This window comes from Colwellia sp. BRX8-7 (assembly GCF_014077275.1).
In the GTDB taxonomy this organism is placed as follows: Bacteria; Pseudomonadota; Gammaproteobacteria; order Enterobacterales; family Alteromonadaceae; genus Colwellia_A.
The window spans coordinates 115,344-230,686 of record NZ_JACGVP010000006.1; the positions used below are offsets into that span (position 1 = coordinate 115,344).

Consider the following 115,343-nt stretch of genomic DNA (forward strand, 5'->3'; position numbering starts at 1 on the left):
CTAATAACGCCACTTTGTAAATCGTTTGAAGCGATAACGTAGACACATTCATCACCATCAAGCACATAGCCAGTATGATCAACCATCATCAAGCGATCGCCATCACCATCGAGTGCAATACCTAAATCAGCCTGATGTTCAACAACAGCCTTACTGATAGCGTCCATTGATGTTGCACCACATTGGTCGTTAATATTGGTACCATTAGGCGACGTACCAATTTCAATCACTTGTGCACCTAATTCACGAAACACGTTAGGTGCAATGTGGTAAGTTGCACCGTGTGCGCAATCAACAACAATTTTAAAATCTTTTAAGGAATATTGGCTAGGAAAATTACTTTTACAAAACTCAATATAGCGCCCAGCAGCGTCTTCAATTCTTGTTGCTTTACCTAATTTAGCCGATTCAACACAGCCCATTTCTTTATCTAATTGAGCTTCAATAGCCAGTTCGACATCATCGGGTAACTTCTCACCATTTTGTGAGAAAAACTTAATACCGTTGTCATAAAATGGGTTATGTGATGCACTAATAACGATACCCGCTTCAGCGCGAAAAGTTTTAGTAAGGTAAGCAATTCCTGGTGTCGGCATTGGCCCCAATAAGCCAATATCAATACCCGCAGCAGAAAAACCAGCTTCTAGGGCTGACTCAAGCATGTAGCCTGAAATTCGGGTATCTTTACCGATAAGTACTTTTTTTGTGCCTTGGGCAGCTAGTACGCGGCCAGCGGCATAACCTAATTTCATCACAAACTCAGCGGTGATTGGGTATTGTCCTACTAGGCCTCTTATGCCATCGGTTCCAAAATATCTTCTTTCTGACATTTTATTTGTCCTTTATATTTACTTTTTTAGTATATTTAATGATAAGTTATTTATTTATGGTGCTAGCTTGTAAAACTTTTAAAGCATCGACTGTTTCTTTTACATCGTGAACACGAATAATTCTTGCCCCTTGCTGAGCGGCTATAATGGCTGTTGCTAAGCTACCCGCTAAGCGTTCATTAATCTCTCGATTAAGAAGATTACCGATCATCGATTTTCTCGACAGTCCCGCCAATATAGGCAAATCTAGGCATTGAAATTTAGCCATATTCGCCAATAAACTATAATTTTGTTCTAACGATTTACCAAAGCCAAAGCCAGGGTCTAAAATAAGACGCGAAGTATTAATACCCGCTTGTGCACAGGCTAAAATTCTTTCCTGAAAGAAAGTGGTAATGTCGTCTATTAAATTAACGTAGTGAGGATTATGCTGCATGGTTCGAGGTAAACCTTGCATATGCATTAAACAAATACCAACATGTTGATCTTGTGCTAATACCGGTAAGCAACCTTCATTTTGCAGGGCTCGAACATCATTGATGATACCTGCCCCATGAGTGATGCCCTCAGACATTACCGCGGCTTTACTGGTATCAATAGAGACAATGATATTAAAACGCGCATTAATGGCTTTTAATACGGGAATAACACGCGCTAACTCATCTTTAACAGAAACGTCTTTAGCGCCTGGACGCGTTGATTCGCCCCCGATATCAATAATGGTGGCGCCATCGGCTATCATCTGTTCAGCTTGTCTTAACGCAGAGTCAATACGAGAGAATTGTCCGCCGTCAGAAAATGAGTCTGGGGTTACATTTAAAATCCCCATGACCTGCGGGGTTTCAATATTAAGAAAATGTGTACCGCAAGGTAGATTTTTCAACAAAACTTATGCTCTTTGTGATTATTCTGTATAGAAATTTATCTTATAAAAAACAACTTACTGTCAGCAAAGTAAATTAGCTTTTATAAAATAAAGCCTCGTTAATCGAGGCTATATTTAAAGGCTGTTAATCAGCAGAGGCGTCACTAGGTTTATCTAGATCTGGCGCTACTTCTTTTTTCTCAGCTTTATCTTCTTTAGTATCAGAAGAGGCATTGTCATCAGCTTTAGGTGGCTTCTTTGAATCAGAGTGATTATCCCACTCAGCCATTGGCGGACGAACTTCTCTGCGTTCCATTAAGTCATCGATTTGTCTAGCATCGATAGTTTCGTAATGCATTAACGCATCTTTCATTGTCTCTAAAATATCACGGTTCTCGTTCAATATCTTTTCTGCACGTTGATAATTACGGTCAACAAATGCTTTGATTTCAATATCAATCGCTTGTGCAGTTTCGTCAGACATGTTCAACGATTTAGATGATGAACGACCTAAAAACACTTCACCTTCTTCTTCAGCAAATAACATTGGACCCAATTTTTGTGAGAAGCCCCACTGAGTAACCATTTTACGAGCAAGTTGAGTCGCACGTTCAATATCGTTAGATGCACCGGTAGAAACTTTCTCAAAACCGTAAATCATTTCTTCAGCGATACGACCACCGTAAAGTGACGAAATATTACTTTCTAAATGCTGTTTACTATGACTAAACCTGTCTTGTTCTGGTAAATACATAGTGACACCTAAAGCGCGGCCACGAGGAATAATACTTACCTTGTAAACGGGGTCATGATCTGGCACTAAACGACCAACAATCGCGTGCCCTGCTTCATGATAAGCTGTCATGGCTTTTTCTTCTTCGCTCATAACCATCGAACGACGTTCAGCACCCATTAATATTTTGTCTTTCGCTTTTTCAAATTCATCCATCGATACAGTGCGGCGAGCCGAACGTGCAGCGAATAATGCGGCTTCATTAACTAAGTTAGCTAAATCTGCACCTGACATGCCCGGTGTACCACGTGCAATAACTGATGCTTTAACATCGTCACCCAAAGGTACTTTGCGCATATGCACTTTAAGAATTTGTTCGCGACCACGAATATCTGGTAGACCAACCGTAACTTGACGGTCAAAACGACCAGGACGAAGTAGTGCTGGATCTAAAACGTCTGGACGGTTAGTTGCGGCAATAACGATAACGCCTTCATTACCTTCAAAACCATCCATTTCAACCAACATTTGGTTAAGTGTTTGTTCACGTTCGTCGTGTCCACCACCCATACCTGCGCCACGTTGGCGACCTACCGCATCGATTTCATCGATGAAGATGATACAAGGGGCTGATTTTTTAGCTTGCTCAAACATGTCACGCACACGAGATGCACCAACACCAACAAACATTTCAACAAAGTCAGAACCTGATATAGTGAAAAATGGTACTTTAGCTTCACCAGCAATAGCTTTTGCCAGCAAGGTTTTACCTGTACCCGGTTGTCCTACAAGTAAGACACCTGAAGGAATACGGCCACCAAGTTTTTGGAATTTAGTTGGCTCTTTTAAGTAATCAACAAGCTCAGAAACTTCTTCTTTCGCTTCGTCGCAACCAGCAACATCAGCAAAAGTTGTTTTTATCTGATCTTCACTTAAAAGTTTCGCTTTAGACTTACCAAAAGACATCGCTCCTTTTCCACCACCGCCTTGCATCTGACGCATGAAGAATATCCATACACCTATCAACAAAATCATTGGGAACCAAGAGATAAAAATAGTGGTTAGAAAGCTAGTTTCTTCTGGCAATTCACCAGAAGCATTAACGCCTTGTTTAACTAAATCGTTAATTAAATCACGATCGAAACCACCGGGAATAACAGTAACAAAGGCTTCACCACTACGTTTTGTGCCTTTGATAACACCATTACGATCAACATTTGCGTCACGAATCTGTCCTTGACGGACATCTTTAATGAAACGCGTGTAATCAACTTGTTGTTCAGTAGTGGTGCTCGGAGTGAACCCTTGGAATACCGACATTAAAACAACCGCTATTACCAACCATAAAATAAGATTTTTTGCCATATCGCTCAACTTAATGACCTCTTGTACTTTGAATGAACTTTTACTTAACCGTCAACTAGCACAGATAAACGGCTAGTTCTGAAATCAACCTAAACTTTTAAGTTGATGAGTCGTAATTTACTATAATTTAACGCTCGGAGCTATTTAAATCCGGTAGCAACCAAATATACTTCGCGTGAACGTGCACGTGACGAATCTGGTTTACGGGTTTTTACTGTTTTAAATGCTCCTCTTAAGTCTTGCATAAATTGCTCAAACCCTGCTCCTTGGAAGACTTTAACAACAAATGCGCCATTTTTCTTTAATACCTGATTACACATGTCTAATGCTAATTCAACAAGATACATACTTCTTGCGGCATCAGCACCGTCATTACCGGTAAAATTAGCGGCCATGTCAGACATAACAACATCGATATCTTTGCCGCCAATACGGTTTAGTAATGCATTAAGTACCGGTTCTTCTCTGAAGTCGCCTTGTAAAAAGTCAACACCAGCAATAGGGTCCATTGCCAGGATATCACAAGCAATAATTTGCCCGCCACTTCCAACGGCTTTGACCGCATATTCTGACCAACCTCCTGGTGCAGCACCTAGGTCGACCACTTTCATGCCTTTTTTAATCAGCTTATCTTTAACGTTTATTTCTTCAATTTTAAAGTATGCTCTAGAACGCACACCGAGTTTCTGAGCTTTTTTTACATACTCATCATCAAAGTGTTCTTGCATCCAACGGGTACTACTATTACTTAATTTCTTTTTACTCATTAATTTAACTTAATTAATTTGTTAATAATGCAAAACGATTTAACGTTTTATTAGTATTACAGAGTAGATGGAGGTAAAATAGTATTAATTCAAGCTAACTTGTAACGAAAATTGTTAATGAGCCTAAATAAAAAACAAATACAGTATTTAAAAGGTCTTGCGCACCCATTGAAACCAGTGGTTTTATTGGGTAACAACGGCTTAACAGAGGCAGTAGTTGCCGAAATTGATTATTCATTAAATCATCATGAATTAATTAAAATTAAAATCCCAACCGATGATCGTGACAGTAAAGCATTAATTGTTGAAGCTATTTGCCGTGAAACAGCGTCAATTAAAGTTCAAGTAATTGGTAAAACATTAATTATTTATCGTCAGTCACCAGAAAAGAAAATAAGAATTCCAAAAATTTAATTTTTACATTCTTATCTAAAAGAGCTTCGGCTCTTTTTTTATGTCTAAAATTTATGACTACACGCAGACTGACATTTAAAGATTACATTATTGACAACTATATTAGGATATCCTAATGTAGCTATAATAGAAAAATAATATTGACTCTTTTTAATCATTAAATATTAAGGTATTTATAAATGTTGAAAACTATCCCGACACTGATAGCTGAAATTAGAAAAAACATTCAAACTACATCGGCTCATGATGCTTACCTAAGTGCGAAAAAAGAGAAAAGCCTCTTTATTGACGTGCGTGAAGCGCAAGAAGTTGCCACTAGCCCTGTGATAAATTCAGTTAATATTCCACGTGGTGTTTTAGAGATGAATATTGGTAGCTGCACGACTGATGAAGACCAGCGTATATATCTTCATTGTGCAACCGGCGGCCGGGCGAGTCTTGCTGCTGAACAATTAAACCGTTTAGGCTATAAAAATGTTTGGGCTATTATATGTCAGCATAATGATGTTTGTTCTGCACAAGAAAAAAGTTAGCATCGCGACAATACTCCTATATTTTATTTAAGAGTAAAATTGAAAAGGCTAAACAATTGAGTTGTTTAGCCTTTTTTATCTCTTCAAGGAATACTAGATCGTTAGTTTTGATTTATTTAACGCTAATATTTGCCCGCCAATACCTTTAACATTCAACAAGTCTTCGACCGAGATAAACTTACCGTTTTCATTTCGGTATTTGACAATGGCTGCCGCTTTTTTCATGCCTATGCCTTTTAATAAGGATAAGGTCTTAATATCAGCATGGTTTATATCAATACGCTCGTCAATTTGATTAACATTGGCATTGGCATTGGCATTGGGCTCATTACCACCGACACTTTCAGCAAAGCTTAATGACGAAAAAGTAAAGGTCAGGCAAATAAGTAAGATTTTTGAAAAATTAATCATGATTATATCCTTTTATTGTAAATTCCATTACGCCTCACAAACAATAAACTGTTAATTTATTATTAATAAGACGTTAATAGGTTTAGGATAAAATTTTACTTTTGTCAATTTATAGCCATTAATAAAATTATGCTGATTGACCTTAATTAAGCGATAAATTAATCGACTGCAAAACTTGCTGTGGGTTTTCAGCTTGAGTAATAGGTCTGCCAATAACTAAATAATCAACACCAACGGCCATTGCCTGCTCTGGCGTCATAATACGTTTTTGATCATCACTGGCAGCACCTGCAGGTCTAATACCTGGCGTGATAAGCTTAAAGTCTTTACCTAAAGCACTTTTCAGGCTTTGAGCTTCCTGTGCTGAACAAACAACACCATCAAGGCCAGCTTCTTTTGTCAACTTTGCTAGCAGCATCACTTGCTCGGCTGGCGTTCGCGTAATACCTAAGCCCAGTAAATCTTCTTCACTCATACTGGTTAAAACAGTGACGGCAATAAGTAATGGGGCGTTATCACCGTATTTTTCTAATGCCTGTTTAGCTTTAACCATCATTTCATGTCCGCCACTGGCATGAACATTAACCATCCACACCCCCATCTCTGCTGCAGCAGTTACCGATTTTGCTACGGTGTTGGGAATATCGTGGAACTTTAAATCTAAAAAGACATCGAAGCCGCGCCCCGTCAATTCTTTAACAAACGCAGGTCCAAAATGAGTAAACATTTCTTTACCCACTTTTAAGCGACAATCCTTTGGTTGAATCTTATCAACGAATGCAAGCGCATCCGCTTTTTTATCAAAATCTAGGGCAACAACTACTTTTGCATCATTCATACTCAATCCTCAATTCTTAATTCTTAATTCTTAATTCTTAATTCTTAATTCTTTAATAATTTTTGAGTTCAAAGTCCTAAGGTTCAAGAGCAAAGAAAAAGCACGGAGCTGACGAAAGTCAGTGAGTACTTTTGAAGACGCTATTGAGTCTTAGGGCGAAGAAATCGGTAATTATTCTCCTTCAAGGCCCCGCACTGGTTTCAATTGTTCCCAGTCATGGCATGAAGGACACGCCCAATAATGTTTACTGCTATTAAAACCACAGGTTCGACAACTATAACGCGGTTTTAGATTCAAATAAGCGCCAATCAATTCTTTGATCATATCTAAATTTTCGGTGTTGTCATGCTCGGTAGAGTTAACCATTTGCATCTTAATAAAATGCTTAAAGCCTTTAATGGTTGGACGCTTTTTCAAAGCAAGTAAAATAAATTCTTTCGCTTTTTCGTTGCCATATTTAGCTTCAAGGTGACTTAAGTATTTTATCAGTGCGCTCGAACCACCGGTTTCATCATAAACTTTTCTAATAAATTTAAAATATTCATCGTCGGCATCTAACTGATGATAACAATTTTGCATTTCATCAATAACATCAGGAAAGAATTCTTTATCCTGAAGATAGATGTCTTGATAGCATCGGCAGGCTTCATTGAACTGTTGATGCTTTTCATAAATTTGTGCTAATAACCAATTAGCACGACAAGAATTAGCATCATAAATCAACGCCAACTCTAATAACTCTATGACTTCAATAAAGTTATCTTCTGCTAAGGCTGTTGTCGCTAATTCACAATAAAAATTAGCTAAGTTATGAAGAAGTTTTTTATCTTTAGTTTTAACAATGGCTTTTTTATGACTGATGCCTTTTGACCAATCTTTAGTAGACTGGTAAATACGCATTAAATAATCAAGGGATTTCAAGCCATAGTGTTTTGATTTAAGTAGCTTTTCAAACATGGTTTCAGCGCGGTCGTATAAGCCGGCACTAAAAAAATCTTTACCTAGCTCAAAAGCAGCTTGTTGCTTATCTTTAGCGGGTAAATGTTTCTGTCTAACTAAGTGCTCATGCACTTTTAATGCGCGGTCGAGCTCGCCACGGCGACGAAATAAATTAGCCATGGCAAAATGTGCTTCAACAGTATCATCTTCAACTTTAAGGGCTTCTAGTAAGTAGTCGATCGCTTTATCTTGTTGATTTGATAGGAGGTAATTTAAGCCTGTTGAATATTTTATCGACAAGGCTTGTTTAGCTGAGTGATCATTTTGTTTAACACTATTACGACCCATGAACCAGCCATAGCCCATTGCAACAGGGAGTAATAAGAACAATAGTTCTAACATATAATTTACACTGATTCTTTAGAGGATGATTTTTTAGGTTTTATCATTCGAACAAACTTCCACAATAATGCAAAGAGTAAGCCCAGTACAAAGCCCAAAGTGGTAAATAAACTGACAGCCGCAGCAACTGATAATTCAGTTCGGGCGATGAGATAATTCAATGTTAAGGTCTGCTCATTTTGACTACCAAAAATAAAAGCGATGACTAGTAAGCTGAACAGTAAAAACGCTGTAATATAAATACGCAAAATAAGTTACCTATGATGAAAATTAAGTTAAAAAAAACGGCATACCATTATAGCATGCCGTTTTATTGATAATTTATCAATTACGCTATTGAAAGATTTACTCTTTCACGTAACTCTTTTCCAGGTTTAAAATGAGGAACGTATTTACCTGCCAACTCAACGGATTCGCCAGTTTTAGGGTTACGTCCAACACGAGGAGCACGAAAATGTAATGAAAAACTACCAAAACCACGAATTTCAATACGCTCACCTTTTGACAAGGTTTGTGCCATCATTTCTAAGATTTCTTTAATAGACTGTTCAACATCTCTCGCTGATAAATGACTTAATTTATCGGCTAATCTTTCAATAAGTTCAGATTTGGTCATTTGACCTCCTGTGTTCATTAGTTTGAAGTTAATAGTGCCTTCTCGCCAATGGATTTTAAACGAAGAGAAGCGTTATATTTCAAACACTTCTCACCTTCAAGTGTCTAAATTAGTTTTTAGCGTTTTTAAACGCTGCAGCCATTGCACTTAAACCAGTTTCTTCAACTTGGTTTAGGTTATCCATAGCTTCACGTTCTTCTGCTTGGTCTTTAGCTTTGATTGATAAGCTGATAGCACGGTTCTTACGATCCACACCCATAAACTTAGTCTCAACACTATCACCAACAGATAATTCAGTTGACGCATCTTCGATACGCTCACTAGAAATATCAGATACGCGTAGGTATCCTTCAACGCCTTCGGCTAATTCAATTTTAGCGCCTTTAGCATCTACTTCGATAACCTTACCTGTAACAATAGCACCTTTCTTAGTATCTGCAAGGTACTGATTAAACGGATCATCTTCAGTTTGCTTAACACCTAAAGAAATACGTTCGCGCTCAGGGTCAACTTGTAGAACTACAGCTGAGATTTCATCACCTTTCTTGTATTCACGAACAGCTTCTTCACCGCCAGCCCATGAAATATCAGATAAGTGAACAAGACCATCAATGCCGCCGTCAAGACCAATAAAGATACCAAAGTCAGTAATTGACTTGATCTTACCTGATACTTTGTCGCCTTTGTTGAAGTTCTTAGCGAACTCTTCCCAAGGGTTAGCGATACACTGTTTAAGGCCTAAAGAAATACGACGACGTTCTTCGTCAATTTCTAATACCATAACTTCAACCGTGTCACCTAAGTTAACAACTTTAGATGGGTGGATGTTTTTGTTAGTCCAATCCATTTCAGAAACGTGAACTAAACCTTCAACGCCTTCTTGGATTTCAACAAAACAACCGTAGTCAGTTAAGTTAGTTACACGACCAGTAAGTTTAGCGCCTTCAGGGTAACGCTTAGCAATTGCTACCCATGGATCTTCACCTAACTGCTTCATACCTAGAGATACACGAGTACGCTCACGGTCAAACTTCAATACTTTAACTTGTATTTCGTCACCAACATTTACGATTTCACTTGGGTGCTTAACGCGCTTCCAAGCCATATCTGTAATGTGTAGTAAGCCGTCAATGCCGCCTAAGTCTACGAATGCGCCGTAGTCAGTAAGGTTCTTAACGATACCTTTAACTTCTAGGCCTTCTGCTAATGACTCTAACAATGCATCACGTTCTACGCTGCTTTCAGATTCGATAACGGCACGACGAGAAACAACAACGTTATTACGCTTTTGATCAAGCTTAATAACTTTAAATTCTAATTCTTTGCCTTCAAGGTGAGTTGTATCGCGAATTGGGCGAACATCTACTAATGAACCCGGTAAGAAAGCACGAATATCGCTAACTTCAACCGTGAAACCACCTTTAACTTTACCGTTGATAACACCGATAACAGTTTCTTTTTCTTCATATGCTTTCTCAAGCACTTGCCACGCTTCATGACGTTTAGCGTCATCACGTGAAAGAATAGTTTCACCAAAACCGTCATCTGTAGCTTTAAGAGATACGTCGACTTCATCGCCAACGCTTACATCAACTTCACCAGCGTTGTTTTTAAACTGGTTGATGTCAATAACACTTTCAGATTTAAGGCCAGCATCAACGATAACATTGTCTTTAGTAATAGCGACAATCGTACCTTTGATAATTGAACCAGGGCGTGTTTCGATTTCTTTTAAACTTTCTTCAAATAGTTGTGCGAAATTTTCAGTCATAACTTGCATATAAACTCAGTTATTAATCCAGTCAACATCAATGTTTCATGGGGTTATTTAATAGTGCCCAGTGCATCCGTACAGTAGGCTATAGGTTGATTTTTGAAGCTATATAGCTTCGTTTACGTTAACTTGCCATTGGCAAATGTTAAAATCTTAGCGACCACTTCATCAATAGAAAGATCAGTAGAATCAACAATTAACGCACCTTCTGCTGGGATAAGGGGAGCGACCGTACGGGTCTGATCTCGCTCATCTCGCTGACGTATGTCATCCAAAAGGCGCCCGATTTTAACATCAAAACCTTTCTCTTTCAACTGATTAAATCGACGTTGTGCTCGTTCTTCTGCAGAAGCGGTTAAAAATACTTTAACCGGTGCGTTACTAAAAACGATTGTTCCCATGTCTCTTCCATCAGCGACAAGCCCAGGAGCGACTTTAAAAGCACGTTGGCGACGTAAAAGCGCTTCACGCACTCGAGGGAAGGCTGCTATTTTAGAAGCGATAGCACCAACTTCTTCTGTGCGTATGCTATTACTAACATCTTCGCCTTCTAAAATAACTTTTCCTTCACCTTGACTGGTTATTTCAAATTGCACGTCTAAATGAGCAGCAATGGGGATCAAGGATTCTTCATCTTCGATAGTTAAATGGTGATGCAATGTCGCCACTGCAAGCACACGATAAATAGCTCCGCTGTCAAGCAAGTGCCAGCCAAGTTGCTCTGCAACTAAACGTGCGGCTGTGCCCTTACCTGCTCCACTAGGTCCATCTATAGTTATTACCGGTATTTGTTCTATCATATTTTTATCTACACTAAAGCTAGTTAAACTAAGTTAGTCACTTAATTTAAGCTTGATTGAGTGTTAGTCCCACTTGGTTTGCTAAGGTGACAAAATTAGGGAACGAAGTCGCTACATTGTCACACTCTAAAATTTGAATTTCGCCAGTAGCTCGTAATGAGCTAATCGCAAAAGACATGGCAATACGGTGGTCATCATGACTATGAATAGTCCCTGATGTTAATTGCCCACCAACAATATCTATACCGTCATCATAAACAGTACAGTCAATATCTAATTCTTTTAAGCCATCAGCCATTGCTTGGATGCGATCGCTTTCTTTCACTCTTAATTCTTCTGCGCCACGTAACCGTGTTGTACCTTCAGCACAAGCAGCCGCAATAAATATCGCCGGGAACTCATCAATGGCAAGCGGTACATCACGTTCGTTAATATCAATACCTTTTAATGGTGATGATTTAACCACAACATCAGCAACAGGCTCTCCGCCCGCCATACGCTCGTTGATGATGCTCAAATCGCCATTCATCTGCTGTAAAATATTAATAGCGCCAATACGCGTAGGGTTCATACCCACATTACGAATAGTCAACTGACCTTCTTTAGCAATTAAACCCGCAACCATAAAAAATGTTGCTGATGAAATATCGCCAGGTACTTGAATGTCGCAAGCCGTTAATTGATGGCCGCCTTCAATGGAAACCTTTTTACCCATCGGGGTATCTTCAACCTTTACCGGATAACCAAAAGCGGTCAACATGCGTTCAGTGTGATCGCGAGTAATACCGGGTTCGGTTACCGAGGTAATGCCGTCGGCATAAATACCCGCAAGTAATACACAAGATTTTACTTGCGCACTGGCCATTGGCAAGTCGTAATGAATCGCGGTTAAGGTTTGACCTTCATCAATACCTTGTGAAATAACCGGTGGCGTACCGTTTTCGGCAGCAGAGATATTTGCACCCATTAATTTTAATGGGTCAACAACGCGTGCCATAGGACGTTTATTTAAAGAACTGTCACCAGCCATTTGCCAAGCAAAATTTTGTCCGGCGAGTAATCCCGACATTAATCGGATAGTTGTTCCTGAATTGCCAATATTTAAAGCTTCTTGAGGTGCGGTCAAACCACGCAAACCTTTGCCATGAATAACAACATTTTGTTGCTTGTCAGGGCCTTCTATTTTTATGCCCATCGCCTTAAATGCATTCATTGTTGCTAAACAATCGTCTCCAGGTAAGAAACCCGAAACATGCGTGGTACCTTCAGCTAAAGAGCCAAACATAATAGAGCGATGCGAACATGACTTGTCACCTGGTACAATGATATCTCCGGATACTTTTCCGGCAAGGCCTGTGGTGATAGTTAATGTTTTATTTACTTGAGACATTTTTTTTCCATTAAATTAATGTTGTTTTATGACAATTTTTCAATCACTTTTACTAAATATAATTACTTATGTTGCTCGCCAGAACTATAAACGAGCGATGAAACAAAGATAAAACGATTACTTTGCCTGTTATTAGTTGCTGTTTTTAGCGGAAAATTCTTTCATAAAAGCAACCAACGCAGTTATACCTGCTAATGGCATAGCATTATAGATACTGGCACGCATACCACCCACCATACGATGACCCTTTAAAGCCATTAATCCCTGCGCTTCTGCTTGTTTTAAAAACTCATCATTCAAGCTTTCATCTGTTAACCAAAAAGGCACATTCATTAGACTACGATACTTTGCTTCAATATGATTTTGATAAAACGCGCTTTCATCAATATAACCATATAAAACCTCGGCTTTTTGTTTGTTTATCTTTGAAATTTCTTTAACACCGCCACGCTCTTTTAACCATTCAAACACTAAACCGGCTAAATACCATGCATAGGTTGGCGGCGTATTGTACATTGAATCGTTCTTTGCTAACACCTGATAATTCATGATTGACGGGGTTGTTAATTGAGCATTGCCTAATAAGTCATTACGTACAATAACAATAGTTAGACCAGAGGGACCAATATTTTTTTGCGCACCGGCATAGATAAGACCGAATTTTTTAACATCAATTTCATGAGACAAAATGGTTGACGACATATCAGCAACCAGTGGCACCCCATGAGTTTCTGGAATATCAAACATCTCGATACCGTCAACGGTCTCATTCGGGCAGTAATGTACAAAGGCAGCGTTAGGGTTTAAGCCCCACTCGTTACTTGATAATACGTGAGTTTCGCCTTCAACCTTACTGACAACATTGATCGCGTTTATTTCACCATAATGCTCAGCTTCTGCAGCGGCAGCTTTTGACCAAGAGCCAGAAATAATATAATCGGCTGATGTGCCTTTTGGTAGTAAATTTAAAGGGACCGCAGAAAATTGACCTCGACCACCACCATGACAAAACAAGACACTGTAATTTTCTGGTATTGCCATCAAATCACGTAAATCCGCTTCCGCTTTTGCTGCTACTACCAAAAACTCTTTACTGCGGTGACTCAGCTCCATCACTGAACTACCGGTATCTTGCCAATTGACAAATTCCACTTGTGCTTTTTTCATTACCTCTACAGGTAACATCGCAGGACCGGCACAAAAGTTAAATACTTGAGACATATAACACAACACCTTCTATAAAGTTTTAAATACGTTTGTCGATGCACTTGGTCAAACTGTTTTAATTATTTTTATTATAAACATCAATTTGGTCAACATTCTCTTGGGTAAAATAAGACTGCTCATCAAATGGAGATATGCTCCTGCATTTGCTTAATACCGTTCGTCCTGAACATCGTCACTCATTCACATCCATGTGATCGTGACATACCGTTCGTCCTGAACATCGTCACTCATTCACATCCATGTAATCGTGACATACCGTTCGTCCTGAACATAAAAAGGGCGGTGATTAGCCGCCCTTTAAACTGAATTTCTAGCGGTAACTATTCGTTATCACTTTCGATGAGTTGTTCTTCATCACTGTCAGCTTCTGGCAATACCTCTGTTGAAGTACTGTCAGTTGTCGAATCTATTAACTGCTCAGAAGTTTCTTCCGCTCCTTCGAGAACGTCTTCTTCTTCTATTTCGTCAATACGTTGCAATGCAACAACATGTTCGCCTTCAACCGTTCTAATAATACGAACACCTTGAGTATTACGACCAATAACACTGACTTCATTAACACGAGTACGCACTAAAGTACCGTTATCAGTGATAAGCATTATTTCATCTAAATCTTCAACCTGAACAGCGCCAACTACTGGGCCATTTCGGTCGCTGACTTTAATAGAAACAACACCTTTAGTCGCACGACTTTTCGCTGGGTATTCCGTTAACGCGGTACGTTTACCAAAGCCATTTTCGGTTATTGTTAATATTGGGCCATCATTAACTGGCACAATAAGTGACACAACCTTTTGATCACCTTCTAACTTAATACCACGAACACCAGTACCGGTTCGTCCGATAGGTTTTAATGCCCAGCGTTCTTCACCTGTTTCTGCGTCTAATTTAATTTCACCCGTTTCACTGTCACGAAGTTTCTCATTAAAACGAACAACTTTACCCGCATCCGAGAACAACATAATATCGTTGTAACCGTCGGTAATAGCAACGCCAATTAAGGTGTCATCATCACGTAAGTTAAGGGCTATAATACCGTTAGCACGTTGGTTTTTGTAAGCGGTAAGTGCTGTTTTCTTAACAGTACCTGAAGCCGTTGCCATGATAATAAACTTGTCTTCTGCATATTCACGAACCGGTAATATTGCGGTAATACGTTCACCTGCATCAAGCGGTAAAATATTAACAATAGGTCGGCCACGAGCAGTACGACTCGCTAAAGGTAATTGGAATACTTTCAACCAGTAGAGTTTTCCGCGATCTGAGAAACACAAAATAGTATCGTGGGTATTGGCAATGAGTAAACGTTCAATGAAATCTTCTTCTTTCATCTTAGTCGCTGCTTTACCTTTACCGCCACGGCGTTGTGCTTGATAGTCACTTAACACTTGGTATTTAACATAACCTTCATGCGATAACGTAACCACAACATCTTCTTCTGTGATCAAGTCTTCCATCGATAAGTCATGCGAAGCATTAGTAATTTCAGTACGACGTTCATCACCAAAATCATTACGGATAGTTTCTAGCTCTTCACGAATAATTTCCATTAAACGTTCAGGCGAACCTAATATATGTAATAACTCAGCGATAATATCGAGTAATGCTTTGTATTCAGATAAGATTTTTTCGTGTTCTAAACCAGTCAACTTATGTAAGCGAAGATCTAATATCGCTTGTGCTTGTTGCATAGTTAAGAAGTATTGACCGTCTTGAATACCGAAACCTTCTTCAACCCATTCAGGACGTGCTGCGTCATCACCAGCGGCGCTGAGCATATCGGCAACATTACCTAAATCCCAACCACGAGCCAGCAGTTTTTCTTTTGCTTCACTTGGCGTTGGTGAATTTTTAATTAATTCAATAATCGGGTCAATGTTCGCTAATGCAATCGACAAACCTTCTAGTAAATGCGCGCGTTCACGTGCTTTACGTAATTCAAAGATAGTACGACGAGTAACAACTTCACGGCGATGAAGGATAAACTCTTCAAGCATTTCTTTGATATTAAATAATTTAGGTTGGCCGTTAGTTAACGCCACCATATTTAAACCAAAAGAAACTTGCATTTGGGTAAGTTTGTACAAGTTATTTAAAACAACTTCACCGACTTCTCCACGTTTAATTTCAATAACCATGCGCATGCCGTCTTTATCAGACTCATCGCGTAGCGCTGAAATACCTTCAAGGCGTTTTTCTTTTACTAGCTCCGCCATCTTTTCGATAAGGCGCGCTTTGTTTACTTGATAAGGTAACTCATGAACAACAATCGTTTCTTTACCGGTTGTTTCATGAACTTCGATATCGGCACGGGCGCGAATTTTAATTTTGCCACGACCAGTACGGTAAGCTTCTTCGATACCGGCACGACCACTGATAATACCGGCTGTCGGAAAATCAGGACCAGGTATATGTTCTAATATCTCTTCAAAGGTCAAATCACTATTTTCAATCAGTGCTAAACAACCGTTTATCACTTCTGTTAAATTGTGAGGAGGTATATTGGTTGCCATACCTACCGCGATACCTGAGGTACCATTCACTAATAAATTAGGAATACGCGTTGGCATAACAACAGGTATATATTCAGTACCGTCATAGTTAGGTACAAAATCTACCGTTTCTTTATCAAGATCGGCTAAAATAGAATGTGCTATTTTTGACATTCTGATTTCGGTATAACGCATTGCTGCTGCAGAGTCACCGTCAACCGAACCAAAGTTACCTTGACCATCTACTAGCATGTAGCGTAATGAAAATGGTTGCGCCATACGTACTATTGTATCGTAAACGGCAGTGTCGCCATGTGGGTGGTATTTACCTATTACATCACCAACAACACGTGCTGATTTTTTGTAAGGTTTATTGAAGTCATTACCAAGTACATTCATCGCGAATAATACGCGGCGATGAACAGGTTTTAAGCCGTCTCGTACATCTGGTAATGCACGACCTACAATTACGCTCATGGCGTAATCTAGATAAGAATTTTTTAGCTCATCTTCAATATTGACAGGTACAACATTGTTTGACAAATCGGTCATAAGTCGATGGTATCCCTTAACTTAGCAAGAATTTTGAAAGTTTTTTCGAAATTATAATTATTAATTAACACAGCATACTAGCATAGTTTTAATGAGATGCCATACCGCTTTATTATCTAAAAAGCACTAAAAATGGCCGTGCTGAAAAGTCACAAATCCCCAAGTGGTTATTTATTGTTCAGCATTTTATCTGCCTCAATATTGTTAAGATTTTTGTTGTTCAAAAACACGGCGTTTTGCAATCGCTTTTTCAGTAATAGTTTTATCTAAAACTTTACCCAAGCCAAGTAAAAAATAAACTTCAGCGATAACAAACAATGGGCCAATAAGTAATTGATTAATATCATCGAGAAAAGCAGGTTTTGCTTTTTCATAGTGATGACCAATAAATTGGATAACCCAACCAATAACGAAAACGCCGATAGCAATTAGAATATGATGTTCTGCTGTCACAACTTCATGAACACTCCACATTAAAGGGCCAAATAAAATAAACGCGAATAGTGCCAGTGGCAACGATAACAATAGATAATAAAACAGCACAATAACCGGTACTATGCCTGCCAAAGTAAAGTTAACCTGTTCAATACCTAAGTAATTATTAATAAATGTTGATTCAATTTCAAAGGAAACACTGGCCAGTAATAAGGCAATTGACCAAATAATCATCGGCACACCAATAAAGTGGCTGTTAATGTTTTTTCTATTTAAATGGACACTTTTATAAGTGGATAGTTGTTCTACTACTGATTTCATTATGACCTCTTAGGGTTTATCTCATCTTACTTGTTAAGCAATAATTTATCGCTATAGCTACTCAACATCAAGATACAATTACAATTACAATGCATTTTACGCCAAGTCGCTATATTGTTCTATTGATTGGGTTGTCCATAATAAAAAACCCTGCCGAAGCAGGGTTTTATTTATCAACATAAAGTGAACGGGTTGCCCCCTTTCTTTAGGTTATTTGGGTGTAGCTTGTAGATTTAATGTCATACCTGAAGCTGCTGAATAACCGTAGATATCCACATACCATACACCTTTAGCTGGGTCGGTAAAGTTACAAGCTTCATTGTTACCATTTTTATAAGGACGACAATCATAAACAGACGCTGTTGACTGTTTACCTTGTGTTACATATAAATCTGCATCACCTGAACCACCTGAAAGTGTAACCGTTAGATCGGCATAACCATCGGCTAAGTCAAGGGTGTAACGTTTCCATGTTCTTCTTGCAACAGTAACATTATTAATTGTGCTATCAATCGGATTAATCGTATTACCACCACCCGTAGTAGGTTCAGTGTAACTACCCGTTAAACTAACACCAGCAAAATCACTATAGGCTTTAAGTCTTACGTAGTAAGTGCCACCGGCTTGCGTACTTGCACACGATTCAACATTACCTGATTTATAAGGGCGACAATCGTAAACACTGTCGGTTGGCTCAGCACCAAACTTCACATATAAATCTGCATCACCACTACCACCTGTCATAGCAAAATTAATATCTGTTGCGCCAGCAGGTACTTCCATGGTGAAAACTAAATCATTACCCGTAGCAGCCGTTAACTCAGTTTTAACCTGACCATTTTCAAGGACAGTATCTGGTATTGTTCCACCACCACCGCCAGTGTCACCGCCAGAGCCATCACATCCATTCGCGGTAATGTAATCGATCGCATCTTTAGTTTGGGCTAAACCATAACCAAATTTGACATCGCGACCCGCAGCACCTAAATCTTGTGCACTACTATTTAATACGTTACGAATTTCAACGTTAGTGCAGCTTGGGTGATGACTCCACACCAAGGCAGCAACACCAGCAACATGAGGAGATGCCATTGAAGTACCACTCATTTTGCCATAATTACCCGCGCCAATATTTATACTGGCGCTTAAGCCAATATTATTTTTCATCGCTGCGCCGTCCGTATCAGATACGGTAACACTTGGGATAGAGGTTGCGTTTGCGTCACCTAACGTGCCACCAAAGCTTCCCGGTGCATTGTTATAAAGAATTGCGCCTACACCCCCACTGTCTTGACAAGCTTTAACTTTATCGTAAAACGAAATATTGCCACGTTGAATTAAACAAACACTACCTGCTGCGCCTGTGTCTATAGTTTCGCCCGTGGCAAAGTCATAGAGAGAACCCGTTGCTTGACCTTGGTTTTCCATCGCATTAGCGGTATAACCGACATTAGCGACAGATACTTCAACGACTGAACCTGAACCTTCAGGATAAATAGAATAAACATCAACACCTGGGCCAGATATCTCTACTTGGCTATTTTTTTGTGAAAAGTCAGCTAGGGCTTTATTACTGTCAACAGCAGCAACTGACATCACTGCATCGTAAGAAGCTGGAAAGCTTTCTAAATCAGTAGTTGCTGTAGCAACACCATCATTACCGGCTGCAGCTATAAGTAAAACGCCTGCATCATAGGCCGCTTGAATACCATTTTGTTCGCTGGTACTTGAACCAGAACCACCTAAGCTCATATTAATAACGTCTGCGCCGTTACTGACACAATCATTAATAGCACTAACAAGTGTTGAAGAATATCCCCAGCCCGCGGCATTAAATACTTTTATAATGTGCAAATTAGGATCGGTGCCAATAACACCGCGAACACCAATACCATTATTAAGCGCGGCAATTGTTCCTGCTACGTGAGTACCGTGTGGACCACCTTGATCATACCAGTTACCTGTACCACTATTGCTTGTGCCAGTTATTGTGCCTCCTTGTGCCCCCATGTCTTCATGAGGTAGGTCTAAACCTGAATCAATAATACATATTTTCTTACCGCCAGCATTTGCAGAAGCAATCATATCGTCAACTTGATCGGCTTGAACCATACCAATACCATAAGGCACCGTTTGTGCCATAAAACGACGTGGTAGATCTTCTTCTACGTATTCGACATTATCGTCCATTGCTAAACTCATCGCTTGTGATGTAGATAGCTCAGCACTGATCATATTAACATCTGGAAATTCGGCTTTAACATTGACCCGCAATTTCTTTAATTTTTCCTTAACAGCGGCAAGACGAACAAAGGCGTTTTGGCTACCAATGAAACTCGTTGCTTGATTGCTGGCTGTTTGGTTATTAGCTGTTTGCTTGTATTTGATAATAAAGCGTTTGGGTAAAGGTGAACTGGTTACTTCAGATAATACATTATCTGCGTTTTGTACGCTAAGCGGTTGAGCAGCGTAAAGTGCTGTCGATATTGATACCGACAATATACTAGCAGTGGTCAATATTAATGATTTCTTTGTTATCTTATTCGACATCTATATTCCTACCTATTAAGTTAATTTTAATTATTATTTTTTTGCTGGGGGAATTTCAAATGAGAGTGATACATCATTATCGAAGCAGCAATGACCATAACATCAAGGTTTAATATATTACAAGCATGTTATTTAAATGTTAAATAAAAAAAACAACAATAAGAATGATAATTACATAAAAAGCAACGAGTTATAATATTAAACTTTATTTTTACTGCTCGATGTTAGTGGATAAAGGCTTAAACCAAGGGTATTTATAGCTGATAAAAATCAGTAGTGAGTAAGATAGTAGCGATAAAAAGTCTTAATGTGCCCTACTTTTCTCAGCCTTGGCTCGTCTGCATTAGCATATGACTTATCCACTTTTAACGAGGATAACAAACTCAACGTTCAGTACTAGGCGAACCATTTACTTTAGTTTAGAATTACTGACAATAATTGATTAAAATAATGAAAATGTAATGTCGACAACTAACAACACTAAAGCTGTTAACGTAAATGAAGAAGAAATTGCCAAATTTGAAAAGGTTGCAAGCCAGTGGTGGGACCTTGATGGTGATTTTAAACCATTGCATCAAATAAACCCTATTCGCCGACAATTTATTTGTCAGCATGTCGGCGACATTTTTGGTAAAAAAATTATTGATGTTGGCTGTGGTGGGGGTATTTTAGCTGAGAGTTTAGCCAAACTTGGTGGCGATGTTACTGGGATTGATCTTGGCGAAGAGCCATTAAATGTAGCAAGATTACATGCGTTGGAGAGTGGTTTAACGGTCGATTATCAAAAAATACCCGCCGAAGACAAAGCGATTGATCAACCCGAAAAATTTGATGTAGTCACTTGTATGGAAATGCTTGAGCACGTACCCGATCCCGCTTCAATTATAGAAGCTTGCGCTAAAATGGTAAAACCCGGTGGTTATGTCTTCTTTTCAACATTAAACAAATCAATAAAATCATATTTATTGGCTATTGTTGCCGCCGAAAAAGTCCTTAAAATAGTCCCGGACGGTACACACGACCACAAAAGTTTTATTCGTCCATCGACCTTAATTGGCTGGGCTGAATCATTTGATCTCAAATGCATTGATGCCGCAGGTATTCATTACAACCCGCTGACAGAGAATCACAAACTTATTTCATCACTAGATGTAAATTATATTCTTTGTTGTCAAAAAATTTAAATAAGGGAATGTCCATTGCGAACTACTAAAATTTCAGGGGTATTATTTGATCTTGACGGTACCTTATTAGATACCGCCAATGATTTAGGTGCAGCACTTAACTACGTTTTACGAAAATATAACTTAGCAGAAGTGGCTCGTGAAGATTATCGTCCAATCGCTTCTGATGGCGCATTAGGGTTATTAACACTGGGTTTTGCACAAGCTTTAAAAAACTATGATTACGAAGTGTTACGTGCGGAATTTCTCGCTTATTACCAAGAAAATATTGCGGTACATACCTGTCTTTATCCTGGCGTAGCTCAATTACTGTTGACGTTGAATGAACGAAACATTCCTTGGGGTGTGGTGACGAATAAGCCAGAAGGTTTAACAAGACTATTGTTGCCTTATTATAGTGAATTTGAAAAATGTTTATCACTGGTTGGTGGTGATACTTTCACCAACCGAAAACCACACCCAGAGCCTATCCTCAAAGCTTGTGAACAAATATCAGTGCCAAGTGAGCTATGTTTGTATGTCGGAGACGCTTTGCGTGATATTGAAGCCGGCAATAGTGCTCAAGCAACTACCGTTATTGCAAAATGGGGCTATATTATCGCTGGTGAAGATTGTAAAAACTGGCAAGCGGACTATCACGCTGAAAGCCCTTTAGACATCTTATCATTACTGTAATAATGTTAAGCCAAGCGCGGATAAAGTAACGGTTTAAATCCAGTGACACAGGTTCTTAACTTACTATAACCAACACATAAAAAAGCCACTCAACAGTGGCTTTTTTCTTAATAAAACACCCATAATAAAGTAGAGCTTGGTTAACTGTTAGTCAATATTGTCAGGGCCTACTCGCACAATTAACTTACCAAAATTCTCACCTTCTAATAAACCAATAAAAGCGTTTACTGTATTTTCTAGTCCGGTAATTAAATGCTCTTTATAGTTAATTTCACCTGCCATTAACCATTTTACCATTTGCTCGCTAAACTCATTATAACGATGACCATAATCATCAAAGACAATAAAGCCTTGCATTTTTATACGCTTAACAAGTAATGTTCCCATCAATGAAGAAAGTCTGTCAGGTCCACTAGGTAATTCTGTCGCATTGTACTGAGAAATTAAGCCACACAAAGGAATACGGGCACAGCTATTTAATAGTGGCATAACAGCGTCAAAGACTTTACCGCCAACGTTTTCAAAATAGACATCAATCCCTGATGAACAAACGGCCGCTAGTTGCTCAGCTAAGTCATCACTTTTATGATCAAGACAATGATCAAACCCTAAACTGTCAACTGCATAGGTACATTTAGTCTCACCGCCAGCAATACCGATCACTTTACAGCCTTTTAATTTAGCTATTTGACCCACTAAACTTCCAACCGCTCCTGTTGCAGCAGCAACGACTACCGTTTCACCTGCTTTTGGTTGACCGATATCCAATAAACCCATGTAAGCCGTTAGCCCAGGCATACCCAAAACACCTAAGGCATGAGATGGGTTAACCATATCATTATCAAGCTTGAGCAATTCACTACCATGAATAACGCTATAATCCTGCCAGCCACCAAAAGCGACAACCCAATCACCTTTTGTGTAATCATTGTGATTTGATTCTTCTACTCGACAAACACTTCCACCCACCATCACTGCATTTAAAGCGACGGGATCGGCATAAGACTTAGCATCATTCATTCGCCCTCGCATATAAGGGTCGAGTGAAAGAAAAACCGTACGAAGTAATACTTCGTTAGCTTGAGGGATGGGTTTATTACTAGTAACGAGATTAAAATTTTCTGCTTTTGGCGCGCCAACGGGTCTTGATGCTAGCACCATTTGGCGATTGATATCTGTTGTTTGAGTCATAAGAGTTACTCCTGTAAAGAGCCAGTAAAAGCGCTAAGTGTGTTGGGATTAAAAAAAGCCAATATAAGAGAAATATATCGACCTTTTATGAATAGGGGCAGCGTGTCAATTAAACAGGCTACTCATTTTTATTTTATCTTTACAAGGCTTGCGTTAAAATCTCTCGGCTTATTGCTAGAGTAATATCACTATTTTCACCTAGTGCTGTCATGCCATGTTGCTCTAATCGTTCGACAAGGGAATCAATATCAGCGCTACCAAGATCAACGTGAGATAAGCGCGTTGGTACCTGCATCTTTTCAAAAAACTCTTCTGTTAAACGGATAGCTTGATCAATACGTGCATTATCATCACCTTCAGTTATCTGCCAAACACGTGTTGCATATTGAAGTAATTTTTCACGCTTTTGCTCACGACGTACTTTCATCACGGCAGGTAACACAATAGATAAGGTTCGAGCGTGGTCAATACCAAAGGCACCTGTTAATTCATGGCCTATCATATGTGTTGACCAATCTTGTGGTACTCCAGCACCAATAAGACCGTTTAGTGCCATAGTGGCCGACCACATAATATTTGCTCTAACGTCTAAATCATCTTTAGTTGCCGGGGCTAAGGCTTTAGGTCCTTCTTCAATTAAGGTTTGTAATAAACCTTCACTGAACCTGTCTTGTACTTTGCCATTAACGCTGTAAGTTAAGTACTGTTCAATGGTATGAATAAAAGCATCAACAACACCATTACCAATTTGACGATCTGATAATGAGAAGGTCACACTTGGGTCTAACACCGCAAATAATGGACGCACTAAAGGACTAGAAAAAGGGAGCTTATTACCGTCTCGTGTTACCACGGAATTACCATTACTTTCTGAGCCAGTGGCAGGTAAAGTTAACACCGCGCCAATGGGTAAAGCTTTAGTGAACGCTTGCTGTTTGGCAAGAATCTCCCAAGGGTCATCACCTTCAAATAATGCCGCTGCGGCAATAAATTTAGCGCCATCAACAACAGAGCCACCGCCAACAGCAAGTAAATAATCAATATTTTCAGCTTTGATGATCGTTTGCGCTTTCATTAAAGTGTCGTAAGTTGGGTTAGGTTCAATGCCTGAAAATTCAAAGTAAGTGTGCTCTTTAAGCGCATCAATAACTTGCTTATAAACACCATTACCTTTGATTGAACCTCCACCGTAAACAATGAGTACTCTTGCATCTAATGGTATTTCTTTTGAAATGGTTTGAATTTCTCCCGGGCCAAAATTAATTTTAGTTGGGTTTTGAAAATTAAAATTTAACATTTATATGTCCTTAAAGATAAAGCGTTAAATCGATTAGCTAAACAGGTTAGCTAATCGAGTTGTCTGTTCTAAGTACCTATGCTGAAAGGTGAGTTAATAATTTTTCAGCGGCTAATGCCGAGCTAGCTGGGTTTTGACCGGTAATAATGAGGCCATCTTGAATTGCAAAGGCATGCCAATCTTGAGCCTTTTGGTATTCGCCGCCACGTTTAATCAATTCATCTTCTACTAAAAATGGCACAACTTCAGTTAGTTGAACCGCTTCTTCTTCACTGTTAGTAAAACCGGTTACGGCTTTGCCTTTAACAGCAAAATCACCAGAAGGTTGTTTTACATTTAACAAGGCAGCACTTGCATGACAAACTGTTGCAACAGCTTTTCCGGCGTTAAGAAAGTTTTCAATCAAAGTAATTGAGTCAGTATTGTCGGTAAGATCCCATAATGGACCATGACCACCAGGATAGAATACTGCATCAAAGTCAGCTTCATTAACAGAAGCCAATATTAGCGTATTAGCGATTTTAGCTTGTGCTTCGCTGTCTGCATCGTAACGGTCTGTCGCAGCTGTTTGAAAGTCTTCAAGTGTGCTAGTTGGGTCTATTGGTGCTTGTCCACCCTTAGGTGTTGCTAAAGTAACTTCGACACCCGCATCGATAAAGGCATAATAAGGGGCGGCAAATTCTTCAACCCAAAAACCGGTTTTTTGGCCTGTGTTACCAAGCTCATCATGTGAAGTAAGTACCATTAATATTTGTTTAGTCATTATCATTCATCCGTTTGGTTATATAAGTGAGTTTAGGTGTTCGTTTCTTCTATGTAGCTAGTATATGCCTAAGAACAAACATGAACAATGCAGATAAAACTGACATCATTGTATCAATAATTGATACAATGATTAGCAAAGTCAAATATTAGCTAGTTATTACCTCAATAGGTGCTGTTATGGATATCTCATTTGAACAACTCAAAAGTATGGTTGTATTCGCTCAAGTCATTGAACAAGGTAGCTTAAGTGCAGCCGCTAAACATTTAGGACTATCAAGAGCAGTAGTAAGTTATCATTTGAAGAAGCTTGAAGCGCAGCTCGAGGTAAAGTTACTTAATCGTTCAACACGTGCGATTAACCTTACCGAAGCGGGTCAAGCCTATTATGAACGCTGTCGAGTTATTGCTGAGCAAGCCAGTGCCGCCAATCAGCAAATTGAAAATTTCAAAAATGAACCTATCGGCTTACTTAAAATAACGTGCCCGGTAAATGTTGGTTTGCAGACCGTTGTGCCGGCGCTGAACGAATTTAAAAAAATTTATCCCAAAATAGCACTCGATGTGATGTTAACTGATGAGGTCGTTAATATTATGAAAGAAGGTATCGATTTAGCGATTCGCGGTGCCCCCTTACCTGACTCTGGTTTACAAGCAACTAAACTGGCGACGCTACAAACATGCCTTTGTGGCGCACCTGAATATTTTCTGCAATTTGGCCGCCCCACTAAACCGGCTGATTTAAGCGACCACCAATGGGTTATTTATAAATTAACCTCTGGAGTGTTAACCTTGACTAAGGGCAGTCGTTCGTTCAGTGTCACCACAAAAGGCAGTATTAGTACCAATAATGCCGCCGCACGTACTGCCTTTGTTGAAGCAGGGCATGGTCTGGGCCGTATTCCTATTTACGATGCTTGGCCAAAAATAAAAGCAGGCACTTTAGAAACAGTGCTAGATGATTATGCTTTTAGCGACATTAATGTCTTTGGTGTCTTCCCGCCTGGTACAGCCAATTCCAAAAAGCTGCGCTTATTACTTAACTTCTTAAAAGAGTATTTCACCAGCCAAAGTATAATAAAAAAGCAATAACCCCACTTATTAATGTATATATTTTTGTGTGGACCAACCGCTCTTATGATCTACTAATAACTAGCGGATAAACTTTATACAAGTTGTCATCGTAACGCTTAACCTAAACAGTCTATATCAGCATTATTGTTCATTTAGTGCCCTTCCTGCTTAAAAAAAAGCAACGTGTTGTTTTTATTAGAAATTAAGTTTTAGCTGACAAAAACAACCAATAAACGGGTAATTTTATTTAAAAATAAATTACCCACAAAAATTAATTAAAATAAACGTTGCGTTTTTGTAATATCAAAAATAAAAAGCACTACTAAGTTAGTCGTTACTAACTGAACTTTTACTCTAAAGAAAGTTATTAAAAACTATGCTTTTTATCACTTGCAAAAACAGCCAAACCTCATTATCTTGTGATCAGTTTTTAGAAAACCCCTATATATAGTGTATTTGTTGTTCAGATGTTTTTTTGTGCTAATTTACATTTTAGGGAAATATAATACTGATAAGTGTTCACTTAACGTTTTCTTTAGTTGACAACGTTAGGTAAATAAAGCGACCAGCATAATTAATAAATGACAGGCTCTTCATGACTAATAATCTTTTTGTAAGTAAGCGTAACGGCAAAAAAGAACTCATCGATTTAGAAAAAATTCATCAAGTTATCACTTGGGCTGCTGAAGGCCTTGATAACGTTTCGGTGTCACAAGTTGAGTTGAAATCTCATATTCAATTCTACGACGGTATCAAGACTGCTGACATTCATGAAACTATCATTAAAGCCGCCGCTGATCTTATTTCAGAAGAGACACCTGATTATCAGTATTTATCAGCACGTTTGGCTATTTTTCATCTACGTAAAAAAGCCTACGGCCAATTTGAGCCGCCTAAATTATTTACCCATGTTGTTAGTATGGTAGAAAATGGTAAATATGATGAACATCTTCTAGCTGATTACAGCGAAGCAGAGTTTGAACAAATGGAAAAATTTCTTGTTCATCCTCGCGATTTAGACTTTAGTTACGCCGCAGTCAAACAATTAGAAGGTAAATACCTTGTCCAAAACCGGGTAACGGGTGAAATTTACGAAAGTGCTCAGTTTTTATATATCTTAGTGGCCGCTTGTTTATTTGCTAAATATCCTGTTGAAACACGTTTAAAATATGTTGAAGGTTTTTATCACGCGATTTCAACCTTCAAAATATCGTTACCTACACCTATTATGGCAGGGGTACGTACGCCTACTCGTCAATTTTCATCTTGTGTATTAATTGAATGTGGTGACAGTTTAGACTCAATAAACGCGGCTTCTAGCTCTATTGTTAAATATGTTTCACAACGAGCAGGCATTGGCATCAATGCTGGCCGTATTCGCGCTTTAGGTAGTTCGATACGTAATGGTGAAGCCTTTCATACCGGTTGTATTCCGTTTTTCAAGCATTTTCAAACGGCTGTTAAAAGTTGTTCACAAGGGGGAGTTAGAGGCGGGGCAGCTACGTTATTCTACCCACTTTGGCATTTAGAAGTTGAAAGCTTACTGGTCCTTAAAAATAACCGAGGTGTTGAAGAAAATCGTGTCCGTCATTTAGATTATGGCGTGCAATTCAATAAGCTTATGTACACACGCTTAATTAAAGGAGAGTCTATTACTCTCTTTAGCCCGAGCGATGTTCCTGGCCTTTATGATGCTTTTTTTGAAGACCAAGAGAAATTTGAAGCCTTGTATGTAAAATATGAAGCTGATGATTCAATTCGTAAAAAATGCATTAAAGCTATTGAGTTATTCACCTTATTTGCTCAAGAGCGTGCCAGCACAGGTCGAATTTATTTACAGAATGTTGATCACTGTAATACGCACAGCCCATTCGATCCGAAACAAGCACCAATTCGCCAAAGTAATTTGTGTTTAGAGATTGCGCTACCGACACAACCAATGAATGATATTAATGATCCAAATGGCGAAATTGCCCTTTGTACTTTGTCAGCCTTTAACTTAGGCGCAATAGAAAGCTTAGATGAATTAGAAGGTTTATCAGACCTTGCAGTTCGAGCGCTTGATAGTTTACTTGATTATCAAAACTACCCGATGCCAGCTGCTTACAATGCCACTATAGGCAGAAGAACATTAGGTATAGGCGTAATAAACTATGCTTATTACTTAGCTAAAAACGGCGTGTATTATTCAAATGGCAGTGCTAACAATTTAACTCACCGTACCTTTGAAGCCATTCAATTTAATTTATTAAAAGCATCAAATGAATTAGCAAAAGAAAAAGGCGCTTGTCCTAAATTTAATGAGACACGTTTATCGCAAGGTATTTTACCGATTGACACTTATAAAAAGACCATTGACGGCATTACCGGTGAACCCCTTCATCTTGACTGGGAAACTTTGCGAGAGAGTATCAAGACACATGGCGTAAGAAATTCAACGGTTTCCGCGTTAATGCCATCTGAAACTTCATCACAAATTTCAAATGCTACAAATGGAATTGAACCACCAAGAGGTTTAATCAGTATAAAGGCTAGTAAAGATGGTGTTTTAAAACAGGTTGTACCTGAATATCAAAGATTAAAGGGTAACTATGAGTTACTTTGGAATATTCCAAATAACGAAGGTTACTTGCAGCTAGTGGGTATCATGCAGAAGTTTATTGACCAAACCATCTCTGCAAATACTAACTACGACCCTGCACGCTTTGAAGGCGGAAAAGTACCGGTGAAGCAAATCTTAAAAGATATTTTAACCGCTTATAAATTAGGCGTTAAAACCATGTATTACCATAACACCCGTGATGGTGCGTCTGAGAATATGCTCGGATTAGAAGAAGAAGACTGTGAAGGCGGCGCATGTAAAATTTAATTGTGCGCACAAAAAAAAGCTTCATTGTTTTTTAACAATGGAGCTTTGAGCATAATCAGTCATACCTATAATTTTTAAAAACAAAATTTCGATAACAGGCTGTGACTTTCATGCGTGTTATCAAGGAGTAATAGATGTCCTACACCACGTTTAATCAAGTTCCTAATAATGCGCTACTCGAGCCAATGTTTTTAGGTAACAGTGTCAATGTCTCACGATATGACCAACAACGTTTTATCGCCTTTGAAAAACTTATTGAAAAACAGTTATCGTTTTTTTGGCGTCCTGAAGAAATTGATGTATCAAAAGACAGATCTGATTGGCAAAGTTTAACGCCTTCAGAAAAGCATATTTTCATTTCCAACCTAAAATATCAAACTTTGCTTGATTCTATGGCAGCACGCTCGGTGAATGCGATGTTTTTACCGCTGGTTTCATTACCAGAAGTAGAAACTTGGATAGAAACCTGGGCTTTCAGTGAAACCATTCATTCTCGCTCTTACACGCATATTTTGAGAAACTTGTTTTCAGATCCAAGTGAAATATTTGACGACATCGTTGTTAACCCAGCTATTTTAAAGCGTGCATCCAGTATTTCTAAATACTTTGATGCCGTGATCATCACCACACAACTACTCCAGTCACAAGGTGACGGTACCTATGAAGTCGATGGTGAAATGATTGAAGTATCAACTCGCAAGCTTAAAGAGCGCTTATACTTGGCTGTTTGTTCGGTCAACGCTTTAGAAGCCATTCGCTTTTATGTCAGCTTTGCCTGTTCATTTGCTTTTGCCGAGCGTGAGTTATTAGAAGGTAACGCAAAAATTATTAAGCTTATTGCTCGAGATGAAGCTTTGCATTTAACCGGTACTCAACATATTTTAAATAACTGGTTATCCGGTAGAGATGATCCTGAAATGAAAATCATTTCTCAAGAAATGAAAGAGCAAGGATTACAGATATTTCTTGATGTTGTTGAACAAGAAAAAGAATGGGCTCAGTACCTATTCAAAGACGGTTCAATGATTGGCTTGAATGCGGCAATATTAAATCAATATATTGAGTACATTAGTAATCAACGCTTAACGGCTATTGGTTTTGATGCACCCTTTGATATAAAAAGTAACCCATTACCATGGATGAATGCTTACTTAGTATCAGACAATGTTCAGGTCGCTCCACAAGAAACAGAGATATCGAGTTACTTAGTTGGTCAAGTCGACTCTTCTGTATCAAGTGATGATTTTGATGGCTTTGACCTTTAATGGTTTTAACCTCCAGATAAAGAAGCGATTATCATGCTTTCTTATCACATCATTAGCACATTTTGCGTTTAAGCCTTTTTAAATGAAAAGTGCTAATGATATGACTATGTGCCCGCAAAAATTGTCTGAAAGTAAGAAAGCTCATCGTATTTTTGTCGATAATAAAACCATTACCTTTCAAGCCAACGATAAAAGTTTACTAGAGTGTTTAGAAAAGGCTAATGTGGAAGTGCATTATCACTGTCGTGACGGTTTTTGTGGGGCGTGTCGAGTAACCTTAGTTGAAGGCGAAATTAGCTACCCTCAAGGAGAGCCACTCGCTTTTATTGGCGATGGAGAAGTGCTCTCTTGCTGTTGTGTGCCAAAGAGTGACATCAAACTTATCGTTGAATAACTAATACTAGGATTACTAACGGGTCTTTAAACATTGGAGAATCAACGCGTATAGATGTTGAGCGACAAATATACCCGTCACTCATCATCAGCATCTATTAATCTTATACTTATAATTGAGCGCTTAACCTAACTTCTATACCGCCTAAAACCTTAGTTAACTCTGCGGCAACCGGTTGATACAATTGTTGATAACGCGCAGTATCTTCAATACTTACCGCTTCATCTAGCGCTTTAGTCAATTCAAACAGTTGCATAGCTCCTACTGAGCAAGAAACACCTTTTAAGGTATGTACTAAGTGTTTACAAGCAGTTTGATCATCAGTACTGATCGCTTGTTGAATCTTTTCACTGTCTTTTGAATGGTCTTCATAAAACATCACCAGTATTTCAGCAAAAAGGTCTTCATCTCCAAGCACATTACCAATACCTATTTCAGCATCAATACCTGGATATTCGTCTTCACTGGTCACCGGTAACTCATCGATAATACCCTCAGCGGCAACCGTAGTTGATTCTTGATGCACCTTCACTTTATTTCTACCACTGTGCTTTGCTTCATATAGGCTAAGATCAGCTTCTTTTAACAAGCCTTCTAAGTTCATCTCATCGTCCTTGCCTAATGATAAGCCAATACTGACTGTTACAGACACCTTTTCATCTTTGCTATCATCAATATATATTTTACTATGTTCTACTCTTTCTCTTAAGCGTTCACAGGCAATGAGCGCATTCTCTGCAGAGGTATTTGCCATACATATCGCAAATTCTTCGCCGCCAACTCGACCAATAATGTCATTATCTCGAAAACAATCGCAGATGATATCAGCAAATTCAACTAGGACTTTATCACCGGCATCATGGCCATAATTATCGTTAACCGCTTTAAAAAAATCTATATCGAGCATCGCCACAGCAAGCGGTTTATTAGTGCGTTTTGCTTGGCTAATCGCTTTACCCGCTAAGTCTTCAAAAGCGCCTCTGTTACGAATGCCGGTTAAAAAGTCTGTTTTAGCCAGCGACTCTAGCTCTAAAGTTTTCTCTAAAAGCCGCAGCGAGGTTCGTATTCTAGCCAGTAACACTTTTGGAATATAAGGTTTAGTTACGTAGTCATCGGCGCCAAATTCTAGAGCAGCAACAATTTGATCTTCATCATCTGAAGCCGATAACATAATGACCGGCGTATTGAAAATAATGGGGTGAGTTTTTAATTTGTGTAACATCTCTAAGCCTGAGATACCCGGCATATACATATCTAATAAAATGAGGTCTATCGCTTGCTCTTCTAAAACCTCTAAGGCTTTTTCTCCAGATTCGGCGGTAAACACATTATAACCTTCTTCACCTAAATCAAACTCTAATAGCATGAGCGTATCTTTAGCGTCATCAACAGCGAGAATGTTATATTTTTTCTTTGTATTCATAGTTTATTCCCATTGGAAGGCTTATTCGTCATCTTTAGCTGTTAGGTGTTTTTGTAAGATATTAATTAACAAATCATATTCCCTTGATAAATCATTTTGAAGCGATAACAATTCAACGCTATTTTTTATTCTAGCCGATTGTTCAATTTGTCGCGTTAATTTTCCAAGGTTAATGCCACCTAAATTTTTTGACGAACCACTAACTTTATGTGCTAAAGCTATAATATCATCAAATAATTTATTTTCCATAGCGATAACTAACTCATTTTTAAGCGCCGGCATATCCTCGATAAATAAACTGATAAGCTGTTTACTTAATTTGTCATTATTTCTAATACGCTTTAAAAAACCTGTTTTATCCCAAATGATATCTTCATTTGTCTTTGAATGACTACTTTTGGAGTTATCACTATGGCTAGTCTGGGTTAGGGGCTCTGCAATCACGTTACTGTTATCATCAGACACGGTTTCAAAGCTATCTAGTCCAACCCATGCCGATATTTTTTTAAGCAAAATATCGGTATCTACCGGTTTAGTCGCGTAATCACTCATGCCTGCCGCTAAACATTTTTCTTTATCACCTTTCATCGCATTGGCAGTCATGGCAATAATTGGAATGTTACGATGAACAACACCAGCCTTTCCTGCCCTTATTGCTTTTGTTGCATCGTAGCCGTCCATTTCAGGCATTTGACAGTCCATAATAATGATTTGGTAGGGAGCATCGTCTGGTGAAGAATCTAAAGCAGCCAGGGCTTCGATACCATTACCAGCAACATCAGCTGACAAACCAATATTGGCTAGTACGCCTAAAATGACCACTTGGTTAATACGGTTATCTTCAACCAATAAAATGCGGGTTTTTTTGGCAATGACGCGATTAGCATTTGAATGTTTTAACTTATGCACGTTATGTTGGGTAACAAAGGGTTTATTGACATTCAAAGTGCCTTCTTCGTCTAAAACAAGACTTAACGTAGCAAATAAATCTGCGGTTGTTGCTGGCTTGGGGAAATACGCAGAAAAGCCGAGTTGTTCAAAAAAGTTAGCATCTCCTCGATCACTCATCGACGTCATCATAATAAGTTTAGTTTTTTGTGTATGTCGATGCCCCTTCAAGCGCTCACCTAAAGTAACGCCGTCCATGCCAGGCATTTGCATATCAAGAATTGCCGCATCAAAAAAATCAACTGGGTGATTATCAACCTGATCGAGAGCACAAGCGCCATCCTTTGCTTGCGTAACCTCTGCCCCCCAAATAGCTAACTGTCCTTTTAATACCGCCAAATTTGTCGCGTTATCATCAACTATTAGTATTTGCTTACCTTTTATGTCTACCTGAGGCATGACTGTTTGAGAATTATCACTTTCGTTAAGTAGTATGGTAAAAGTAAACACACTGCCCTGACCTTCGGCACTTGTTACGCTAATATCCCCTGACATCAGTTGGGCTAATTGTTTAACAATGGCCAAACCTAAGCCTGTACCTCCATATTTTCGTGTAGTAGAGGCGTCTACTTGGGTAAAAGAATCAAACAATGTAATCATTTTATTTTCAGGAATACCAATACCCGTGTCTGATATGCTGCATGTTAATTGCAACTGATGTTGATGTTTCTTAATCGAGGCTTTAATGAGTACTTCACCGGTCTCGGTAAATTTTATTGAATTACTGACTAAATTTGACAGTATTTGCCGTAAACGACTAGGGTCACCCTTAACTAAAGATTGTTCAACACCGCAAACATCCAGTATCAATTCCAAGCCTTTTTCCTGCGCTTTTATCGCCATCGACTCAGCAAAGTCGCCAAGCTGACTTCGAATATCAAAATCAAGTATTTCAAGTTCTAGTTTTCCTGCCTCTATTTTTGAAAAGTCCAAAATATCATTAATCAAAGATAATAAAGATTGCGCACTTGAACTGGCTAATTGCAAATGATGAGCTTGTTGTTTATTGATATTACTTTGCTGAAGTAAACCTAACATCCCTAAGACGCCATTCATCGGGGTACGTATTTCATGACTCATACTTGCAAGAAACTGCGAGCGCAGCAACAGAGCGTGCTCTGCCATATCTAAAGCGTCCTGTTTTAAAGTACCTAAGTTTTTTTGCTCGGTTATATCACGATGAGTTCCCACCACTCTGAAGTTTTTTTGATCTTTATGATTAACCATTTGACTATGTGTTTCAATATATCGAATAGTTCCATCTGGCAAATTGATACGATATTCAAAATTAATTACTATGCCTTTCTTAACTTCACGGATAAATTGTTCTTCCACAAATTTTAGATCGTCTATGTGTATAGCTGTTCGCCAAATTTTTTCTGTAGGTACTATTGAGTCTTTATCATAGCCAAATAATTCATACATTCGACTGTCCCAAAGACTTAGCCCTGTTTGAATATCATAGTCCCAAACGCCTATTCTTGGGGCTGACAAGGCAAAATTTAAACGCCATGCCATATCTTTAGCTTCTTCAATACTGCGGATACTTTCTGCTGCCAACAACTTGTTTTCAGTGATATCACGTATTAATCCGGTAAAAACAACATCACCAGAAATATTTATTTTACTGACACTTAAATGCATAAAGAACTTTTCGCCATTTTTTCTTAATGCTGTCAGTTCAAGGGTGCGGCCTTTTACTTCACTTGAAGTATGTTGTAAAAAACGTTTAAATTCGTCCACTGGGTTAATAGTATTATCTACGGGCACTAGAAATAGTGCGTTTTTACCAAGGACCTCATTGGTTTGATAGCCAAATATTTTTTCAGCCGCATGATTAAAAGCGAGAATATTACCTTTCCCGTCAATATTTATAACACCATCAGCAATTGAGTTTAAAATAGAATAAAGCTTTGCTAACGCATCTTCTGCACGTATTGTTTCACTTTTTTGGACAATCGACTTTTGCTCTATTTGCATTAATAAATTTTTAAAACTTCTTGCTAAAGCGCCAATTTCATCATTTTCTTGCACCGGTAACTTACCGATAACACCCTGCTCTTCATATTGGGCAACACCTTTAGTCATCAACAACAAAGCACGTGTTATCCGCTTAGACGCCATAATACAAAACACTAGACTTAATATGGCTAAGATAAAGCTAAATAATATTGCCCGGTTTTTCATACTTTCTAATGATTGCAGATAAATATTACTTTTATTTTCAATAACTAAGTGTAATGGATTTACTTGGCCAAATTCGGCAAACTGAACAGTAGAGTAATAGGCTAATTTATTATCAACATCTATCTCTTTATCTTGCACTAGCTTATCGCTAGTGAGTATTGAGGAAAAAATAACACTCAGCGACGGAAACTTTTCAATCACCTTGATATTGTTTTTATCAACTTTTTGATCGGCTGGAAAATAAATAAAATCACCCGCTGAATTAGCAAGATAAAAAGTAACTTTTTCTAAAGCATTTTCCTTAAGCCGTTCAATAAATAAAGAAAAATCAACTTCTATTGTTATTGAGCCAAAAAGTTCGTTATCAGCCGTATAAATAGGGGTAGCGATAAATAAAGAACTCTGTAAAGGCTTGCCCTGAGTATTTTTTTGATAATATATCTCTGAAAAATACACTTCACTTTTTTTGACTAATAATGCCGCTTTTAATGAATCAAGCGCTATATTTTGACTAGATTGCTCAAAAGGAATGACCTTCACTTGGTCATTTTCATGGTCAACACTGACAATACTGCGAACATGTTTCTCTGTTGTTAAATAACTTATATTTTTATAAATAGGTTGGTTTTTGATAAATTCTTTGAATATCCCCTGTAATTTTTTCCGCCATAACAGGTTTTGTTCATCATCAGATTTGATAGACTCCATAACACCTTGTATTGACGCGGTCTTACTGAGGAAGATTGAGTCGTTGGCACTTTCTCGATAGAAATAGGCTATTAATGGTTTTACAATTTTACTTTTAATATTGAGTTCATCAAACGCCTGCTCTTTAACCAACTGCTGGCTTTCAATATAAAATACAGTGCCAACCGCAAAAGCAATAAGGAGTGATAAAGAAAAGCCAGCAAATGGAATTTTAAAAGCTAATGAGCTAAAAACTTTTCCGATAGAGAAGCTTTTACTGGCTTTAGTTAATGGCTGCGCAGTATGATGATGTTCTTTAGATGCGCCATTATTATCTTGTAAATGATTGTTTTTGATAAGTGCTACTTCTCTTTTGGTGAATCTATTCATACGCCGATAAAAATAGAGTCTGAAACAATATTTTTGAGAAAAGGCTAAATATTCAATTGGCTATCAAATAACATACTAGAACCAACGCTTATATGCAATTGTGGTAGATCAACAACAATAACACTGATAACTAAACCTTAGGATATTACAGAGCATTTACTGATAAAATATCACTAAATTAGTCACAATTACTTGCTAAGCGGCTAACAATCATTAGAAATATTCGAGCTGCAATTTAATTATTTTCAATTAAAAAATTTGCCAATTCTTTTGAATTAAACGGTTTTCTTAAAACGGGGTAATGCCATTGTTTATCTTCCTCTGCAATATAACCACTAATTGAAAAGATTCGAATATTAGGAAACTTTGCTTTCACTAATTCCACAGCCTCTCGACCTGAAATATCGGGTAATATCATATCGGTAATAAAAATATCAAAAGGTTGCTCAGTCGCTAAAATGTTCATTAAACCCATTTTATTGTTGGTATGTTCAGTTTTAACGCCTTCGTTTTCTAAATACAAGGAAACAAACTCAGCAATACTTATCTCATCATCTAAAATAAGTACGCGCTTTCCCTTTATATTTAATTGGCTTTTAAGCGTTAAGGGACTTTTTTTCGGGGAATTTTTTAAAATCTGGCACTTAAAGACTAAGGTAAAGTGCGCCCCACCCAAACTGCCATGTCCTGAAACTCGTATATGACCATTATGCTTATATATTGTGCTATAAACATTAGCTAATCCAATACCGTTGCCCTTATTAACTGATTTACTGCTGTAAAAGGGATCAAACACTTTAGTCAAATTACCTTGCTCAATACCCACACCACTATCTTTGACATGAATTTCTAAATTTTGCTGATCATTAATGTTGGCTGATATTTCTATCTGTCCAATTAAGCCTCTTTCGCGGATCGCATCCTGAGAATTTAACACTAAGTTAAGCAATATATTAATAAATTCACCTTGAGGAAACTTTATTTTACAGCATAGTTCATTGGTATGAATGCTAAAGTCTATGGTAGGAAGTAACAATTGCTTAAAAAGATATTGGTTATCAATAATATCCTGTATTGGGTCAAACCGAACCACTTTGATGGTAGGTTTACGCGTAAAAGCTAATAAACGCTCGGTAACGCTTTTACCTTTATCTATCGCATTCTTGACCCGCTCAATATACCTTGAAATATCACGTTCACCTTGGGCGAACTTAATCTCTAACATTTCGGTAGCGCCTAAAGCGACGCCCAGTACATTATTGATGTCATGTGAAACATTGCCAAAAGTATTACCCAGTAAAGCGAGTCGATTACTAATAAGTTGTTGTTGGTCTTTACGAAATTGCTCAGTAACGTTTTCAACAATCCAAATAAATATTCCTTCATCGGCTTCATAGGTTACCGATAAATCAAAAACACTATTGTATTGATCAAAACTAATATGAGTTTCTTTAAGTTGACCACACTTTTTTGCTTTTCGTTTAAACGCAAGATAGTCGGTAATACTGAAATTAATATAATTAAAAAGCACGGCGCTACTGTGGGCAGTTTTTGGTGTTAGGTCTTGATAAACGACATTATCTTTGTCATCAATAAAGAAAACCGGTACCTTTATTGTATAATTGACCATAGCGAGCAGTTTTAATTTTTCAAAAATAGTTTCTGATTGGCTAATATCTTTAAATACGCCGAAAACACCAACAACGTCACCCGCAGTATTGAGCTCAACCTCACCAAAACACTCCACTTTCACTTTATTGCCCAGTTTATTTCTTATAGCACTTTTAAAGTAAAAGCCTTGTTTATTGGCAATGGCATTATCTAAATAATTTCGTACCTTAACCTGTTCTTCTACCAGGTAAAAGTCTAAGGCCGAAACTACCTTTGGTTGGTAATTAGTGGCGTCTACACCATGAATTTTATAAAGCTCAGTTGACCAATACAAGGTATTATCAATACAATCTAGACGCCAATGCCCTGATTTATTTAAACTTTCCGCTAGCAACAGATAATTATTTCTTTCTTTTAGCTTTTCGACTAATTGATGTTGCGCGGTGATATCTTTAACTGAGCCAAACATTTTATAAGCACGCTCAGCCCTGTATTCGATAATTTTACCAAAAACAGTTACCCACTTCGTAGCACCTTGCTCTGTAGTCATTGACAGCGTTAAATTTATACTGGGTATTTCACCAAGACAATGCGCTTTGGCTGCTTGGTTAAGGCGGGCTAAATCTTCTTCTTTTAACCATTTTTGACCAAAAGAAAGTGGGCCTAAGAATGCTTCTGCCGAATAATCCAACATAGCCATAAATTTTGCGGAATAAAGTAGCGTTCCTTCAATAATATTCCACTCCCAAAAAGCTTCTTCTATGGTGTTTAATATTTTATGGGTATGTTTTGATAACGCCGCAGATTCTATTTTATCTGCTAGCTTTTCTCGCTCATTAATCGTTTTATCGTCAGAGCTATCGTTTAACAATGAATCCGTAAGGTAGACGGTATAACCGCCAGCAACTTCACTTGTTTTTATTGTACAATTGAGCATCTCATCTGATTTACTCAATAAGACAACATCTCTAACACCTAATCCACGTTGGAAGTTATGACAAGACTTTAGATGCGAATTAGCAAATTCCTTGGGCAAGAGCATTTCTAGCGGTTGCCCTTTAATTTCTGCTAAACAATAACCAGAAAAACTTTCTGCCCAACGATTACAACCGGTAATAATCCCTTGATGATCTAATTGAATAACCGAAAAAGGAATACTATTGATCGATACCGTTAAATCGTCAGAGGTAGCGTTCAAAATAGTTCATCTTCATCATCAAAATCAACTACTTCCTCTTCTTGTTGTTGATTAAGGACTTCAAGTTCATCAACACTGGCTAAGGCGCCATCAAGTAAATCGGTAACTTCAAGAAAATTTATATCATCTTGTGAGTGTTTTTTTAAGGCACCATGAACCAAGTTGGTCAGATATTGTTCTTGTTCATCTGACATCTCTAGGACATGGAAGCTCATACCTATGTTAGTGACTATCTCATTCATCACTTCCTGTTGATGGTGCTTAGATATGGCAATCATGTTTTTGGTAGTAGAAACAGCTTGCTGAATTTTGCTTTGTACTTGCACCAGTGAATTTTTATAAGTAATAAAAGCAATACGAGCACCTATGCATTCAATAACAGAGGCGAGTGCATCAATATATATATCAGTATCAATTGCGCCATCTACTAAATTTAAAATAAGGATTGAGCACAGTGGATGGTTAAAAATAGTTCTAGAGCTAAAGCGATATAAGCGAGGTTTAACCCTTAACAGTTTCATTACATCGATTTCTACAGGAGAACAAAAGCCATTTTTAGAACTAAAGAAAAGGGCTTTTTCATTGATCGGGTAAAAAGCAATACAGCCATCTAAATTCATTGTATAAAGAAATGAAAACACTTCATCTCTAATTTTTTCTAAAGTAAAACAATGATTAAGTCGAGATGTTAGCTGCATACAGCTGCCATATTTAGCCGCTTGTGCCATTGAAATATTAATAACTCGATCTTTTGAACTAATTTCTGTTTCAAAGCTATGAATTTTATCTTGATAAGAGATAAGTTTTTTTAGCTTTTTATCCAAAGCTAATAAAGAAATAGGTTTTGCAAGGAAATCATCGGCTCCACACTCTAAACCTTTAAGTACAGCATCTTCAGTGGCTAGGCCAGAATACAAGACAAAAGAGGTTGCGACAGTATGTTGTTCAACGTTACGTTTTATCCATTGCGACCCTTTGTCTTCGCCGATATTTTCATCAACTAAGGCGATGTCAAAAAGTTGATTGTCGCTGACTAACTTATCTGCATCTTTAATATTCGTCGCGCACGTTACTTCAAAACTTTCGGTTAATGCTTCATGAAGCAGTTCAAGGTAATCTTTGTCATCATCAATAATTAACAAACGGGGTTTAGACATAATAATTCCTTTTTTTATGAGATTTCAACCTTAGTAAAGGCAGTTGTTAAGCACTTTTTTGAAAAACACTAGAACGATTACGCCCTTGGTCTTTTGCTTGATATAAAGCGATATCAGCTTGTTTTATTAATTCACTTGCATTGGCTACGTGATCAGCAGCGCTTGTTGTTGCAATACCAATACTTACCGTCACATAAGGAAATATTGATGAATATTCGTGTTTTATTTTTTGTCTTAATAGCGCTAAGCTTAATTCTTTTGCTTTAAATCTAGCGCCCTCGACTGGCGTAAAAGGCAACACAACAATAAATTCCTCTCCCCCATAACGAGCTAATGAGTCAGTGGCTCGATTAAGCGTTTCATTAAGCGTATTAGCAACCTGAACTAAACACTTATCGCCTTGTGGGTGACCATAGTTATCGTTATAAGGCTTAAAAAAGTCAATATCTATCATCAATATTGATAATTCCCCTTGTTGTCGCTCATTAATTTGCCAAGCACTAGCGAGGACTTCTTCTAACCCTCTTCGGTTAAGTATCTGCGTTAGCGGGTCAATACTACTGAGTATTTCTAGTTGTTTATTGGCGCGTTCAAGCGCTCCTTTCATTTTGGTAATACGTTCCATCGCTCTTAGTTTTGCGCTCAAAATCACTTGTTTTATCGGCTTTGTTAAGTAATCGTCAGCACCCGCATCAATACCTTGAGTTAAATACTCTTCGCTGTCGTTGGAGCTAAGAAAGATAATAGGGAACCATTTGGGGTATTCTTTTCTCATCATTTTTGTTAGCGCAAAACCGTCAACCTCGGGCATTTCTATATCCATACACTAAATCAATGTTTTCTTTCTTTAATGCCGCCATCGCCTGCACATGACCATTAGCAACGACGGTAATATGGCCGCTGTCAATGATCATCGCACTAACAACTTCTCTGATAAACTTATTATCATCCACAACTAAAATGTTCACATTAATGCCTTATTACATGGGTAATAAATTAAAATATTGATGTTTACGATGCCCAAACATATGATGCTTCGACAACATTACCATTATCTTGGAAGTCTAAGCTGTCACACAGCTGCTCAACTAACTCAATACCACGACCGCTAAGCTCGAGTTTATTTGCTGGCTTGTTAACTCGTTGCTCATAGTATTTTTTTATATCAAATCCTTGCCCACTATCTTGTATTTTAATCATAATTCGACCGCCATTTGGAAAGGGGTAATGGCATATTTGTAATTCGATAAAGCCATGCGCTAAATTTTTCAAACGCAATTCTCGTTCTTTATAATATTGAGAGAAACCATCTGCACTGGCTTTTAACTTAGAGCTTAAGCCTAAGACACCATGGTCAAGTGAATTAATAAATAACTCAGTGAGTATGCTGTATAAACTTTGCCAATGCTCTGCATGACCTTCTATATCATTTATTTGATTCATAGCCATAGGAATTGGGTTTATAGAGGCTAAGCGCTTACCACTTAAGGTTAGTTGCCAGTGCCATGCTGGCTCTGTTGCCAAATAGATATCGTCAAGTTGCTTAGCTGAAATATTGGTAATGCCATGACTGGCGACCAGCACGTGCTCCCAACCTCCGCAAGGAATGTCAATCAATGAAATATCATCTTCTTGTGGCATAGCTTGGCAAAAGTCATTAACCGCGTTAAGCACACATTCACTAACCTTATGCGTGATTACGCCATGCTTTGCCGCCTGTTCGAATCGGTCAAAATCAAACATTTCCCCGTGTTCATTTCTCGCCTCGACAATACCATCACTGATTAAGATCATCCGATCGGTTTCTTCAATACCAAATACGGTTAATTTACTATCGAGTAAAAGCTTTGGAAGCACACCTATCGGTGGGTGACTTGACGATATTTGATGTTTTATTTTTCCTTGTTCAGAAAACAAGTAAGCATCGGGTAAGCCCGCATTAAAAACATAAACAGATTTATCATGGCTAGAGATACTGGCAAACCCCGCCGCAAGAAATAAATCTGCAGGCAGTAAATCATAAAGTTGATGATTAATTTGATTAATAATTTCAAATAACAAAAAACCTTTTTTTGTCATTGCTCTAAAGGTTTCCGCTAAGGGAATAGCACCAATAGATGAACGCAGTCCATGGCCAGTAAAATCTCCCAACATAACATTAACGTCACCATTAGGAGATAAAGCCGTTAGTTGTATATCACCACTAAATAACGCAGCGGGTTTTTTAATAATGCCAATGCGGTCAAGCGAGAAATTTCTTGCCTCAATAACGCCCGACATTAACTGTTCAGCAAGCTCGGCATCTTTTTGTTGTTCTTGTTGTAAAATCTTAACTTGTGCGTATAAATCACTGATTCGTTGGATTGACTTTATTTTAGCTTTAAAAACTTTGGGTGAAAACGGCCTGACCAATATACCGTCACCGCCAGCATCAACACACTCAATAAAGGCTTCATCTGTATCCATACTGGTAATAAAAATCAGTGGGCACAAGCTATTATCTTGCGATAAACTTTTAATTTCTCTTGCTGCTTCATAGCCGTTCATAATGGGCATATTAATGTCCATTAACACTAAGTCAGGCTTATATTTAACATACATTGCCACGCCACGAGCACCATCATTAGCTGTAAAAACACGATAACCTTGCTCTTTTAATAAGACGCTTAAGACTTTGCATTGCATGGCAGAGTCGTCAACAACTAAAGCTAATTTAACATCATTTTTTCCAGCTAACACGGCTATAACCTATAATTCTATGGTGAGTAAACGGTGAAATTGCGCGATTTCTAAAATTTTATTCACTGAATCGCTTGGCTTACTAATCACAACTTTTCCTGAATAGTTTTCAGCATGATCTTTAAGTAATAAAATCATGCCTAAAGCAGAGCTATCCATATAAGTCGCTTTTGATAAACAGATAGTAAACATCGAGTTTTTTTCTTTACAGTTAATATAGGCATCTCGAAAGTGTTGATGCAGTGAGAAATCAAACCGACCTTCAATACTAATTTCTATATTTTTTTTATCTTCTGATACTTGCTTTATAACATTCATAGTCGTTCCTAATAATTTATAATTAAAACAACTCAACAACACCCTCATCCATAGATGACTGAGATACGCTGCGCTGCTCATTTTGATGATGAGATTGTTCGATAAGCGATTGACATTGATGCTGTAATTTTTGTAATGCTTGTGGAGTATTACTATTATTGATTTCAAATTCCATTAAAACTTGATTGAGAGCCGTAATAGTTTCAGTATTATGTTTAAGGGTTGCAAGGGCTTGACACGTTAAGTCTTCAAATTGTAGCGAGCGAATGCCTGTAGCGACTGTTTCAGCAATTTTTGGTGATAATCCAGCAAGCTCTTCAACAATGGCATTGGTTTGTGAAGAAGATTCACCCACATGCTCAACCATAAGACTGACTCGACTTTTAGCCTCAAGTGTTGCGGTCATATCAGCTGAAGCCATAACTTGAATTGAGTTTCTTAGTTTTTCAATGATAATTTGTGCCAATGATATTTCTTCACGAATATTATCATTGAGCTCGGTAGAATTAACCGATAACGCCCTGACTTCATTGGCCACTACAGCAAAACCTCTACCGGCATCTCCGGCTCTCGCTGCTTCTATAGCGGCATTAAGGGCTAATAAATTAGTTTGGCTCGCTAAACTTTCAACTTGTCCCAATAAGCTAAAAATACCGTCGAGCTGTTTACTCATTTCATCGCTAAATGACACGGCGGCTAAACTTTGCTTGCTAGTGGTCATAATCACCTGTAAAAAATCATCTAAAGTCTCACTGGAGTCGTGAACAAAAGACTCTATCGTGGTACCGTTTTCATCAACAGCACCTCGATGATTACCAATAGCAACATTAAGCATGACTTGTTGTTCATCCGTTAAGCTTTTTAAAGACTTGAAACTATCTGCAATCCCAGTCGTAGCCTCTTGAATTAAGATACTGGCCCGGTCAACTTCTGTATCAACGATGGCTATTTGCTGGCTAAGTAAGCTAACAATTTTTGTCAGGGTTATTTTTATTTCTTTTTCATTGTTGTTTACATTAAGCCCATTGCGCCCCTCAACATCACTTGCACTTGATAATGTTAGCAAAGCATGATTATTTTTATATAAGATAATCAAGACAAACGACAGTAATAATGTCAGCGTAACTGATAAGTAACTCAATTTAAAAAATAAAAGGTCCATCAGTATTACGCCAACAATCACCAGCCCAGCCTTTAATAACAGCATGGCTTTATTTTTCATAAAACACCTCTTTTTTACCCTGTCGAGCCAGTGCAGCATGAGTTAAAATTTCCTTAGGTATATTAGCTAATGAGCACTCTTTTACCTGAGCATTTAATGCATGAGCACTGCCTGGCATCCCCCAAATTAAACTACTTGCCTTATCTTGGATAATAGTCATAGCGCCAGCATTTTTTAAATTTAATAAACCTTTGGCTCCATCTTGTCCCATACCGGTTAATAATACCGCTTGAACATTATTAGCAAGTGGCAGTAAGGAATTAAACAAAATGTCAACGGCAGGCTTGTGGCGGTTAACATCAGGTGAGTCTTCTAAAATACAAAAAAGTGCTCCGCCTTTACTTTCTACTTTTAGATGAAGATTACCTGGCGCAATATAAACATTACCCGCTTTAATCTTTTGCCCATGCCTTGCTTCTTGCACATCAACGGCACAAATTTCGTTCATCCGTTGTGCATATCTCGCACTGAATGTTTTTGGAATATGTAAGGTGATAACCACAGCTGGAGAATTACTTGGCAAAGCGGTAATAATCGCTTTAATTGCTTCAGTGCCTCCTGTTGAAGCGCCAATAGCCACTAAATGATTCGAGCGCTGGCAACCTTTAAAGGGTAGTAGACCAGTCGCTAGAGGTTTTGATAACGTGCTGTTAAGTCGAAAATTTTTATTCTCAACCGTTGCGGCAAATTTTATTTTTCTCAATAAAGTCTCTTGAAAGGTAGACTTATTAGCAATCAAGGCTTCAAAACTAGGTTTTGCAATAAAATCAACAGCTCCTATTTCTAAAGCTTGTAGGGTGATATCAGCCCCTTTAGTCGTTAATGTTGATAGCATCACTACCGGCATAGGATGCAGTCGCATTAAGTTTTTCAAAAAGGTAATACCATCCATCTTTGGCATTTCAATATCTAAAGTCAGTACGTCAGGATTTAGCTTTTTGATTTGCTCTCGAGCGATCATAGGGTCTTTAGCTTCGCCAACTACTTCAATTTCAGGATCATCTTTTAAAACCTCATTAACAACCGCTCGAATAACCGTGGAATCGTCAATAATTAATACTTTAATTGGCTTCATATAAATAACATCCTAAGCTCGATAGTGGCTAATAAATAGCGCTAAGAAAATTCTACATCACCTTCTACAGGTGTTTGGTCTATACGGTTTTAATATTCAACACTTTCATTGGTTAATTGTTATCAATAAAATAATTCTACGTCACAAGCTCAGCATATGCTTGGTTTATATGGATTTTAATAATCGCTAAAATAATTCTACATCACCTTCTACAGGTGTTTGGTCTATACGGTTTCTGTAAGCACTTTCACGGCGCGCAATAGTATCATTATGTAAATTATCAATCGTTTTAACAAAAGCTCGGCCACTTAGCGGTTCAAACAAAATTTTGCGAGGAAAAAAAGAACCTAAATCTGAACCTTCAACGGGTATCCCTTCATCTGCAAGATATTTCATCACAAAGCTAATATTTCTTTCGCCAATATCAGACATATGTTTTAAGACTTTACCGCCACCAAATACCTTAGCGCGTAAATTTACTTTTCGACCACCATTTTTCAATATCATATTAATGAGGTGTTCCATTGCAAAGTTACCATAACGCGTTGCATCAGATGCCATACCACGTTGTCCCCAATCAACTTCATGGGCTTCTTTATCGGTTAGCGGCAGCATAAAATGATTCATGCCACCTATTCCGCTATGTTCATCCCAAATACAGGCTGAAATACAAGACCCTAACGTGGTCGCTATAGCAACATTTTCTCGAGTCATATAAAACTCACCCGGAAGAATTTTAGCGATAACTTGTTGTCTTTTTGCATCCCAGTAATGATTTATATGGGCAAACTCTGCTAAACATTGTTTTAAGCATTGCTTAACATAAATATTATCTTGTCGATTTAAAACCATGATTATTTGTTCACTTATTATAGAACGGCTAAAATGCTTTTCTAAAAATGGTACGTCCGACACTTTCAAAATGTTGTTGATATTGACCTAAATTTTCACTATGCCCTAAAATAAGCAAACCGCCTGGTGCTAACATTTCATAATACCGGGCAAATAATTCTTGCTGCGTTTTTTTGTCAAAATATATAATCACATTTCTACAAAAAATGATGTCAAATGGCCCTTTCATTGGCCATTCATGTAATAGATTCAATTTTTTAAAGGTAATAAGTGCTTGTAACTGTTTACCTACCTTTACTTTACTTTCGTTAATGCCAATGCCTTTGGTAAAATATTTTTCCTTAAACTTCCTGGGAACATCTTCTATGCGGCGTTCATCATAAGTCCCTTCTTTAGCAACAGCTAACACATTACTATCAATATCTGTTGCTAATATTTTTACATCCCATTGACTTAATTGGCTTTTCATTGCTTCGAGCACCGTAATAGCAATACTGTAAGGTTCTTCTCCAGTGGAGCTTGCAGACGACCAAATTCTCAGACGTTTATCATGCGATAGGCGATTACCGAGTAACTTAGGTAGTTCATCTTGCGTCATATAATCAAAATGATGTTGCTCACGAAAAAAACTGGTTAAATTCGTGGTAATCGCATTGATAAAGTAATCTTGCTCTTTTTCTGTATCTGCCTTTAATAAGTTGCAATAAGCCGTAAAGGAGGGAAGTTTACGCTCACGAATAATACGAGTAAGACGACGGTACACCATCTCTTTTTTACTGGCATTGAGTACAATACCAGCTGTGTCATAAACAAATTGACAAAGATAATCAAAGTTATCGCCACTTAATTGAAACGCTTTATCACGCTCTGTCATTAATAGTATGCCCTAGAACTCTTCCCACTCTTGATCAGATTCAGTTTTGGTTCTAGTCACCCTTGCTCTGGGCGCTGGTCTGGTTGGTTGTCTGCTCGAGGCTCTTGTTGGTTGTCTACTTGTAGGTTGTCTACTCGCGGGCTGTCTACTTGCTGGTCTTCTACTTGTTTGTTGTGAGCGACGAACGGGGGTTTGAATCTCTTGTTCATCATCTTCGCCATTATTAAAGAAGGCAACTTGATCAAGGAGTGCTTGTGACTGTTCTTCCATTGACTTACTCGACGCTGCCGCTTCTTCGACTAATGCAGCATTTTGTTGAGTCATTTCGTCCATTTGGCTAACGGCTGCACTGACTTCGCCAATACCGGCCGATTGCTCTTTACCCGCACTGTCAATATCGCTGATCATTTTACTGACTTCTTCAATAGCATTAACCAATTCAGTAAAAGTTTGACCGGTTTCATCAACTAACTTAGTCCCTTGACCTACCGCTTCAACACTGTCGTTTATTAAACCTTTAATCTCTTTAGCGGCACCGGCTGAACGTTGCGCTAAGTTGCGAACTTCTGCAGCAACCACCGCAAAACCACGACCTTGTTCACCCGCTCTTGCCGCTTCAACTGCAGCATTTAAGGCCAACAAGTTGGTTTGAAAGGCAATTTCATCAATAACACTAATAATGTCAGCAATTTTTTTACTCGACTTATTAATATCACTCATCGCCGTGATAGCATTTTTTACTACTGCGCCGCCATTACTTGCTTTGTCCATGACCGAAGCTGACAACTTACTCGCTTCAGATGCATTTTCTGCATTCTGCTGCACAGTACTGGTTAGTTCTTCCATAGCAGAAGCGGTTTCTTCAAGGCTAGAGGCTTGAGATTCTGTTCTGTGGCTAAGTTCATTGTTTCCTTCAGCAAGTTCACGAGCCGAATCAAAAACATTGGTTGACGCGCTGCGAATATCACCAACCATATTACTCAATACATCAATAAATTCATTAATAGAAGTGCCAATAATATTAAATTCACCTACCAACTCTGTTTCAATGTATTGCGTTAAATCACCGTCGGATAAGGTCATTAACGTTTCTTTAATTTGAGCAATAGCTTGCTTTCTTCCGGTGATATCTGCGGCATATTTAACGACTTTCATGGTCTTGCCATTTAAATCTAAAATAGGGTTGTAAGACGCTTGAATCCAAACTTCTTTTCCGCCTTTGCCTATGCGTAAATATTCGCCACTGTCGAATTCACCGCGATTCAGTTTTTGCCAAAATTGTTGATATTCAATAGTCGACTTATGAGCAGGCTCAACAAATAAGCTATGGTGTTGCCCCTGTATTTCACTAAGTGTATAACCTAACGCCGATAAAAAATTGTCATTGGCGGTAATAATAGTTCCGTCCATATTAAATTCAATCACCGCTTGTGACTTGCTTATCGCGGCAATTTGTCCAGAATAATCAGCACTTATTAATTTTTGTTTGGTGACGTCTGAGGCGAATTTTACCACTTTAAAAGGTTTATCATTTAAGTCTAATATAGGATTGTAAGAAGCTTGTATCCAAACTTCTTTACCACCTTTACCGATGCGTTTATATTCTCTTGAGTCGTATTCACCGCGATTTAAGCTTTCCCAAAAGAGTTTATATTCAACACTCCCTTTGAGCTCTGGCTCAATAAACATGCTGTGATGCTGGCCTTTTACTTCTTCTAGGGTATAGCCGAGCGTTGATAAAAAGTTTTCATTCGCGGTGATAATTGTGCCGTCCATATTAAATTCAATCACAGCTTGCGCTTTACTTATCGCTTCGATCTGACCTAAAAAGTTTGCGTTGGCTAATTTTTGTTCAGTAATGTCCGTTGCAAATTTCATCACTTTATAAGGAACACCCTCTGTATTAAGAATAGGGGTATAAGACGCCTGTATCCAAACTTCTCTGCCGCCTTTAGCGATGCGTTTATAAGTTTTTGATTCGAACTCGCCACGATTCAAGCTTTCCCAAAAATTTTGATATTCTTCACTTATTTTAAAACTATGTTCGACAAACATACTGTGATGCTTACCTTGCACTTCTTCTAAGCTATAACCTAAGGTCGATAAGAAGTTTTCATTGGCGGTAATAATAGTACCGTCCATATTAAACTCAATTAGCGCTTGAACTTTATTCAGCGCTTCTATCTGAGCTAACATGTCTGCAAATTGCAATTCTTTAGCCTGCTCAACTGAAATTTCGGTATCTTTACCCATGGTAGTATTCTTCCCTATCGATTGAATGTTATCTTTTATTTTTATAGGATTAAGCACTAACTCAATAACAATGCTTCCTACTAAACGTTTAATTGTCGAGATCCAAGCTCTTTTGAGCGCAATTTTTAACTCTTTATCTAGTATCATTGTTAATGCTAGCAACAAGGCATTTTCAACATCTGCTTGATAATTTTTAACATCATTAATAGTGACTGATGTATTAACTTTTTCTTTAGTCAGTTCAATTGGCTGTAATAAATTTATTTCTTGGCTTAATAAACAGATAAAGTCTTTATTAGCCTGGATTTTATCTTGCTTATCATTTTTTAATAATGCCGCTAATTCCGGTCGTAATACAAATAATTGTTGATAAAACAAATCGCCAACATTGGGTGAAAGTGTCAGTATTTTTTGCCAACTTTGCTGAACTAAATTGATCTGTTTACCTGTCATTATATTAATGCTCTTATTTATTGAGATTGTCGTTTATTCAATAACTATCAACAATTAACGCTGCTTTCTATGTGTTTTGCTGTTAACTTTTTAGGTGATTATCTACGTCGTAGAGTTCGTCCTGATCTAATAAACTATGACTATCAAGTAAAATAATAAGCCTGTCGTCAATTGACACTAAGCCCTGTAAAAAACAACGATCTATTTTATTACCAAAAGTAGGAGGGACCCGTATTGATTTTTTGTCAAACTTGTACACTTCTGATACGGCGTCGACCACAATACCGACTACCATGTTTTTTTGACTATTTGGCTTTCGTAAAATAATGGTCACTGTTTGCTCATTATATGCGAGCGGTTGTTGACCAAAACGCTGGCGTAAATCTATGATAGGTACAATAATGCCACGTAAGTTAATGACCCCTTTGATATAATTTGGCTTGTTCGGTAACTCAGTAACTGAACTCCACACGCGTATTTCTTGTACGCATAAAATATCAACACCATACTCTTCGCCATTTAACATAAAGGTGAGATATTCTTGCTCTTGTTCCATGGTATCTTCCTTTATTTATATTAACTGATGTTTTTCAATTTCTTGTAAAACGTTAACATTGAGTAAAATGACAACATTTTCGCCAACATTTACTAAACCTTGTAAGTAATTTTGTGGTACATAGCCACCAAATGCTGGGGCAGGTTTTATATCGCTAGCTTCTACATTGAGCACATCAGAGACGGCGTCAACCACAAAACCTATAGTGCGCGTTTTGTCTTCGGTTTCCACAGTTAAAACAATCACTACCGTTGTTTCACAATAAATAGCACTACCGATATTAAATTTCATTCGTAGATCAACTATCGGTACAATAATACCGCGCATATTTATAACCCCTTTAATATAACAAGGTGAATTAGGGATGCGGGTTGGGTTTTCCCAACTACGTATTTCTTCGACACATAAAATATCAACCGCATATTGTTCATCTGCTAATAAAAAAGTGAGGTATTGGTCACCACTGGTTATAAAGTCGATGCCCTCTAAGGAATACTCTCCCTCAACTGGCACCTCTGCTGCTAACATTTGAATATCCATTAAGTGTTCACTCCTGTCGATATTGACTGGGTAATTTGAGATTGAACACTTGACTGGTGGTGTTGATTTATTTGTGCTTTTGTTAACGCCATTTCAATAATACCTGGTACATCAAGAATCATAGCCACAGAACCGTCACCCAAAATAGTGGCTCCTGAGACACCTTGAACTTGTTGATAATTATCATTTAAGCTCTTAATGACGACTTGCTGCTGGGCAAGTAAATCATCAACCATTAAACCAATTTTTTGTCCGTCTGCTTCAACCACAACCAACAAACAACTTTCGATATGTTCAAATTCACAAGGAATATTAAATAACTGATAAATAGGGATAACCGGTACATTATCTTCCCTGAGTCGATAAAGCAGCATGTCACCTGAAACACGATTAATAAGCTCTTTTTGTGGCTGCAGAGATTCAACAATAGTAATTAAAGGAATGATATAAACTTCCTTACCCACCCGAACTAACTGACCATCAAGTATCGCTAAGGTAAGGGGTAGGTTTACCCGAAAGGTACTCCCCTTGCCTTGTTCAGACTCGACTTGTATTCGTCCACCTAATGATTGAATATTCTTTTTTACCACATCCATACCGACGCCACGACCAGAAATATCACTGACTTCTTTAGCAGTAGAAAATCCAGGTTCAAAAAGTAAATCAAAAACTTGGCTATCAGACAAGGTGGTTTTTTCATCAACGAGGCCTTTTTCAAGTGCCTTATTAAAAACAGCTTGGCGGTCAATGCCGCCACCATCATCACTAATTTCAATACAAATACTGCCACCTTGATGAAAGGCATTAAGCACAATAGAACCCTTTTCAGGCTTACCATTAGCGAGTCTAACTTGTGCAGACTCAATACCATGATCAACGGCATTGCGCACTAAATGTACCAGCGGATCGCCAATTTGTTCCATAACAGTTTTATCGAGTTCTGTTTGCTCACCTTTAAGAATAAGCTCAATTTCTTTTCCTGTTTTTTTAGACAGGTCATGTACTAACCTTGGAAAACGATTAAAAACGAAACTAATCGGTAGCATGCGAATTCGCATAACACTTTCTTGTAATTCTTTAGTATTTTGCAGTAACTGCTCCAACCCTGCATTTAGGCGCTCAACTTTTGATAAGTCAAAATCATTGCCTAACTCAGACAGCATAGATTGAGTAATAACTAATTCACCAACCAGGTTAATTAAACTATCAACTTTATCAACACCGACTCGAATAGAGCCGAGATCATTTTTAGACTTACCTGCTGGCTTATCTGGGGTGTTTTTTGGTGTAGGCTCAGGAAAGCTGTCTTCGATTGGCGTTGTTATATTAGCCGCTTCATCTTGGCTTGACTCGTCAAGGGTATTGGCTTCAATCACCTCTTCAACGTTGACTTCTGGGATGTGATCTTCTTTGGTAATAATTAATTCACATTCATCTTCAACCCATTCAAAGACTTCTTTTATATCCGCTTCACTGGCATTTGAGCACAATGTTAACTGCCAACTTAAATAGAGTTCTTCGGCATCAATATCACTTAATGCTGGTAGGTCTTTAGCATCAGCCACTAAAGAAATTTCTCCTAAATCAGCCAAGGCATTAAAGAGGAGTAGAGGATCATTACCGGTTTGCACTAAATGATGCTCTGGTATAAATTTTATCTGCCACCTTGTTATATCATTGTTATTGTCCGTGGTGTCATCAACATTTATCAGTAGTGCTTCAGTATTCCCATTGCCACTTGAGGCTAATGTTTCCTCTAAGCGCGTTGAGTTTTCAGCTATTTTTTCACTATCACACTCTTGTTCATCTCTTATTGCCTCAATTAACAAGCGCATACAGTCAACAGACTCTAATAATAATTCAACGTCATCTTGTTCAATATTACGCCTGCCATCACGCATTTCATCAAGAAGTGTTTCAACCAAGTGGGTGAACTCTGTGACATGATTAAAGCCAAAAGTACCAGCACCTCCTTTAATGGAATGGGCAGCACGAAATATTGAATTAATCGTTTCATCATCACCTTGCTCTAAATTTAGCAAGCTCGACTCCATTAATTCGAGACCTTCAAAACTTTCTTCTAAAAAGCTTGGAATAAACTGTGTGAGATCTACGCTCATAATAGCTACCTAACAACCCGTTTAATGGTTGCTAATAATTTTTCAGGATTAAAAGGTTTAACTAACCATCCGGTCGCACCAGCTGCCTTGCCACGCATTTTCATATCACCAGAACTTTCGGTCGTTAGCATCAAAATAGGAGTAAACTTAAAAGGAGGTAACTTACGTAACTCTTCGCATAAAGTAATACCATCCATAATCGGCATATTTACGTCAGAGATCACTAAGTCAAACGCCCCACCCTGAGCTTTGCTCAAACCTTCTTGTCCGTCTCTTGCTTCAACGGTTTCATAACCGGCACTTTTTAATGTAAAACTAACCATATCGCGAATAGAGTTAGAATCATCAACAACCAAAATTTTGGTCATAGGTATTTCCTTTTTAAGGTAAATATAAACAGCAAAAGCTTAATAATATTTAGAGGATATCTCACTAAAAAATTGATTCTAAGCATTTAGATATTGATTTAAAATGGCTTCATTAAGCCCTAATTGCTTAACGCTTTCTTGAATAACACGGGAGGTAGAATTCCAATTGAGTACTTTATTTTGTGCTGCGATGTAGGTTACCGCCGCTAATAATAATTGCACACCAACGGTATCTATATGGGTAACAGCGCTGTCGTCAAAAGTTATAACATCATTTTTAGCAATTTCATCGAGTAACTGATTTTTACAGTCATCCACTTGAGCAATGGTTAACAGAGCCGGTAATATGAACATTTAATCCCTTATAAATTCGTATAAATTCGTATAAAAATAGAATTCTTAGCAATAAAGATAAACCATAAAAAATTAACTGCAAGTTTATTTTAATAGAAACCCGCCATTTTTTAGGTATTTAGCATAAATTTATTGCTTTTTATTTTAAATACACATAAATAAAGTGAGCTTTCGTAATGAATATATTGCTTTCCCTGTTTACAATTATTATGGTTAAAAAAAGGATATGTTTTGAGAACAGCTATGCCAGAAGATAATCAAAAAGTGCCCAGCCAAATATTTCGTTGGTTTGAAAAAATGAAAACTAACTACGAGCAGAGTGTTCAAGGTGTATTAGAGCGATTCGAAAAATATAGTCATAGCCAACAATTAAGAATTGATCTCGCTAATCAATCAAACATTGATAACTTAAAGCAGTCTCATCAAAAACATCTTGACCAACAAAATGCTCATATCAAACAATTAACTGAAGATGCAAGCTATTACAAAAAACAAATCAGTAAACAACAACAAACTATAGAGCAGCTTAATGGCCGCTATGATGCAGTGATGAGTTGTTTGTTAACTGAAAAAAGAAAAGACATAGACATTAAAGATATTTTTTCTGACGACGAAGATGAAAACAGCGAGCTTATTGAAGACTTATACTTAGAAACTCACCATAACAAAGCTGTTGATGACCCCTTTAAACAGCAACGGCAAAATGAGTTAAATAATGAGCCCGACATAACGACTTCGCCTTTAAGCGAAAGTGATAACGACTTGTTTGATAAAGCTCTCATAAAAAGACAGTCTGGCGATGTTGAACAAGCGTTTCAATTGTTTGAACAAGCGGCAAAGCTTGGTCATGCAAAAGCGATGGGCGCGATGGGCCGTGCTTTTTTCTTAGCTGAAGGCACAGAAGAAGATCATGGCCTTGGACTTGCCTGGCTTATTCATGCGGCAAATCAAGATCTACCGCAAGCGGTTGCTCGGGTAAAGTTTTTTCAAGACAATAACCCTGAGCTTTACTTACAGGCACTTAATCTATCAGCAGACCCAATATTCCTTAAATATTAATAGCGCGATAACTTGGCTTTTATAACATGTAAAAATAGCCACTTTAGCAATGTATATTGTATAAAATCAATAATTCATGTCATAATAACGAAATAATATACATTACTTTTGGGACGCTAATGACACAAAAAATGACTATAGGTGTAGGAGGCTCTGATGCACAAACAGAGCTAGCCAAACTTAACAATATGACCGGCGATGTTGAGCCTATTTCTTCAAACGAGTTTCAGTTACGTATCGCTAAAGCTCAGCAATTAATGAAAGATAATAATATTGAGGCAACTTACTTAGATGCTGGCACTAACCTCTATTATTTTACGGGCACAAAATGGTATGCCAGTGAACGTATGGTTGGGGCAATAATCCCACAGCAAGGCGACATTCAATACATTACCCCCTTCTTTGAGGTCAATACCTTACGTCAGTATATGACCATTAAAGGTAAAGTTAATGGTTGGCAAGAACATGAAAATCCTTATCAATTATTTATTGAAACCTTAAAAAATATGGGGATTGACTCAGGCAATATTGCGCTTGACGAGTCAACCGCATTCTTCATTGCTGATGGTATTAAACAATGTGCCGACAGTAGCCCAAACAATTACCAACTGATCAATGCAAAAGCAATTACGGCTGGTTGTCGTAGTGAAAAATCGTTAGCTGAAATAGCGTTGCTACAACAGGCTAAAAATATGACGATGGCAGTACATCAAGCCGTCGCTAAAATATTATATCAGGGGATCAGTACGCAAGAAGTTACTGACTTTATCAATCAAGCCCACATAAAGGTTGGCGCCGCTGCAGGATCTTACTTTTGTATTGTGCTCTTTGGTGAAGATTCATCTTTTCCACACGGGGTAAAAAACCCAAAAACTTTAGACATTAACGATATAGTGCTTATTGATACCGGTTGTCAGTTAGAAGGATACAATTCAGATATCACCAGAACCTATGTTTTTGGTGAAGCTAACCCACGTCAGCGTCAAATGTGGTTGATTGAAAAAAATGCCCAAGCAAGTGCATTTAACGCAGCAATACTTGGCGTACCTTGTGGTGATGTTGATATTGCCGCTCGCGATTATTTAGCCAGCCAAGCAATGGGACCTGATTATCAAACACCGGGTTGTCCCCACAGAACCGGCCACGGCATAGGTTTAGATATTCATGAATGGCCTTATCTAGTTCGCAGTGATAAAACCCCCTTGTCGGTAGGTATGTGTTTCTCTAATGAACCGATGTTAGTGGTACCAGACGAATTTGGTGTTCGCCTAGAAGATCATTTTTATATGAGTGAGCATGGAGCAAAATGGTTTACTGAACCATCATATTCTATCGATGACCCGTTCGGATTAATGAAGGGTTAGTTAATTTTAATTAAAAAAGTTAATCCTTTCAGTTAATAATTTGTAACGTTTTCGCTTGTATTTCACGTTATTAGTTCACATTAGCCAAATAATTGTTTGGCTAATGCTTAAGCATTGAGTAGAATTAACTCACTTATAAACGAAGGTTGGTTGGAGATTTAATACTATGCACGCTCTGTTTGAATATCTCCCCCTCGTTGTTTTTTTTATTGTTTATAAATTTGTTGATATATATTGGGCAACTGGCGCTTTAATTATCCTTGGCGCCGCGCAAATAATTTACTATCTTTACAAAAAAGAACCCATCCCTAAACGTACCTTAATATTTTTTGTCCTTATTGCGGTGTTTGGTGGGCTAACAATATTTTTACATGACGATACTTTTCTCAAATGGAAAGTCACCATCATCAATTTATTGTTTGCAATCGCACTTATGGTCAGTGATAAGATTTTTAATAAAAACATCATCAAAGACTTCCTCGATGAGTCATTAACTTTACCTGAGAATATTTGGCGTAAATTAAACTTAGCTTGGGCGCTCTTTTTCACATTTTGCGCGATATTAAATTTATACGTCGCTTTTAATTTTGACCAAGACACTTGGGTCAACTTTAAAGTATTCGGTTTAACCGGCTTAATGTTTGTTTTTTCAATCGCCTCAATTTTATTATTATCAAAACATTTACCCGATGATGATGAAGAAAGTGACAGACCAATTGAAGAAAAAAAGTAATCACTTAATCTATATATAATCCTCAAACTTTATGGAAACGACATGTTTTATCTTATTTATTCAGAAGACGTAGAAAATAGTTTAGCTTTAAGAATGTCAGTACGTGAGCAACATTTAGCACGTTTACGAGAATTACAAGACCAAGGGCGATTATTAATGGCAGGCCCTTGTCCCGCAATCGATAATGAAAACCCTGGTGATGCAGGCTTTACAGGTTCGCTTATCGTTGCTGAATTTGATAGTTTAACGCAAGCCCAAGTATGGGCAGATAAAGACCCTTATATTGGCGCGGGTGTTTATAAAAAAGTGACCGTAAAACCTTATAAAAAAGTACTACCCGCATAAAGTTGAGCTATTATTACTTTACCTATGATCCGATGATTAACTATAAACTTATAAATATAATGAAAAGTATCATGAGCAAAACTTCTTTCTATTGTTTAACCTTAGCCCTTTGTTTTTTATCCAATGTTAGCTACGCAAAAAAGTCTATTGATGAATGTGAGCTGACCCAAAAAACAACCTCAGGCTTATCAGGCTGTCTAGACATAGTTAAACAAGCGGTAGATAGAGAGTTACAAACATGGATAAACAATCAAGTGTTCATCCTTGAAGAGTTTGCCTCTGTAACCGGAAGAAAAGCGGCATTAAACATGTTTAAACGCTCACAACGTAATTTTATTACCTTTAGAGAAAATGACTGTCGATGGCAGTACCTTGCTATTTCACCGGGAACGGGTGCGGCTTCTGCCTACAAGAAGTGTTATATTTTAGTGAGTCAAAGCCGTATTAAAGAATTAGAATCAATTAACCCCTAGTACTACTATTTCAGCCCAGTACACTGTTATATAAACAGTTGCTTGGCTGAAATATAACCCGCCTTACCACCAGCGGTAATCGTCTGAACATTGATGATTTTATGCTCGCCAAAACTTGCTTTTAGTTACTGACTTTCAAACAATTCACTTCAATGCTCATCATCATTTATTCCATATATAACCTGTCAACGCACCGACGAACACGATTAGCTGCTAAAGATTTTTGTCATTAATAATCGATAAATTAACATATAAATCCCCGCTGCGATAACACTGAGCGACAATGCTATTGCAGCAAATAAGTCGGGTGCTTTCATTAGGCTACTCATTAATGACTCTTGATAATAAAAAAACCATTGATGATTATCAGGAAAGACCACCGTATGCAGATAGTAAAAGACATCGGTAAAACCAAACAGTGAAAACACAGCTATAAATAAAAAAGTGGGAATAATTACCGCCATATAGCGCTCTTTTTTAGCTGGCTTTGGCTGTTTGAAACGAGATACACCAGCAATCGTAATCAGTAGTAATAAGACATTAATCACTGATATTGTACGTAATTGGTTAATTAAAACACTGACATCTTGTAAATGTACGACCTCAGGTTTGGTCAGTAAAGCGCGACGCTGGTTATCGTTATTGAGATAACTTAACCTTGCCAGACCCTCGCCGTTATTATGAATTTCATCAACTATTTCGTTAAAGCTTTGTAAATGTTGCTCACGACTTGTCTGGGCAAAGTCCTGTTTACCTTGTGTATTCTGTGGTGCATAAGTTTTTATCGTTTGTTCAATATTTAATGGTGAGTACCAAAACTTATAAAAAAAATTAACACTTTTATTGACTTGCCAACTTAGCCCCAGCGAAAAAAGCAATAAGAAACAACAACAACATAGCCATAAGAAGGTCGCTGAGTGGCGTCTATTTAGTGGTAAAATGCGGTTCATTAAAATTCAAACTCAATAGCCGCGCGCAAAATATGATCTTTGCTTTCGCCATTCAGTCCAGTGATAAAGGCGAGTTCCCATTTCAACTGCTTTTGTCGGTCAAAGCGTTGAATTCCCATGAAAGCTGGACCAATACCGACATAATCTTCACCTGAATATAACTCAATTGCGGGTTGAAATTGCGGTAGCCAGCGATAACGATACTGAGCGCGAAACTCCATTTCTATTTCATTTTTAATGTCATTTCCCCACTCGTAAATCAAAAATGCATTAATACTTAAACTGGTCCGCCCTATTTCTTTCTCAAACAGCAAGCCTGAAGTCACTTCCCAACTGTCTTTATTATGTTCTTTTTCAAATTCAAAAAGCATGCCCCAATCCGCCCAATACTGACCTTGCTCCGTTAGCATCCAACGGGTTTCTATTTCGTAAGCAGATAAACCAAAATTTCCATCAATATCGCGTTCGCCAACGATATAAAACTCTACCATCAGGTTGTCAAGTACAGACTGCCCGTAGGCAAAGCGCTGCGCTAAGTCATTGGTCTTTTCCGTTTGGTGAGACAGTAACCGCCATTCAACTTCTTTTTCATTGGGTAACACGTACGGATGATACACTTTATCCACCACTACCCCATCAGCAAAAGCAATAACGCTGTAAAGGTTGTACAAGAGTAACGTTAAAACATAAAATATTTTTTTCATGATACAACCTGCTTAAAGCGAGGGATCCGCCAAAGTTTTTGGGGAAACTGACACCAATAAAGTGCGATAAATAAAGCGCAAAGATAAAGTCCAATTTGTAATAGGGTTGGGCTTGCATCGTAACCAAATAAAGCTTTCAAAAAATGTCCTAATTCAGACTTTTCTCTAACAATAAAATTAACATCAAAAATCATACGACTACTGGGTAAAAAATCAATTTGTAGTAATAAATCGCTGGTTTTATTAAATAAACCACAAGCAAAGAAAACAAAAATAATTTCGGTGCTTCGACCATACAAACGCTCATTGAGAAACAAGCAAAAAAAGTACAATAGTATACTGATACTAATACAAATTCCTGTTCCTAAAACAACGCCAATAAAAAGTGAATTAACCATATCGGTTTGCGACCAATATCCAATAAAGTAAATGAGGAAGTTAGTACCCTGTAGCATAATAACTAACGCGAGTATTGCGCCAGCATACCAAGATAGCTGACTGTTATTGGCGGTACTAACGCTGATATGGGAGCGATGAATAAAATGTAAAATTAGAATATATACAAGAACATGTATACTCGCATAGAACCATTCAAGCCCGGTATCATCAAACATTTGGCTGATCACATCGATATAAATCCAAAGTAGTAACATAAACAAAATACCCAATAGCGCACCACTTATAAGGGTAAGACCACAGAGTTGAAACTTATTTTTAATCGATAACAACAAGGCTAACACCATAAAAATAACTAAACTGTTACTCAAAAACAAAAGCACGGTATTAATTAACATTAAGCACCTCCTGTTATGTTTTGAACAGTAGCTTTACTTGCTTTTTTACGCTCAGGCAACGGGGTAACGATAATGGTCCCTTTGGCACTATTAGGATTAAACTCACCAAAAAAGTTATATTTTCCTTCGGGTAATGGACCAATAAAAATCACCGCTCTTTTATGGGGGAAAATAACCTTTTCTCGATTTAAGTCAAAACTGTCAAACTCTTCAGGGGTTGTATCTCGATTATAAATAACAAGTTTAACTTTTTTGTTTGGTGGAATTTTTATAACCGCAGGAAAAAACAAATGATCTTTCAATTCTACGACATACTCAGCTCGTTCAGCCCAGACACTTGGGCTAAAGATTAAAGAGATAAAGAGGCTAATAATGCTGGTTTTTTTTATAAAAATAGCAGGTGCTTTCACTTATTGTCCTCCCATTCTTGTTCAAACTGATGTAAATGTAAGTCAATCGCTTGAGTCTTTTGTGGAAACCTTACTGACACGCTAAGGCCACCTAATTTCGTCGATTTTGCTAAAATAATACTCGCATGATGTAATTTAACAATATGCTGAACAATCGCTAAACCTAAGCCACATCCTACCACAGTAGAGTGATGGCTATCTCCACCCACACGATAAAAACGATCGAAAACTCGCTGGTATTCGCTGGAGTCAATACCGGGGCCAGAATCTTCAACAATCAGGGTGAAACTGTCTTCATCAATCAACGTTTTTACCAAAATATGCCCGCCTTTAGGAGTATATTTACAGGCATTACCAATTAAATTTTTCACTAAGGTCAATAAAGCAAATTCATTAGCATAAATAATTTGGGCTTCACTTTCTAACGAAATATCATGCTGATGCTGCAATATTTCAGGGTATAAGTCGCTGATCACTTGTTGCAACAATCCTTGTAATTCAAGCTTAGTGACTGCCATGGTGAGTTGATCAGGATTAGTACGATTTAACGTTAATATTTGATCGACAACATGAGCCATTCGGTCAACACTTTGACCTAATTGCATTAACGAAGCCTGCCCGGTGCTGTCAAGGTTTTCACTTTGGGTTATTTGTAAATTGTGAACATTAATTTTGAGCACACTTAACGGCGTTCTTAATTCATGAGCGGCGTCAGAAGCAAAATAACGTTCCCTTGAAAAAGCTGCCGACAAGCGTTCAAATAACAGATTTAGTGTCTGAATAACCGGTTGTAGTTCTTTTGTTGATGTCTCACTAGAAAGCTTTGATAAGTCATTAATTTTCTTTTCTGACAATTCTCGGCGCAAAACAGTTAACGGCTTTAAGCCTTGACGAATCGCCATAAAAATAAACAAGGCAATCAAAGGGATAACTAAAATAATAGGAGTCACAGCAGATAATATAACTTGTTCAGCCAGTGAAAATCTTTGTTCAAGCGGTTGGGCAACCAGCACTCTTAATTGACTTCTTTGCGCCTGTTCGTTTGTTGATGTTTCTATATATACTCGCCAACGCTGTCCAATAAAATTAAGGTCCGTAAACCCTGCAGGTAACTCAGTAATTGACTGTTCAGGAGCATTATCTGTGCGTAGTAATAAAGTATTATTGCTAAAGACTTGATAAGCAATATGGTTAGAAGGGACCACTGTTGCTGCACTTAATCGATTTTCGGCACCCTTGTCAGAAAGAGTCGCAGAGGTCGCTAACAAGGTTTTACCGACGATAACTAATTGCTCATCAAATAAGCTAGTTGCTTGTTCCATACTGGCTTTATAGCCCTGTATGGCAGCAAAAAATGTCATCAAAGTGATGATGGATAGTAAAATAAGGACTAAGTAGCGACGAATCGACATTAGGTTTTATTAACCGTATAACCAACGCCTCTGACTGTTTTTATAAATTGTTCTGGCAATTTTTTTCTTAAGTTGTGTATATGTACCTCAACAGCATTACTGGCCACTTCTTCTCCCCATTCATATAAACGCGATTCAATTTGTTCCCGAGATTGGATTCGACCGGCATTTTCCATCAATGCTTTTAATACCATGTACTCTTTTTTTGACGTTTTTAATTCTTCATCTTTAATAAGGATTTTATGTGCTGCGGTATCAATTGCCACGTCTGAGCAAATAATCAATGCCGACTTTGCCGTGCCTAAACGCCGTTCAATCACGCGAAGGCGTGCTAACAATTCGCTAATTTCAAAAGGCTTTACCAGGTAATCATCTGCACCAAAATCTAAGCCTTTAACTTTATCTTCAAGCGCGTCTCTTGCGGTTAAAATAATAACAGGAATACCTAGCTTACGATCACGAGTACGCTTTAGCACTTCCAATCCGTCAATATCAGGTAAACCCAGATCAAGAATAACTAAGTCTTGATCTGACACAGACAATGCTGAAATTGCCGTTTTACCATTATCAACATGGTTAACAACAAAGCCTTCATGACGAAGTGACTGCTGCAATCCCAAAGCCAGGGGGATATCGTCTTCAACTAACAATATGCGCATATTTTTCCTATAACAATTTAAAATGACTATTAACGGTTTTTATATTATCTAGCCTTTTCCAAGGCCGGTTATTAATACTTGACGGTCGAAAACCATCAACAGTGAAGATAAGACTTAACAATGCCATAGGTATGAACGACTCAAGGTGTTTTATCTCAAAGTTATTGTCGGTTATTACAGAAATATTCGCCATAAAAAAATGAACGTTAATAGCGGTTATTCATCAAATGACCTGTTTATTCATAGGGGGATATTTACCTTAAATATTCAGTGAATGAAAATAACAAACTTTTATTAAGGAAAGCTTAAGAGCTAACAATTGTTTATCGCTAAAATCCCCTAGCATAGCATTGGGCCAACAAATACTAGTGGTATCTTCAATACTGTTGGTGCTATTCCCCTCATTTACTGGCGTTTATTACATTAGATCCTTCAGTAGGATCAATTAATATTAATCATAAAAAGTGCTTGAATAAACACCAAAAACGATATACTGTACATACATACAGTATATCGAGGTTTTAAAAATGAATTCAATAAATCACATTAATACCAACACCTTAGCGTTAAAAACTACAACTATGGCTATCAAAAAACACAAATGGTGTGATGTTAGAAGTATTGCTAATGCCATAGAACTATCTCAGCAGTATACTGAAATCTTCAAAAATCATGATTTAGATAACAAATGGATCCTGATGATAAACCCTGAAGAGAAGCCGCTTCAGCAATTGTCTGATCAAGGAAAAATAGACCCTAAAAGAATCTTAAAAGTTAATCTTCATCAACGTAATATCTCACTAAATACCATTAAAGATGCTTTAGAAAAAGGTCACTGTTCGGCTGTTATTTTGTGTAATGCCACCTTAGATAAATCACAATTAAGCCAACTCACTCAATTCGCAGAAAAAGGACAAACTCAATGCATTATTTTAACCAAGCAAACTCAAAAACGTTTAAACCAGCAACGACTAAAAAATTACGTCACTCTTTCGGATTCTTCTTTATTGTTACATTAATTGAGTTTGAAGCGATTTTGCCGTTATTAAAACAGAAAATAAAATTTTGCTCTGCTAAAATAGATCAACTACTTTTCTAAAATAATGTCGACTTTATGCAATGCCCATGTGGTTCAAATATTAGTTTTCAGCAATGCTGCTGCTTATTAATAAATCAAGAGACCTGTGCACAATCACCAGAGCAATTGATGCGTTCTCGCTATAGCGCCTATGCAACAGAGGCAGCTGATTATATTTATCAGACTTATGCTCAAGCTAGCAGAGCTTTACAATCAATCGCTGATATATCAGCATGGGCCAAAGAAACCAAATGGTTAAAACTAACCATTAATGCTGCCAGTGATTATACCGAGCTTAATGATCAAAATGCTGTAAACGCTGACAATAAAGAGCAACACTTACCGACGGTTTGCTTTTCGGCTTATTACCAACATCAAGGTGAGTATTTTCTGATGAAGGAAACATCACGCTTTGTTGTTGAAAAGGGGCAATGGCGATATTTAGATGGTGAAGTCAGTAACAATGAAGCGCTGATAGCACCAAAAAGAAACCAAGCTTGCTTTTGCGATAGTAATAAAAAATTTAAACAATGCTGTGGCCGGTAAATTCGACAATTAACAATCAAGTTCTTCCCAAAAGAAACCAGCGATGCTTTTGTCATAGCAATAAAAATTTAGACAATGCTGTAGCAAGTAAACTCAACAATTAACAATCAAGTTTAAACATTGCTCAGGCCAGTAAACTGAAAAAGTTAATCACAAATAACGTCAACACAAACGCACGATTTTATTGGCATGCTAATGCAATAACCTTATGCTATAGCATCAAGTAACGGCGCTTTAACGATAGTGTTATGCACGGCGTTAAGCCAACCTTTAGTATCGAATGATAATCTTGAACTGTCGGTGTCTTGCGGCGTATTATTCTTTGTATGATTAAATTTTTTCTGGCAGTACAGCGAGGTATTATTTAATACTTCTTGTCTGATATGCTTTTTATCATCTCGAAAAGCAAGCGGTTTAGGCAACAAAGCATTTGATAAACGTAATTCTGCTAGGTTATTCTGCTGAATAAGTTCTGCTTGATCAAATATTGCTGTGCTGTGATTTTCATTCAGAGATAAAGGTGCTTTATCAGGAAGGTCAAACTCTTTACGTAAGCTTGCATCATTAGTCGTTTTAGTGTCAACGACAGTTTTTGGCAAAGAAAATTGACTATGGCTAGGTACGTCATCACTTAGCATTGCCAATAAGAGTGAAAAGTCAGCTCGTCGAGCGCTGTGCACACTTACATTAAGTTGTTCACCTAATTGTAATTCGTGTACCAGAATTTGACTGTCAACTGACTCTGTAAGCAATGTACTTCAACTTTATTATTTTCTCTAAAGCTTATATCGGCAATCCTTTAATTTAGTTGAGTTTAATTTCTATTTATTTACACATTTACCTGTCTATTAAAAAGTTGATGTTAATAAGTACCTAATTCACTTCACTAGCAATTAATAATAACCTTCTCTGATAACTTCTGGTAGCATGTGGAAAAAATCAATATCGAGTCTTTTATGAAAATCATTAGCTTTAACATTAACGGCCTTCGTGCGCGTTTACACCAACTTCAAGCCATCATTGATAAGCACCAGCCTGATATTATTGGCTTACAAGAAATCAAAGTTCATAATGATGCTTTTCCCGTTGAAGCTGTTGAAGCTATGGGTTATCACGTTTATTTTCATGGTCAAAAAGCACATTATGGTGTGGCTATGTTATGTAAAAAAGCAGCCAATATTGTTAAAATGGGCTTTGCTAGCGATACTGAAGAGTCTCAAAAACGTATGGTGATGATTGAGACCACCAATGAACAAGGTGAAAAAGTAACGGTATTAAACGGTTATTTCCCGCAAGGCGATAACATCGCTCATGAAACAAAATATCCCTATAAGCGTCAATTTTATAAAGACTTGATGACCTATTTAAATGATAACCATACCCCAGATGAGCACGTAGTCATTATCGGCGATATTAATATTTCACCTGCTGATTTAGATATTGGTATTGGTGAGCCTAACCAAAAGCGTTGGTTAAAGACTGGTAAGTGTAGTTTTCAACCAGAAGAAAGAGAATGGCTTGCAACTTTAATGGCTTGGGGATTTAAAGATACGTTTAGAGAATTGCATCCAACAAAAGCGGAACGTTATTCTTGGTTTGACTATCGTTCTAAAGGTTTTGTTGATAATCGTGGTTTACGCATCGATGTGGTTTTGGCAACGCACAAGATGGCGGCAACGTGTATCGAAGCCGATATTGATTACGAACTACGTGCTATTGAAAAACCTTCAGATCACGCGCCGATTTGGTCTACTTTTAAGTAGCTGTTGAGTAAATACTATGTTCCTTGCTCAATACGTTTGCCCCATTTGTAAAAAATCATTAGTGTTAGCTAACCAAAGCTATCGTTGTCAGAACAACCATAGCTTTGATGAAGCAAAAGAAGGTTATGTAAACTTATTGCCCGTTCAACATAAACATTCAAAAGACCCTGGTGATAACAAAGCCATGGTTAACGCACGTCGTCAATTTCTAGATAAAGGCTTTTATCAACCGCTCGCTGATGAATTACAATCTCTATATCAACAATATGGTGATTTAACAAAGCCGGTATTTGATGCTGGCTGTGGTGAAGGTTTTTATACTCAACAGTATGTAAGGCCTACCAACCGTGTTTATGGTATTGACATTGCAAAAAATGCGGTTAAAAATGCCGCTAAAAAATATAAAGATTGTCAATTTAGTGTTGCCACCTTGTCGCTGTTACCTTTTAGTGAAAACTACTTTTCTTGGATCAACTCTATTTACGCACCAATTCTTGAAGAAGAATTCACTCGGGTACTAGCTAATAATGGCTATTTAGTCACAGTAACGCCGGCAAAAAATCATTTAATTGAACTAAAAGCATTAATATACCGAACAGCGCAACAACATGATATGACTAAAAGTCCTATTGAAAATTTAACATTGATTGCACAAAAAGAAGTGAACTATGAGATGAAATTTACTGAAGGTGAAGATATTATTAACTTATTAGCAATGACCCCTTTTGCTTTTAAAACGACTGAAACCTTACTTAACGATTTAAAAACAAGAAATAATTTCACTTGCCAAGCTGATTTTTTGATACGTCTTTATAAAAACACGGTCAATTAACGTTTAACTCAATTGTTAAGCGGTTAGAATTTAGAATTTTGTGACTGATGACTGATGTTAAGTAGTTTTGCTAAATCAATAAAACGTGGCTTGTGCAGTGATAATTTTATCGAACCACCCGCTTCGTTGACTCTAGCAACACTTTCTTTGTACCAAGAGGCGAGTGCCAGCGGCAAAAATTTATCGGCTTTAACGCCAAGCATTAACAATGCCTGTAGCGGAATACTTAAAATAAATAAGCTATAAACTAACGCTTGTGGTAATAACGTCATCGATCCTAGGTAAAGTTGCATAATAAAAGAAAACAACGCAATACCCGGTAAATAGCGAAAAGCCAAACGGCAAATTTGAACAGCTTGGTACTCGGCAAAATAATTACCTAACTCTGCTCGCTGCGGCCAAAGTCGCATATACTCTCGACCTAGCTTAATTAGTTCTACTAAACTCATATTCATAAACGACACACTATAACAACGGTTATTTAAAAGATAGCACAAAGTTGTAACTAGTTTTAATCAAGTCTCCCTAAAGTTAACTTCCTTAGTTCATATCAATATTTTAACACTATATTTGGTCTATAATCATTCCAATTAACGTATTGTAATAAAACAATTAACCACCTAATAAATGAGCATTAAATAAAACCATGAAAAAAAATCTAATTTTAGTGTTAAATTGCGGTAGTTCATCCTTAAAATTTTCTTTAATTAAACCAGAAAACGGCGAAACATTACTATCAGGGCTCGCTGAGCGCTTATTGTCCGAACAAGCAAGCATCAAGATTAACGTTAAGGGACAAAAAAAGCACACGGCTATACCTCATCCATTTGATCATCGAACAGCGATAATGGCTTTAGTTGACAGCTTAATTTCACAACAATTAAATTTACAAATATGTGCCATAGGCCACCGCGTTGTCCATGGTGGTGAACACTATTGTATGCCAACGTTAATTACTGATGAAGTAAAAAACACCATCAGTAACTTGTCTCAGCTTGCCCCATTACACAACCCAGCAAATTTGATGGGTATTAACGCCGCGGAAACGGTTTTTACTGATGTGCCGCAAGTTGCCGTTTTTGACACAGCTTTTCACCAAACGATGCCAGAAAAAGCTTACATTTATGGTATCCCCTACGCTCTCTATCAAGAGCATGGTATTCGACGCTATGGTTTTCATGGTACAAGCCATTATTTTGTTGCACAACAAGCGGCTAAAACACTCGATAAATCCATTAATGAAGGTAATTTTATCAGTGCTCACTTAGGCAATGGTTGCAGTGTTACTGCGATTAAAAATGGTAAGAGTGTCGATACTAGCTTAGGTTTAACACCGCTCGAAGGAGTGATGATGGGCACACGCAGCGGCGATGTTGATGCGGGTATTATTTTTCACCTAATCAATCAACTCGGCTATACCACAGCGCAAGTGAGCCATTTGTTACATAAAGAAAGCGGCCTATTAGGGGTTTCGGGGTTAAGCAACGATTGTCGTGAAATAGAAGAAGCTTGGTTAAAGGATAAAAATCCACGAGCAAAGTTAGCATTAGATATATTTTGCTACCGTGTTGCAAAGTCCGTTGCTTCTTTTACTGCCAGCTTAACATCAATCGATGCCTTAATATTTACCGGCGGTATTGGCGAAAATTCGACGCTAATTAGAGCCAATATTATTGATCAATTGAGCCTACTTAATTTCTTTGTTGCTACTGATAAGAATAATGCCTGCTGCTTTGGCAAGGCAGGTAATATCGGTACAGAAAACTCTCGTCCTATTTTAGTCATTCCAACAAATGAAGAGTGGGTTATTGCAGAGCAAACCTCACAACTTTTATTTAATAACAGCTCAACTAAGGAATAAAGTCATGTCACATAGAATCATGTTGATCCCAGTAGGTTTTGGCGTTGGACTTAGCAGTGTTGTGCAAGGCTTACTTCATGCGTGTCAGCAAAAAGGTATAAATGTCGGCCATTTTAAACCAATAAGTCAACCCGCTCGTCGTTTATTAGCTCACAAAAATAATACGGTTCAAAGTAAGCTCAATACTCCAAATTTAGGGACTTCGGTATCATTAGCTTATGTTGAACAACAAATGGGCGATGGCAAGCATGATATTGTTTTAGAACAGATTGTTGGAGATTTTAATCAATTTGAAAAACAACATGATGTGGTGATTATTGAAGGACTGATACCAACGACACGCCAACCTTACGCGGGCAGAATCAACCGAGATGTTGCTCAAGCCCTGTCAGCAGATATTGTCTTGGTGGCAGCGCCCGATAACGATAGCGCTGAAGAGTTTGAGGACCGTTTAGAAGTTAGTGCGGAAACTTTTGGCGGAATAAAAAACAAACGCCTTATTGGTTGTATTATTAATAAGATTAATAGTCCCGACAAAGATGAGTATGGATTACTGCCTCGTGAAAGTGATTTTAATAGTGAGTTCGATCTTGCTACGCTAATTAATTTATCGATATTTAAAAATCGTCATTTTGACTTGTTAGGTACTGTCTTATGGGAAATGGACTTAATCGCGCCACGGGTCATGGATATTTGCAATTATCTCAATGCTGAAGTGTTAAATGCAGGTGATATGTCGCATCGCCGTATCCGCAGTATTAGTTTTTGTGCACGCAGCGTTGGTAATTTAATGAGCCATTTACAACCAAGTCGATTAATTGTTACTCCTGGAGACAGAACCGACATTATTATCGCCACCTGTTTATCGGCTTTAAATGGTACAAAAGTGGGCGCATTATTATTGACTAACGGCTATAAACCCAACGAACAAGTGATGACACTTTGTCAACAAGCTTTAGACGCTGGCCTACCGGTGCTTTCTGTGCCTTGGGATACTTGGCAAACGTCTCGTCATTTAATGAACTACAACCCAGAAACCCCTGCAGATGATATTCAACGTCATGAAAAAGTAAGAGAATATATCGCTGATAACTTGTCTGCGAATTGGTTACAGCAACTGTCTGAAAATGTAGCACAAAGTAGCCAAATGTCTCCACCAGCATTTAGGCATAAGCTCACAGAACTTGCTCGTAGTGCAAATAAACTTATTGTTTTGCCAGAAGGCACAGATATCAGAACCATTAAGGCTGCTGCAATATGTGTTGAACGTGGCATTGCTCGTTGTCAGTTACTGGGCGATAAAGAAAGTATTTTATTGATTGCAGAGCAACAAGGTATTCAATTACCAGAAGGACTATTAATTACCGACCCCAACTTAATTCGAGACCACTACATTGCTCCTTTAGTTGAGTTGAGAAAACATAAAGGATTAACCGAAGTGGTCGCAAAACAAGAACTACAGGACAACGTGGTCTTAGCAACAATGATGTTGCAACTCGGTGAAGTGGACGGTTTAGTCTCTGGAGCTATTAATACCACTGCAAATACGATTCGCCCTGCCCTGCAATTAATTAAAACGGCTGAAGGAAGTTCATTAGTTTCATCTGTTTTCTTTATGTTATTACCTGAGCAAGTTCTAGTATATGGTGATTGTGCAATAAACCCTGAGCCAACTGCGGAACAACTCTCTGAGATAGCGATACAATCTGCCGACTCAGCAATAAAGTTTGGCATTGACCCTAAGGTAGCCATGATAAGTTACAGCACTGGCAGTTCGGGGGTTGGTGCCGATGTAGAAAAAGTAGCAAAAGCAACCAAACTCGCGCAAGCAAAACGACCTGATTTGATCATCGATGGACCGCTGCAATATGATGCCGCCATTATGGAAAATGTTGCCAAGAAAAAAGCGCCTAACAGCCCTGTTGCGGGTAAAGCCAATGTCTTCATTTTTCCTGATTTAAATACCGGTAATACCACCTACAAAGCGGTACAACGTTCTGCACACTTAGTCAGTATTGGGCCAATGTTACAAGGCATGCGAAAACCGGTTAACGACCTTTCCCGTGGTGCTTTAGTCGATGATATCGTCTATACAATTGCCTTAACAGCCATTCAAGCAAAAGTATAGTTTACTCAGCTAAAAGGTTAGTTTATTAACCTTTTAGCTTATATTTTTATTGGCTTGAGACTGCTTTTATATACAGTTGACTATTTTAATAACTATTTATAATTCAATCAATTTTTAGCCACTAGACAAAAAACAACCAGCTAAAATTAACCTTTAAAAACATAAAGATAACCATTAAAGCAATAGTTACCCACAATGATACCCACAGCTTTTGTGGATATCATTAATAACTATTGATGAGGATTTAACAGGTTAACCAGCAAGAATACATTAACTTTTCCACGTTTGATGCTGTTTTTATAAATAACAAGTTATTATTGCCATAAAATACAATAAAATCTAAATAAACATCATATTATTTATCTATTATCAAGCGATGGGGAGTCGCGAGACAAGATCAAGTAAACTTGCTTTATCTTATTAATATCTGCTGTTCATTGCTAAAGCAAGGCATTGACGATACTTAATCTGTTTAAGATAACTATCCTTGCTTTAACAATTAGCCAGTAAACGCTATAGTGACCTTTTTCCTAATGGTCACGTTCAATGAGCACTCTTACCCTCAAATTACTTGAAGAAACGTTTGCTATTCATAGTTTAGCCAGCGATATCGAAATACCAAAAGCTGTGTTTGATGCGCCAATTTTTTTTATTGCAAAAACCTATGAAGAAACATCCATTGTATTACCTCAAAGTATCAACATTGTGAGTGATGAGGTTGAAAAAGACTGGCAAGCACTTGAAGTTGTCGGCCCATTGGATTTTACGCTAACGGGTATTTTATCGAAAATATCAACAATTTTAGCCAAAGAAAAAATCAGTATTTTTGCTATATCTACTTTTGATACTGATTATATTTTAGTAAAATCAAATAATGTATCTCTTGCAACCACTGCATTGATATCTAACGATTACCAAATAATTTAGTTTAAGGGATGTTCATGACCACTATTTACGGCATAAATAATTGCGACACGGTTAAAAAAGCAACGAAATGGCTTGATAAGCAAGATATTGAGTACACTTTTTTTGATTTTAAGAAACAACCATTAACGCCTGAGTTACTCAATGAATTTGTCAGCAACAGCTCTTGGGAAGTTTTACTCAATAAACGTAGTACCACTTTTAGAAACCTACCCGAAGCGATTAAGAGCAATTTAACTGATGATGTTATTTTCCAAGCAGTTTTGGCTCAACCGACCTTACTCAAAAGACCTTTAATCGCTCACAACAACGCCTTTGAAGTGGGTTTTAAAGAGCCTGTATATCAAGCACTATTTTTATCATGAGTAAATTAAAGGCAGAACATGACGTTATCATGTTAGCGAAAGATTTAATTGCCCGCCCGTCAGTAACCCCTGAAGATTTTGGTTGTCAAAAAATGATGTCAGAGCGTCTAGGCGTTTTGGGATTTAACAATGAAACTATGGTTTTCGAAGATACGACCAATCTATGGTCGAGACGCGGCACAACTGAGCCAGTATTTTGCTTTGCCGGTCACACTGATGTTGTTCCCGCAGGTAACTTAGCGCTTTGGCATACTCCCCCTTTTGAGCCAACCATTATTGATGGCATGTTGTACGGGCGCGGTGCTGCAGATATGAAAGGCAGTTTAGCCGCAATGCTCATTGCTACAGCACGCTTTGTAAATGATCATCCCGACCATAAGGGCTCAATAGCTTACCTTATTACCAGTGATGAAGAAGGGCCTTTTATCAATGGCACCACCCGTGTTATCGATACCCTTGAAGCTCGTCATGAGAAAATCAACTATTGTATTGTTGGTGAGCCAACCAGCTCAGATAGGGTCGGTGATATCGTTAAAAATGGTCGCCGGGGTTCTATCTCTGGTGAGCTAATCATTCACGGTAAACAAGGCCATGTTGCCTACCCTGATCATGTAAAAAACCCTATCCATCTAGCTATGCCTGCTTTAGCCGAACTTAGTCAAATGCACTGGGATAACGGTAATGCTTATTTTCCTAAAACGAGTTTTCAGTTATCAAACATCGAATCGGGTACTGGCGCAACTAATGTTGTACCTGGTCATTTAACCGCATGGTTTAATTTACGTTTTAGTACCGAATTAAATTTTCAAAATATTATCGATAAAATTGATGCGGTCCTTATTAAACATCAATTAACCTATGAAATTAAATGGACATTTAATGGTAAGCCGTTTATTACTGAACCTGGCGCTTTGCTTGACTCTGCGGTAAAAGCTATAAAGACAGTCACCAATATTGATGCTGAATTATCAACATCTGGTGGCACTTCAGATGGCCGTTTTATTGCCCCTACGGGTGCACAAGTGATTGAACTTGGGCCGTGCAATGCCACTATTCATCAAGTCAACGAGAGTGTCAGCTGTAATGATTTAATTTTACTTACTGATATTTATTATCATACACTGGTTAATGCACTCACTGACCCAACAACCACAGCTTAACTTTAATGACTGAAATATTAACTAACAGACACTTAACTGGCCACGACAATAGCCATATTACTTGGTTAGATGACCAGACAGGAATTCATCACCAAGCGTTAACTGCATGGCAAGATATGTCTGATGAAGCAAAGTTAGCAGGCTTTGATCTGAAAATCGCCAGTGGATATAGAAACTTCACTCGACAATTAACTATTTGGAACCGAAAGTTTTCAGGTCAGCTAGCGATTAAAGATAAGCAAGGGGCAACCCTAGATATTAATAAAATAACGGAACAAGAAATTATTCAGGCTATTTTATACTTTTCGGCACTTCCTGGGGCAAGCCGTCATCATTGGGGATGCGATATCGATATCTATGCTAAAAATTTATTAGCTGACGATGAAAAGCTACAGTTAGAACCATGGGAGTTTGCTGTTGGGGGGCCTTTTTATCCATTAAACAAATGGCTCACTCAACATGCTAGTCGCTTTGGCTTTTACTTTCCTTACGATAAATTTCGCGGTGGAGTCGCTATAGAGCCTTGGCATTTATCTTATTGGCCAATAGCGCAACATGGAGAAAGGTTATTAACTGAGAACCTGCTTAATTCGGTTCTTTTAAGCTCAGATATCTTGGGGAAAGAAGAGATTCTTCAGAACCTATCAACTATTTATCAGCAATATATTCAAAATGTTGGGAGTATTCACTATGGATAATTGGTTAGTCATCGTTATTATTATTGCAGCTTTCGCCTTAATAATTGGTAATTTTAGTGTTGTTCAACAAAATGCTAATACACCTTTACGAAAGCAAGGCTTAAATGATTTAGAAGAAACACTGCCGCGCAGTCATAACAAAGCCCATAAAATGCCAACTATCGTCTCAGCTGAACCGATAGAGTCAAAAGAAAAAAAGCGAAATAGCCATTTAAATCGATGAAATAGCCAAGCAGTCTATTTTAAAAAAGATTAAGTTTTGATAAAGACTGACTTGAACAACTACCTTTATAATTTCAAATACCATTAAGATACACTGTAGATAATTGACTTGTAAAAAAAACGCCGCTAAAAAATTTAGCGGCGTTTTATTTTAAATAAGCACGATTAAAGCAAGTTAAAAAGCATCTCTAAAAGATAAGCCTCTTTCCATTACTGGAAAAATACGTTCTAGTACTTCAACGGGTAAAGGATTACCATCAGCATCATAGATAGTTACCGAGGTTTTACCTTGTTCGTCGTTAAGTACAAATTGGTACTTAGCTTGGTCAAGATCAATAACAGGAACGTCATCTCCCCATATAACTGACCATAAGCTATTTTCAGGCTTGGCAAAATCAACAAAGTATATTTTCTTACTTTCATTAAGATCTGTTATCTCAAAGCCATAATCTGTAAAAAACAATGGCATATTTGACCAAAGCATTTCAATATCAATTTCAGCAATATATGCTGGCTCTGCTTGAGCGTTTTCACCAATAGTGACAAATTTTTGATTAGCTCGCATTAAACGGTTTTCACGTTGCTGCAATCGATATTTAAAATCAACCTGAGCAACAACCTCATTAAGCATCGCCATTTCTGCGCGTTGTTTGTCAATGATGTCCATTGTTTTACTTGCGCCGTTCTTGTCGGTACGCATGTAATCAATTAATTTAACACTTAAAGCGACACTTCGACCATGAGGTTTACTTTCAAACTGATAGTTAAAGCGCATGCTCTCACTGCTATCTACCGTTTTAAATAACCAATAACCAGAAACGTCTTCTTCATGGTACCAAGCCGACTCAAATACATTATCATCAGTACCGATAGCCGTTAGCTCTACACCATCACTCGCGAGTTGCTCACGCAGTGCTTCAGTGATGAAGTCTTTCAAATCGGTATCTTCTAATATTTGGTCAAACCAAATTTTAGCGTTCATTGTACCTGGAACAACACGTGAAGATGAAGCGACAGGAAGAACCAATGAAGGCGCTCTAACATCAACATCTTGGCCAATTGGCCCTTTATTATTGATGTCGTCTGAGATAAAAAACTTTGCATTAACTTCAGGCTTATTCAAACCTGTAGGAACACCTATTTGTTTAGCTTCTTTAACTTTGGCGTATTCAAAATCGCCCATAGCGCTTTTGTTATTAACACTGCCACAACCTGTTACTGCAAGACTTAACAAGGAAAAATAAAATATACGACGATTCATTAACACTCCTGAGGATACAATCTGAATCTTTAAAAGTTGGTTCTTATATTGAACTGACCATAAAAGTTAACTTTGAAACCATTAAATGTAGATTAAATGTAGACAACGAAAACTTTAATCTGCTTTTTGAGTAAATTATCTGTATTAAGTTCCAATATTATCTATAGATTTTATTGATCAGCATATACAAGTATACTATCAGACAAATTAATGGGCACCATGGTACTTGGCTGTTTTTACAAACACAAGAATTCAACTCGAAAAATAACAAATAAATATATTCTCGCTTTAATAGCGGTTTTTATCTGCTTTAAATACGTTACAATAGCCACTTTTTTAAACTACTTAGGCTAACTATGTCTCAATATTTAGTACTCACGGCAATGGGCGCAGACAGAACAGGAAGTGTAAGTGAGCTCACTAAGCTGGCGAGTAAATGCGGCTGTAATATTATTGACAGTAGAATGGCGATATTTGGCCTAGAGTTTTCTTTGATTATGTTATTAAATGGTAGTGCGAAAGCGATTAATCAAATTGAAAATAAGTTACCTGCCGTGGCAGTCAAGCTTGAATTAACCACCATGATGAAAAGAACCTCTGGTTATAAAAAAAGAGAGTTCACCCATCATTATCAAGTTGATTATGCCGGTATCGACCAACCTGGTTTATTAAAAGCGGTGACCGCATTTTTTGCCACCCGCAATATTGACTTATCATCGTTAAAATCAGAAATTGACCCCGTCACTAATCAAATGCGCGCGACCATATTAATAGCCTTAACCGAAGACACAAGTATTGCACAGCTAGAAAGCGACTACTTTGAACTATGCGAACAAGTTGATGTGCAAGGCTGCATTAAAAAAGTGAATTCAAACCTTATATAAACTACATACAAGCAGGATACCCATGAAAAAAATAACTGTTGGCGAAACCGCACCACTATTTACTTTACTTGATGAAAATAGCGATAAAGTCGCTTTAGCTGATTATATTGTTAAAAAACAAGTACTAGTGTAATTTTTATTGTACCTAAAGAATAAAACCATCTATATTTAAGCCTTAAGTACTATTTCTTTACTCATAACTTAAGGCTACCTCCAGTGAAAATAGCATACAGCTACATAAAATTTTCCACTAAAAGACAAATTTCAGGAGATAGCCTCAAAAGACAATTAGAGTTAGCTGAGAATTATTGTGCTGACAATAACCTAGAACTAGACTCAACTAGCTTTAGGGGTTTATCCTCGAAGATGCACGACTCCTTTATCATCAGTAGGAAGTAGCTTTACCTAGCAGAGTGAAGTTTAGCTTCTTTATTTGTGTGATTTTAAGACTGACACTGTCATCAATACATTAATTATTTGTACTTTCTCATAGCCCTATTTACTGTACTTTTAGATACCTCAAAGTGACTAGCAGTCACCACTATACTTGAGCCTGAACTATTCTTCCAATTAACGATAGCTTCATCATTATGAATCTTAATTCCCCCAATAGGCTTGCCTGACTTAGTTCCATTAGCTTTAGCTTTGGCAATACCTTCAGATTGTTTAAGTCTTCTATCTTCATAGTTAGCTCTAGATGCTATTGCTACAGTATCAAGCATGAATGCAGTCAATGCTTTAATAAGGTCATTGTATTTGATGCTCTTATTAAGTGCGCTGTGAGTCATTTCTAGGTCATAACTTACTATCACTATACCTTTTGTTATTAGTCTTAATTGAAGGGCTTTTCAGTCACTATAACTAAGCCTGTTAATCGGTCTAAAGACTCAACAACTATCAAATCACCTTCGTGACTGTCAGTGAGTAATCTTTCTAATTCAGGTCTATCGGCTGTAGTACCTGATATGTTATCTGAATACCAACTAGTCGCCTTTGTAGCTAAGGATTCTACAAAGATATTAATTCTATCCTTAGCCACTTCATCTTGCTTCTTGATACTAGCTCGTAGGTATGCTTTTACATTAGGTTGTGTCATGAATATCATTCTACTGGGCTGTAGTCATACTCAAAGACTGTGTCACGAGCTACACATCATGACGCAGCGCAAAGTACAGATATAACTAACACTTAATTTAACCTGTAACCCGTGCACATCAAGACCTAAGCCTTGTTGACATTAATCATCTCGACAACTAAAAACTGACTCGTAGCACCCAAAGCCCCCCATGGGGGAAAGACATTAAAGGCTGACACCCAAATGCCACTGAACAACTCTGACTCAATTTTTTAGGTACTTAAGCTCACAGAGATATCCACCTAACCTGTAAAGTTCCTGAAATAGATTAGGAGTTGGTCAAGCCTTTGACCGTTAGCGTTAGTCTAATAAGTTACACTGGCAAATAAAAAATTTTATCCCCTTAACTGATGGACGCTCTTCCGAAGGGAGTATGACATTGTTGTTGGGGAACAGAAGGATGTTTTCTTTAGGTTATTTATTAATATTATATTGCCAATGCTAAAAGCTCTTTGTTATATTCAAGTATATATTTTGATTACTTATTTATATATTTGAAGGGACTCTACTCTTATGGAAATACCGATTACACAATCTGAATTAATGGCTTTTGGTGGTCTTCTCTCAGGGCTTGGAACTATTTTATTGGGTGCGTCTGCTTTGTATGGTGTTCATAGATGGAAAGAACAAGCTACTTTTAAAGATGAGTTCGACTTAGCAATAAAAGTCATCGAGACAGTATGCAGGGCTGAGTCATACATATTAAATTTAGAAGCATCTGCGGAAGCAGCATACTCGACTCGTAAAGCAGAGTCTGCACTTAAGAACCACTTACCAAACCTAATCACCGTGATTGAAGAGCTTGAAGCCTTGGCTGTGAGTGTCGAAGCATTATTCACAAGACAGGAAGCTATAGAAATTAAGAGGCTTATTTCATTTTGCCTAAAAGTTAATTCAACTACAGAGTACTTTTACGAGTCTATTATAGAATATAATGTAGTTGTAGAATGCATGAATCATTCTAAGGCTAATAATGATAAAATGAAGACCCAAACCCTTAGCCTCAAAGAGGCATTTGATAATCTAACCGACTCTTTAGATAGTCTTCCAAAGGTAAATAAAGAAGTCTTTGAAAGGTACAATGAGTCTATTGAGCTACACAGCCACACTATTGATTTACTTGCTAGTAACGAAGAAAGAATCAAACCGCTCAAGGCTAGAATTGATGAAAAAAGTAAACACTTTATTTGGTCTTTTTCAGAGTCGTCAGGTGGGAGAGAAGGCTCTACATTTAGCTTCGATATCATTCCAATATCTTTTGCTGTAAAGCGCCTTATGCAAGCTCATCTCAAAAGAAGCTAATTCTCTGTGATGACCAAGCAATCGTTTTTGGTTGCAAGCTTATAATTAGACCTCCCTCTAATGATAGATTGTGGGAATGTTTAATTAGACTAATATCTGTAATTTAAGTACCCTGACCTCGTAAGCTTTTTCTTTCCTATTTTCTAACACCACCTGTGCTGTTACAAAGTTAATACAATTTATTTTAGGACTCATTTAATGAATACATTACAAGTTGGCGATACAGCTCCAGCCTTCACTCTCCCTGACCAAGATGGCAACTCTGTATCTCTTAATGACTACATTGGGTCAAATGGAAAACAAGTACTGGTCTATTTCTACCCTAAAGCCATGACCCCAGGCTGTACTGTGCAAGCACAAGGCCTAAGAGACAGTAAAAGCGAACTTGAACAATTAAATACAATAGTCTTTGGCATTAGTCCCGACGAACCGAAGAAGTTAGTTAAGTTTTGTCTGCGCGATGCATTAAACTTCACGTTATTGTCAGATGTTGATCACAGTGTTGCTGACGCCTTTGGCGTATGGGGATTAAAGAAGTTCATGGGAAAAGAATACGACGGCATCCATCGTTTAAGTTTTTTAATTGGCTTAGATGGCAAAATTAGCCACGTATTTAATAAATTCAAGACAAAAAACCACCATGAAGTTGTTTTAGACGTTTTAAACACTAACGACTAAAAATTAACCGTAACGGTTAGCTTATTTGTTTTAGGCTAGCCGCATAAATAGAATGTTATAATGCCTGCTCCTTTAAAATACCTTTCAGCCTATTCTTTAGATATTCAACATAAAGTACAAGCAATGATAACGGCCAAGAAGTTATCTGCCTATTTGTTGGCAAAATACCCTGTTACCCATCAAATATATAATGATAAAGCCCTACGCAGCTATGTAATGGATATTAAAAATCAGTACTTAAAGAAGTCTGAACCATTAAGCCAGATAAAGTACGACGATAAAATTCATGTTATTAATAACGCATTAGGCCTGCACACTTATGTATCAAGGGTGCAAGGCAGTAAGCTGAAAAGTAAAAATGAAATACGCATTGGCGCTTTATTTAAAAAAACGCCAGAAACATTTTTGCAAATGATCGTTGTTCACGAACTTGCCCATTTAAAAGAAAAAGATCATAACAAAAATTTCTATAAACTTTGTCAGCATATGCAAGCAGATTATCACCAAGTAGAACTAGATTTACGCATTTACTTGACCCAAGTAGAGTTATTTGGCGATATTTACAATTAAGCTTGAAGCCTATTTTAACGCAAGCTACAGTATTGAAAATATCCTTATAATAAATGCTAATGAATATTACTCATGTAAAAAAACGTATCGTTCTTACTGGCGGCCCTGGCGGCGGTAAAACCACAGCGATTGATCTTATTCGCCGTGAATTTTCAGGAAAAATAGCGACCGTCCCCGAAGCAGCAACGATGATTTTCAGTGGCGGCATTGCTCGTTCAAATAATAATCATGTACTAAAAACACAACAAACTGCTATTTTTAATTTGCAAAAACATTTAGAAGATATTCAACGAGCGACTTTTGAGCACAGTATTATTTTATGTGACCGAGGCTCTTTAGACGGCCTAGCTTATTGGCCAGGCAATGATGATGAGTTTTTCCAAGCGATGGATACCACGCTTGCTGATGAGTTGGCACGTTACGATGCGGTCATTTTTTTTGAAAGTGCAGCAAAATCAGGTGAAAGTATCAAAAGTAATAATCCCATTCGCAATGAATCAGAAAAAGCGGCTATCATTCTTGACGATAAACTACAGACTATTTGGTCACAACATCCTAATTTTAACTTAATCCACAGTGCTGAATCTTTTATCAATAAAGTTATGTTTGGTATCACGACCATTGAAGAAATTATCGAGCAGTATCAAAAAGACTCAGGGTAAAGTTTACCTTAGAGCACCTCTTTAAGCGGTACCCTGTTCAGGAAAGTCACTATTTGATGGCCAAGCATTTAAAACGGCCTTAACTAAAGTTGCTAGGGGAATAGCAAAGAATATTCCCCAGAAACCCCACATGCCGCCAAATAAAATAACAGCAACAATAATCGTTACTGGATGGAGATTTACCGCCTCTGAAAATAATAATGGCACAATAATATTGCCATCAATAGCTTGAATAATACCGTAAGCTATCATTACATAACCGAATTCGCTACCGGTGCCAAATTGAAATAAAGCCACCAACAAAACAGGAAAAGTGACGATAGTAGCGCCTACATATGGCACAAGTACCGACAACCCCACTAAAACACCAAGTAATACCGCATAATTTAGGCCGAGGACGATAAAGGCTATGGTCGATGCAGCACCAACAATAAGGATTTCAATCACCTTACCACGAATATAATTCATGATTTGTTGATACATCTCATCGCCTACTTTCGTCGCCATTAAACGTTCTTTAGGAAGAAATGAGGTGAAATTTGAAATTAATACTTTTTTATCTTTTAGAAAGAAGAACACCATTAACGGCACTAAAATTAAGTAAATCATCAAAGCAACAATATCAGAAATAGAATTAAGAGACGCTTTTAAGGCAACTTGTCCCCATTCAATTAACTTATCATTGACGGCAGAAATTAATGTTTCTATTTGTCCGGCATTAATTAAATCAGGATACAACTCGGGAAGCGTCAACAAATAGGTTTGTCCCTGAGACACCATTTGCGGTACTTCTTGTAATAAATTACTACTTTGTTGCCAAATAACGGGCATTAGCCCAAGAATACCGACTAAAGAAATGCCGATAAACCCCGCTACAACGATACCCACGGCAAATGTTCTTGATAAGCCAAGACGGACTAGACGATGGACAGGTAAATCTAATAAAAAAGCGATCGCAATAGCAACAAAGACCGGCATAAGTAAGTTATTAAATAAAAAGACAAAAAGAAAGGCACACAAAAGAATAACCATTAAAGTTACTGCGTTTGGATCAGAAAACTTACGTTTATACCATTGAGAAAATAATGAAACCATTTATATAACTTACCTGTTGGATGAAAGGGGTTGAGGGGCTTTACTAATAAAAAGTTCAAGGGTGTCTTTTTCAAGCCAAGACTCTTTATAGTGGTAACCTTGTTTCGTTAATAGTTTAGGAATATCCTTGATAGAGCCTTGGTCAGATATTCTCAGTAAACAAAAATCAGCATTCGACATTTTTTTTAACAATAATCGCAATTGTACTAATGGCACAGGACATTTTTCCGAACTGGCATCATATTCATAGATCATCACTACATACCACTTAAAAAATCATCAGATAACAATAATTGTCACCAATAACAGTAAACAAACCTTTTGTTTGATTATCTAATTTGCGACAATTGATTACAATGTTATTGTATTATTTATTTTGATTTGTTGGCAAATAAGTACTGAGGTGAAATGAAAGAGTTACCGATAACAGCTAGTTTAAAAGAAATTACTGCTCATAAAAAGAAACTTAATTGGGGTGATGTACCTGCTATCTATCATATGGCGGCATCTTCAATTAGTGATATGGACGGGATTTTAACGCATGGTTTTGATAGTGCCTATAAACAATTATTTGATAAACGTAATTGGAACTATGCCTTTTTAGAGGCGACGGCTGATAACGATGGCACTATTAACGTTACCCAAAAGCCAAAAATAGCCTTACGCCATTGCTATGATGAACAAAATTATGAACTTCACTGTTATCCGATAGTCAAAGGTGAACGACTCTATACACCATTATCACAAAGTGCCTTATGTCCATTTGTGCAATGGTCACCCGAAAACATGCAAATGCTATTTAGGATCAGTAGTTTAATTTCCTTTATCGTTTTTACTTTTAAAAGTGGTGATCCAGCAGATTTAGCGTTAATAAAGTACTCACATAAACGTGTGCAAGAGCTAATAGCTCAACTGAGCCAATCATTTGAAATAGTCGATGTAGTGGGTTATTCCATTGCAGATTTTTGTAAAGAGTTATATCGAGGAAAACCAAATTTCACGATAGCTGATTTACTTGATACACCGGATATAAATACGGAATAATTAATTTGCCTTATAAACATAAGCTTAAAATAAAATCATTATTATTTACCTGCGCATTAACAACATTAGTTGCTAGCCCATACGGCTTTTCCCAAGAAAATAATAAAAACAAACTTCCTGAAATTGGCACGGCTGGATTTAGCGTTCTATCTGTTGATAAAGAACGCCAGATAGGTAACGCAATGATGCGTCAAATTCGCGCTTCTCAGCCGTTGGTCAATGACCCTGTTTTAATTGAATATATTAACGATTTAGGCAACCGTTTAGTCAAGAATGCCCAAGATGTTAATTACAGCTTCGAATTTTTTATCATTAGAAATAAAGAAATCAATGCCTTTGCCTTTTTTGGGGGCCATGTTGGTATTCATAGTGGCTTAATTACCCTCGCTGATACAGAGAGCGAACTAGCCTCAGTAATCGGTCATGAAATATCTCATGTAACCCAACGTCACTTAGCCCGAAGGCTTGAGGCTCAAAGCAGAAATCAACCACTAGCCACTGCAGCATTGATTTCAGGGGTATTACTGGCATTAGTTAACCCATCTGTTGGTATGGCTGCATTAACCACAACAATGGCGGCGTCAAAACAATCAAGTATTAATTTTACCCGTGGCAATGAGCAAGAAGCCGACCGTGTTGGCATTGCCCTACTCGCACAAAGCGGTTTTGATCCGCAAGGTGCCCCCGATTTTTTTGGAAAAATGGCAGTAAAATATCGTTATACTTCAAAGCCACCAGCAATGCTATTAACTCATCCAGTACCTGAATCTCGCATTGCCGAAGCGCGTGTCCGTGCTCATGGTTTAGAAAGTCGTCCTTCAGCTCCTAGTTTAAACTTTGCGCTCGCAAAAGCGCGTATTCAAGCGCGTTACGAATCAACGGCCCTGGAAAACATTGCAACTTTTGAAGATAGTATAAAAAAACAAAACTACACTTATAGAGCCGCTGTTGACTATGGCTTAGCTTTATCATTATTTGAAAATAAAGAGTATCAAGCGGCTAAAAAAATACTTGAGAGATTGCTCATTGAAGATAAAAACAATCTATTCTATGCAGATGCACTAACCGATGTTTATATTAAAACAAAAGAAGTAAATAAAGCGCTGACTATGCTCAGTGCCCTTAATTTATTGATGCCAAATAACCAAGTTGTTACCTTAAACTTTGCCAACGCTCTCGTTGAAAACAGTCAATATTCAGAAGCTGAAGTACTTTTACAAGACTACCTGTTAGTTAAACCAGGTAATTTTATCGCTTATGATATATTAACGACTGTCTATGAAAAACAAGATAAAAAAGCACTGATGCATGCGACAAAAGGCGAAATCTTTGCACTTTTAGGGGCATACTCTCGTGCGGTCGACGAATTGCAAACAGGCTACAATTTTACAGATAATCAACCGTTAGTCGAAAAACGTATCAAAGCACGAATATTGCAATTTCAAGATCAAGAACAAAAACTTAAAAGACTATAATCCATATTACAGAAACGTTTAGAATAGGTGCTATAACGGCCTACTCTATCGATTAACCCGTAAAATTATTTAATTTTAGCACCCATTGAGATCTAACCATGTTAACGATTTATCATAACCCTCGCTGTTCTAAAAGCCGCCAAACCTTGGCGTTGATTGAAGAAAACAACCAAGAGGTTTGCATTGTAGAGTATTTAAAAAAACCACTGGATGAAAGCACTATCCAGTCACTTTTATCACGTTTAAATGTTTCCCCTATTCAAATGATGCGCACTAAAGAAAGTGAATTTAAAGAACAAGCATTAGCTCAAGCAACTGACAAGCAACTCATTGAAGCTATGGTGAACACCCCAAAACTTATTGAGCGACCAATTGTTACTACGCAAACGAAAGCCATCATTGGCCGACCTCCTGAAAACGTTTTAACACTCTTTTAAATTCAATTTAAAATTCAATTTAAAATTTAATTCAACAAGTTAGTGAAACAATTTGCTAACCAGCAGGATACCTTTCATGACCAAGCCACAAAGATTTTCAACATCAACATTTAAAAAAATAACCTTAATTGGCTATTTTTCTTTATTATTTTTTATGCCGCTTTGGCTAATCTATTTAAACCCTTCACAAGGTTTGTCGCCGATATTAAGCTTATGCTTATTCACAGTACCACTGTTATTTCCTCTAAAAGGTTTGCTGGCAGGTAATCCTTATACCTATGCTTGGTCGAGCTTTGTCGTTATGATTTATTTCCTACACAGTTTAACCACGCTGTGGGTATCTCCAGCAGATGTAGTTTGGGCATCATTAGAGCTTATATTTGCAACAATGATGTTTATTGGTGGCAGTTATTACGCGAAATATAGAGGTCAAGAACTAGGCTTGAGTATTAGAAAAGCTAAAGATAAAGCGTAACGCTTCAATAAGACTTTTATAACGTAACCACCATTATAGTTAAGGGCTGAAAATGAAAAACATTCTGCATATATTACTGCTAATACCTATTTTATTTGCTTGTAACAATAATGGTGAGGTCACTAAAATTATCACCGTCGACGATGAAGTGAAAATTTCTCAGGCGGTCGAATTAGTTTTACTCGCTCCCTCGAGTAAGGTGACTGACATTATTTGGACGCAGACGACTGGCGAGCCAGTGGTGTTCTTGGCCTACACCAGCAAGGTTATCGCTTTCACACCTAACACCGCAGGCGCATATAGTTTTAATGTTTCATTTACACTAGAAGATGGTAGCAGAGAGTCACTTAACCACTCTCTTAGTGTAACCAATGAACAAGGAGAGATTTCTGCGCGTCTGGGTCATGCTGCTCTAGAAGGTAGTAAAGTGTCATTGCGCGCTTCGTTAACAAATAAGCTTTTAAGCGATAGTTTAGTTTGGCAACAAACTGCCGGTCCAGAGGTCAATTTTACGGCTGAAAATACCCAGGGTGATTATGCAGTATTCTTTAATGCGCCGGAAGTTACTAGGGATACGGTAGTAGAATTCACCGTATCCTCAGGGAGCTATTCTGACAAAGTAGCGGTACTTATTGAAAATGCTGAACCTGTCCCAGCTTCAGATAATACCGCTTATACTGAGCGTTTAGCACGGGTATTCCCCTTTGTTGCAAACTCGTCTTATGCCGATGTACTCGTCGATTGTGTTTATAGTAATAAAATTAACTTTGCGCGAACATGTGCATTTAATACCTTACCATTAATTGCACATGATACGACCACACCAACAGTTGATGACATAATGGACCGAGTGATCGTTTCTCATTATTGGATGGGAGAAAGATTTCGAGAATTTCTTGAAAATTACGACCCCTACAATGATTTCAAAAACTTACTAAGAGCAAATACTGCCATTGTAATTTCTTATGACATCAGACCCTCTTATTACTGGGTGGTCAGTGGCGCTATTCACTTGGATGCTAATTATTTTTGGATGACCCCTGATGAGCGAGATACCATAAATCAAGCACCTGACTATAGAGCGTCCTTTGGTGGAGATCTTAATTTTGCCATGCCTTGGCGTTATGTAAAAAATAATAATTACACCACTACTTTTATATCTGAAAATGACCGGGTTACTCGCCAACCTAGCGATGTTTTATACAGTTTAACGTCTTTGATGTACCACGAACTTGCCCATGCCAACGACATTTTCCCGAGCACTAGTTGGTCAGCTTTAAACCCAGACCAAACAATATTATCAGCCGCACAACAGATAGCAGATAATAGTGGCTTTAAATCTGATCAGCTAAACAACACTCTTCCCTTACTGGGTGAGGAAATGTACGCCTTAGCTCAGGTACGTTTTCAGGGGGTTGACGCATCAAAAACACAAAACGCTTATCAACCCAGCGATATTAAAACGTTTTTTAGTGGCGAAGCTGCGCCTCAGTTTTATAATTACTCAAGTATTCGCGAAGATTACGCTATGCTTTTTGATGGCTTTATGATGAAAACTCGCTTTGATATTAGTCGAGATGTCGCTATAACTAACGCCCCTAAAATTGCGAATGAAAATTATATCGTTAATTGGGGACAGCGCGGCCGTATTGGCGATGAAAATATTAAACCTCGAGTATTATATGCCGTAAGTCATATATTGCCGGAAGTAAGTGATATTGAAAACTTAGTAAATAATTTACCAAGTCCAATCATGATGACCGCTGGTGAAAGTTGGGCTAACAATTTAAATATAAGCCCAATTAATAAAGAACAAGCAGGATTGCAAAACGTTTCTGCTCAACCCAAAGATAGACGCTTTGTTCAGTATGAGTTTTATGAAAAGCCCAGCCCTTTAAAATAAAATAGCTTTAATAAATGGGATGGTGATTTTTCGTTGTTCTCTTATTGATGCTTCGTCAAGCTCGGCTAAAGCTAAGATCAAGTGACTCATTTCACGTGATAAGTGACTCAGTAAATATTTAGCGACTTCATCACTTAATAATAAACCTCGTTGTTGCGCTCTAAATTTTAAGGCGATTAACTTTTCTTCATCATCTAGGGGTTTGATTTGCTCTGTCATTCCCCAAGATAATCGAGAGACTAAATCGGCTAAGCCAAGTTTCAATTGTGAAACACTTTGATCTCCAGTAATAATCAAGCGTTTATTATGCTCAATAACACGGTTAAATAAATCAAAGACCGCTTGTTGCCAAAGCTTGTCCCCAGCAATTAATTGCACATCATCTAAGCAAATCAAATCAATATTTTCTAAACCATCAAGTACTTCAACCGACAACTGTTTTAATTCAGAAAAAGATAAACAAACGGATGATAGACCTAATTTCTCAGCAAAAGTACAACTGGCATGAAGTAAATGTGATTTACCAACACCTGACAAGCCGAATAAGTAAAAACTATTGACGTGCGCAGACTCTACCGAATGTTGACTGGCTTTAATAAATGACTTTAACTGCTCAGTTGCCGAATAATTAGCAATACTTTGGAAACTTGAAAACGTTTCATCATCGGGTAATTGAACTGACAAGGTTAATTGAGAAGTGACTTTCACTAGGGTTTCCAATAAAAAACAGGGACAGCACCGACCACTTTTTCGGCAAGCGGGTCATCAAAAAGGTCTAATTGCTTATTCAGCTTTAATGAAGCGAGAAAGGCTTGTCCTGAACTTTTTAAAACCAATTCAAAACGGCGATTTTTCCCCGAAGCGCTGAGTAATTTTACCGATTTAACTGATGATAATTGTTCAAGAAATCGCTCTAATTCAATAAAGCTTTTTAGTGATGATATATTGGCAACATCAATAATATAATTGTTATCAATATCACTATTTAAAGCATATTTTTGATAAATTATATCACTAATAAGAGAAAGCGCAGTTTTTAATAACTGGTCAGGAGAGTCACCGTAGCTGATTTCACCAAAGATTTGTCCGGTGATTGTATCGCGGTTGTAGCCTTGGGCATCGGCGATAAAACTCCAGTCTAGTGCGTATTGTTGACGTTCTTTTTGGCATAAAAAACAATCATCAACCTGTTCATCACTTTCTTGTTGAGGTAATAAACTACTGTTTGATAAACGAATAATTATTATAGATTCTGGATTATAGCGCAGTGATGCCATTTGTACTTGTTTGGCAAAGCGTCCCCAAACATCAAAAGTAGAGATGGTATTTACATCGGTTAAGTCCATTAACGGCATTAAAATAGGTAAGCCCCTTAACGCTGAAAATTGTTCGACACTATTAGGTAAATTGTAACTCACTTGTGGTGTTGCATTATTGGAAAATGACGAGTGGCTTGCATTAGAAATAGTCGTACGGCGTAAACCATTCTCTTCAACGAGCCACAATAAAATTTGTGGCCGTAAACTTCCCCAAATTGGGGCGTTGGCATCTTCAAACAACTGATTAATTTTGCTTTCGTCAAAAGTAACTAAAAGCTCAGTCTGCTCAGCATTACGTTGATAACGGTATTTTACAACATAGCCACTGACATTTCTAAGGCCACTTTTTATGGTTGAGTTGGACAACAGCGCTTGTTGTCCCCCCACTTTAAGCACCACTGCGCTCATTGCTTGTTGCAAGGCGAGCTTTCGCTCTGAGTCGGTTTGTGAGTTAACGATAACCTTTGCGTTGTATAAGTTTTTAACTTCAACAGCCAAAGCGGTCATTGAAGCAAAGAAATTACTTAAAACAACAACTAATACAATAAGATATCTAAGCATATTTTTTAAGTTGATTATTTTTATGTATAAGATCTTATCATAGTGTTAATCATTTTAAACACTAATAAAAAATAATTTATTATAAAGATTTTCACCACGCCATTGCGCTGGTAGAATGCGCCATTAAAGTTCTTATGCTAATTAATTGAGGTTTCCCCCGTGAGCGAACAAAAACAGTCTCTAAGCTATAAAGATGCTGGCGTTGATATAGATGCAGGTAACGCCCTAGTAGAAAACATTAAAGGTGCAGTAAAACGTACAACTCGTCCTGAAGTGATGAGTGGCTTAGGTGGTTTTGGCTCAGTATGCCAATTACCAACCGGTTATAAAGAACCTGTAATGGTTGCGGGAACAGATGGCGTAGGTACAAAACTACGCTTAGCAATTGATTTAAACAAGCACGATACCGTAGGTATTGATTTAGTGGCTATGTGTGTCAATGATTTAATCGTTCAAGGCGCTGAACCTTTGTTCTTTTTAGATTATTACGCGACAGACAAACTTGATGTAGATGTTGCTTCGGCAGTTGTTGCTGGTATTGCTGATGGTTGTGTATTATCAAACTGTGCTTTAGTTGGCGGCGAAACCGCTGAAATGCCAGGTATGTATCACAAGGGTGATTACGACATCGCTGGTTTTTGTGTCGGTATCGCTGAAAAATCCCGTTTAATTGACGGTACAAAAGTAGCATCAGGCGACCAATTAATTGCCTTAGCTTCTTCTGGCGCGCATTCAAACGGCTTTTCATTAATTCGTAAAGTATTAGAAGTTAATAAGACTGATACCAACGAATTATTAAATGGTAAGTCAATCGGTGATCATTTAATTGAGCCGACTAAAATTTATGTTAAATCTGTTTTAGAATTACATAAGCAAGTTGACATCCATGCCTTATCACATATTACTGGTGGTGGTTTTTGGGAAAATATTCCTCGTGTATTACCAGAAAGCGCTCAAGCCATTATTGACGGTAACAGCTGGGAGTGGCCAGCGATCTTTAACTGGTTGCAAGATAACGGCAACATTACTACCCACGAAATGTACCGTACCTTCAACTGCGGTGTTGGAATGATCATTGTTGTACCTGCTGCTGACCTTGCAAAAAGTATTGAAATTTTATCGGCTCACGGTGAGAATGCGTGGCACATTGGTGAAATCGCTGATATGCAAGCAGGCGCTGAACAAGTTGTGATTAATAAAGGTTAATTCTATGCCATCAAGTAACATGCAAGACAATAATTTAACCAGCAATATTGTTGTGCTAATCTCTGGTGGCGGCACTAATTTACAGGCGATTATAGACGCCTGTAAAGCTGCAGATTATCCAGGAAAAGTGGTTGGGGTTATTTCAAATAAAGCCGATGTATTCGGCTTAACTCGCGCTAAAAACGCTGGCATAGCCCATTGTGTACTTTCTCATAAAGATTTTAGCAGTAGAGAAATTTACGACCAAGCGTTGATCAAGCAAATTGATTTATACCAAGCTGATGTTGTTGTTCTGGCTGGTTTTATGAGAATATTAACACCTGAGTTTGTGCAACACTACCAAGGTAAGTTAATCAATATTCATCCCTCTTTATTACCTAAGTATCAAGGTCTACATACCCATCAACGGGCGATTGATGCCGGTGATACTGACCATGGTGTTAGTGTACATTATGTTACAGAAGAACTTGATGGTGGCCCAGTAATATTGCAAGCGAAAGTACCTATTTTTGCCGGTGATACCGCTGAGGAACTTGCGCTAAGAGTTCACGAACAGGAACATAGAATTTACCCCTTAGTGGTAAAATGGTGTTGTAATCAGCGCATTTCTATGCACAATGATACTGTACTTTTTGAAGGTAAAGCGCTCCCTGCTTCTGGCTATGCGAGTGAATAAATAAAATATTAAATGATAGGTAATTAAATGCTGAATAAATTATGTTGTATTGCTCTAGTATTAGCCTCACAGAGTAGTTTAGTTTTCGCCAATGAAGCAAAAACCACTCAAGCAGAGCAGCATGTTATTCAGCCTTTTACTGCTAAATATAATTTGATACGTTCTGCTGATATTTTAGGTAGTGCGACAAGAACGTTAGAATACTTAACACCTGAACAAGCTAAATATAGTTATAAAACAGATATTGAATGGTTAATATTTTCAGATAACCGTCAAGAAGTATCACTCGTTAAACTCGATCACCATAAGGTGACACCTCAGCAATATAATTTCCAACGAGACGGCACCGGACCTGATAAAGAATATGCTTGGCAGTTCAATATTCAGAATAATATTGCGAAGAACCTCAAAGACAATTCAGAGGTTAATATTGATTTTCCTGTCAATATTCAAGACTCACTCAGCTATCACTTGCAGAATCGTTTAAATTTAATTAAAAATCCAGAGCAAAAACTTTTTGTGTATCCGGTGATGAATCATTCGGGTAAAGTTAAAAATTATGTTTACCAGTATGATGGTGAAGATGAATTAATGCTGCCTTTTGGTATGATAAAAGCGGTTAGATTAAAAAGAGAAGTCATTGAAAAGAAAAAAATTACCTACGCTTGGTTCGCTCCAGAGTTAAATTACTTGTTGGTTAAAATACAACAAATAAAATCTGATGTTGAACAGTTTGATGCACAATTGACTTCACTTGAAGAACATTAATATTCAACCTTCAACACTTCTTGCCCTGAAGCAATAGACTCACCCAGACAAAATAAGTGCCACTGCCCTTTGGTCATTTTGTGCCAAGTTTCATTATCCGTTAATGGCTGAGTGGCGATAACCGTAACTACATCATTTTCTGTGGTTTCTTCGGTGAAATTAATAACTACTTCAGCATCAATCAAACTGGCTTTACCAAACGGTGCTCTGCGTGTTATCCAATGTAGGTTATTTGCACAATAAGCAAATAAATACTGGCCATTGGTGATATTGACATTAAATACACCCAACGCATTTATTTTGACACTCAACTCGGCGATAAATTTAAAGAGTACCGTTGCTGCTGGTTCTTTATCCGCAAACTTAAAATGAAGTTGGTCTAAGATCCAACAGAACGCGTGTTCGCTGTCGGTAGCCCCTACAGGAATGTGTAATTTAACAGGCAGTTCAACCTGGACATTCTTCAATTGTCCATTATGTGCATAAGTCCAATTTCTTCCCCACATTTGACGGGTAAAAGGATGAGTATTCTCCAAAGAAATACCGCCAGAGTTTGCTTGTCGAATATGACAAATAACCGCTTCACTTTTTATTGGATAATTGGTGACTAACTCGGCAATCGGTGATTGTGAACTTGGTAAAGGGTCTTTAAAACTTCGACAGCCTTTACCCTCATAAAAAGTAATGCCCCAACCATCCTTATGCGGCCCAGTATTTCCACCACGCTGCATTAAACCACTAAAGCTAAAGCAAATGTCAGTGGGGACGTTCGCACTCATTGCCAGTAATTCGCACATAAATTAATTTCCGAATAGATAATTAACGTTATTATCCTATAAATAAGATTACAACGATAAATATATTTGTAATTTATTGTACATAGATTTAAGCTAAATACATGGTCAGACCTCTTTATTTTTATCTTTAGGTTTTTATTTTTTAAAAGGAAAATTAATGGAACAATTTACATGGTTCATTTATGCCGTTATTTTAACCGGCTTCATGGCATACACCCGTGCTGCGCTCTCAACTTTTACCTTAAGTTTTGCCGCATTAATGGCGGTAGGTACTATCTTTGATGCACTGTCATTTTTCAGTTGGATAATATTTGCAATCATTGCATTGCCCTTGAATATATCTGACTTTAGAAAGCAGTATATTACTCACCCTTTACTAAAAATGTTCAGATCTATCATGCCGCAAATGTCGAGAACTGAGCAAGAGGCTATCGACGCTGGTACGACCTGGTTTGAAGCAGAGCTATTTCGTGGTAACCCAGATTGGAAAAAACTACATAACTATGAAACACCCCGCTTAAGCGTTGAAGAGCAAAGTTTCTTAAATGGTCCCGTAGAAGAAGTTTGTAAAATGACCAATGATTGGCAAACGACTCATGTCGATGCTGATTTATCACCAGAAGTTTGGCAGTTTTTGAAAGATAATAAATTCTTCGCAATGATTATCAAAAAGAAATATGGCGGCTTAGAGTTTTGTGCCTATGCACAGTCACGAGTTTTACAAAAATTATCAGGGGTGAGTGCCGTATTAGCAAGCACCGTTGGAGTTCCTAATTCTTTAGGCCCAGGTGAATTATTACAACTTTACGGCACAAAAGAGCAGCAAGACCATTACCTTCCTCGTTTAGCGGTTGGTGATGAAATTCCCTGCTTTGCGTTGACTAGTCCGGAAGCCGGTTCAGATGCTGGTGCGATCCCCGATGAAGGCATTATTTGTCACGGTGAGTTTGAAGGTAAAGAAGTGCTTGGTATGAGATTAACTTGGGACAAACGTTACATTACGCTAGCGCCCATTGCCACAGTACTAGGTTTGGCTTTTAAACTAAAAGACCCTGACCATTTACTGGGTGAAACGGTTGATTTAGGCATTACCTGTGCATTGATCCCTACAGACTTAGACGGTGTTATCACTGGCCGTCGTCATTTCCCACTTAATGTTCCTTTTCAAAATGGTCCAACACAAGGTAATGGTGTCTTTGTGCCGCTTGACTATATTATTGGTGGCGCAGAAATGGCAGGCCAAGGCTGGCGCATGCTTATGGAGTGTTTGTCTGTTGGACGTGCTATTACACTTCCTTCTAATAGTGCTGGTGGTATAAAGTCACTTGCACTTGCTACAGGTGCTTACAGTAGAATTCGTCGTCAGTTCAAGATCCCTATCGGTAAAATGGAAGGTATTGAAGAACCCCTCGCTCGCATTGGTGGCAATGCTTATTTAATGGATGCGGTAACAACCATGTCTACAGGTGCTATCGATTTAGGCGAGAAACCTTCGGTAATTTCAGCCATTATAAAATATCATTTAACTGAAAAAATGCGTGTTTGTGTTAATGACGCTATGGACATTCACGGCGGCAAAGGCATCTGTATGGGCGAAGGTAACTACCTTGCTCGTGCCTATCAAGGTGCTCCGATTGCAATAACCGTTGAAGGCGCGAATATTCTGACACGTAGTTTAATTATTTACGGACAGGGAGCTATTCGTTGTCATCCTTACGTTTTAGCGGAGTTAGCCGCAGCAAACCAAACTGATGATGTTATTGCATTAAAAGAATTCGATCACGCCTTGTTTGGCCATATTGGCTTTGCCATTAGCAATGTTGTCCGCAGCCTTTGGTTTTCATTAACTGGCGCTAGGATTTTAAAGGCACCTTTTCGAGACGAAACCTCTCGTTACTATCAGTTGCTCACTCGCTTTAGTAGTAACTTAGCTATGCTATCAGATATATCGATGCTGACACTGGGTGGCGATTTGAAGCGCAAAGAGAGAATTTCGGCGCGTTTAGGTGATGTACTTAGCCATTTGTATTTGTCTTCGGCAACCTTAAAGCGTTTTAACGACGAAGGTCGTCAGCAAGATGACCTATCGCTTGTACAATGGGCACTTGAAGATAGCTTGTATGAAACACAGCAAGCTATTGACGCGTTGATCAGTAACTTTCCTAATAAGATAGTGGCACTGTTCCTAAGAGCTATGATCTTTCCAGTGGGTAAATGGTTGAAAAAACCTTCTGATATTACCGACCATAAAGTTGCACAGATATTACAAACACCTGGTAAAGCTCGAGAACGCTTAGGACAAGGTCAATATTTAAGCCGAGATCCAGAAAATGTTTTAGGTCAACTTGAGCAAACGTTAGATGACATTATTGCTTGTGAACCAATATTTAAGAAGGTTTGTCAGGCTATTGGTGAAGATCTGCCTTTTTATGCCCTCGATGAAGTTGCTAAAAAAGGCTTAGCCGTTAATGTTATTAACGCTGTAGAAGCCGAGTTGTTATGCAAGGCTGAATTGGGCAGAAAAGCCGCTATCAATGTAGATGACTTTGACTCTGACGAATTAAGAGCACAGTCCGCTAGTCATTAATTTATCAAATCACCTACAAGGATGTAGGTTTCAATGTGTTTAAAGCCGTATTATCATGATAAATGAGCCCAGCAACCGTGTTGGACTCATTTTTTTTATCGTTAATGTCTTCACAAACTTTATAATTCTAGCGCTCACCTATTACTTTTTGTAACAAAAAATGCTGATAATTTTCCTGCCTAGATTGAAATACCATTAAAAATAAGTTAACTTTATGTTAACTAAAATTATACGACAAAATAATATGTTTTCTACTAAGGAAAGCCCCACTGTAAAAAGACGGAGCAAAGGTGAACAAACACGTTTACTGATATTACAATCAGCCATTGAAGTATTAGCAAAAAATGGAATAAAAGGCACGACTCATCGAGCCATAGCGAGTCATGCAAATATTCAACTCTCTCTTACCACCTATTATTTTAAAGATATACAAGAGTTAGTTCATCAAGCATTTACCTTGTGTTCTTCACAAATCACCACAAAAACAAGCTTAGCTTGGCAGCCTGCCGTTGAACTACTCGCCAATGTAAATAAAACAAGTTTACGTAAAATAAGTGAAAAAGAAAATTTACGTAATAAACTTGCCATAATGGCGACCCAATACTTAGTAAAAAGAATAATAGACTCACCCGTAGAGCTCGCTGTTCAACAATTACTCTTTACCGAAGTACGCGTAAACCGTAAATTAGCCCCTTTAGCTGAGATACACCGTGCGGCCTCGTTAAAACCCATTATTAAGTTATGCGAATTTTTTAATGCTCATGATCCACATATCGATGCTGATATTATTGCGACGGTTTTTACGCAAATAGAATACCGCAATATCAATGTGCCTGTTGAGCAATTAGATACTGATAACATTCAAGCCATCGTTAGCCGAGTCATTGGTTATGCAATGAACTTAAAAAGTTTAGCACTTACCTCTTAACAGATAATTATCTGATTGTTTTGTAGATGAGCTGTAAATGTTGTAAATTTGTTTCTATATCTGGTCGTACCAATAAAGCTATAAGACTCAATAACAACAATAAGGTTTAAATATGCCCTACCAAGCATTACTCACAAAACACTGTCAGTATTTTGATACTAATGTCACTCGAGATATTTCATGGCGTAAACAGCAACTACAAGCCATAAAAAAACTTGTTATTGAAAACGAAAAAGATATTTTACAGGCTTTACAAGATGACCTTGCAAAGCCGACTCTAGAAGCTTGGATCACTGAAATATCATACATAACCAGTGATGTTGACCACACGTGCAAACACCTCAATAAATGGGCTAAACCAAGGGGCGTTAGTACCCCAATTGTGGTACAACCGGGGAAATCATTTATTAAACCCGAGCCACAAGGCACTGTATTAATTATTGGCGCGTGGAATTATCCTTTACAATTAGTATTGGCCCCTTTAATTGCCGTTATTGCTGCCGGTAATTGTGCCATCATCAAGCCTTCAGAGCTTGCTCCTGCTATTTCTGCACTTATTGGCCAACTTATTCCTAAGTATTTAGATAATAACGCCGTTAGTGTGGTTGAAGGCGGTGTTACAGAAACAACCGCATTACTTACCTTAAACTTTGATCACATTATGTATACTGGCAATGGTCAAGTCGCTCGTATTGTCATGGCCGCAGCCGCAAAGCACTTAACGCCAGTGACATTAGAGCTTGGCGGCAAAAGTCCTGTTTACGTCGATGAAAGTGCAGATTTAACAATAACAGCACAGCGTATTGCATGGGGCAAGTGGATGAATGCAGGGCAAACCTGCATAGCGCCTGATTATCTATTAGTAAAAGAAAACCTAGTTGAGCCATTAACACTAGCGTTGAAAGCTCAAATAACCGCTATGTTTGGTGAAAACCCAAAAAATAGCGACAGCTATGGCCGTATAATTAACCAGCGCCATTGTCAGCGTATAGCCACTTATTTTAACGATGGTAAAATTATGGTTGGCGGTGAAAGCGATATTGAAAGCTGCTATATCGCGCCAACTATTATCATTAATCCCGCTTTAGATAGTCCTTTAATGACAGAAGAGATTTTTGGCGCCATTTTACCTATTGTCACTATTGAAGATTTTGATCAAGCAAAATCATTTGTCAAACAAAGAGAAAAACCACTTTCTGCTTATATCTTTAGCCGTAATAACGAGCAAGTAGCACAATGGGTAAATGAAATAAGTTCGGGGAGTCAATGTATTAACGATGTCATCATGTTTAATGCAGTACCTGACTTACCTTTTGGTGGCACTGGCCCTAGCGGTATTGGCCAATATAGTGGCAAAGCCGGTTTTGATAATTTTAGTCATCTAAAGTCAGTACTCAAACGCCCTTTTATTAAAGATATCCCGGTACGCTTCGCACCTTATTCAAAATGGAAACTTAAATTCTTACGTTTCATCCGATAAAAATCTCCCTAAATGTTTCTCAGAGGATGAAAAATCTTACATCCTCTGCCACCATTTTTAATCTATCTACTCACTAAAGATAATAAAAACAAAAACGCTTTTATCTGCTCGTATCTAGTTTAGCTAGATGGTTTAATTACCCGAATTAGATGATAGTGTGAATAGACATGACTAATTAGATTTTCAAACACTAAATGAGATTGAAGAATTTTTCTTATATTCACTAATGCCACATTACTGACCTAATTTAGCCTTGAATTCCCCACAATAAATAGTCTGCTTCGCAACCATTGCGGTCATTAAGTGAGGAATATTTCAATTGTTAATAATCACCCAAAACAAAAAAACACCAATCATTACAATTGATGTTTTCTATAATTTTAATGTTTAAGAAATTATTAAGATTGTTTCTTCAATCGACGTGATACCAACCCCATCATGCCTAATGCAAAAATTGCAAGAGTAGAAGGTTCAGGAACTGCAATCAAAGATTGCACACCAGCTTTATCTAGGGCTGTATCATAGACTCGAATATCATCAATCTTTCCAGACCAACCAAAAGAACCTCCCCCAGCGCCTTCACTACCAATTGTAAAGATGTTACCGGGTGATCTGTAAGCTGCCGTACCAAATAAATCACCATCAACAAATAATGTTGCTAAATTAGCAGAAAAGTCATTAACAAGGGCATAATGATGGAAGCTACCATCACTTAGTTCCGAAGGAATACCTTCTTTAAATTTATTACCACAACTATCCCACGTATTCCAACTGATGTTATTACCACAGGCACTTGGAACAAAAAAGAGATCTGGTCCTGAGCCATTGGCTCCGGTATTAAACAACATATCGTTACCGCTACCATCCCAAGTTGCCCATACTGAATATGTGGCAGTAGCTGGCGAAGCAAAATTAGCCACTATAGAATCATTGCCATCGAATGAGTATGCGCTGTTTTCGTTACCAAACCTATCTGTGGTTAAAGTCGCTCCGTTAACAATACCATTAGCGCTACCTGCGCCATCATCTGCATTACCAGTAAAATCATAAGAGTGAATTAATCCAGCATGAGCAGTAGATACTAACAAGCTTGTAGACAAGACTAAACTGGCAAAAGTGGTATCAAAAAATTTAAATTTCATTATGTATTCCTTTAATCCCTTTAGAACATTATCCAAAGGTAAACTCTAAAAGTGAAATATAATCACTTAGCTGTTACTAAACAGAGCACAAATCACGCCAAGTAAAAAATATCTAATAATTTCAGTGTAATAAAAATAAAAGCTCAACATAAATATATCAAGTGTAAAGTAACCTGACACAAAACACCTTATCAACTAGTTTAATTTATTAAATAATATTAACAAACTGTTATTAAAATTAGTTTCAGTATAAATGCATCTATAGGCCAGGAAGAACTGCACAATTTACACCTACTAACTGATTTGTAATCTGTTCGTTTAATATGTCATCAACTGGTATTACTACAAAGTCAACACCGTGATTTTAAAGAATAGTTATATATTTTAAAATTCATAAAAGAAAATGCTAAAATTTAATATAGGCGTACTAACGGAGTTTTATCCGTTGTTAATTAGAGTGGGATATTGGTAAAGCGACCTTTGATTGCTCTTTTAGTTAAAAAATTTTAATCTAATATTAACATCCAAAAATTGATTTCATTGTCGGCTATGTTGCTTTGAGCGGACATTAACCACAAGAACCTACTAATGTCGTCTTTGCGCACAAAGTGATCGTTAATACTTTTCAGTCTCGACAACTTCTCAGCGAGCATCAACCCGTTGACTAAAGATCGATTTGGTTCGAAAATATCATCTATTGAAGGTGTTGATTCTAATGGTCCTACTTGCCGAGATAACCTCATTTGTAATGTCTATTCACATAGCGTTTTCTAGTAATCGCTGGATAAATAAAGAGCGACGACTATTATTCGCAGTTTAACAAGTTCGTGTGCCAATCAAAATATAAGCTCAACAGATAGTCGTTCTAATGTATTCCATCTAATGATGAAAAGTAAAATAGCAACAGCCACGGTAACTTCAGAGATACGACAGTTAAAATACTTCTCGATGACATGAAGTTGCCATAATGAAGATAAAGGGTTATCGCTATTTAGAGGTCTTTAGAGGTCTTTAGAGGTCATTTAAAATGATAAAACCTTTTACAGAAAACTGTAAAAGGTTTTATTGGTGGTTATCTTAACAGTCAGTGTTTATAAAAATGACAACAACTCTTCGTCTAACTGCATTAACGTTTTAGGGTCTGCCATCATGGTGATTGCTAACGATTTAGTTCTTGGCAACATGCGCTCAAAGTAAAACTCTGCGGTTTTAATTTTTGCACGGTAGAAGTCTCTGTTCTCAACATCAGTTGCTAATTTTTCATAAGCCGCCTGCGCCATTTGTGCCCAGAAATAAGCCATAACGATGTAACCAGAATACATTAAATAGTCAACCGATGCAGATCCGACCACATCGCGGTTTTTCTTTGCTTTTAATGACAAACTTAACGTGTTTTTCTGCCAGCCGGCAACAGCTTTGCTCAATGGCCAAATAAATTGATTCATCTGACGTTTATGAGGGTTACTTGAAATCATACTTTTTTCTTTACAAAAGCCTAAGACTTCCATGGTAAAGTGTTTTAAATACTTACCGCGATTTAATAAGATTTTACGTCCTAATAAATCAAGTGCTTGGATACCCGTTGTTCCTTCATACAAAGTAGCTATACGTGTATCACGAACAATTTGCTCCATACCCCACTCTTTGATAAAGCCATGACCACCAAATATTTGTAAGCCATGGTTTGCACTTTCTGAACCTAGTTCAGTGAGGAATGCTTTTAAAATCGGTGTAATAAAACCTAAACGGTTATCAGCTTTACGGCGTTGCTTATCATCTTTCAACATTTGGATGTCGTCAACTATCTTCGCCGTATAATAAATCATAGCACGGCCACCTTCAGTGATCGCTTTTTGCGTCATTAGCATTTTACGAACATCAGGGTGAACAATAATTGGGTCAGCAACTAATTCAGGTTTTTTAGCACCGGTAAGTGAACGCATTGATAATCGTTCTTTTGCGTAAATTAACGAGTTTTGATAAGCAAGTTCTGCAGCACAGATACCTTGTAAAGCGGTACCAACACGTGCGGTATTCATAAAGGTGAACATACATTCTAAACCTTTATTTTCTTTACCGATAAGTACGCCTTTTGCACCATCAAAATTTAAAACAGCGGTAGCTGAACCTTTGATACCCATTTTATCTTCAATAGAGCCACAAACAACATTGTTACTTTCACCAATGTTACCTTGTTCATCAACTTGCATCTTAGGAACAATAAATAATGAGATACCACGCGTACCTTTTGGCGCATTGGGTAATCTTGCTAAAACGATATGAACTATGTTTTCAGTTAAGTCATGCTCACCAGCTGAAATAAATATTTTAGTACCACTAATACTAAATGTACCATCATCGTTTAATTCAGCTTTTGTTTTAACTTGACCTAAATCTGTACCACATTGTGGTTCAGTTAAACACATAGTGCCGGTCCAAGTACCTTCGGTAAGCTTAGTTAAGTAAAGCTGCTTCTGTTCTTCAGTACCGTGTAACTGTACCGTATCCATAGCACCGTGGCTTAGACCAGGATACATAGCCCACGACCAGTTTGCCGTACCCATCATCTCTGACTTTACCATGCCTAGCGAAGCAGGAAGCCCTTGGCCACCATGTTCAACAGGGTGAGACAAACTCTGCCATCCACCGTCAACATATTTCTGATAAGCTTCTTTAAAGCCTGTAGGCGTGGTTACTTTACCATTATCAAAAGTACAGCCTTCTTTATCGCCACTTTGATTTATTGGTAATAATTCATTTTCACAGAATTTTGCACACTCTTGGAATATCGCATCAACCAAGTCAGGTGTCGCTTCTTCAAATTCTGGATACTGCTTATAATGGTCATAATAATTAAAGACATCTTCAAATAAAAATTTCATGTCTGTGATCGGTGCTTTATAACTGAGCATGTATCTCTCCAGTGCTTTTTAAACTATTTATTTAACTTCTTTCGAATATAACAGAAAAACAACTGGTCATACCACTGTTTTTTGCTAATAAATATTTATATATTTGTAAATAGAACTTAAGTGTAGAAGACAACTGAATTTATTGAAGGGAATAAGTGTGTGCAATTTTAATTAATAATAAAAATTTAAGCTTTTCTATATAAGAAATAAATAGCATATTAACAATAATATTAGCTCTGTGGAATGTAGTAGAAACCGTGATAACAACAATCGCTGCAACAGGCTGCTTCGCATATAGGAAGGAAATCAAATTGAACGGTTATAATGTTTAGTCATTTGTTTTATAGAATTTGAGGTCTTGAGGTCTTGAGGTCTTGAGGTCTTGAGGTTTTGAACTATTTTAATTTTTTATATGACTATAAAAAACAGTAAAAACAATGTTGGCGGAGTGGACGGGACTCGAACCCGCGACCCCCGGCGTGACAGGCCGGTATTCTAACCAACTGAACTACCACTCCGCTGTATTGCTTTTTTCAAGTTTTACTACCTAAGTAGACGGTACTCAAACCCGTGATTTTACTTTTGAATGTTAGTATAAAAGATGTCACGCCTTTTATCGTTAGGTCATTCAAACCTTATTCTTAATTTAAACAATGTTGGCGGAGTGGACGGGACTCGAACCCGCGACCCCCGGCGTGACAGGCCGGTATTCTAACCAACTGAACTACCACTCCGCTGTATTGCTTTTGAATGTTATAATAAAAGATGTCACGCCTTTTATAGTTAGGTCATTCAAACCTTAATCTTTACTTAAACAATGTTGGCGGAGTGGACGGGACTCGAACCCGCGACCCCCGGCGTGACAGGCCGGTATTCTAACCAACTGAACTACCACTCCGCTGTATTGTTTTAAACGTTTAGTAAAACTAGGTGCTTAACCTTTGATTAATTGGCGGAGTGGACGGGACTCGAACCCGCGACCCCCGGCGTGACAGGCCGGTATTCTAACCAACTGAACTACCACTCCGCTGTATAATCAACACATTCGTCAACAAGTCGTTGAATGCGGCGGAGATAATACGGTTAAGACGCAGAGCAGTCAACCACTTTTTTAATATAATTAACTGTATGCACGTTTGATGTACAATACGGAGGAATTACATTCAAAAATGGCTTTATTTAATTGGCTACTCATCATTTTTTGTTCTTTTTTCGGCGAGATATAAAGTAAAAGACTAACGCAATAAGGACGATTCCGACGTTTGCAACAGCAATAATAATATAAGTTTGTAGATCTTTTTCACTTTTTGCCCTTTCTTGTTCGACTTTAGCTTCTTGCAACTCCATGGCTAATTGTTTAGCTTTTTCCTCTGCTAGTATAATTTTATCGGTAATAACAACATCCGCTTTGTCTACAGGGAGTGATCTCATTTCACCATTAGCATTTAGGGTCGGCATCACTAAGCCCGTTTTACTTTCTGCATTAAAGGTAAATTGTTCTAACACTAAACGGAATTCGCGGCCGTTAATTGTTTTGCCAAAAACACTCACTTGTATACGATGAACACCTGACTCGGTGTAAGCAAGTTCGTAAGTACGTAAATTTCCTTTTCCTTCCATAATAGAAAATGGTACTTCTTGACGGTCTGGAAAAATAACTTTCCCTTGAAACAAAACACTATCCACATCTACATAAGTAGGGTCGATAGTAAAGATGACCTTGTGAGACTTCCCTACTTCCATTACGGGTTCAACAGAAATGGTAATTGGTGTCTTTTGCAAAATAATGGGTTTTTGTCGTAACTCTCGAGTAGCCATCGGCATAATAACAGAGTAAATAGGTAGCCATTCACCCGGAGCAAAAGCAAGTTCAAATTCGCCGGTAAAGACACCATCCTTGGCATACTCATCTAAGTCACGGCCATCATCACGAAACTGCGCTATTTTAATGGGTTCAGCACCAAAATTATCATACGCAGAATTATTGGTACTAAAAAAATCTACATTGAGGTTAATAACGTCACGAAAGAGTGGATCGTCAATAGCTTGTTCTCCGTTATAAAGGTGCCCTTCAATTTTTAAGGTTTCTCCCGAGAGGATAACCTCAGGTAAGGGGTCAACTTTAATAGTGACATCAGTGACAACCATAATGTGGCTTTGCGGTAAAATATCACCAATAGCCTGCCAAGGGCCGGGCATTGGATTTTTAATGGTGATTAAATCAAAAGTACGATCATCAAACCAAGTGATTTTATCTTTAGGTAAATTATTAATTTTAATTTTGGTGCCATCAGGGCGCACAAGTATGATGGGTGGCGTGCCACTTCTTCGATAAAATAACAGTGTTATTTCTTCAAGCAAGGCATCTATTTTAAACCGATTTTCAAAATAAGGAATTGCATTGGTAACATTATCTGATTGGTAATAATCAATTTTGGTTTGTTGTCCATAACTTGGTATAGATATCAATAGAAAGGCTACTACTATGATAATAAAAAGTTTTGACTGACCTATTTGGGCCATATTGGTTCGCTCCCTTTTTCAGCAACAATCGCTAATCTTTCATTATGCTTAATAAGTTCATCGGCAGAAGCTTGGATAACCTTTAATTTTGTTCGTTGTGCGGGTAAACGACGAATAGCATTACTGTCTCCTGATTCGCTGCCTGCTGATAGATTTAACACGGACTGCTTACGCGTCATCTCTACATAAACAAACGCTAAAAGTTGAGCATCGATTAATGCACCATGATAAGTGCGGTCGACTAATTTATCGACACGATAGTAACGGGCTAAATAATCTAGGGTCTTTGGTGAACCAAATTCATCTTTTGAAACATGCAACGTATCTATAACAGTACACATATCACGAGTGTTGGGAATATTTCGCTTTAATAAAGAAAATTCATTGTCCATAAAGCCGATATCAAATTTAGCGTTATGAATAACAAGGCGTGCACCTTTAATAAATTCGATAAAGTCATCGGCGACTTGACTAAATAAAGGTTTATCACGAAGGAACTCATTGGTTAATCCGTGAATATTGATAACTTCCTGATCCATTTCAAATAATGGATTGATATAAACGTGAAAACTACGACCGGTTAACTGTCGGTTGATCATTTCAACACAGCCTACTTCAACAATTCGGTGCCCTTCCCTAGGATTAATACCCGTTGTTTCTGTATCTAATATAATTAATCGTTCATCTTGCTGTACAGCTTGTTCGTTATTCATTGTGATTTCATCACCTTTTTTTTGGGTCAGGAAGTGGCTCTGGAAACTCAGTAATATTTATTGTAAATTTTTTACTGAGATTTAACATGATTATAAGCGCTCCAACAATAATAGCTTGGGTAATTAACCATGTTAATGACAGTAAATGCCAATAAAAAAAGCCAACTAAGCAAATAATCAAATCAAAAAGTAAGGCGAAAGTGAGAATACCTTTACCATGGCGCCATGATTTTTTAACCCAACCTTTCGCATTTGGCCGGCGTAAACTTAAGACAAGGACAATAAAAACACCTAACGCCCCAGAGCCTAAGCTTAAATAAAACAATGATGTTTCAGGGTATATCCATTGAATAATACCAACACGGTCTTTCATATTGGTTACCGACATTAGCCAAACAACATAACCCCGTAAAATAAAAATCAAGGCTACGTAGACCCATTTTGATATTTTCAAACAATCAAAATTGTCAAAATCTTGCACCGAATAAGCAGAGTAATTATGTTTACTCATCAATATCATGACCGCGCTTTTTTGTATGCTCTATTCTTAAGTGCTCTTGTGCGGCGGTAATAGCTTTTACTGCTCGAGATCTAAATTCACGATAAAATAAAGTATAAACAACCAGTAAACTGGCAAAAACAAATAACGCAGGATGAAAAAACCAACACATTGCCGCAATAGAAAAATAATAAGAACGTAATCCATAATTATAAGAATGTGCGGCTTGGTCTTGTACTATTGCCATTTGTTTTGCATAGGCACGCAAGTTTTCATCTTCGCCTAACTCATCATAAGGCGCAGCACCAATCATGACATTTAAAAAGCCATACTGTCGCATAGACCAAGTAAATTGAAAAAAGGACATAATGAAAATAAAAGCCAAGACACCTAATTTTAATTGTATCGCCGCATGATTTGGAAAATCAGCATAGGGAATTGAACCTATTACCGCTTCTAAACGTTCGACTTGAGCGAATAGAGTCAATACACCGGCTAAAACCAGTAAAGTTGTTGAAGCAAAAAAAGCAATATTTCGCTCCAAATTTGCTAACAACGCAGCTTCACCAACACGAATATCTCGCGTCATTAGCTCATTCATCCAATGAATTCTATGTTGATGAAGACATCTGGCGATACAATTAGTGTTTTTTGCTTTGACACGAGCAAACCAAGTGTAACCAATCCAACAAGTTACAAAGCATATAAAGGCAAGAATATCGAGTAAAGTAAGTGGCATAATATTGAAAAATTAGATAACAGGCATTCCATTATGCAGGAGAATATTTATAGATTCGAGCTAAATTTTCTACGATTAAGCATGCAAAAAATGTTAGAAAAAACCATTAATCGTATTCCTTATACCAGTTATCGTAATTCCTTTGACAGAAAGTCTAACTTTCTTCACCATCGCCGGTAAATCTATTACTTAAGTTTACCGTCAGTATTGCAGATAAACTTTGTGCAAACACTTTCCTTTGGAGCATCAATGTTCACTGTCAAATTCAGCCATATTTTGACTATTTCCACTTTATTATTTTCTTTTCATTGTAAAGCTAACGCGCAACAGTCAACCCAAATCCCAAGGATTTCAGGTAAAATAACCATAGATGCTAAATTAGATGAAAAACAATGGCGCCATGCAAAAAAAATATTAATCAATAACGTTACTCGTCCATACGACAATATACCTAGCCAAGTTCATACCGAAGCGTTATTAATGGAAGATGGCGGTACTTTCTATATTGCTTTTATTGCTGAAGATCCCAACCCAAGCCAAATTCGAGCGTTTTACCGCGATAGAGATCAATCATGGGGTGACGATGTCGTTGGCATAAAAATTGACACTTATAACGACCAACGTTCGGCTTATCGATTTTTAGTCAACCCTTTAGGCTCTCAAATCGACGGTGTCGAAAATGAAATAACGAAAAGTGAAAGTGATTCTTGGGATGGCATCTGGGACAGTGCAGGAATAATTAACGATAAAGGCTATATCGTAGAAATGGCTTTACCCCTTCGTATGCTTAACTTTACTGAAAAATCGTCATTACAAGATTGGGGCATTGAATTAATGCGTTTTTATCCGAGAAACGAATTTTTTCGTTTCTCAAACGTCCGCCTTGAACGAGATAACGACTGTGAGTTATGCCAACTTCACACGATTGAAGGCTTTACGGGGGCAAAACAAGGCGATAACTTAACCGTTACGCCTTCACTTGTTACCGGCGTTAATGAACAAAGAGAAAATAATGAGGATTGGCAGAGTGAAACCAACACAGAAGCTAGCTTAGATGTTCGTTGGGGAATAACACCTGACTGGGTGTTGAATGCCACAATTAACCCAGACTTTTCAACAGTTGAAACAGATAATGCTCAGTTAAATATCAATAATAACTTTGCACTTTTCACCCAAGAAAAAAGACCGTTTTTTCTAGATAATGCTGATTACTTTGATTCAAATTATAACCTGATTTATACCCGAAATATTAACGCGCCAAACTACGGTGCTAAATTAACTGGTCGAGAAAATGATCACTCCTTTGGTTTATTTGTCACCGATGACGACAGTACCAATATTTTAATCCCCGGTAATAGAGGCTCTTCCATAGCGAGCATCGAAGGCGAATCAAAAGCAAGCGCTTTTCGCTATCGTTACAATTTTAACGAAAACATCACTATGGGGACCGTAAGTACCATACGTACCGCCGAAGATTATCAAAATATAGTACACAGTGTCGGCAGTCAAATTAGACTTTCAACGGCTGATGTCTTTAAGTTTCAAGCGCTTTATTCAACTACAGAATATCCTGACAACTTATTTGAGCAATTTTGTAATGCCGATGATAGCGACGATTCAAGTGAGTCAGACAATTGCCATGCGCCACCTGAAAACATTGACTGTGGCTATAGTCAATGTGATTACAATGAGCAGGTTTTACGGACCTTAAATGATGATAAGTTTAGTGGTAGTGCCTTTAAAACCAGCTATTCTCACAATGACCGAGACTGGTATTACCGCGTAACATACGATCAGCAAAACTCTGGCTTTCGTGGTGATTTAGGCTTTATTCCTAATGTTGACTACAAGCGTTTTTCTGTTGGTGGTGATAGAAAGTGGTATGCGAAACCAGGCGAATGGTGGACGAAATTTAAAATATATTCTGATTGGGATATCACCCATAACGACAATAATGAATTGATTGAAAAAGAATTTGATATCAACGCTCAACTAAATTCAAGTATGAATTCATACTTCCGCTTTTCTTATTCAAACCGTGATTTAGTCGGTTTAAGAAAAGATAAAAGTATTTTAGCCATTGACGGTAACACCACCTTATTTACCGAAAATCAATTTTCACTCTTTGGTGAAGTTAATCCAATGCTAGGTCTATACTTTAACAGTAACTTTAAATACGGCGATGCCATTGATTACAGAAACAACCGTCTGGGCCGTACTAAACAGTGGAGTTCAAAGGTAACCTTAAATGTTGATAAGCATTTAGAATTAAATATCAAACATACCTTTAATCAATTAGATGCCACTAATCATAATGTCGATGCGACCAGTAACAACGTCTTTACTGCAAGATTGACCGATTTTAGAGCAACGTACCAATTTAATGTGTTAAGTTTTTTACGTTTTAGTTTTATTTATAATAATACCAACAGAAATATTAACAATTATATTTACACAGATCCCGAAGATATTACCCAAAGCAGGAAGAACGTCTCAACTGAATTGTTGTACGCCTACAAGTTGAATTCGCAAACAGTTTTCTATCTAGGCTATTCTGATAGACACTACACCGAAGAAGATTTTAGCGACTTAAATCAAAATAAACGTAATCTCTTTATGAAGTTTAGCTATGCTTGGATGAAGTAAAAATAAATAATAATCCCATCAGCTTTTACGTAAAGTCGCCATTTGGCGACTTTTTTATTGCCTGCTACCATTTGGCGACTTTTTTATTGCCTGCTAATAATAGAGCTAGAATAATTAATGATTGTTTTAACTGCATTTTTTTGACACAATTTATCCAGAGTCACAATATAAAAATAATAAAATGTAACCCTGGAGAGAAAATGTTGTTGTTAAGAAGTAGCTACAAAGCCTTAGTAGCTAGTATATTCTTACTATTTTCACAGAATAGTTTTGCTGAACAAAATGCCCAAGAACAAACAATTAATAAAATCGATCATTTATCGATACCTTATGCTAAAACAAAAGTCACCATAGACGGCAACATCAACGAAGAGGAATGGTCTCAGGCATTATCCATAGAGCTCAACATTGTTAATTCCCCTTGGAATAATAAGCCTAGCCCGGTTAAAACCACCGCAAAAATATTTGAAAATGGCGAGACCATTTATATCTCTTTTATTGCCCAAGATCCCAACCCTGAAGAAATAATTGCCTACTTAGGTGACCGAGATACACGACTCGAAGACGATGTGGTGGGTATAAAACTCGACACTTACAACAATCGACGATTAAGTTATGAACTCTTTGTTAATCCTTACGGATCGCAAATCGATAGAATAAAAAACGAACTCACCGGTGATGTCAATTCAGCTTGGGATGGTATGTGGCAATCGTTTGGCAAAAGAACAGCGAGTGGCTATCAAGTTGAAATGGCTGTGCCCTACCATGCATTGAACTTTGCTGACACAGATGAAGAAAAAACCTGGGCAATTGAGTTTATTCGTCTCTACCCGCGCGACTCTCGCCTGCGTATATCTCATATACCGCTCGACCGAGACAATGATTGTTGGTTATGCCAAATACCTGAAGCAAAAGGTTTTAAAGATGCAAAAACCGGTAACAATTTAACAATCACGCCAGCAATAGTGGCAAGTAAAAATGATACTCGTGACATTTACGACCCACAAGATGAATGGCAAAGCGATAACGACACCGAAGCGGGCGTTGACTTACGCTGGGGTATTAATGCCAACACGCTATTAAACGTTACGGTAAACCCAGATTTTTCGACAGTAGAGTCTGATGCCGGACAACTTAGCGTTAATAAAACCTATTCCTTGTTTTATCGTGAGGCTCGCCCTTTCTTTGTAGAAAACTCAGATTATTTCTCTTCAAATTTTAATTTAGTTTATACCAGAAACATTGCCGACCCTGATTATGGTGCAAAATTAACGGGTACTAATGACAACCATACCTATGGTGCTTTTATTAGTCATGACACAGAAACTAATTTTATTGTGCCAGGAAATACCGGCTCACGTTTAAAATCGTTAGATGAAGAAAGCCACTCTGGCGCATTTAAATATCGCTACGACTTTTCTGAAGACTTTTCATTAGGTGCAATTAGCACCTTAAGAAAGTCTGATAGTTATCAAAATACCGTTGCCGGTATCAATACCAAATATAAAATGGATGACTCGAATGCTATTCTTGCACAAGTTGTTCATTCAAACAGTGACAATTCAATAGAGGAGTCGACTGATTTTGCCGACCAAGCGGTCAAACTTAGTTATGAGCACAACTCGGAGTATTGGTCGGTAAGTGCTGAACATCAAAAAATAGGTAAAGATTTCCGCGCTGATTTAGGTTTTATGCCCCAAGCTGATTATCAAGATGAGAGACTATTAGTTGACCGTTTCTTTTACAGTGAAGGCGACAGCTTTTGGCAAGAAGCAAAATTGTCAGGTCAGTGGCAAATTAAACACAATGAAAATGGTGAATTGCTCGAAAAAAGTTTGGCTTCGAGTTTTACGATTGATGGCCCTAAACTTTCACAATTTGATATTATGTTTACCTATGCAGATAAAATAGGGTTACGTAAAAGTGAGTTAAATCAATTGAATGGCGGCCTCGCAGCAATTGAGTTTGATGACTCTATTGACGGTAATACCGACCGGTTTACTGAAAAGCTTTTGACTATGTTTGCGTATATAAAACCAACAAGATACCTTTATGGTGAAGTTTATTTTTCTTTTGGTAAAAAAATAGATTACCAAAATAATCGCCTCGCTGATTATCAAGAAATTTATGCGAACACTCGCCTTAACCCAACCAGTCATTTAGAGATTGATTTTTCTTATACTTATGAAACTCTCGATACGAGTCAAGGTAATGTATACGATGCGAACATAGTGGAATTAAGAGTTTCTTACCAATTTGATGTGAACAGTTATCTTAAATTAAATGTTGTTTACTACGATGTAGATAAAAATCCAGATAATAATATTTCAGCTTATTCGAACACCAATAGTGATTTATCAACACAATTAATTTATAGCTATAAGCTTAATCCACAGACAGTATTTTTCTTAGGGTATTCAGACACTAGCTATCAAGATGACGACTTAACTACGTTAAGGCGTGGTGAACGTACTTTGTTTACTAAAGTTAGTTACGCTTGGATGCCTTAGCACCTTATTAATCGATAAATAAGTTTAGTTTGATAGCGGTTATCAAACTAAACTTTATTTTACACTGCGACTTTAATAAAAGCTCTGTCGTTGTTTGTCTACGGAAAATCAGCGCTATTCAGACGATTGATTAACACATCGTTTCATCAATTATCAACTATTAATCAAACCTTCTACCTGCCTTCTGCCATGTTCTGCAACAGTAGTAAGCGTTGTTGTTCCTGCGAAGAAGCTTGATAGGGCAAATCGCTTAAACTGTTGACTGCAAAACCTTTTATTGCATGTTCATCAATTGAACTATCACCGTACTTGGTCGGTTCACCGGGAGCAGGTGACATTAATTCAATTGAAAAAGTTGATAAGTAAAATGGCGCTTGCCTGCCTTGTAATACTGACCGGTGAGCTTTTAAATAAAGATGACTATTGCCCTTATTGAGTTTTGCTTTGCTAACTAAGTGGGCGATGGGTTGGTAATTGGCATCAAATAAATTTGCCCGCATTCTATATAGGCCTTGCTCTCTAGTGGTTAAATTAGCTTTTAATACCATATCAGCATCTTCATTGTAGGCCGGTTCAAAACTTTCTAGGGTAGCAACTGAATCAACATATTTAAGTGCTAGGGTAATATTAATATTCTTACCGTTAATTTTCGCCTTAATCGATGCTTGCAATTCTCGTGGCAAATCTCTTTTACCGGTAAAGTGTGAATGCCAGTTTTCTTCACCCTGTTCAAATTGACTAGTCAATAATACTTTACCTGTAATGATATCGACAAGTTGCAGTTCTGCGCCGGTAATATTTTCACCGGTTAGTGTCGCAAAAACGACTTCGGGATAGGTATAACGATATTTTGATAATGCGGCACTTACTTGAGTGCCATTGTCGTCGACTAACATAGATTGTGGATTAAAAAAATTAGGGGTTAAGCGGTCAAAATCTTTATCCGTTAAAGGTTGTGAATAGGGTGGAAAAGTTAACTCTGCCGCATACGCTTGTGCAACAAGAACTGCTGAATCGTTTGAAGTGATTTTATTAACTGTAGCCTCGAGCGAACTATTATTACTTGGCGGCTGTTCTGGCAAGCTAGTTGTCTTAATTGGAATTTTTTTTATCAAGGGTTCATTAACAATCGTTATTTTTTGAGGTGTTGATGGCCAAAAGAGCCAAACAACAACGGTGATAGTAGATATAACACTGAATTTTTTTAACAATGATTTTTTTTTCATAACGGCTTTACTCTTTTGCCAAGACACTGTTGATTTTCCTTGATTAACCTAGAAAACCAACAGCCTTAACTATATTATTTAATTCGGAATCGCGTCATAAATGAGCGTTGACATACTGTCATCATTCGAATTTTCAACATAGAGATAATTACTCTTCCAAAGCCACCAGCCAGTCGTTTTAGTATAAGTGTCAAAGTAAATACTTTCTCCTGACAGTAGGTTTTTCTGATTACTTGCTGCCGTCACTTTACCTTGCTGTTGTGGCTCAAGTAACGAACCATGACTATAAGCTTTACCCATAAGCATTGGGTAATGGTATGGCATAAAACCATTAACGGCATTACCTTGCTGTGCTATTTTACCATTTAACGCGATACCGGTACTGCAGCTACCGTATCTTGCTTGGCGATTAGCTCCGCAAGAGGAGTGCGTACCAACAACACCGTCGTCATTACCTTGAATAAATGGGCTAGTAACCCCTAAATATTCACTTGCATCACCGACAAAGCGTAGACGAGGGATCCTCGCATCTGGTAATGGTGCAAGTTGTCTAGCGTTATTGACTTTTAAATCATTAAGTACGCCCATTTCATCGCCAAGATCGCCGCCTAACCAAGCCTCTAATGCTGCCTCAATGACAAAAGACCACGTTTCTGTACCCTCAGCAACACTTACCGCCACATCAGCAAGTTCACTACCACCACCTGCGCCAGCAATGTCAAAAGTTGCAACAATATTCAGTGGTGCTAATCCAGCATTTTCCAACCAAGTTTCTTGGTTATCTATAATATACCGTGCCACTAAATCACCGGTTGAATGTGTTACAAAGATGCAACCCGGTGTACAAAAGTTACTTTCAGAAAATGATTTCAACTTTGGCCAAACATAGTCTGTGGCTATTTTACCTTCTATTCGTTCATATGAAGGCCAGTCAATACGGGCATCACTGAGATTATTCCAATAGCCTTGCCAGTAATTTTGACCACTCGCCGTAACGTCACCATCAACAATAAGTTGTTGTGGCTGAAAGCCATGGATAAGTACTATTTTATATTCTTTACTGTAAGAAGCTGCTGAGCAGAATGTCAGGCAGATCCCTGCTACAACCGTTATACTTTTGATTATATTCATTATTTCCCCAAATTATTTTAAATTTTATTTTATAATTATATTTTTACGTCTTATTTTTATTGGTACTACAACTCATCGGACGTTCGACCAGTTAAAATTGATAATAGTCCAATGACCATTTATTAGTCAATGGCTAATTATTTATAATTTTGATAGTTTATTGACCATTTATTGACAGTTTATTGATAGTAAAAGCAAGGACACTTTCAGAAGAGATCAACAAATTTTAAAATAATACCATTTAAAAAAGAGGTAAATTAATTCAAGCGCTGAACACTTTTTACTTATTAGCATAAAGAAGCGCAACCATAATATTAAAACCACTTATAAAAAGCTTGTTTGTTATTCGCCAAGCTATCATTAGGGTTTAACAGTAATTATAATTAAAGAATAAAATAGGTTATTATCAAAAAGAACGATAATTACAGGCTAATAACACACTAACTTAACTAAAAAAGCATTTCTATATTCTTTTTTTGTATATAAGTTAACAAAATATCACTTCTTTTATTTCTATAAAGCGCTAACCTTGTGCTATTAAAGTAAATAAAGCTTTATTAAGGAGCTACCATGACGACAATATTTGAAGATAACTCAACCACTATAGGTAAAACGCCTTTAGTAAAACTTAACCGTGTAACTACCGGTAATGTTTTTGCAAAAATAGAATCAAGAAATCCAAGTGCGAGTATTAAGTGTCGTATTGGTGCAAACATGATCTGGGATGCAGAGAAGAAAGGCTTATTAACACCTGGTAAAGTAATCGTTGAGCCAACAAGTGGTAATACCGGCATAGCCCTTGCCTTTGTTGCTGCAGCTCGAGGTTATGGTATTACGTTAACTATGCCACATACCATGAGTTTAGAACGCAGAAAGTTATTAGCAGCTTTAGGGGCTAAACTTGAATTGACCGATGGCGCTAAAGGTATGAACGGTGCCATAGCTAAAGCGCAAGAAATTAAAAATTCAGATCCAGACAAGTATGTTTTATTGGGGCAATTCGACAACCCTGCTAACCCTGAAATCCACGAAAAAACGACCGGTCCAGAGATCTGGGCAGATACCGATGGTAAGATTGATATTTTTGTTGCCGGTGTTGGAACAGGCGGTACCATTACCGGTGTTAGTCGTTATATCAAAAATATTGCCGGCAAAAACATTATGTCTGTAGCTGTTGAGCCTACTGACTCACCGGTTATTAGCCAAAAAATGGCGGGTGAAGCATTAACACCTGGCCCACATAAAATTCAAGGTATTGGTGCTGGTTTTATTCCTGGTAACTTAGACTT

Annotated in this window: 104 protein-coding genes and 4 tRNA genes (2 of these 108 cut by a window edge); 43 read left to right on the forward strand and 65 right to left on the reverse strand. The window is 37.7% G+C overall.

Annotated features, from left to right (window positions below; translation table 11 throughout):
- The 4 genes from glmM to rlmE form a co-directional block, all read right to left on the reverse strand.
- A protein-coding gene (glmM, locus tag H4J57_RS07620; protein ID WP_182215846.1) for a phosphoglucosamine mutase crosses the window boundary here: on the reverse strand, window positions 1–830 show its 5' portion. 508 nt of this gene lie to the left of the window's left edge; only the first 830 of its 1,338 coding nucleotides appear in the window; it begins with the start codon at window positions 828–830; its stop codon lies off the left edge, out of view.
- 46 nt (window positions 831–876) lie between these two features.
- Window positions 877–1,659: a dihydropteroate synthase gene (gene folP, locus H4J57_RS07625; RefSeq protein WP_182242486.1), complete on the reverse strand. Its 783-nt coding sequence runs from the start codon at window positions 1,657–1,659 to the stop codon at window positions 877–879.
- Window positions 1,660–1,840: 181 nt separating this feature from the next.
- Window positions 1,841–3,802: an ATP-dependent zinc metalloprotease FtsH gene (gene ftsH, locus H4J57_RS07630; RefSeq protein ID WP_070373824.1), complete on the reverse strand. Its 1,962-nt coding sequence runs from the start codon at window positions 3,800–3,802 to the stop codon at window positions 1,841–1,843.
- A gap of 131 nt (window positions 3,803–3,933) precedes the next feature.
- Window positions 3,934–4,560 carry a 23S rRNA (uridine(2552)-2'-O)-methyltransferase RlmE gene (rlmE, locus tag H4J57_RS07635; RefSeq protein ID WP_182215844.1) on the reverse strand — a complete coding sequence of 209 codons (627 nt, stop codon included), beginning with the start codon at window positions 4,558–4,560 and terminating at the stop codon, window positions 3,934–3,936.
- 117 nt (window positions 4,561–4,677) lie between these two features.
- Here rlmE and yhbY point away from each other — a divergent pair, with 117 nt between their 5' ends.
- Together yhbY and H4J57_RS07645 are read left to right on the forward strand one after the other, a co-directional pair.
- Entirely contained in the window at window positions 4,678–4,974 is a 297-nt protein-coding gene (gene yhbY, locus H4J57_RS07640; RefSeq protein WP_070373826.1) for a ribosome assembly RNA-binding protein YhbY, read from the forward strand.
- A 179-nt stretch (window positions 4,975–5,153) separates the two neighbouring features.
- Window positions 5,154–5,507 (forward strand): rhodanese-like domain-containing protein, encoded by a 354-nt coding sequence (locus H4J57_RS07645; protein ID WP_182215843.1) that lies wholly within the window; start codon window positions 5,154–5,156, stop codon window positions 5,505–5,507.
- Between the two features lie 93 nt (window positions 5,508–5,600).
- On the opposite strand, the gene H4J57_RS07650 is transcribed toward H4J57_RS07645, so the two are convergent.
- From H4J57_RS07650 to H4J57_RS07705, 12 genes are all read right to left on the reverse strand, one after another.
- Window positions 5,601–5,918 carry a helix-hairpin-helix domain-containing protein gene (locus tag H4J57_RS07650; RefSeq protein WP_182242439.1) on the reverse strand — a complete coding sequence of 106 codons (318 nt, stop codon included), beginning with the start codon at window positions 5,916–5,918 and terminating at the stop codon, window positions 5,601–5,603.
- A 142-nt stretch (window positions 5,919–6,060) separates the two neighbouring features.
- On the reverse strand, window positions 6,061–6,756 hold the full coding sequence (pyrF, locus tag H4J57_RS07655) for an orotidine-5'-phosphate decarboxylase (protein ID WP_182242440.1): 696 nt from the start codon (window positions 6,754–6,756) through the stop codon (window positions 6,061–6,063).
- Window positions 6,757–6,927: 171 nt separating this feature from the next.
- Window positions 6,928–8,097 (reverse strand): lipopolysaccharide assembly protein LapB, encoded by a 1,170-nt coding sequence (gene lapB / locus H4J57_RS07660; protein ID WP_182222267.1) that lies wholly within the window; start codon window positions 8,095–8,097, stop codon window positions 6,928–6,930.
- Window positions 8,098–8,102: 5 nt separating this feature from the next.
- Window positions 8,103–8,345 (reverse strand): lipopolysaccharide assembly protein LapA domain-containing protein, encoded by a 243-nt coding sequence (locus H4J57_RS07665; RefSeq protein ID WP_070373830.1) that lies wholly within the window; start codon window positions 8,343–8,345, stop codon window positions 8,103–8,105.
- Window positions 8,346–8,425: 80 nt separating this feature from the next.
- Window positions 8,426–8,713 carry an integration host factor subunit beta gene (ihfB, locus tag H4J57_RS07670; RefSeq protein WP_070373831.1) on the reverse strand — a complete coding sequence of 96 codons (288 nt, stop codon included), beginning with the start codon at window positions 8,711–8,713 and terminating at the stop codon, window positions 8,426–8,428.
- A 109-nt stretch (window positions 8,714–8,822) separates the two neighbouring features.
- Window positions 8,823–10,484, reverse strand: coding sequence for a 30S ribosomal protein S1 (gene rpsA / locus H4J57_RS07675; protein ID WP_070376968.1), 1,662 nt, complete (start codon window positions 10,482–10,484; stop codon window positions 8,823–8,825).
- Between the two features lie 122 nt (window positions 10,485–10,606).
- Window positions 10,607–11,287: a (d)CMP kinase gene (cmk, locus tag H4J57_RS07680; protein ID WP_182215835.1), complete on the reverse strand. Its 681-nt coding sequence runs from the start codon at window positions 11,285–11,287 to the stop codon at window positions 10,607–10,609.
- Between the two features lie 46 nt (window positions 11,288–11,333).
- Entirely contained in the window at window positions 11,334–12,677 is a 1,344-nt protein-coding gene (aroA, locus tag H4J57_RS07685; RefSeq protein WP_182215833.1) for a 3-phosphoshikimate 1-carboxyvinyltransferase, read from the reverse strand.
- A 132-nt stretch (window positions 12,678–12,809) separates the two neighbouring features.
- Window positions 12,810–13,898: a 3-phosphoserine/phosphohydroxythreonine transaminase gene (serC, locus tag H4J57_RS07690; protein ID WP_182242441.1), complete on the reverse strand. Its 1,089-nt coding sequence runs from the start codon at window positions 13,896–13,898 to the stop codon at window positions 12,810–12,812.
- A gap of 326 nt (window positions 13,899–14,224) precedes the next feature.
- Window positions 14,225–16,948, reverse strand: coding sequence for a DNA topoisomerase (ATP-hydrolyzing) subunit A (gene gyrA, locus H4J57_RS07695; protein ID WP_182215830.1), 2,724 nt, complete (start codon window positions 16,946–16,948; stop codon window positions 14,225–14,227).
- 204 nt (window positions 16,949–17,152) lie between these two features.
- Window positions 17,153–17,704 (reverse strand): DUF962 domain-containing protein, encoded by a 552-nt coding sequence (locus H4J57_RS07700; protein ID WP_182215829.1) that lies wholly within the window; start codon window positions 17,702–17,704, stop codon window positions 17,153–17,155.
- A 210-nt stretch (window positions 17,705–17,914) separates the two neighbouring features.
- Window positions 17,915–20,254 carry a S8 family serine peptidase gene (locus tag H4J57_RS07705; protein WP_182242442.1) on the reverse strand — a complete coding sequence of 780 codons (2,340 nt, stop codon included), beginning with the start codon at window positions 20,252–20,254 and terminating at the stop codon, window positions 17,915–17,917.
- Window positions 20,255–20,715: 461 nt separating this feature from the next.
- Here H4J57_RS07705 and ubiG point away from each other — a divergent pair, with 461 nt between their 5' ends.
- Both ubiG and H4J57_RS07715 read left to right on the forward strand, forming a co-directional pair.
- On the forward strand, window positions 20,716–21,438 hold the full coding sequence (gene ubiG, locus H4J57_RS07710) for a bifunctional 2-polyprenyl-6-hydroxyphenol methylase/3-demethylubiquinol 3-O-methyltransferase UbiG (RefSeq protein WP_182242443.1): 723 nt from the start codon (window positions 20,716–20,718) through the stop codon (window positions 21,436–21,438).
- Between the two features lie 15 nt (window positions 21,439–21,453).
- Window positions 21,454–22,113 carry an HAD family hydrolase gene (locus H4J57_RS07715; protein ID WP_220470283.1) on the forward strand — a complete coding sequence of 220 codons (660 nt, stop codon included), beginning with the start codon at window positions 21,454–21,456 and terminating at the stop codon, window positions 22,111–22,113.
- 147 nt (window positions 22,114–22,260) lie between these two features.
- On the opposite strand, the gene H4J57_RS07720 is transcribed toward H4J57_RS07715, so the two are convergent.
- From H4J57_RS07720 to H4J57_RS07730, 3 genes are all read right to left on the reverse strand, one after another.
- Complete coding sequence (locus tag H4J57_RS07720; RefSeq protein WP_182242444.1) at window positions 22,261–23,304, reverse strand: NADP-dependent oxidoreductase; 1,044 nt, start codon at window positions 23,302–23,304, stop codon at window positions 22,261–22,263.
- Window positions 23,305–23,443: 139 nt separating this feature from the next.
- Window positions 23,444–24,601, reverse strand: a complete 1,158-nt coding sequence (locus H4J57_RS07725; RefSeq protein WP_182242445.1) for an iron-containing alcohol dehydrogenase — start codon at window positions 24,599–24,601, stop codon at window positions 23,444–23,446.
- 76 nt (window positions 24,602–24,677) lie between these two features.
- On the reverse strand, window positions 24,678–25,364 hold the full coding sequence (locus tag H4J57_RS07730; RefSeq protein ID WP_070373842.1) for a type 1 glutamine amidotransferase domain-containing protein: 687 nt from the start codon (window positions 25,362–25,364) through the stop codon (window positions 24,678–24,680).
- Between the two features lie 179 nt (window positions 25,365–25,543).
- Here H4J57_RS07730 and H4J57_RS07735 point away from each other — a divergent pair, with 179 nt between their 5' ends.
- From H4J57_RS07735 to yfaE, 4 genes are all read left to right on the forward strand, one after another.
- Window positions 25,544–26,455, forward strand: a complete 912-nt coding sequence (locus tag H4J57_RS07735) for a LysR family transcriptional regulator (protein WP_070373843.1) — start codon at window positions 25,544–25,546, stop codon at window positions 26,453–26,455.
- 577 nt (window positions 26,456–27,032) lie between these two features.
- Window positions 27,033–29,306: a class 1a ribonucleoside-diphosphate reductase subunit alpha gene (gene nrdA, locus H4J57_RS07740; protein ID WP_182242446.1), complete on the forward strand. Its 2,274-nt coding sequence runs from the start codon at window positions 27,033–27,035 to the stop codon at window positions 29,304–29,306.
- Window positions 29,307–29,440: 134 nt separating this feature from the next.
- Window positions 29,441–30,571 (forward strand): class Ia ribonucleoside-diphosphate reductase subunit beta, encoded by a 1,131-nt coding sequence (gene nrdB, locus H4J57_RS07745; RefSeq protein WP_182215818.1) that lies wholly within the window; start codon window positions 29,441–29,443, stop codon window positions 30,569–30,571.
- Between the two features lie 82 nt (window positions 30,572–30,653).
- Window positions 30,654–30,965 carry a class I ribonucleotide reductase maintenance protein YfaE gene (gene yfaE, locus H4J57_RS07750; RefSeq protein WP_259366822.1) on the forward strand — a complete coding sequence of 104 codons (312 nt, stop codon included), beginning with the start codon at window positions 30,654–30,656 and terminating at the stop codon, window positions 30,963–30,965.
- Between the two features lie 109 nt (window positions 30,966–31,074).
- On the opposite strand, the gene H4J57_RS07755 is transcribed toward yfaE, so the two are convergent.
- From H4J57_RS07755 to H4J57_RS07840, 18 genes are all read right to left on the reverse strand, one after another.
- Complete coding sequence (locus tag H4J57_RS07755; protein ID WP_182242447.1) at window positions 31,075–32,388, reverse strand: diguanylate cyclase; 1,314 nt, start codon at window positions 32,386–32,388, stop codon at window positions 31,075–31,077.
- Between the two features lie 21 nt (window positions 32,389–32,409).
- Entirely contained in the window at window positions 32,410–36,600 is a 4,191-nt protein-coding gene (locus H4J57_RS07760) for a response regulator (RefSeq protein WP_182242448.1), read from the reverse strand.
- 235 nt (window positions 36,601–36,835) lie between these two features.
- Window positions 36,836–39,409, reverse strand: coding sequence for an ATP-binding protein (locus tag H4J57_RS07765; RefSeq protein ID WP_182242449.1), 2,574 nt, complete (start codon window positions 39,407–39,409; stop codon window positions 36,836–36,838).
- Complete coding sequence (locus H4J57_RS07770; RefSeq protein WP_182242450.1) at window positions 39,406–40,566, reverse strand: response regulator; 1,161 nt, start codon at window positions 40,564–40,566, stop codon at window positions 39,406–39,408. The genes H4J57_RS07765 and H4J57_RS07770 overlap by 4 nt, the downstream gene beginning before the upstream one ends.
- A 46-nt stretch (window positions 40,567–40,612) precedes the next feature.
- The gene (locus tag H4J57_RS07775) at window positions 40,613–41,377 is read right to left on the reverse strand and encodes a diguanylate cyclase (protein ID WP_182242451.1); all 765 of its coding nucleotides are present in this window, start codon (window positions 41,375–41,377) and stop codon (window positions 40,613–40,615) included.
- Window positions 41,364–41,534 carry a hypothetical protein gene (locus tag H4J57_RS07780; RefSeq protein ID WP_182242452.1) on the reverse strand — a complete coding sequence of 57 codons (171 nt, stop codon included), beginning with the start codon at window positions 41,532–41,534 and terminating at the stop codon, window positions 41,364–41,366. The genes H4J57_RS07775 and H4J57_RS07780 overlap by 14 nt, the downstream gene beginning before the upstream one ends.
- Before the next feature lie 43 nt (window positions 41,535–41,577).
- Window positions 41,578–43,305, reverse strand: coding sequence for a SpoIIE family protein phosphatase (locus tag H4J57_RS07785; protein WP_310733709.1), 1,728 nt, complete (start codon window positions 43,303–43,305; stop codon window positions 41,578–41,580).
- Between the two features lie 9 nt (window positions 43,306–43,314).
- Window positions 43,315–43,623, reverse strand: a complete 309-nt coding sequence (locus tag H4J57_RS07790; RefSeq protein ID WP_182215806.1) for an STAS domain-containing protein — start codon at window positions 43,621–43,623, stop codon at window positions 43,315–43,317.
- A gap of 22 nt (window positions 43,624–43,645) precedes the next feature.
- Window positions 43,646–44,845, reverse strand: coding sequence for a methyl-accepting chemotaxis protein (locus tag H4J57_RS07795; RefSeq protein ID WP_182242453.1), 1,200 nt, complete (start codon window positions 44,843–44,845; stop codon window positions 43,646–43,648).
- Window positions 44,835–45,920, reverse strand: coding sequence for a chemotaxis response regulator protein-glutamate methylesterase (locus tag H4J57_RS07800; RefSeq protein WP_182242454.1), 1,086 nt, complete (start codon window positions 45,918–45,920; stop codon window positions 44,835–44,837). The genes H4J57_RS07795 and H4J57_RS07800 overlap by 11 nt, the downstream gene beginning before the upstream one ends.
- Before the next feature lie 186 nt (window positions 45,921–46,106).
- Window positions 46,107–46,772, reverse strand: coding sequence for a chemoreceptor glutamine deamidase CheD (gene cheD / locus H4J57_RS07805; protein ID WP_182215800.1), 666 nt, complete (start codon window positions 46,770–46,772; stop codon window positions 46,107–46,109).
- A gap of 28 nt (window positions 46,773–46,800) precedes the next feature.
- The gene (locus H4J57_RS07810) at window positions 46,801–47,646 is read right to left on the reverse strand and encodes a protein-glutamate O-methyltransferase CheR (RefSeq protein ID WP_182215798.1); all 846 of its coding nucleotides are present in this window, start codon (window positions 47,644–47,646) and stop codon (window positions 46,801–46,803) included.
- Window positions 47,647–47,658: 12 nt separating this feature from the next.
- Window positions 47,659–50,352 carry a methyl-accepting chemotaxis protein gene (locus H4J57_RS20280; protein ID WP_310733710.1) on the reverse strand — a complete coding sequence of 898 codons (2,694 nt, stop codon included), beginning with the start codon at window positions 50,350–50,352 and terminating at the stop codon, window positions 47,659–47,661.
- 82 nt (window positions 50,353–50,434) lie between these two features.
- Window positions 50,435–50,908, reverse strand: coding sequence for a chemotaxis protein CheW (locus tag H4J57_RS07820; RefSeq protein ID WP_182242455.1), 474 nt, complete (start codon window positions 50,906–50,908; stop codon window positions 50,435–50,437).
- Between the two features lie 15 nt (window positions 50,909–50,923).
- Window positions 50,924–51,448 (reverse strand): chemotaxis protein CheW, encoded by a 525-nt coding sequence (locus tag H4J57_RS07825; protein WP_182215795.1) that lies wholly within the window; start codon window positions 51,446–51,448, stop codon window positions 50,924–50,926.
- Window positions 51,448–53,568, reverse strand: coding sequence for a chemotaxis protein CheA (locus H4J57_RS07830; RefSeq protein ID WP_182215793.1), 2,121 nt, complete (start codon window positions 53,566–53,568; stop codon window positions 51,448–51,450). The genes H4J57_RS07825 and H4J57_RS07830 overlap by 1 nt, the downstream gene beginning before the upstream one ends.
- A gap of 5 nt (window positions 53,569–53,573) precedes the next feature.
- A complete protein-coding gene (locus H4J57_RS07835) occupies window positions 53,574–53,936 on the reverse strand; it encodes a response regulator (RefSeq protein ID WP_070373857.1) in 363 nt (120 codons plus the stop codon).
- Between the two features lie 78 nt (window positions 53,937–54,014).
- Window positions 54,015–54,290: a lipid asymmetry maintenance protein MlaB gene (locus tag H4J57_RS07840; RefSeq protein WP_182215791.1), complete on the reverse strand. Its 276-nt coding sequence runs from the start codon at window positions 54,288–54,290 to the stop codon at window positions 54,015–54,017.
- A gap of 231 nt (window positions 54,291–54,521) precedes the next feature.
- On the opposite strand from H4J57_RS07840, the gene H4J57_RS07845 reads away from it, so the two are divergent.
- The 5 genes from H4J57_RS07845 (at window position 54,522) to H4J57_RS07865 (ending at window position 58,264) form a co-directional block, all read left to right on the forward strand.
- Entirely contained in the window at window positions 54,522–55,349 is an 828-nt protein-coding gene (locus tag H4J57_RS07845) for a tetratricopeptide repeat protein (protein WP_182242456.1), read from the forward strand.
- A 131-nt stretch (window positions 55,350–55,480) separates the two neighbouring features.
- A complete protein-coding gene (locus tag H4J57_RS07850; protein ID WP_182242490.1) occupies window positions 55,481–56,713 on the forward strand; it encodes a Xaa-Pro peptidase family protein in 1,233 nt (410 codons plus the stop codon).
- A gap of 166 nt (window positions 56,714–56,879) precedes the next feature.
- Entirely contained in the window at window positions 56,880–57,446 is a 567-nt protein-coding gene (locus H4J57_RS07855) for a septation protein A (protein ID WP_182215788.1), read from the forward strand.
- A gap of 42 nt (window positions 57,447–57,488) precedes the next feature.
- Window positions 57,489–57,791, forward strand: coding sequence for a YciI family protein (locus H4J57_RS07860; RefSeq protein ID WP_182215786.1), 303 nt, complete (start codon window positions 57,489–57,491; stop codon window positions 57,789–57,791).
- Between the two features lie 71 nt (window positions 57,792–57,862).
- Window positions 57,863–58,264 (forward strand): lysozyme inhibitor LprI family protein, encoded by a 402-nt coding sequence (locus H4J57_RS07865; protein ID WP_182215784.1) that lies wholly within the window; start codon window positions 57,863–57,865, stop codon window positions 58,262–58,264.
- Between the two features lie 206 nt (window positions 58,265–58,470).
- On the opposite strand, the gene H4J57_RS07870 is transcribed toward H4J57_RS07865, so the two are convergent.
- Genes H4J57_RS07870 through H4J57_RS07895 form a run of 6 tightly spaced genes read right to left on the reverse strand, consistent with a single transcriptional unit; the run spans window position 58,471 to window position 63,193 of the window.
- On the reverse strand, window positions 58,471–59,214 hold the full coding sequence (locus tag H4J57_RS07870) for a DUF1461 domain-containing protein (RefSeq protein WP_182215782.1): 744 nt from the start codon (window positions 59,212–59,214) through the stop codon (window positions 58,471–58,473).
- Window positions 59,214–59,918, reverse strand: a complete 705-nt coding sequence (locus tag H4J57_RS07875) for a hypothetical protein (protein WP_182215780.1) — start codon at window positions 59,916–59,918, stop codon at window positions 59,214–59,216. Before H4J57_RS07875 ends, H4J57_RS07870 begins: the two co-directional genes overlap by 1 nt.
- On the reverse strand, window positions 59,915–60,712 hold the full coding sequence (locus tag H4J57_RS07880) for a hypothetical protein (RefSeq protein WP_182215778.1): 798 nt from the start codon (window positions 60,710–60,712) through the stop codon (window positions 59,915–59,917). Before H4J57_RS07880 ends, H4J57_RS07875 begins: the two co-directional genes overlap by 4 nt.
- Complete coding sequence (locus H4J57_RS07885) at window positions 60,712–61,086, reverse strand: cupredoxin domain-containing protein (RefSeq protein WP_182215869.1); 375 nt, start codon at window positions 61,084–61,086, stop codon at window positions 60,712–60,714. The genes H4J57_RS07880 and H4J57_RS07885 overlap by 1 nt, the downstream gene beginning before the upstream one ends.
- A gap of 32 nt (window positions 61,087–61,118) precedes the next feature.
- Window positions 61,119–62,534: an ATP-binding protein gene (locus H4J57_RS07890; protein ID WP_182222256.1), complete on the reverse strand. Its 1,416-nt coding sequence runs from the start codon at window positions 62,532–62,534 to the stop codon at window positions 61,119–61,121.
- Window positions 62,534–63,193 carry a response regulator gene (locus tag H4J57_RS07895; RefSeq protein WP_182215775.1) on the reverse strand — a complete coding sequence of 220 codons (660 nt, stop codon included), beginning with the start codon at window positions 63,191–63,193 and terminating at the stop codon, window positions 62,534–62,536. The genes H4J57_RS07890 and H4J57_RS07895 overlap by 1 nt, the downstream gene beginning before the upstream one ends.
- A gap of 527 nt (window positions 63,194–63,720) precedes the next feature.
- Between H4J57_RS07895 and H4J57_RS07900 the strand changes: the two genes are divergently transcribed.
- Window positions 63,721–64,212 carry a hypothetical protein gene (locus H4J57_RS07900; protein WP_182222255.1) on the forward strand — a complete coding sequence of 164 codons (492 nt, stop codon included), beginning with the start codon at window positions 63,721–63,723 and terminating at the stop codon, window positions 64,210–64,212.
- A gap of 95 nt (window positions 64,213–64,307) precedes the next feature.
- Window positions 64,308–64,817, forward strand: coding sequence for a YchJ family protein (locus H4J57_RS07905; RefSeq protein WP_182222254.1), 510 nt, complete (start codon window positions 64,308–64,310; stop codon window positions 64,815–64,817).
- Between the two features lie 206 nt (window positions 64,818–65,023).
- Here H4J57_RS07905 and H4J57_RS07910 read toward each other — a convergent pair whose 3' ends face one another.
- Window positions 65,024–65,569, reverse strand: a complete 546-nt coding sequence (locus tag H4J57_RS07910) for a VC2046/SO_2500 family protein (RefSeq protein WP_182222253.1) — start codon at window positions 65,567–65,569, stop codon at window positions 65,024–65,026.
- A gap of 204 nt (window positions 65,570–65,773) precedes the next feature.
- On the opposite strand from H4J57_RS07910, the gene xthA reads away from it, so the two are divergent.
- Both xthA and rlmA read left to right on the forward strand, forming a co-directional pair.
- A complete protein-coding gene (xthA, locus tag H4J57_RS07915; protein WP_182215767.1) occupies window positions 65,774–66,580 on the forward strand; it encodes an exodeoxyribonuclease III in 807 nt (268 codons plus the stop codon).
- Window positions 66,581–66,596: 16 nt separating this feature from the next.
- The gene (gene rlmA, locus H4J57_RS07920; protein ID WP_182242457.1) at window positions 66,597–67,412 is read left to right on the forward strand and encodes a 23S rRNA (guanine(745)-N(1))-methyltransferase; all 816 of its coding nucleotides are present in this window, start codon (window positions 66,597–66,599) and stop codon (window positions 67,410–67,412) included.
- 23 nt (window positions 67,413–67,435) lie between these two features.
- On the opposite strand, the gene yfbV is transcribed toward rlmA, so the two are convergent.
- On the reverse strand, window positions 67,436–67,867 hold the full coding sequence (gene yfbV, locus H4J57_RS07925; RefSeq protein ID WP_070373873.1) for a terminus macrodomain insulation protein YfbV: 432 nt from the start codon (window positions 67,865–67,867) through the stop codon (window positions 67,436–67,438).
- A gap of 191 nt (window positions 67,868–68,058) precedes the next feature.
- On the opposite strand from yfbV, the gene H4J57_RS07930 reads away from it, so the two are divergent.
- The 7 genes from H4J57_RS07930 to H4J57_RS07960 all read left to right on the forward strand — a co-directional run bounded on the left by H4J57_RS07930 (window position 68,059) and on the right by H4J57_RS07960 (window position 74,771).
- Window positions 68,059–69,273, forward strand: coding sequence for an acetate kinase (locus H4J57_RS07930; protein ID WP_182242458.1), 1,215 nt, complete (start codon window positions 68,059–68,061; stop codon window positions 69,271–69,273).
- A 4-nt stretch (window positions 69,274–69,277) separates the two neighbouring features.
- The gene (gene pta / locus H4J57_RS07935; RefSeq protein ID WP_182215762.1) at window positions 69,278–71,401 is read left to right on the forward strand and encodes a phosphate acetyltransferase; all 2,124 of its coding nucleotides are present in this window, start codon (window positions 69,278–69,280) and stop codon (window positions 71,399–71,401) included.
- Between the two features lie 546 nt (window positions 71,402–71,947).
- Window positions 71,948–72,328 carry an ACT domain-containing protein gene (locus H4J57_RS07940; RefSeq protein WP_182215761.1) on the forward strand — a complete coding sequence of 127 codons (381 nt, stop codon included), beginning with the start codon at window positions 71,948–71,950 and terminating at the stop codon, window positions 72,326–72,328.
- 14 nt (window positions 72,329–72,342) lie between these two features.
- Window positions 72,343–72,690, forward strand: coding sequence for an arsenate reductase (locus H4J57_RS07945; protein WP_182215759.1), 348 nt, complete (start codon window positions 72,343–72,345; stop codon window positions 72,688–72,690).
- The gene (gene dapE / locus H4J57_RS07950) at window positions 72,687–73,850 is read left to right on the forward strand and encodes a succinyl-diaminopimelate desuccinylase (RefSeq protein WP_182215757.1); all 1,164 of its coding nucleotides are present in this window, start codon (window positions 72,687–72,689) and stop codon (window positions 73,848–73,850) included. Before H4J57_RS07945 ends, dapE begins: the two co-directional genes overlap by 4 nt.
- Window positions 73,851–73,855: 5 nt before the next feature.
- Window positions 73,856–74,548 (forward strand): M15 family metallopeptidase, encoded by a 693-nt coding sequence (locus tag H4J57_RS07955; RefSeq protein ID WP_182242459.1) that lies wholly within the window; start codon window positions 73,856–73,858, stop codon window positions 74,546–74,548.
- Window positions 74,541–74,771 carry a hypothetical protein gene (locus tag H4J57_RS07960; RefSeq protein WP_182215754.1) on the forward strand — a complete coding sequence of 77 codons (231 nt, stop codon included), beginning with the start codon at window positions 74,541–74,543 and terminating at the stop codon, window positions 74,769–74,771. Before H4J57_RS07955 ends, H4J57_RS07960 begins: the two co-directional genes overlap by 8 nt.
- Before the next feature lie 174 nt (window positions 74,772–74,945).
- Here H4J57_RS07960 and bamC read toward each other — a convergent pair whose 3' ends face one another.
- Window positions 74,946–76,031: an outer membrane protein assembly factor BamC gene (gene bamC / locus H4J57_RS07965; RefSeq protein ID WP_182242460.1), complete on the reverse strand. Its 1,086-nt coding sequence runs from the start codon at window positions 76,029–76,031 to the stop codon at window positions 74,946–74,948.
- A 356-nt stretch (window positions 76,032–76,387) separates the two neighbouring features.
- Between bamC and H4J57_RS07970 the strand changes: the two genes are divergently transcribed.
- Window positions 76,388–76,915, forward strand: a complete 528-nt coding sequence (locus H4J57_RS07970; protein WP_182222245.1) for a glycine cleavage system protein R — start codon at window positions 76,388–76,390, stop codon at window positions 76,913–76,915.
- A 473-nt stretch (window positions 76,916–77,388) separates the two neighbouring features.
- Here H4J57_RS07970 and H4J57_RS07975 read toward each other — a convergent pair whose 3' ends face one another.
- Together H4J57_RS07975 and H4J57_RS07980 are read right to left on the reverse strand one after the other, a co-directional pair.
- Window positions 77,389–77,703 (reverse strand): recombinase family protein, encoded by a 315-nt coding sequence (locus H4J57_RS07975; RefSeq protein WP_182242461.1) that lies wholly within the window; start codon window positions 77,701–77,703, stop codon window positions 77,389–77,391.
- 44 nt (window positions 77,704–77,747) lie between these two features.
- Window positions 77,748–78,011 carry a recombinase family protein gene (locus H4J57_RS07980; RefSeq protein WP_182242462.1) on the reverse strand — a complete coding sequence of 88 codons (264 nt, stop codon included), beginning with the start codon at window positions 78,009–78,011 and terminating at the stop codon, window positions 77,748–77,750.
- Between the two features lie 552 nt (window positions 78,012–78,563).
- On the opposite strand from H4J57_RS07980, the gene H4J57_RS07985 reads away from it, so the two are divergent.
- The 4 genes from H4J57_RS07985 to H4J57_RS08000 all read left to right on the forward strand — a co-directional run bounded on the left by H4J57_RS07985 (window position 78,564) and on the right by H4J57_RS08000 (window position 81,262).
- Window positions 78,564–79,352: a hypothetical protein gene (locus H4J57_RS07985; protein ID WP_182242463.1), complete on the forward strand. Its 789-nt coding sequence runs from the start codon at window positions 78,564–78,566 to the stop codon at window positions 79,350–79,352.
- Between the two features lie 198 nt (window positions 79,353–79,550).
- The gene (gene bcp, locus H4J57_RS07990; protein WP_182242464.1) at window positions 79,551–80,030 is read left to right on the forward strand and encodes a thioredoxin-dependent thiol peroxidase; all 480 of its coding nucleotides are present in this window, start codon (window positions 79,551–79,553) and stop codon (window positions 80,028–80,030) included.
- A gap of 60 nt (window positions 80,031–80,090) precedes the next feature.
- On the forward strand, window positions 80,091–80,600 hold the full coding sequence (locus tag H4J57_RS07995) for a YgjP-like metallopeptidase domain-containing protein (RefSeq protein WP_070373884.1): 510 nt from the start codon (window positions 80,091–80,093) through the stop codon (window positions 80,598–80,600).
- 59 nt (window positions 80,601–80,659) lie between these two features.
- Window positions 80,660–81,262 carry an AAA family ATPase gene (locus tag H4J57_RS08000; protein WP_182242465.1) on the forward strand — a complete coding sequence of 201 codons (603 nt, stop codon included), beginning with the start codon at window positions 80,660–80,662 and terminating at the stop codon, window positions 81,260–81,262.
- A gap of 21 nt (window positions 81,263–81,283) precedes the next feature.
- Here the strand turns inward: H4J57_RS08000 and H4J57_RS08005 are convergent, their stop codons facing one another.
- Both H4J57_RS08005 and H4J57_RS08010 read right to left on the reverse strand, forming a co-directional pair.
- Window positions 81,284–82,357 (reverse strand): AI-2E family transporter, encoded by a 1,074-nt coding sequence (locus H4J57_RS08005; protein ID WP_182216115.1) that lies wholly within the window; start codon window positions 82,355–82,357, stop codon window positions 81,284–81,286.
- Between the two features lie 9 nt (window positions 82,358–82,366).
- Window positions 82,367–82,612, reverse strand: a complete 246-nt coding sequence (locus H4J57_RS08010) for a sulfurtransferase TusA family protein (protein WP_182216117.1) — start codon at window positions 82,610–82,612, stop codon at window positions 82,367–82,369.
- A gap of 153 nt (window positions 82,613–82,765) precedes the next feature.
- Here H4J57_RS08010 and H4J57_RS08015 point away from each other — a divergent pair, with 153 nt between their 5' ends.
- The 5 genes from H4J57_RS08015 to H4J57_RS08035 all read left to right on the forward strand — a co-directional run bounded on the left by H4J57_RS08015 (window position 82,766) and on the right by H4J57_RS08035 (window position 87,691).
- Complete coding sequence (locus H4J57_RS08015; protein ID WP_182216119.1) at window positions 82,766–83,401, forward strand: hypothetical protein; 636 nt, start codon at window positions 82,766–82,768, stop codon at window positions 83,399–83,401.
- Window positions 83,402–83,406: 5 nt separating this feature from the next.
- Window positions 83,407–84,876 (forward strand): M48 family metalloprotease, encoded by a 1,470-nt coding sequence (locus tag H4J57_RS08020; RefSeq protein WP_259366388.1) that lies wholly within the window; start codon window positions 83,407–83,409, stop codon window positions 84,874–84,876.
- 98 nt (window positions 84,877–84,974) lie between these two features.
- Window positions 84,975–85,313: an arsenate reductase (glutaredoxin) gene (gene arsC / locus H4J57_RS08025; RefSeq protein WP_070373889.1), complete on the forward strand. Its 339-nt coding sequence runs from the start codon at window positions 84,975–84,977 to the stop codon at window positions 85,311–85,313.
- 76 nt (window positions 85,314–85,389) lie between these two features.
- A complete protein-coding gene (locus H4J57_RS08030; RefSeq protein ID WP_182216121.1) occupies window positions 85,390–85,788 on the forward strand; it encodes a DUF2069 domain-containing protein in 399 nt (132 codons plus the stop codon).
- 52 nt (window positions 85,789–85,840) lie between these two features.
- Entirely contained in the window at window positions 85,841–87,691 is a 1,851-nt protein-coding gene (locus H4J57_RS08035) for a hypothetical protein (protein WP_182242466.1), read from the forward strand.
- Here the strand turns inward: H4J57_RS08035 and hda are convergent.
- Window positions 87,683–88,399: a DnaA regulatory inactivator Hda gene (gene hda / locus H4J57_RS08040; protein WP_182169642.1), complete on the reverse strand. Its 717-nt coding sequence runs from the start codon at window positions 88,397–88,399 to the stop codon at window positions 87,683–87,685. The genes H4J57_RS08035 and hda overlap by 9 nt on opposite strands.
- Window positions 88,399–89,571: a DUF2066 domain-containing protein gene (locus H4J57_RS08045; RefSeq protein WP_182242467.1), complete on the reverse strand. Its 1,173-nt coding sequence runs from the start codon at window positions 89,569–89,571 to the stop codon at window positions 88,399–88,401. Before H4J57_RS08045 ends, hda begins: the two co-directional genes overlap by 1 nt.
- Window positions 89,572–89,730: 159 nt before the next feature.
- Here H4J57_RS08045 and purM point away from each other — a divergent pair, with 159 nt between their 5' ends.
- The 3 genes from purM to H4J57_RS08060 are packed head-to-tail and all read left to right on the forward strand — an operon-like array spanning window position 89,731 to window position 92,221.
- A complete protein-coding gene (gene purM, locus H4J57_RS08050) occupies window positions 89,731–90,777 on the forward strand; it encodes a phosphoribosylformylglycinamidine cyclo-ligase (RefSeq protein WP_070373894.1) in 1,047 nt (348 codons plus the stop codon).
- A 4-nt stretch (window positions 90,778–90,781) separates the two neighbouring features.
- A complete protein-coding gene (purN, locus tag H4J57_RS08055) occupies window positions 90,782–91,453 on the forward strand; it encodes a phosphoribosylglycinamide formyltransferase (protein ID WP_259364965.1) in 672 nt (223 codons plus the stop codon).
- Between the two features lie 27 nt (window positions 91,454–91,480).
- Window positions 91,481–92,221, forward strand: a complete 741-nt coding sequence (locus tag H4J57_RS08060; protein WP_182216127.1) for a DUF3108 domain-containing protein — start codon at window positions 91,481–91,483, stop codon at window positions 92,219–92,221.
- On the opposite strand, the gene H4J57_RS08065 is transcribed toward H4J57_RS08060, so the two are convergent.
- Window positions 92,218–93,018 carry a class II glutamine amidotransferase gene (locus H4J57_RS08065; RefSeq protein WP_182216129.1) on the reverse strand — a complete coding sequence of 267 codons (801 nt, stop codon included), beginning with the start codon at window positions 93,016–93,018 and terminating at the stop codon, window positions 92,218–92,220. The genes H4J57_RS08060 and H4J57_RS08065 overlap by 4 nt on opposite strands.
- 157 nt (window positions 93,019–93,175) lie before the next feature.
- Here H4J57_RS08065 and fadE point away from each other — a divergent pair, with 157 nt between their 5' ends.
- From fadE to H4J57_RS08080, 3 genes are all read left to right on the forward strand, one after another.
- Window positions 93,176–95,605 (forward strand): acyl-CoA dehydrogenase FadE, encoded by a 2,430-nt coding sequence (fadE, locus tag H4J57_RS08070; RefSeq protein WP_182242468.1) that lies wholly within the window; start codon window positions 93,176–93,178, stop codon window positions 95,603–95,605.
- Between the two features lie 214 nt (window positions 95,606–95,819).
- Entirely contained in the window at window positions 95,820–96,533 is a 714-nt protein-coding gene (locus tag H4J57_RS08075; protein WP_070373898.1) for a TetR/AcrR family transcriptional regulator, read from the forward strand.
- A gap of 112 nt (window positions 96,534–96,645) precedes the next feature.
- Window positions 96,646–98,013, forward strand: a complete 1,368-nt coding sequence (locus H4J57_RS08080) for an aldehyde dehydrogenase family protein (protein WP_182242469.1) — start codon at window positions 96,646–96,648, stop codon at window positions 98,011–98,013.
- A 398-nt stretch (window positions 98,014–98,411) separates the two neighbouring features.
- Here H4J57_RS08080 and H4J57_RS19810 read toward each other — a convergent pair whose 3' ends face one another.
- The 10 genes from H4J57_RS19810 to H4J57_RS08130 form a co-directional block, all read right to left on the reverse strand.
- Window positions 98,412–99,155 (reverse strand): LamG-like jellyroll fold domain-containing protein, encoded by a 744-nt coding sequence (locus tag H4J57_RS19810; protein WP_220470284.1) that lies wholly within the window; start codon window positions 99,153–99,155, stop codon window positions 98,412–98,414.
- A gap of 1,091 nt (window positions 99,156–100,246) precedes the next feature.
- Window positions 100,247–102,067, reverse strand: a complete 1,821-nt coding sequence (locus H4J57_RS08090; protein WP_182216149.1) for an acyl-CoA dehydrogenase C-terminal domain-containing protein — start codon at window positions 102,065–102,067, stop codon at window positions 100,247–100,249.
- Window positions 102,068–102,508: 441 nt separating this feature from the next.
- Window positions 102,509–102,585 (reverse strand) — tRNA-Asp (locus H4J57_RS08095).
- A gap of 139 nt (window positions 102,586–102,724) precedes the next feature.
- Window positions 102,725–102,801: transfer RNA gene (locus tag H4J57_RS08100), tRNA-Asp, on the reverse strand.
- Between the two features lie 87 nt (window positions 102,802–102,888).
- Window positions 102,889–102,965 (reverse strand) — tRNA-Asp (locus tag H4J57_RS08105).
- Between the two features lie 52 nt (window positions 102,966–103,017).
- Window positions 103,018–103,094, reverse strand: a tRNA-Asp gene (locus H4J57_RS08110).
- 167 nt (window positions 103,095–103,261) lie between these two features.
- Window positions 103,262–104,590, reverse strand: coding sequence for a TIGR03503 family protein (locus H4J57_RS08115; RefSeq protein WP_182242470.1), 1,329 nt, complete (start codon window positions 104,588–104,590; stop codon window positions 103,262–103,264).
- On the reverse strand, window positions 104,578–105,303 hold the full coding sequence (dnaQ, locus tag H4J57_RS08120) for a DNA polymerase III subunit epsilon (protein WP_182242471.1): 726 nt from the start codon (window positions 105,301–105,303) through the stop codon (window positions 104,578–104,580). The genes H4J57_RS08115 and dnaQ overlap by 13 nt, the downstream gene beginning before the upstream one ends.
- Window positions 105,304–105,313: 10 nt before the next feature.
- Complete coding sequence (locus tag H4J57_RS08125; RefSeq protein WP_182216154.1) at window positions 105,314–105,814, reverse strand: DUF2919 family protein; 501 nt, start codon at window positions 105,812–105,814, stop codon at window positions 105,314–105,316.
- Entirely contained in the window at window positions 105,807–106,541 is a 735-nt protein-coding gene (locus H4J57_RS08130; RefSeq protein ID WP_182242472.1) for a DUF599 domain-containing protein, read from the reverse strand. The genes H4J57_RS08125 and H4J57_RS08130 overlap by 8 nt, the downstream gene beginning before the upstream one ends.
- 249 nt (window positions 106,542–106,790) lie before the next feature.
- Here H4J57_RS08130 and H4J57_RS08135 point away from each other — a divergent pair, with 249 nt between their 5' ends.
- A complete protein-coding gene (locus H4J57_RS08135; RefSeq protein WP_182242473.1) occupies window positions 106,791–109,187 on the forward strand; it encodes a carbohydrate binding family 9 domain-containing protein in 2,397 nt (798 codons plus the stop codon).
- 200 nt (window positions 109,188–109,387) lie between these two features.
- Window positions 109,388–111,697, forward strand: a complete 2,310-nt coding sequence (locus H4J57_RS08140; protein WP_182216159.1) for a carbohydrate binding family 9 domain-containing protein — start codon at window positions 109,388–109,390, stop codon at window positions 111,695–111,697.
- 173 nt (window positions 111,698–111,870) lie between these two features.
- Here H4J57_RS08140 and H4J57_RS08145 read toward each other — a convergent pair whose 3' ends face one another.
- Window positions 111,871–112,923 carry a hypothetical protein gene (locus tag H4J57_RS08145; protein ID WP_182242474.1) on the reverse strand — a complete coding sequence of 351 codons (1,053 nt, stop codon included), beginning with the start codon at window positions 112,921–112,923 and terminating at the stop codon, window positions 111,871–111,873.
- A 78-nt stretch (window positions 112,924–113,001) separates the two neighbouring features.
- On the reverse strand, window positions 113,002–114,054 hold the full coding sequence (locus tag H4J57_RS08150; protein ID WP_182242475.1) for a hypothetical protein: 1,053 nt from the start codon (window positions 114,052–114,054) through the stop codon (window positions 113,002–113,004).
- A gap of 570 nt (window positions 114,055–114,624) precedes the next feature.
- On the opposite strand from H4J57_RS08150, the gene cysK reads away from it, so the two are divergent.
- On the forward strand, window positions 114,625–115,343 hold the 5' portion of the coding sequence (gene cysK, locus H4J57_RS08155) for a cysteine synthase A (protein ID WP_182242476.1). It continues 250 nt past the right edge of the window; only the first 719 of its 969 coding nucleotides appear in the window; it begins with the start codon at window positions 114,625–114,627; its stop codon lies off the right edge, out of view.

Coding starts and splice junctions, on each gene's coding strand:
- H4J57_RS08010 (WP_182216117.1), bottom strand. CDS start 82,612: ATGATCTATGAATATGATGCCAGTTCGGAAAAATGTCCTGTGCCATTA.
- H4J57_RS07890 (WP_182222256.1), bottom strand. CDS start 62,534: ATGTCGATTCGTCGCTACTTAGTCCTTATTTTACTATCCATCATCACT.
- bcp (WP_182242464.1), top strand. CDS start 79,551: ATGAATACATTACAAGTTGGCGATACAGCTCCAGCCTTCACTCTCCCT.
- dapE (WP_182215757.1), top strand. CDS start 72,687: ATGAGTAAATTAAAGGCAGAACATGACGTTATCATGTTAGCGAAAGAT.
- H4J57_RS08000 (WP_182242465.1), top strand. CDS start 80,660: ATGAATATTACTCATGTAAAAAAACGTATCGTTCTTACTGGCGGCCCT.
- cheD (WP_182215800.1), bottom strand. CDS start 46,772: ATGGTTTTAAATCGACAAGATAATATTTATGTTAAGCAATGCTTAAAA.
- H4J57_RS07825 (WP_182215795.1), bottom strand. CDS start 51,448: ATGGATATTCAAATGTTAGCAGCAGAGGTGCCAGTTGAGGGAGAGTAT.
- purN (WP_259364965.1), top strand. CDS start 90,782: ATGCCATCAAGTAACATGCAAGACAATAATTTAACCAGCAATATTGTT.
- rlmE (WP_182215844.1), bottom strand. CDS start 4,560: ATGAGTAAAAAGAAATTAAGTAATAGTAGTACCCGTTGGATGCAAGAA.
- folP (WP_182242486.1), bottom strand. CDS start 1,659: ATGGGGATTTTAAATGTAACCCCAGACTCATTTTCTGACGGCGGACAA.
- dnaQ (WP_182242471.1), bottom strand. CDS start 105,303: ATGAATAACGAACAAGCTGTACAGCAAGATGAACGATTAATTATATTA.
- bamC (WP_182242460.1), bottom strand. CDS start 76,031: ATGAATCGTCGTATATTTTATTTTTCCTTGTTAAGTCTTGCAGTAACA.
- H4J57_RS08005 (WP_182216115.1), bottom strand. CDS start 82,357: ATGGTTTCATTATTTTCTCAATGGTATAAACGTAAGTTTTCTGATCCA.
- H4J57_RS07860 (WP_182215786.1), top strand. CDS start 57,489: ATGTTTTATCTTATTTATTCAGAAGACGTAGAAAATAGTTTAGCTTTA.
- rlmA (WP_182242457.1), top strand. CDS start 66,597: ATGTTCCTTGCTCAATACGTTTGCCCCATTTGTAAAAAATCATTAGTG.
- H4J57_RS07940 (WP_182215761.1), top strand. CDS start 71,948: ATGAGCACTCTTACCCTCAAATTACTTGAAGAAACGTTTGCTATTCAT.
- H4J57_RS08015 (WP_182216119.1), top strand. CDS start 82,766: ATGAAAGAGTTACCGATAACAGCTAGTTTAAAAGAAATTACTGCTCAT.
- ihfB (WP_070373831.1), bottom strand. CDS start 8,713: ATGACCAAATCTGAACTTATTGAAAGATTAGCCGATAAATTAAGTCAT.
- H4J57_RS07810 (WP_182215798.1), bottom strand. CDS start 47,646: ATGACAGAGCGTGATAAAGCGTTTCAATTAAGTGGCGATAACTTTGAT.
- gyrA (WP_182215830.1), bottom strand. CDS start 16,948: ATGACCGATTTGTCAAACAATGTTGTACCTGTCAATATTGAAGATGAG.
- H4J57_RS07835 (WP_070373857.1), bottom strand. CDS start 53,936: ATGACCAAAATTTTGGTTGTTGATGATTCTAACTCTATTCGCGATATG.
- H4J57_RS07900 (WP_182222255.1), top strand. CDS start 63,721: ATGAATTCAATAAATCACATTAATACCAACACCTTAGCGTTAAAAACT.
- H4J57_RS20280 (WP_310733710.1), bottom strand. CDS start 50,352: ATGACAGGTAAACAGATCAATTTAGTTCAGCAAAGTTGGCAAAAAATA.
- H4J57_RS07820 (WP_182242455.1), bottom strand. CDS start 50,908: ATGGAACAAGAGCAAGAATATCTCACCTTTATGTTAAATGGCGAAGAG.
- ubiG (WP_182242443.1), top strand. CDS start 20,716: ATGTCGACAACTAACAACACTAAAGCTGTTAACGTAAATGAAGAAGAA.
- H4J57_RS07850 (WP_182242490.1), top strand. CDS start 55,481: ATGACTATAGGTGTAGGAGGCTCTGATGCACAAACAGAGCTAGCCAAA.
- fadE (WP_182242468.1), top strand. CDS start 93,176: ATGGAACAATTTACATGGTTCATTTATGCCGTTATTTTAACCGGCTTC.
- H4J57_RS19810 (WP_220470284.1), bottom strand. CDS start 99,155: ATGAAATTTAAATTTTTTGATACCACTTTTGCCAGTTTAGTCTTGTCT.
- H4J57_RS08035 (WP_182242466.1), top strand. CDS start 85,841: ATGAAAAACATTCTGCATATATTACTGCTAATACCTATTTTATTTGCT.
- H4J57_RS08045 (WP_182242467.1), bottom strand. CDS start 89,571: ATGCTTAGATATCTTATTGTATTAGTTGTTGTTTTAAGTAATTTCTTT.
- rpsA (WP_070376968.1), bottom strand. CDS start 10,484: ATGACTGAAAATTTCGCACAACTATTTGAAGAAAGTTTAAAAGAAATC.
- pta (WP_182215762.1), top strand. CDS start 69,278: ATGTCACATAGAATCATGTTGATCCCAGTAGGTTTTGGCGTTGGACTT.
- H4J57_RS07855 (WP_182215788.1), top strand. CDS start 56,880: ATGCACGCTCTGTTTGAATATCTCCCCCTCGTTGTTTTTTTTATTGTT.
- H4J57_RS08090 (WP_182216149.1), bottom strand. CDS start 102,067: ATGCTCAGTTATAAAGCACCGATCACAGACATGAAATTTTTATTTGAA.
- H4J57_RS07870 (WP_182215782.1), bottom strand. CDS start 59,214: ATGAACCGCATTTTACCACTAAATAGACGCCACTCAGCGACCTTCTTA.
- H4J57_RS07760 (WP_182242448.1), bottom strand. CDS start 36,600: ATGAATAGATTCACCAAAAGAGAAGTAGCACTTATCAAAAACAATCAT.
- H4J57_RS08115 (WP_182242470.1), bottom strand. CDS start 104,590: ATGGCCCAAATAGGTCAGTCAAAACTTTTTATTATCATAGTAGTAGCC.
- H4J57_RS07980 (WP_182242462.1), bottom strand. CDS start 78,011: ATGACACAACCTAATGTAAAAGCATACCTACGAGCTAGTATCAAGAAG.
- nrdA (WP_182242446.1), top strand. CDS start 27,033: ATGACTAATAATCTTTTTGTAAGTAAGCGTAACGGCAAAAAAGAACTC.
- serC (WP_182242441.1), bottom strand. CDS start 13,898: ATGTCTCAAGTATTTAACTTTTGTGCCGGTCCTGCGATGTTACCTGTA.
- H4J57_RS08060 (WP_182216127.1), top strand. CDS start 91,481: ATGCTGAATAAATTATGTTGTATTGCTCTAGTATTAGCCTCACAGAGT.
- cmk (WP_182215835.1), bottom strand. CDS start 11,287: ATGATAGAACAAATACCGGTAATAACTATAGATGGACCTAGTGGAGCA.
- pyrF (WP_182242440.1), bottom strand. CDS start 6,756: ATGAATGATGCAAAAGTAGTTGTTGCCCTAGATTTTGATAAAAAAGCG.
- H4J57_RS07790 (WP_182215806.1), bottom strand. CDS start 43,623: ATGAATGTTATAAAGCAAGTATCAGAAGATAAAAAAAATATAGAAATT.
- aroA (WP_182215833.1), bottom strand. CDS start 12,677: ATGTCTCAAGTAAATAAAACATTAACTATCACCACAGGCCTTGCCGGA.
- H4J57_RS07735 (WP_070373843.1), top strand. CDS start 25,544: ATGGATATCTCATTTGAACAACTCAAAAGTATGGTTGTATTCGCTCAA.
- H4J57_RS07720 (WP_182242444.1), bottom strand. CDS start 23,304: ATGACTCAAACAACAGATATCAATCGCCAAATGGTGCTAGCATCAAGA.
- H4J57_RS08065 (WP_182216129.1), bottom strand. CDS start 93,018: ATGTGCGAATTACTGGCAATGAGTGCGAACGTCCCCACTGACATTTGC.
- H4J57_RS07960 (WP_182215754.1), top strand. CDS start 74,541: ATGGATAATTGGTTAGTCATCGTTATTATTATTGCAGCTTTCGCCTTA.
- H4J57_RS07775 (WP_182242451.1), bottom strand. CDS start 41,377: ATGCCCGAGGTTGACGGTTTTGCGCTAACAAAAATGATGAGAAAAGAA.
- H4J57_RS07875 (WP_182215780.1), bottom strand. CDS start 59,918: ATGAAAAAAATATTTTATGTTTTAACGTTACTCTTGTACAACCTTTAC.
- H4J57_RS08030 (WP_182216121.1), top strand. CDS start 85,390: ATGACCAAGCCACAAAGATTTTCAACATCAACATTTAAAAAAATAACC.
- H4J57_RS07865 (WP_182215784.1), top strand. CDS start 57,863: ATGAGCAAAACTTCTTTCTATTGTTTAACCTTAGCCCTTTGTTTTTTA.
- H4J57_RS08080 (WP_182242469.1), top strand. CDS start 96,646: ATGCCCTACCAAGCATTACTCACAAAACACTGTCAGTATTTTGATACT.
- H4J57_RS07955 (WP_182242459.1), top strand. CDS start 73,856: ATGACTGAAATATTAACTAACAGACACTTAACTGGCCACGACAATAGC.
- H4J57_RS07725 (WP_182242445.1), bottom strand. CDS start 24,601: ATGTTAAATTTTAATTTTCAAAACCCAACTAAAATTAATTTTGGCCCG.
- H4J57_RS07985 (WP_182242463.1), top strand. CDS start 78,564: ATGGAAATACCGATTACACAATCTGAATTAATGGCTTTTGGTGGTCTT.
- yfbV (WP_070373873.1), bottom strand. CDS start 67,867: ATGAATATGAGTTTAGTAGAACTAATTAAGCTAGGTCGAGAGTATATG.
- H4J57_RS07905 (WP_182222254.1), top strand. CDS start 64,308: ATGCAATGCCCATGTGGTTCAAATATTAGTTTTCAGCAATGCTGCTGC.
- H4J57_RS07770 (WP_182242450.1), bottom strand. CDS start 40,566: ATGTCTAAACCCCGTTTGTTAATTATTGATGATGACAAAGATTACCTT.
- H4J57_RS07755 (WP_182242447.1), bottom strand. CDS start 32,388: ATGAATACAAAGAAAAAATATAACATTCTCGCTGTTGATGACGCTAAA.
- nrdB (WP_182215818.1), top strand. CDS start 29,441: ATGTCCTACACCACGTTTAATCAAGTTCCTAATAATGCGCTACTCGAG.
- H4J57_RS07975 (WP_182242461.1), bottom strand. CDS start 77,703: ATGACTCACAGCGCACTTAATAAGAGCATCAAATACAATGACCTTATT.
- H4J57_RS07880 (WP_182215778.1), bottom strand. CDS start 60,712: ATGTTAATTAATACCGTGCTTTTGTTTTTGAGTAACAGTTTAGTTATT.
- H4J57_RS07945 (WP_182215759.1), top strand. CDS start 72,343: ATGACCACTATTTACGGCATAAATAATTGCGACACGGTTAAAAAAGCA.
- H4J57_RS07650 (WP_182242439.1), bottom strand. CDS start 5,918: ATGATTAATTTTTCAAAAATCTTACTTATTTGCCTGACCTTTACTTTT.
- arsC (WP_070373889.1), top strand. CDS start 84,975: ATGTTAACGATTTATCATAACCCTCGCTGTTCTAAAAGCCGCCAAACC.
- H4J57_RS08145 (WP_182242474.1), bottom strand. CDS start 112,923: ATGAAAAAAAAATCATTGTTAAAAAAATTCAGTGTTATATCTACTATC.
- H4J57_RS08075 (WP_070373898.1), top strand. CDS start 95,820: ATGTTAACTAAAATTATACGACAAAATAATATGTTTTCTACTAAGGAA.
- H4J57_RS08135 (WP_182242473.1), top strand. CDS start 106,791: ATGTTCACTGTCAAATTCAGCCATATTTTGACTATTTCCACTTTATTA.
- H4J57_RS07830 (WP_182215793.1), bottom strand. CDS start 53,568: ATGAGCGTAGATCTCACACAGTTTATTCCAAGCTTTTTAGAAGAAAGT.
- H4J57_RS07930 (WP_182242458.1), top strand. CDS start 68,059: ATGAAAAAAAATCTAATTTTAGTGTTAAATTGCGGTAGTTCATCCTTA.
- H4J57_RS07970 (WP_182222245.1), top strand. CDS start 76,388: ATGTCTCAATATTTAGTACTCACGGCAATGGGCGCAGACAGAACAGGA.
- H4J57_RS08150 (WP_182242475.1), bottom strand. CDS start 114,054: ATGAATATAATCAAAAGTATAACGGTTGTAGCAGGGATCTGCCTGACA.
- lapB (WP_182222267.1), bottom strand. CDS start 8,097: ATGTTAGAACTATTGTTCTTATTACTCCCTGTTGCAATGGGCTATGGC.
- H4J57_RS08125 (WP_182216154.1), bottom strand. CDS start 105,814: ATGAGTAAACATAATTACTCTGCTTATTCGGTGCAAGATTTTGACAAT.
- H4J57_RS08130 (WP_182242472.1), bottom strand. CDS start 106,541: ATGCCACTTACTTTACTCGATATTCTTGCCTTTATATGCTTTGTAACT.
- H4J57_RS07795 (WP_182242453.1), bottom strand. CDS start 44,845: ATGAAAAATAAAGCCATGCTGTTATTAAAGGCTGGGCTGGTGATTGTT.
- H4J57_RS07705 (WP_182242442.1), bottom strand. CDS start 20,254: ATGTCGAATAAGATAACAAAGAAATCATTAATATTGACCACTGCTAGT.
- H4J57_RS07840 (WP_182215791.1), bottom strand. CDS start 54,290: ATGTTCATATTACCGGCTCTGTTAACCATTGCTCAAGTGGATGACTGT.
- H4J57_RS07895 (WP_182215775.1), bottom strand. CDS start 63,193: ATGCGCATATTGTTAGTTGAAGACGATATCCCCCTGGCTTTGGGATTG.
- yhbY (WP_070373826.1), top strand. CDS start 4,678: ATGAGCCTAAATAAAAAACAAATACAGTATTTAAAAGGTCTTGCGCAC.
- H4J57_RS07800 (WP_182242454.1), bottom strand. CDS start 45,920: ATGAAGCCAATTAAAGTATTAATTATTGACGATTCCACGGTTATTCGA.
- H4J57_RS07730 (WP_070373842.1), bottom strand. CDS start 25,364: ATGACTAAACAAATATTAATGGTACTTACTTCACATGATGAGCTTGGT.
- H4J57_RS07700 (WP_182215829.1), bottom strand. CDS start 17,704: ATGAAATCAGTAGTAGAACAACTATCCACTTATAAAAGTGTCCATTTA.
- H4J57_RS08140 (WP_182216159.1), top strand. CDS start 109,388: ATGTTGTTGTTAAGAAGTAGCTACAAAGCCTTAGTAGCTAGTATATTC.
- xthA (WP_182215767.1), top strand. CDS start 65,774: ATGAAAATCATTAGCTTTAACATTAACGGCCTTCGTGCGCGTTTACAC.
- H4J57_RS07645 (WP_182215843.1), top strand. CDS start 5,154: ATGTTGAAAACTATCCCGACACTGATAGCTGAAATTAGAAAAAACATT.
- yfaE (WP_259366822.1), top strand. CDS start 30,654: ATGAAAAGTGCTAATGATATGACTATGTGCCCGCAAAAATTGTCTGAA.
- H4J57_RS07995 (WP_070373884.1), top strand. CDS start 80,091: ATGCCTGCTCCTTTAAAATACCTTTCAGCCTATTCTTTAGATATTCAA.